Below are 82,796 nucleotides of genomic sequence, written 5' to 3'. Positions count from 1 at the left end.
GTATAACACAGGAGATTCTAAAATGCACCCGCTATCACAAAAATCGCCGTGTCCCTCATTACAGTTCATATCCATAAAGAAAGATACAGCGATTCCATTCCCTGTCCGACAGTTAAAAATCCATTGCCATCCTGCTGGCCATCTCTTCATCCAGTTCCGTCACTTTTGTCTCCATAACACGATATACCCTCTGACACAGGTTCAGCACACTTGGTCTGTGTGTTGTCACAATACAGGTTTTATTCGGCTTCTGCTGTACAATATTGCGAAGCACCTGCCGTTCTGTCGTCACATCCAGCGCAGACGTCGCCTCGTCCAGAAGCAGAACAGGTGCATCCCGGAGCACCGCCCTTGCAATGGCGATCCGCTGGGCCTGTCCTTCCGAGAATCCCCGGCCGCGTTCCCCGATCCTGCTGTTGATCGTATCCGGCATCTTCTCCACAAAGTCCCACGCACAGGCGATCTTCAACGCCTCCACGATCTCCTCATCCGTTGCATCTTCCTTCACCATCCGCATATTCTCTGCAATGGTTCCGGATAAAATGGTATTGCCCTGCGGGACATAGGCAAACAGATGCCGCGTCTCTGCATTCAGCACAACTTCCTTTCCATCAGAAGCAACAATCAGCGCACTTCCCGCCTCCGGACGAATCAGTCCGAGGATCAGACGGATCATCGTAGTCTTTCCTTCACCGGATGGTCCCACCAGCGCCACGATCTCTCCCGGACACGCCCGGAACTGTGACTGATGGATGACCCTCGTCCCTTCTGTATAAGAGAACTCCACATCCTTCATCCGGATCTCGAATCCGTCCCCCGCAAGCTCATCCAGCTCGGAACTCTCCGGAATGTGCACTTCCTTCGGAAGTTCCACCAGCTCCCGGATCCGGTGCGCCGACACCGAACTGTTCAAAAATGACGGTATGATCGATACCACATTGTTAAATGCGCTCGAGAGCTTACTTCTCTGCTGCAAAAACAATGTCATCGTTCCATACGTGATATCATGCGTCCATAACCGGAACAGACAGTATCCGAACGCCAGGAACTGCACCATCGTTCCCATGATCGACAGCACAATATTCGTCTTAATGGTAAATAAATTATATTTCAGGCTGATGTCCTTGAACCTTCCCTGCCACCAGCGCATCTTCTTACTGTAATGTGGGGCAATTCCAAATGACTTAATCGTATCAAAGTTGTAAAATGTCTCCACCTCAAATGTCATCAGATTACTGCTCATCTCACGGACCTTTTTGCTGTAATCCCGCTGTTTCTTAATCATAAAACGGGACATCAGAAGCATAAAAGGTGCACTTCCCAGCGCGATCACTGCCATGATCCAGTCATAATGCATGATCACAAAAAAAGTCGCGATAAAATTATAGACCGCAATAATAATCGACGGAAGCCAGCTGATGGCATTGCCGCTGACCGTATTGATATCCCCATTGAAACGGTTCAATATATCTCCATTACTGTATTGATTGATTTCCAGCCAGTCCGCGTCCACGATCTTATCAAAGATATCCGCCTGGATGTCATTGTTGATGTCAATGGAGAGCCTGGTTGAGATCCGGCTGATCACACTGTCAAAGACCAGACTGAATACCGTACTTCCTACCATGATGGCGATCAGAAACGGAAGTTTCTCCATCTTATACCCCGTAATGATATCAATCAGATACTTGCTCGCCACGCTGCTTACCAGCCCAAGCGACGTGCTCAGAATCCCAAGCACCACGTAAAATGCAATGGCACCCTTATATCTGGCACTGTAGCTAAAGATCCATTTCCAGTCATCAATAATCTCCGAAAATGTTCCGTCTTTCCATCTTCCGATCAGGATATCCAGAGATTCAAACCCCAGATTCCTTCCATTTCCATTGTCCTGCTTCTGCTCTTCCATATACAACCCTTCATGCTCATAATAATATGCATATTATAACATGTCCGCCACATTTTTGTGTATTTATTTCAAAGTGCTTTCTTCCCGGTACTGATTCCGGGTATACGATACCGATTCCGTATCGTCCACCGACTCCAGACACCGTATCGTTTCCCGGGTATACCGGCACAGATATTCCGGCACCGCATCATATGCCCCGCACTCTGCTTTCGCACTCGCCGCACAGGTATTGCATATCTTTCGAAGCTTACACGCACTGCACGCGGCACTGGTCCGTATCCTCGAAGTCCCCTGCACTACCTGTTCCCAGGCTTTGGAGAATCCTGTCTCTGCCACCGGGACACTCGGTTCATCCAGCACGACACAGGCTCGCATCTCCCCCTGCCAGTTAATGGTATACGAACTCTTTCCGGCACGGCAGGTCATCTCCCCCGGAACCGGATCCCCTTCCGGGGTATGTCCGGCAAGCTCCAGAGTCTTCTCCCGGTACTTCGCAAACAGCTCTTCGCCCATCTCTCTTCTTAAGGCCTCCACTTTGGCCCGTCCTGCCTCCTCCGGACTCATCCGCGCCTGCAAGTTATACGGACAGCTCCTTTCCCGCACTGACGGGTACATATACGTATCGATCCGCACCGGAACATCCAGTTCTTCCCCCAGTGCGATGATCTCCATCCGGTCATTCATATTGCCCTTTGCAAGGCTTCCGTTGATCTTCACGTCCACGCCCCGTTCCCTCAGAAGTCGGATCCCACGCATGGTTCTTTCATATCCTTCCGGGAAATGGCACAGATCACGATAGGTCTCTTCACTTGCCCCATACAGTGTGATATTGATTCTTCGGGGCCGGTTTTTCCTGAAAAAATCCGCCCACTCCTCATCTATGAGCGTTCCATTTGTATTGATCGTCACGATCATCCCCAGTCGGCGAAGTTCCTGATACAGGGTACGAAACTCCGGGTAGAGGAGCGGCTCTCCGCCTGTCAGCAACACGAACAGCGTACCTGCTTTCACCATCTGACGCGCGATGGAAAGCCACTCATCCAGAGTACGAAGCCGCCCCTTTGCTTCCATCTCCTCCCGGCTCATCCTGACATAACACATGTCACAGTTCATGTTGCAGAGCGGAAGAAGCTCCAGGATGCCGTAGAGGGGGATCTTATTCTTTTCAGCATGTGCAAATAAAGCACGCTCAACTGAGGTGCTGTCTTCCAGAATGTCCATGTGTACTCCTTTCATACGTTCATCGTACGGTGTGGGGATGGATGGGTGGGGTGTACAAGTGACGCAGAACTCATCCGTCCCATCGCAAACACGTCGGTTTCTTGTTTTTCTGCGCCGCCTTTTGATTGCTTTGTCCGCGAACTCGTGCTCTCGCACTCAGACAACGCTCCCAAAGCAATCGCTCTGCTCGAAAAACTGCAAAAGCCTTCCTTACGTTTGCTCACGGAACGGATGAGTTCTGCTGGCACTCGTATACCACCACATCCCGTCCATCACCATACAGTACGGATTGCCCAAACCTTCCATATGATATAAAAGAAGCTGTTGTAAATCAGGCAGATGCCTTCAGGCAGAAACCTTTTACAACAGCTTTTTTATTCATTTTACAATTCTGTTTATGACTTTGCAGTCTCCCATTTGCTCATGTCAAGATTTTTTGTCGCATGACCATTATTGTTCTTTGGTCCTCTCCATACGATGACCCCTTCGCCGGAATCCTGTTTTCCATTCCAGTTATAATCTACAAACCCATCATAGAAATCGTTGGTAACACTTGCTTCATGTTTTGCACTGCATGGATGATATCTTCCTATAAGCTTTGCCTTTTCTGTGCCAGTATACTGTCCGTCTATGTTTCCATCTCCATTCCTGTAATAATATAACCAACCAGCTGGTGCATCGCATACGAATTTGTATACTTTATTTTCGTCTCCACATGCTGCAACATACTCATTTGCAACAAACTTCTCAACATTCATCATTGGTTTTCTGTAACTTCTTGCCATGATTGTCATCCTCCCTTATCATTCTTTTAGAATAAATATTACCTGACTCTTAATACCTATATCTAGGAACTCGCATATGTCTTCAGTGATATCCTGTCCTTCTGTATCGAATTCTTCAGCTACTGCATCCACCAGTGCCTGGATTGTCTTCGGGCTTTCCAGCTCGTTCCAAAGAAATGCACCGACTTCATCCAATTGTATCACTCCATTGAATTCCGGAAGTTCTTCTCCCGTTTTTTCCTGGTAAACCCCTCCGGTATCTACAGGAACCAACATGAACTCGCCAGCAATTTCCCGGACAAGGAAGCCTTTTCTAGCCACAAAACGTTGTTCCATCATATATTTATCTCCCCTGTACAAATGGTATTATATAAGAATCTACATTATAGTTCAAATATATTTTACTCACATCGGATAGCAATGTCAATTCTCTTCTCTTATTTTTCCGTATTTTTTATAACATTTTACTGTATTTTGTTTCACCGTATTACTCTTTTGCGGAAGTTTCCGGGATATTATTCCCTGGTTCGTCTTATTTTCCCGTAGATCCGTACGATCATTCTCCGGAACGGAATCAGCCGGATCCACACATGTTCGAAGAATTCCCACCAGAAATCTCCGGGTTCTATCCATTTCCCTTTTCTCTTTACACGGATAATCCGGGCAAATATCTGTTCTTCGGAAATGGGACCTTCCATCTCCCACTGAGCGTCTCCGATCATGTAATATCCTTCCGAGCTTACTCTGCAGATACGATGCATCACATACTGACCGCTGATCCTCTGGTAAAACACCATGTCTCCTTTTTTCAGTCTGCGATCCGGCTCCGGCTTACGAAAGCAGATTATGTCTCTGTTATGTATCAGGAACGGTGACATGCTGCTTCCTGCGATCTGCATACTGACCACCTGTCCCTCTTCTGTTAATTCACGTAATACGGACACGTATTCTCTTGTATTCACGACTTTCATATGTTATATTTCCTTTTTATTTTCTGTTTTTATCATACCATCCGGGCTTCCGTCCCGCAAGAATACACAATCTATTCTTTTTGCTCTTTTTTTCCCTTATTCCTTATTTCATCTTTGTTTGACTTGTTTTTAACACAATTCGAACTTTTCACAACTTACCGCTTTTATTTCATGCAAATATATGCCATTTTACGTCGTATTATGACAGTTTCATAGCCTGTTTTTCGAATTTATGTTATATTAAAAGAAATATCTGCCCTGTGAATTATTTATAATTCACAGCGATATTGTAGGGAGGAGGGATTACATGTTTATTTCTGTCTGCGATCCTCATTCAGCAGATGTGAAACAATTAATCGGACTCTTAGATACCTGCATGAAAAAGTATCTGCTCGACGATTCACTGCTTGATATCGATATTTTTTCTACCACTGATGAACTTCTGGCTTCTCAGAAAGACTACACCCTCATCTTTCTCGGGATATTGTTCAATGGCACCAGTGGCCTTGAAGCTGCCAGGCAGTTGAAATCACGCAGGAAACAACCGATCATTATTTTCACGACAATAAGCCCCGACCATTGTCTGGAAAGTTATGATCTTGGAGTTGAAGGTTATATTTTAAAACCTGTCACAAAAGAACAGCTAGAAAAGATATTTACCCGCTATATACTTCCAGCCTTTCCACCAACGAACACTCTGAATATTTATTCCAACCGGCTTTTATTCCATATACCGGTTCGGGAAATTCGATATATTGAGAGTATCGGAAGGAAATGTATCGTCCACACCGCCAATCAGGCTTATGAGACGAACCTTGCCCTGAATTCCATCGAACAGACATTGAACAGCACATGTTTTGTCCGGTGTTACAGAAGTTATCTGGTAAATATGTATTACATCGAAGCTGTATTGGATTCGGAAATCCGCCTGGTAAATGGCGAGCGAATCCCGCTGACACTGCGCAAACGCAGTTCTATTATACAGATCTATAACGAGTATCTCATTACTCATTCAGCCGAAAAGTAAAGGGCACAGCCGTGTCGGTGATCCTGTGATCACCGATACGGCTGTCTTTTTTTAATCAATGATGTGATATTGCCGAAGCAGTTCCACCCGGTTCATCCCGATCTCAACACTGTTTTCTTCTTCATTTCCCAATCTGCTGCCATGCTTCCCACGCTTCAGATACTGGATACAGCGCATGATCCACGCCGTCGGGAGCAGCCACGGATATCGTTCTAACCACGGATAGCCCCTCTTCATATACGAGATTGATGGGAACAGGGAAGATCCCAGAGAAGCGACCGTGTCTTTTTTTCCTTTCTTTACAGCAGCCAGCGTCATATTGGAACTGTGCTTTCTTTCCATAGAACTGTCCCCGAAGATTCCGCTGTCCAGAAGATCCATAAGCAGTGCACTGCAGTCTGTCCCGGGCCATGTGATCTCATCTGAGATGCCGATCTCTTTCCCGGACATTCCAAGATACCTCTCACCAATCTGCAGAAGTCCGCAAAAGAACATGTCCATCCGCAGTTCTTTCAGACGTCCCGCAATGTATGCCCAGTCAATCTGTTCGCCATAATGTTTTGCCAGCATCATAATATCACTCACCTGGCGGATACCAAAGCCACTGTGAAGAAAATGCTTAAAGCTGTGACAGATCAGATAATACAGGTGATCCGTCGGATGAAGCGTCCACACCTTCGTCCCCTGTATCTTTTCACAGATACAGCGGTCATGCACTCCCACGAATTCCCGGTTGAGGTGTCCGTAAGCACCGGATTCCTCCGGAAACAGAGACAGATGGAGTTCGATATATACGCCATTTTTCGAATTCAGATAAGGTACTTCGTGTGGAAGACCTTCCGCAGGAAGTTCTTTTCTCTGAAATCCTTCTTCCCGCATGATTCGGTCACAGGCCTCGAATTCTTCCGGACGCAGAAGTACATCTTCATCCCCGGACACACGATAATCCGGCTTGGCGTATAGATTTCTGCATACGATTCCTTTCACAACCAGCGGCTTCAGCCCATTATCACACAATCTTCGATACAGTCTGAGGAATCCTTCCGTTCGCTGCACCTGCATCATCACATCGCGAAGCGCCATCTGTTTCCAACGCATCGCAAGAAGAACAGACTCTTCTCCGGACAACTGCGGTGCTCTCCAGATCATCTCATATACAATAGAAGCAATCTTATGCACGGCCGAAAGTCTGTATAATTCCTCAAGTGCTTTACCATCTATCGTATCCGGCAGCGCATATTCCGTCTTTCCCTCCATAAATGCTTCCATAATATGAAGCAGCTCCGTCTGCACTTTGGTCAATCTATATTGCTCGCTCATTCTTTGTTACTCCCGTCTTATATAATGTTCTCTCCTGTTTTATCCTGTAAAATCGCCCGTTCCAGGCACTTCACCGCATCCTCCGAGATATTGCATTCCAGACGGTAAACCGGTATTTCCCGAAGCAGAATCTCCAGCTGATCCATAACCTTCATCTGAAATGGAATATCCCAGGTATTGATCGTAATCTGTCCCATCAGTTCCCGAAACGCTTCCACCGGCTTCATGCGATAAGCAAGGTTCTCCTTCGCCTGCTTCAGCATCACTACCGCGCGGATCGGATACGATTCATTGTAACAGATTTCAGAACTGCCGCAGACAGGCCATCCACAGGCATACCAGCCTTCTTCTTTTCGCAAAAGGAGCGAGCGGTCTCCGTTGACAGTCCGGGTTCCCCGATACTTCTCCCACAGATCCGCCTGTGTGGATTTTCCCGTCTCTGACGGCGCCGAAAACAGAATCGCCTGATCCTCCCGGCACATATATGCGGAATGAAGAATCAGCCCCGCATCCCGGATCATCTGCTTTTCAAGACTCAAAGCAGAGAGAAAAACCGTGTCATAGATCAACATATGCTCCGTGCCGCGATCGAACCAGACCTGTACGTGGTCTTCATCCTTCTGACAGGTTACCGCATACGGCATCTTTGCCCCATGAAAATTAATGACTCTGCACTCTCCGCATTCTGTTGTAAATACATGCAGGTTGTCACGTTTTACTTCCCGTGATCCTTCAAGCTTCCGGGCCCTCAGCATGGATTCAATGCTCTGTATGTCATCGCTAAACTCCATCGTGTAGATGACGGCCCCGGTTTCTCTTTCATTCGTCAAAAACTTTTTCAGATTTTGGGGACTTAACATATCATCCGGCATATTTAATTCTATCTGTATCCGGCCAATCAGATATCTGTTACTTCTCATCTGTCTCTCCTTTACCGCTTCCGGTCTATACACCATTCAGAATTCCGCCGATAATCTGCACCTGGCTTTCCGCCAGATGTTCCATGCCATCCATGATGTGATCCACTCTGGCAAAATCTTTTCTCACCACGAACACCGCAGCGTCCGCGTACTGCGCAAGCACAACAGCATCTGTCAGAAGTCCTGCCGGAGCACTGTCCAGAATCACATAATCTGCCCACTCTTCCATTCTGGATATGATTCGGTGCATGAACTCCGTTCCAAGAAGTTCTGAGCCATCCCTGAGAGATGTTCCGCCCGGAAGGAACATCAGACGCATCTCCGGGTCAAGTCCCATATCCTTACTCTTAATGATACATTCCGCCAGTTTTTTCTTATGCTCAAGCACTTCCCCGAGACCTTCCCCCGGATCCAGATTCAGAATCTTACGATCCGTCGGATGTCTCAGGTCACAGTCGATCAGAACCACTTTCTTTCCCGCCTGGGCAAGGGAAAGTGCAAGATTAACAGCAATCGTACTCTTACCTTCTCCGGCAAGCGCACTGGTGATCAAAAATGTCTTCAAATGGTACTCATGTGCATGATATTCCACTTTATTACGGATCATACGAAATGATTCCTGAAGCTTTTCTTCCACTTTCGGATCCGTCAGAACCATCCTCGTCTGAGAAGTTCCGGATCGTCTCTTTTCATGTATCTCCGGGACCGTTCCCATGCATCTGGTATGCATCCATCTGTGAATGTCCGATTCCTTTCGGACAGTTCTTCGGGTCACCACCAGAAGTGCCGTCCAGAGAGCCGCGATCAGAAATCCGAATAAGCCGCCTTTCAGAGCACTTTTCTTAAATTCCTTCGGATTATCCGGCTCCGGCGGGATTCCTGTCTCATCCAGCATCTCCATATTAGTCTTGCCAACAATCACTTCCGATATCTCCGGATAATTTTTAATCACAGACTGCAGAATCGCATATGCACGTCCCGCATCCCGGTCAGTAACAGAGATCGTCAGCAGATTCGTATTCTCGGCAACATCCGCCTGAATATTTCCCGTCACACTGCCGGTTCCCATATCCTTCGCAACTTTACGCTTCAGAACACCACTGGTCAGAATATAGGGAAATGTCTTGGCCATCTGCTCCGCAGCCGAATTATTGTAAAATGCCACCGTTCCGGATTCGCCAACTCCCTGTTGGTCTCTCTGTATATTCACCGTAAACGTCGCGGATGCCGTATAGCGCGGCTGATACTGCACCCTGGCGCGAATATAAAAAATACCGGTTCCAAGCAGCGTCAGAATCAGAACCCACGCCCACATTCTGCGAAAGATACGAAAATAATCCGACAACATCTCTGTAATGTCGATCAGCTCCGGTTCCTGGCTTTTTTCATTTTCCTGAACACCCATCTATCAGCTCTCCTCTTTCTTCTCTGCAACTGTTTCCTGCTCATCCTGTCTGCGGTCATAGTAAGACTGGTATTTGCCGTAACCATAATACTTTCCGTAATGATACCTTCCATAACCATAGCCGTAACCGTAGCCGTAACCATATCCGGAACTGATGATCGCTCCGCTTACCAGTACATCATTGAATACACAGCCAAGAAGACCCTTTCCATAACGATCCAGCATATCAATCGTATCATTAATATAAGGAACCTTCGTATAATTCTGCTTTACAACCAGCAGTGAAAAATCCGCCTTTCTGGCAAGAACTTCTGCATCGGCTCTTCCCTTTGCCGAAGGCCCGTCAATGATTACAAAGTCCATCTTTCCTCGCATGGCATCCAGAAATGCCTCAAATCGCCTGGAACCAAGAAATTCAGTCGACCTGGCATGCGGCACATTGTTAACCAGAAGATACAGGCTTTTATCCTTCATCTGAAATACCAGATCTTCAATATTTCCACCGGGATGTTCTCCCAGTCCGGCTCCGTCCGGCACATCCACTCCCAGAAGATCTGCAAGCCCACTTCTGCGCAGGTCGCCTTCTATGAGCAGAACCTTTTTCCCTCTCTGAGCCATGGCAAGCGCCAGGTTCACTGCTACCGTCGTCTTTCCTTCCTTCTTCATCGCACTGGTGATCAACAGCACATTTCCCTGTTCCTTACTGCTCTTATATAAAAGCTTCGTCCGCATCTTCTTGATCGTTTCCACAAATCCAAAGCTGACTGCCGGTTCGGTAATCAGTATATTCTTCTTCTGCCTCTTCAGACGTGCTTTCAGATTCCGATAGGAAGACTCATGATTCAGCGTTCCGAATACCGTCGTATCCAGCTTATCAGCCACTTCATCTTCACTCTTTACATTGTCCCGCTGATAAGACAGTACGGACAACAGAAGAATGATCAGCGAAACTGCTGCGAGAAATCCTTTTTTCATCACAGCTTTCCCCTGAAATGCCACATCCGCCGCGGAAGGGAAGTCCGGTTCTTCAAAGACCTCCAGCACAACTTCTCCCAATACATTCTGAGACACTTCCGGATAATGCTCCAGCATACTGTTCAGCAGCCGGAACGAGATCTCCGGAGAGTCGCTGGTCACAGATACCGTCAGAAGATTCGTCTCCGGCACAACCGCAATCTTGATCGTACCCGGAAACCGCTCCATGTCCAGAGACTCTGCTACTTTTTTCTTCAGAATCTGGCTGTCCAATACCGACTGAAATGTATCCGTAAGCTTCTTTGTCTGACTTTCGTTGGCATACGCACCGGTACTTGTTCCTCTTGCCGACACTACAAACGTCGTACTGGATGTGTATGTCGGATGATATGTAATCGCAGATGCAACATAGCTAAGCAGTGCGGCCGATATCCCTATGAACAGGATCACCCACCAGTTTCTCACCACGTCCCAGACAATATTGTAGATCGTCTCCATCTGCTTTTTCTGTGTTTCCTTCTCCATGTCTTTTGACCTTTCTTTCAAGAATACCTGCAGGTCCCTACTGCACGACTACAACCAACCTGCTCTTTCCGTTGGTTGTTGCAGCATTAACAATATAGTCTGCATAATACGTGCCTGCTTCTGCAGTATTTACGTTGGATTGAATGGTAAGCGTCCCCTCTCTGTCAGCCCCGGCATAATAAGCAGCCGGATCAAATCCATCTCCGACAGACAGATAGATCAGATAATCACTCAGACTCACGTGGATTCCCGAATAATTCTTCTCCGATATACTGATCTGTGTCTTCAGATACACCGTGTTACCACCGCTGTCCATCACGCGAAACTCCACAGGATACTCCCCTGCCGCCATCGTGTTGACCGTTTTTTCCAATGAATACTTAATATTCGAAGTCAGATCACCATCCAGCACACTGTCTGCCGTAATACAGGACAGGATATCGATGCTCTCACCCGCCGAATAACACAGCGACCCGGTCATGTGAAATACCGGCGGCTCATAATCCTCATATACCAGCGTACGCTCACATCTTCCAACATTCATGCTTTTATCCACCGCTGCATACGTAATGATCCGGGTTCCCTCCTCCGTAAACGCAGACAGACTCTCGATCACAATCGAATCCGTCACATCTCCCGAACGATTATCCTTCGCCGTCACGCCTTTCAGCAGATCTTCCTCCTCAGCCTCAACCGACACCTTCAACTCCTCACTATCACAGGTAACCACCGGAGGCTTATTATCCTGCACCACCTTGCGATATCCCTGAAACGCAACGAACGCTCCTATGGATACCAGAAGCAGCAGCACACTGAATATCTTTAACTTCTTCATCTGAATGCACCTCTTTATATAAGACTTTCCTCTCAAATGCGAAAGTCCGATTCTACATAGTATCTGCATAATAACCCTTTATACTATAACAAAAAAGATAAAAAGAAAAAAGACCGAAAAAATGAAAAACTTGTCTTTTCAGCCTTTTTGAATGCGTTCCGTTACAGGAAGCAGGAAATATGAAAGCCTCTTTCTGCACGTAGTTCGTTCCCCACGTACAGAAAGAGGCCTCCTTCACTTACTATTATCTTTTACTAAAGATGTTTTTAATAGCATTCCATATCTTATTAATGATGCTAATAATATTGTTATTGTTTCCTTCCTCTGATTCTGAAGGTTTTTCCGTAGCTGTGAAGCTCAACGAATCACTTTCGCCATAAGCCACTTCCACATCAGAATATGTTGCATCTGTAAGCTCATATCCGTCAGCAACTAATGCATTCACCGCTTCTTCAACCTCAGCTGCCGTAAATACTGCATTTTCGCCTACAACACCGTTCTTTGTTAAAACTGTAGACTGGTCATTCACAGTAATGTTCAGGGTTGCATCTGCATAAGTTACTTCTGGCTCAGCCGGAGTATCTTCTTCATTCAGATAATTCAAGGCTGTTTCAATGTCCGCTTCTGTCAATTCACTCAAAGTTGCATTCGGGTCATCGCAAACCTTTATCTTAGTTACAGACAATAGACTTTCTCCGGTATTTTCAATTGTAAAAGTCTGCTTTTCTTCATTCTGTTGTTTAGGTGCTATTGTATAGAACATATCTGTGCTTGTAGATATAGTCTTTTCAGCTCCTTCTTTAATTTGATATGAAGTAGCAGCAACAGGCGCCTTCAATCCAATCTGAACCTCACGTTTTGTATTAATAGAAAATGCCACTGATTCTCCCGGCAACAGGAACAATTCATTCTTTGGTCCATTTTCCAACAACGCTTCTCCATCGTACGCATTATTTTTAGTTAAAACAACACTCGTTAATTCACCTGTGGTTTTCTCCCGAATCTGTGCATATACCTCCGCTGAAGACTTTGAGTTATCAACACTTAATCCTGTAAGAACATAGTCTCTCAGTTCAATATAAGATGGATCATCTTCCAAGTCTGCCACGTATACACTGTTTTTCTGATCCTTAAGAGTTCCATATACACGGAAACCATCAAAAATCACTTCTGTACCATCTGCGCTGATATTCGTAATCTTCACCGTATAATCGCCATAAGTCAGTCCTGTAATAGAAGCTGCAATCAAGTTAGCTTCATCCGAATTACTAAATTTTTCAGCAATTGTACTGTTTGATGTAGTTTGAACTGTAGCAACTTTCACCAGCTTATTCGTTGAAGTTTCTTTTACCTGAATTGCTATATTTCCTGTAGCCTCTTTACTATTTACATAGATATCTACACCTGTACCTGCGAAATCAAACTGTGCAGTATCAGCCTTTTTTACACTTATTGCACAAGTTCCATTAGAGGCACCTGCCACATCATCAGCATAAGAACTATCAAATCCATACTCATCACTACTACTTCCTGCAATTTGTGTTGCCTGTGTTGCATTTTTCGCTTCACCATTTAAACTAAAACCATTCAGGTTAGCAAGATTTTCTTCATAATATACGGTAGTAGCCGGTATGATACGAACTCCGTAACTCTTTCCATTTTTTAATGTCAAAGTTACATGATCGTTGTCCTTTAACGTTGTATTTGGTGTATAGGTAAAGGAAGTTCCATTTGCTGTAATCTCACCATATTTTGCGGTACCGGATAAAATTTCAGCGCTACCCAATTTACTACTCAGATCAATACTTACCGGAAGACCGAAGTCAATCACATATTCCGGTATGCTAACAGTAATATCCGCAATTGCAGAAGCCTCTGACGTCAAGCTACCAGCACTATATTCAGAGCTATAGCTGTACGAGAAATCTACTGTATTGGTGATTTTTCCGTCTTTTACAACATCTGCATAATTATCCATTGTTAATTTCAAAAGTGTTTGGTATGTATAGGTCTTATCAGTCGTCGTTGATGTACCCATATCCGGATTACTGATACCTTGATTATTGGTCAACTCATCTGTCAGCTTTTCATTATCATAGGTAATGGTACCATAAGTAGCATTGGTTGCATACCGGGTAACAACTACACTGTAATTGATCGTATCACCAATCTCAACCTTCATGCCATCCGTATATGTCGTTTCTGTTCCGTTATGAGTGATGGACTTAATGGTTTTTTCAACAGTAGGTAATTTCTGTGCTACAAATTTACATACCGTCGGTGAACTTGCACTTCCCATTCCATCAGTTGAGTTCTTTGTAATCGTTGTTGCTCCGTCACATCCCAAAGCAATCGCATTGGAGAACATAACCTTCATCTGGTCGATGGTCATATTGCCTTCCAGCAAAGCCCAACGGAAACCATGCAGAGAACCATTTACCGTCTTCCATGCAGAATCATTAGAACCGGAAGGTATTGTGCTGGCATTGGCATCTTTAAACGGCCATGCATCGCTGCCTGTACCATCTGGATTACCATTGGAAAGTGTATAATACTGATCCGCAGAACCCGAGATACTCATATATGTCAATGCATAACCTTCATCAGGAGCTGCAAAGAACATAATATTAAAATGACCATTAAACGTACCATTTTCTGTCCAATTACCGGTTGTGACACCTGTTCCATTAACCGGAATTAGCTCACCACCATTGATTGAATAATAAACAGTACAATTTTCAATTGTATCAATATTAAAGTAAATCCCTTTAGAACTTGTATTGGTATCTGCGTCTCCTTCTGTAACGGTTACTAACCATTTCACAGTTCTGACAACATTTCCATCAGCATCTTTAATCGTACCAATAACTGTTACCGGACTTTCTGTAACCTTCTGTCCCGCAAGGATTGCTTCATTGGTATAAGCTCCCGCAGAAGTATCGTACTTGCCAGCCACACCTACATAATTGTTGTCCGAACTAGACCATGTAACCGTCTGCCCATTTTCCAGATTAACTGAAAGGGTTGTGGTTTCATTTTCTTTAATAGAAATAGACGTCCCATCATTTACAGTCACGTTGTATACAACACCTGCGGTTGTAACAGTAGCTTTGCCATCTTTCAAACCTGTAAATGTAACCTTTTCATTTGCATACTCTGTCTTTACAACTGTCGAATCAGAATTGGTTATGCCAGAATCTGCTGTACTGTCTGCATAAGTGGCAGTTCCGCCAACAGATATTGACACAGTCTCTGTCTTTCGTTTGACTATAATATTATACTGAGTCTTACCAACAATAGCTGTCGTCTCACCGGTAGCAACACCTTTAAAAGTAATAATAGTAGAAGGATCAACTGCAGGTGTTGTTGAAGACGTATAAACCGTAATATTCGGTGTTGTGGAAGTATCTGTTGTTGACTGTGTATCAATCGGCGTTACATTACTGGATGAACTCGTTGTTGAATATCCCCAATCGTATGTATAGGTATAGGCCAAACTGCTCCAACGCCAGCTAGAACTTCTCTTGGCATATACCGGATAATAATTAACGCCATCTGGAGTATAATAATATCCACTCACAGAAGACCAATTACTTTTATCACGGCTAATCAAAGTGTTACAGGTAACACTGGCTTCCGTATATTTCACTCCGCCTTTCTGACCATCTTTTCCTTCCACTTTCATAGTTGCAATTGTTGCATCAGGATTAGTATAATTGCTTGAATAATTTCCACTATTATCCGTAAACTCCTTGCTTTCACCAACAGACAACTCGACATCTTGCGTGTCTGTTATATCCGCCAGACTCAATACACCCTGTACTGAGAAATGTGGTGCAGTGAAGGTATAGACCCCGTCCTTTAACGTCCCCTTCTTAAATGTCAAACTACCGTCTGTTTCAACTGTGAAACCTGTCAGTTGGCTCTCACTAAGGTTTATCATTTTGTCAGGCAATGCAATAGATACATCTGCAGAACCTGTATATGCACCATCATTCAATGTGATATCATAAGCTACGTAATCCTTACCTGTAATTCCATCCACCGTAGCTGTTTTCACTTTGATACTAGTCAAATCTATATCACTTGGAGCCGTAACCACTGTTTGGGTTGTTCCATCTGTTATCGTTGAACCATTCTCCGTTCCCGTATTCCCAGAATCAACAGTTAACCCCAGATCATACGTCTGAAAATTCATGGTATAATAGCAATTATCACCGGTTCCCCATTTACTTTCCTGATTTTCATACAAAATCGCAACTTTACCATCTGATAACTCTGTCAGGCAGGAATACATAAACTGACTGTTATTAGATGTAACAGAAACCGCTTTGTCACTCTGCCAGCTCATAGTATTATCACTATTTACATAACCCACAAAGATCTTTCCATTTAAACGTTCACTTGCACTGCTGTTTGCCGATCCACTGCTATCCCGGCCGGTCGGGCAAGATACTAATATTACTTCTTTACCTCCAACCGTCTTTGAATACTTAATGGCAGATATCTGTGTATTGGAATTTGTTGCAATACCTGAATCCACAGGAGTTCCCCAGCTTGAAGTCGAAGTATTATAATCCACATAATATAGTTTGCTCTGTCCATTACGGTAGAAGAATCTAAGGGTACCATCCTTCAGTTCCACAACAGCTGCTTCAGAACTCCACATACTTGACGTAGCATTCAAAGATCTTTTCCACGTCACTCCACTATCTTCAGAGTATATAAAACTTGTATACTGTGTTCCGTTATTATAACTGTAAACTGGGAAGATTATTTTACCGCCAGTCACCAGACCACGTCCCGGTCCTACCAAGCATACCTGCTCACTACTTGTCTTCACATTCGGAATCAAGGTCGGTTCTGACCATGTCTTACCACCATCTGTAGATTTTGTCAGATACAGATACCCGGTACGAACCACTTGATATGGTGAATCAGAGAAAAACAGATTCGTATCATATCCATTTCCTGTAATGTTAAAATATGCATCAACTGTATAGCCACTCACAACATTATTGCTACTGTCATAGATCTGTCCATCTTTCAGATAATAATTATATGTACTGGATCCGTTTGCTGCCAGCTTAAGTGTACCGTCACTATTAAATCCTACTTCTGTGGAAGGTGCTGTATTTCCCGATCCATTCAGTGCTACTCCGTATGGATACAGATCGACCAACATATAAACTGTGCTTCCATCTGTTGCCAGAGCCGGATCGATAAATGCTGTGGAATCGGAACCATTATATTCATTCCCATTATCACCCAGATAATTGGCAAATGTATAATTCCAGTTTGCACCATTATCCTTTGAATAAGATACAATTGTATCCAGGCCACCACCATCATAGGTTGTATTCCAACGAGCATCAGCTGCAGCTACGATGGTTCCATCATTCAATGTTACCATAGCCGGAATACGGAAGCTGTTGCTTCCTGCAGTTCCCTGAACAAAAGGATTTCCTTCTGTAGTTCCATTTGCAGGTTTTGTACCCATTGTGAGTGATGTTTTCGCCACCTGTGATGAATCATCATTTGCATCATCTCCGGTCGCAGATGCACTCATCGGTATCATCCCGAGAATCATACACATAATCAATAACATTGAGAGAACTTTTTTCATGTGTTTCATCTTAATTTACCTCCTATAAATATTGAAATCTATATAAAAGCAAAAATCGCGTAATTTTTGCCATTTAACAAAATTTTTTTATTTCTTTCCCAGCAATCTTCTTCATTGCCTGAACCATTTCACAAAGATATGTTGGAATTCCTGACGCTTTACCAGTTTCTGTCTGTGCCATCGCTGCACAGGAATGGCACAAATTAATATTTTGGCATTTACCGCAGATTCCCGACAAAGATATTTCGTTGCTGACCGTTACCAACTCATCCCACGCTTCTGTAAGCGAACGATTCATTGTATCTACTTTGGGTTGATTCATCATACCGCAGGGCATCATCCATCCATCCCAAGTCATCCAGTAACTTGCCTTTCCCGCACGACATCTGATCTTTCCATCCACCGGATCCATACAGCTTTCATCCAAACCCGGTGGTACAACACACCCATCCAGGATATTCTGTAAAAATTCCTGATATCTTTCATCTCCATTTTGAAGGTGATATGTCTTCATTCGATACCATGCCGACTCTTCTGGCGTAAATCTTTCATTTTCCCCCACCATGGAAGAATCTCTTCTGACGGGCGGAAACATATATGTCGCTACATCTAATATCAGTTCCCGATCCTTGGCATATTGTATCATTTTTTCCAGGTCACACACATTGTACGGTGTCAGAGAACAATTTAATTTCACTTGAATTCCTGCATTTTTTAATCGGTTAATCGCTTTGTCAACCTTTGCAAATACTCCTTGTACTCCACACAATCTTCCATAGGTATCATCATTTATCCCGTATAGAGTAATATTAATTCTTCTTGGGGGTAATGACTTTAATCGCTCAATCGCATCGTCATCCACCATAGAACCATTTGTATTAATAGAAACCAAGAATCCCATCTGTATTAATTTTTCATAAAGTTTCCAGAACTCTGGCCATATCATCGGTTCTCCACCAGTCAGCAGTAGATACAACGTTCCTGCATCATATGTTTCCTTCGCAATTCTCATCCATTGCTCCAAAGTCATCATTTGCCTTGGACTTACGGCCACATCTGCTGCAGTCTTACGTACATAACACATCCGACAAGAGAAATTGCACATCGGTGTTAACTCAAATGTACCACTAAGAGGGATCTTCCTGGTTCCCGCTTTATGAAACATATAATCTGTCAAAGGAACCGAGCTATGATTCTGCCGAATCATTCTGCCACCTCCTGCCCTATAGTATTTTTCAATGTTTTAACCGCCTCATAATCTGGTGTACATGCAAATTCATATACCGGAATCTCTGTTACCAGATTTTCCAAAAGATTACATGCCACTTCGACACACACAGAATTCCAAGTGCTGATTGTTAATTGTGCATATAGCTTTTGAAAAGCTTCTGCCACACTCAATCTTCGAATTGTACACTCTTTTGCCTGTTCAAGTATTGCAATTGCTCTCACTGAAACATTAGCATTAATATGATATCTGGAAGAGCCTGCATATGGGGATCCATATGCCATCCATTCTCCACTCACCTCATCCTTTCGGAGAATCGGACGGTCTCCATTAATCACTTTTGCACCTTCATATCTACACCACAATTCTCCCTGCGTAGATTTTCCGATTCCTGATCTGCCGGAAAATAAAATCCCACCTAACGGAGTCTCCACACAGCATGCATGCACTATCATTCTTTGTTCCCGAAGCATAATATCTTCCCATGCACTATGAAAAAATGCTCCATTCGTATGATTGAGATTCTTCTGTCCTTCATTGATATACTCCACCGTGATTATCTTATGTTTCCAGTCACAGTGCTGTATAGCATATGGACGAGCACCTTTCCCTTCTTCTTTAAATTGACGAACAAATCCGCCATACCCATCAAGAAATATGTCTATTCCCATCAATTTTTGCACAGGCTCTTTTCTACAACATTCCAACTCTTCTACTTGCCGAAAAACCACTCTATAATCAGGATTGTCTTCCACGCAGAAATGAATAAATTCTTCACCAACTTTAATCTTCCAATCAGCCTCAAACCCTATAACAATCTCTCCGATATTAAATCGATTTGTTTTTAGGCACTTCATTATGATGTGAAAAGATTGTAGCTATCTGATCCCGTCTGTATACAATAATCTTCATAAATTTTTTTAAAATCACTTATAGAGTATGTACATATTCCTTCGTTAAACACTGTCTCTCCGGGATCTATCAGTCCAAAAAGTTCCTCGCTGTCATAATCACAATCATCTTTTGAATGATTCATCGCCGGGCTGCAGTTTGCTACCGTATGCGATAATTGAAAATCTTCAAAAATAAGTTCCGGTTTTACATATGGTTTCATGTTTCTTTTCCTTCCTTTCTCCTGGCCAGCATCTTTATAAACTGGCATCGGTTCTATCTCTTACTCGCCGCCGTGACTAATCCTGACGACCGCTGCTTCTCCCATGTAACACTCCTCTACTTGAAGAGCAATGCTTTCTCCTGCAGATATTTTATCCACAGGATAACTATATGTCACACCGCCAAAATATGCTTCTTCAAACAAGCAATGACAGTTAACACTCAAATTTGTCAATTCTTCTTCCGATATATTTGTCAAAGTCACTGTTGTATCTTGCACTTCCACTGTTATTTTATCCTCCATCAAAGGTACCATATCGTCAAACTGTGCTTTACAAGATACATCCATACAAGCAATCGAAAGATCATAACTAGCATTATCAATAGCATATACCCAAACCTTTTGTCCGGATGGAACATCCTTTGCCACAAAATCAATCTCTGATCCATCTTCCAATGTCACTGTTATTTTTACATCTGACAGATACTCGTTTGATTTATTAACAATTTCGAGGGCCGCAATATCTTCTCCTGATTCATCATTACAATCAGGATTAATTCCTGAATATTGAAACAAAGAGGAGATCTCTATTTTCCCATCTTCCAATTCATATGGAAAATCAATGGTTTTAACCGTTTCTTCTTTTTCTTCTGAAGTATCTTTTTCCTTCTTGAATCCAGATACTTTCCATAACACACCCAACAAAACAATTAAAACTATAAGCATGCAAATAATAATCCAAGCATTTTTCTTTCTGCTTTTTCCACGTTTTCTTTTCTTTCTTATATTATTTCGACTCATTATATTTCCTCACACGATTCAATCAACACACCAACTTTTCTCATCTGGTCAATAAACGCTCTCACATCTGTTGTTGCTGTTTCACGATCTATAATATATTCATCTAAAATAGCATTAACCATTTCCTCTTCTGTCGTTTTATTCTGCAATTTTTTCCACAACAAAAGACCGCTTTCACTCAATCGAATCATTCCATGAACTCTTAATGCTGTCTGTCCTGTTGGGATTAATAAATACTCCCCTGCAATTTCTCTCAATATCATTTCTTTAGACACTTGCAAACAGGATTCTTTAGAAAAGTTTTTTTCAGAGCTCTCTATTCTTGCCACTGGCTTATGATATACTTTTTTCATTAATAAAAAATAACCTTTCTTATTAGATTAGATGACTATTGCATTTTGTTATTGATACTCACACAACAACAAAACTATATAAATTTCGATTTATCGAACTCATGTACGTCCAAAAATCGTATAATTATGGAATCTTGTTCATTATAACTCAGTTATATTTCAATTCCTCATCTTAAAGTATTAGTTTTTTTACACTTTTTCTTAACAACCATTCCTCTTATCATAACTTGACCTGGCAATCATTGATTTTCTGACATCCACGGGCATCCGAGTCGGTGAACGATAACTTTCCTCTATCGCTCATCGAGGATTCCTTCTTCTTTTCCTTTCCGGATTGCCTGAACACGATTGTTCACGCCCAGTTTTTTATACAAATTATAAATATGTGTTTTTACAGTGGGGAGCTTCAGGTTCAGTTCCTCGCAGATCTGTGTATTGGTAAGCCCCCGGTTGATATCCTGTAGTATGATCGTTTCCATCATGGTCAGCTGTTCTTCCGGAGTATCTTCTGCGCCGGAACTGCCTGAGCGCATTCTGCGCTTCGCACATCGCAGGACAACCCCCATATAATCCGCTTCCGGCATGCGAAGGACATTTCCGTAATTATACTTTTTCTTCCTGTTCCATCCACCGGGCGAATTTTTGCTGAGCCAGTCTACATAGTCTTCCAGTAATGCTTTTCCGATCCTGTCATACTCGGTATAAAATCCGACGTAGCGAGAAGTTCCGTTTACCACAAAGGACTCAATCGTATCCTTCAGTGCCTGTCCTTTTCTCTTTCCCACCCAGTGAATCACCGCCTGCTGAAACAGGGCTTCTGCCAGATGTTTATAACGTCTGTACAGCTGCAGATAAGGGACCAGATAATGCAGGATCTTTTCTGCACGCTTATACTGGTTCAGCTGCAGACATCCTTTGGCCCGGCAGCACAGTACCGCATAACATGCTTCATCTGCCAGAGTTTCCGCGCTCTGCTCTGCACTGACCAGCCATTTTGCCAGATGCTCCCTCCGGTTTTCTGCCGGTGCATACAGGCAGAGTACGGCATCTGTCAGTCTTTTGCATACCAGATGCTCCTCCTGCTGCAGGGACAATGCCAGCTTGCGGATAGAACCGCTGTGTTCTTCTTCCGGCATCACCTGCTGCAGCCTGCAAAGCAGATACACTCTTGCCAGTCGCTTCTGCCAGATGGTTTGCCTCTGTTCCTGCTGCGCTTCCTTTCCCTGCTTCTTTTCCTGCCTGTCTTCCTGGTCGTTTTCGGTATCCTTCAGAAGCAGCTTCCAGTCATCTACCGATATCGCATCTCTTCGTTCTGTCTCCAGGTAGTATTCAATCCTCGCAAGCCGGTAACAGATCCACGCTTCCTTTCCAAGGCGTTCCTTCCACAGCCTGGCTTTTCGGTTTTCTTCTTTTTTTGCGCAGGCAAATAATCCGGACAGATCGCGCAGTCCGCAGAGACAGGAATAGGAATATCCCTGTATGTCATATAATTGTATATGTTCTTTGTCCTTCGTGTATGTTTTCAGAAGTACAAGCCAGCTGTCCAGATCCAGATCCGGCTGCCGATACGTCAGATTCAAATAGATCTCTCTTTTCCTGCTATCATCTTCTGGCGCCGCATTCAAATTCTGAATCTCCGCCTTAAGTCCATTCACCTGCTGCCTCGCATAACTGCAGATCCCCCTCAGATAGCAGAGCTCCGGTTCATTTCCTTTCCAGTTCATAACCTCGGCATACGGGATCCCCAGTAACGGAACCTCTGAATAATGCCGGAGCATGCAGCTTCGATAAGCTGCTTTTTCTTCCGACTCTTTCAGACACTGGAGCGCTTCTTTGATATTTCTGTGCTTTTCATACCAGCTTCCCAGTCGCTTCCAGAAATCATTGTCCACATTTCGGACATGATTTGCCTGCAATATCGGCGCCGCCATCCTGTCATTCTTCTGCAATATTGGCGCTGCCTTCCACCGGTTCTTCTGCTTATCGTGCACAAGCAGCCCTTTTCTTCCAAGCCTTTCCAGAAGATCGGATGTATTCCTGTCCTGCCACACTTCGCTGCACAGATCCTCCGTTATCCAGGGGCATAAGATCGCGCGCTGTATCATTTCCCGTTCTTCGTTGGGCAATGGATCCAGCATCTTCCGCCTCACATAAGTTCTGATCTCATAGGACTCCATCCACGCTTCCACAGAACCGGATTGCTCCGCTCCTTCGCCGGAAGACAGACGAATTAGCATATCTGCACAGCCGGCCCATCCTCCGGTTCTCTTATAAATGTCTTCCGGACTCAGATTGCTGTTATAGTATTTCACCAGATTACTGATCTCTTTCTCTGTAAACTGCAGGGTTTTCTGTGGAATGATCTGCATCTGTCTTTTCCATACCAGATCCAGGAATGCTTCTTCCGGCCAATCTCTGCCGGCAATAATCACTTTACATTCCGACGGCATCGTACGGATATAGTCCGCAATCCTCGCCACACAGGCTTTTGAAACAGATGCATCCATCCCGTCAAACATCATCCACTTTGTTCCGGCAAAAGAATCCCATTCTTCCCTGATCCGGTCAAACCGCTCCATTGCATTCGCTTCATCCCGCAGATCCAGCGCCTGTATCTCCACCTCCGGATGCTTCCGTCTCAAAGCCCTCATGGCACACGTCTTTCCGGTAGTCGCGGCCCCCTCAATATAAAATAGAAGGGAATAATTCTATTCCCTTCTCCAATGCTTCTGTCTTATCGATATACAATAATTCTTTCCCTGCAGATATCTCTTTCTTATTCTTCTTCATCTTCCGGATCCCCTGTTAATATACCTCCGGTTATCAATGTATCCAGAAATTCCCGGACATCTTCCCTTGCAACACTTTCTTCCACATCGTATTCTTCCAGAATATTATGTACAATCTGGTCAAATGTGACCTCTTCCCGCAACATCTTCCATATAGAAACGCCCACTTCATTGACAGTGATCAGACCGTTAAATTCCAACACAGTCTTTCCGGTTGGAATAATTACGTAATCACCGGCAATTTCGCGAAGCACAAATTCTTTCTTAATTCTCATGTCTACTTCCCTCTATGCCATTCTCTGCATATTCCTTTTATCCATATTATTATATCCCATGAAGTTAGCAATTTCAAGACTAATGCACTTCTTGAATTTCCACAATCTTATCCACCAAACTTCAAATCTGCCGGATTACTTATACACAACTTTCAAAAAATACCTAAAATATAAGGAATCCTGTTCCTTTTTGATGTAAAATTTAATCACCATAAAAAATCATACTAAACAAAAAGCAGATGTTCCAATTGGAAAACTTTCGAGTATGAAAACGAAAGGCAATCAATGCATTAAATTTTTATCTTACTTTATGCATGGCATTTCTGGGTCATATTTCTATGAAGTCGGAGACAAATGCCCATAAAGTTACAATCATGCAGGCCGCAGATCCGAACACAGAAAAATAGCATTCTGCTATTACCGGCTGGCGAAATGTATCTCAGGCTTACTATCGTATGCAAAAGAAAGTGCCTCTATTCATAAGACTGTCACTCTATACCGCTCAAAAAATTGGCAGATTGGTGCTTTGGAAGATTCTACTTTTCTATCTCTTCTTCTGCCTGAGCCTTCGTGATATGGAACTTCCCGACAATACCACCTGCTTTCCCTTTACAACAGGATTTTATCATACATCAAAATGGACGCCTGTAAAGCCTCTGCCTTCAGACGTCTCTGAACATTCATTTACTAATCTCTATCATCGCTATCTCTGGTCGATTATGAAATCTTGGAAGCAACTGACCATAGCTTCCCAGTCCGCTGGTCACGAAGATATGCATATCATCCTTCTGATACATCCCATGCACATATTCCGGGAACCACTCCTGATCTCCCCCATACAGTCCGCCCAGAATTGGAAGCACCACCTGTCCTCCGTGAATGTGCCCACTGATGACCAGATCTACATCCCACACAGAGGATGCGTTCCCAAGACAGAAACTCTCCGGACGATGTGACATCATAAGTTTCAACCGGTCTGTATTCTGATAATCTTCCAGGAAGCTCTTTACCGGTTCAGGTGCGTTTTTTGCTTCATCATTTCCATCAAGGGCGAAAGCATAATCATACATTCCACCAATTCGGATCTGCACGTTATTTATTTCTATATCTTTATACTCCTCATCCAGTACCACAGCCCCTGCCTCTTCCAATTGCTGAGTCAATTCTGCATGCCCATTCTCCATGTAGGCAAGTTCATGATTACCAGGAGAAAAATAGACCGGTGCAATTTCTGCCGACTGTTTTATTAAATCACACAGCACATCTGCATTTTCCGAATCCTCGTTTAGAAAATCTCCATCCAGCAGAATAAGATCCGGCTCTTGTTCTTTTACCTTTCTTACTAACTTCGCATTCCCTTCTCCGAACTCATGATCATGAAGATCCGATAATACTGCTATCTTAAGTCCTTGCCCCTGCTCCAGCTTATCGCTTTGATACTCATAAGTACGCACGATCAGCCAATGAGAAGAGCACCAGATCTCTCCCAGGATGAGGACGATAAGTAGAAGAACGATACTGACAAAAATATTCTTATATCTTCTCACCTTTTTACTATTCTCTTTCATATCAGCTCCAGTGCTTCTTTACCTCTTGTTCAGCCTGCTCCTTTGTAACATCAAATTTCTTCATGATTCTTTCTATAGCCTCTTCCATGGAGATACCAAATTCCTTCAATGTTTCTATTGTCACACGGATTCCACACTCTATTCCCTGCTTTACATAAAAATGACCATTTCTATCATTTAGGCAAATGATTTTCGAGCAGTTTCAGTCTTTCAAGAAATCTTTCATATATCTCTTCTCTGCCTGAAAACCATTCTTTCTTCACTTTAGCCACCTGATTTAATCCCACTTTTTCTACTGCAGCTAATGCCGCTTCTTTTTGCGTACATTTTTTCGAATCTGTCGTCAGACAGTTTGCCCCTTCTATTCTATCGTACGCTGAAAAAGCTTTATTAAAATCCATCAGATCATAAAGCCTCTCCGGCTGATTATCGCTATTGCGAACAAGAAGTCCCCAGTTTCCCCAATGACGATCCGTATTCCCTATCAGATAATCTAAAATATTCATCATATAATAAGAATAACCGTCAAGCTCCAGTATATAGTCCAGAGCATTCATATTCTGATTTAGAGCAAACACCTCAAAAGCTTCTCTGGAGACAAGACTATATTTAAGAGAAGTCATGATTTTACTGCATGAAACCAAAGTCCCATCAAATAACTTTTCTGAGTAAACCACCTGATTACATTGACAGATCTTACTGGCAAGAATCTCGTTCTCAACGGCAAGACTTCCTCCATCCTTCAAAAGCCAGAAAGTATTGTTTTTTCTCAGCCATGCTTTTGGAAACGAACCATTTGTTGAAAGATCGTCAGCAATCAAATGGCTGTTTTCTATCGTCATCTGTCTGCCGCGCAATGCCACATCCACGAAAGCATTAGATAAATGATTTTCAAACAAATTTATTTCACGAAATGTAATCTTTTCTTCTTCTCGTTTTACCCAATAGATATCCGTAAGACTAAGGCAATGATAGGATAATGCAACCTGTGCACGCTCCTTATCTGTAGAAGCCTGGGTGGCACCGATACTGTTTAGCAATTCCTTCGCATATTCACGGTCAAGTGTCAGTACACGAGAAGCACACCAAAAATAAAAATTGGCAAGATTATTAATAAACGTATCCAGCTCTTCACCACCATCTTCCAGATACAGATTATATGGCATAAAATCCTGATCAAAAACAGTACAACGCCCCTGAGTATCTATCGAAGCGACTTTGCGCTCCCCATGCATAATCTGGTATTTTACGTAAGTCATAACTCCACCTTCTTCACACGACTCTCACTAATAAACCTATTGTAAAAGAAATTCATTTCATTTTCCATAAATAATTACTTTTTCTGTCGTTACCAATTTAAATATTGTTTTATCATCCATATCAAATACAACGGAATGCTGTATGTTTTTGTCTCTGAGACTTCATGATTCCCAACATTTTTCATGGAAAATTTAAATCCAACATCCGGATGATATTTTTTACAAAATTGCTGATAGCTCTTAGCCCGTGTATGAAGTTCCGCCTTTGCCTCCATCGGAATAACCATATCGTCATACTCAAATAGAAAATCCAACTCAGCTGTGTTCCCGGACCTCCAGAAATAAGGATGTATTCCCTGTGATATCAATTCATTTAATACAAAATTCTCTGTAAAAGCCCCCTTAAAATTTTTATATAATTCTGAATCTTCCATAATTGTCCTGTGAGAAACACCTGATTTTCTCCGAAGTAATCCCACATCTGCCATATATACTTTGAAAAAAGTCGCATCAGCATAAAATGACAGCGGAAGTTCCGGATTCTTCACTAATTCCAACCGATGAACCAGTCCTGCATCGACAAGCCATTCCAAAGCATCTTCCAATTCATTTGACCTCTTTCCCGCCTTAACGTGAGAAAACACAAATTTATTATTATCCTTTGCCAACTGCTTAGGAATGGACTCCCAAATCCAGCCAAGTTTGGGAATATCTGTCTTAGGTGCATGTTTTGCGAAATCACTACTATAATCCAGCAAAATGTTATCCTGCAATTTTTCAATTTTTTCAAAATTATGTGTCTCCACCCATTTTGCAACAACTTCTGGCATTCCGCCCACAATATAGTAATACTTTAACGCTTTTTCTAATGCTGCTGTATATAATTCCGGAAGTTCCCTTCCTTTTTCGTACCTTTGTACACCCTTATAAATAGCTTCCCCACCGTCTGCTCTCAGAAACTCCGAAAATGTCATAGGATACATCTGCAGCCTGTCAACTTTTCCAACCGGAAATGAAATATTATCCCGTTTTATTGATACTCCCAGCAACGAACCTGCACAAATAATATGTAGTTCACGCTTATTTTCACAAAAATATTTCAAGGATGTAATCGCATTAGGACATGCTTGCACTTCATCGAAAATCACCAGCGTTTTACCTGGTATGATTTCTTTTCCCCGTATGATATTTCCCAGCTCATCCAAAATCCTGTCAACATCAAAATCATATTCAAATACAGAGGCCAGGCCTTTGTTTCCTTCAAAGTAGAAATAAGCAACATCTTCAAAATATGTTTCACCGAACTCCTTACAGACATATGTTTTCCCACATTGTCTTACACCAGTAATAAGAAGTGGTTTCCTGTCTGCTGAATCTTTCCATTCTATAAGCTGTTCCATAACGTCCCTTTTCATGTTTTCATCCCCTTCTCCAATATGTTATAACCACAATTTATCACATTATTCACAGGTTCTCAACAAAAATTCAACGTTTTTCATATGAACTTTTGTTTTTTTCTTGCGTTTTTCATATGAACTTTTTCATTTTTTCTTTCTTTTAAACACGCTTTTCCCGTGGTATAATGGTATCAGCATTATTTTACAATTAGGAGGAATCTTTCATTGAAACATCATCGATTCTTACTTTCTCTGGCAAAAGTCGGAGTTATTGCTATTATTACCATTGGTTTGGTATGCACAACAATTCAAAAAGCATCTGCATTAACTGAGGAGACCGAAATCGAATCTGTGACATCAGAAAATTCTGAAGCGCAAAAGCCAGAAAACTCTGGGATATCTGAAACAAAGCCTTCAGATTCTGAAGATAGCACAAGTTCTGAAGGTTCTAATAATACGAAGCCTGACGACACCACGGATTCTGAGAACGATTCGGATTCTTGGAATATTACCGATTCCGGCGAAGTCTCTGATCCTGAGGAGGGTACGGACTCTGACAACGCAAATGATCCTGAAGATATTACTGATTCCGACGAGACTTCTGACTCTGAGGATAATACGGACTCTGACGAGACTTCTGACCCTGAGGAGGGTACGGATTCCAACGAAGCTTCTGGGTCTGAGGATGGTACAGATTCCGGCGAGATTTCCGATTCCGATAATGTTGTAGACTCTGGCGATGCTAATGTTCCTGAGGATAAAAATAACGGTTCGGATTCTCACCAATCATCAGAGGCAAAATCGAATCTGTCTACGCAGTCTGAGGCAACAACTTCTTCGAAAGCAACGATCCGGGATGAAAGTTCCGATGCATTTTACATAAAGCGAAGCTATGATCCATCCGAGACTTTTGTCGAGCTGAATAAGCGGATTAAATATAATGCCGCACTCCCTCTTGACAATATCCCGTCTTTTATCACTCAGGAGATGATCATTGCTGCATTAAAATGTCAGGACGAGACCGGATATCCAGCTTCAGTAACGATTGCTCAGATCATTCAGGAGTCTGGCTTTGGTAAATACGGACCAGGCGGAGAAGACCATCAGGGACTTTCTTATCTTGCTTACCAGTATTGCAACCTGTTTGGAATCAAAGGCACAGGAACCGCCGGAAGTGTGAATATGCGAACCGGGGAGCAGACTTCTTCCGGAAAATATTACACTACTACAGCCGGTTTCCGTGTTTACAACACCTATACAGAATGTATCGAAGACCGTACTGAATTGATCAAAAGAGTTTACAGTGACTTAATTTCCGGAGTGACAGATGCCAATACTTTTGCTGTTCGAATTGGTTCCCGCTGGGCAACAAGTCTTCAATATTCTCAACATCTGATCCAGCAGATGGAACGCTATGATTTGTATCGTCTGGACGGCATGACACTTATGGATTTCAGTGTAATGATCGGACAGTTTTCTGATCCGTGCCCAGGTTCCTACCTGACAAGTTCCTTTGGATATCGTGACTTTGATCACAAATTCCATAAAGGCATTGACCTTGGCACTAACGGCCAAATTCTTCCGGTGTATGCTGCTGAATCTGGAACGGTTGTCCGGGCAGAATATGACAGTCTCGCCGGTAATTGGGTTCTGATTGACCATGGCAATGGACTTATTACAAAATATATGCACTTCAGCCATACTTTTGTCAAGGAAGGGCAAGAAGTCACCAAAGGGCAGCAGATTGGTCTTACCGGCACTACCGGAAGATCCACAGGGATACATTTACATTTTCAGGTAGAAGAAAATGGAGTTGCCGTAGACCCGACAACTTATCTTTCTACGGAAGAGTAACTGACACCGTCATCTGTACACCAAACAATCAATAGCAAAAAACAGGCTGGGAATCTGGTATTACACCAAATTCTCAGCCTTATTATATGTCTGTATTTCATATCTGCGTTTTATATCTATGTCTTATATTTCTGCCTCATCTAGTTTCTTCGCCATGACCGGATTCTTCTGACACTTTCTTTCCCAATATTTCATTACATAATGCTTCGCAGCATGATGACTCATCCTCTGGCAACTCTTCAATCTGTTCCTGTTCCATCTCCGCCCCGATTTTTTCAAACGTATCTGCATCCATGATATCTTTCTGCAGATTCGTCACATTATCCAGAATCTGTGTAAATTCTGCTGATAATGTGCGAAGAGAATCCGAATACTGCTGAAGGATATTTGCGCAGTAATCTTTATAAACTTCTCTCATCTTCTCTTTTTCTTCAATGACACTTTTCTGTTCTGCTGCAAGACTTCCAAGCTTTTTATTCAATTCCGTATTCAGCATATCCGATGCCTGAAGGCGTTTTTCGTATCCTTCTATCAGTTCTTTCTCTTTTTCCTCCTGCTCTTCCGTAAATTTCCGGAACAGTTCCACGATTGCACCTATTTTCTTATAGACATCTTCTCTGTCATATCCTCCGAAAATAGTCTTTTTAATCTTCATGTCATTAATATATTCGTTAATCTCCTGTAATCTATCCATGTATATACACCTGCTTTCTCATATTGTATCTCACTCGTAGAAAAAATTCTGCTCTTAGATTCACTGTTTTTCTATCGGAATCTGTCCTGTTACTCCCAGTAGCTCACGCAGCCCCTTATGCTCATTATAGAAATCTTCCAGACGTCCGGATATCTCAGCCCAGCGTTTTTCAACACCTTCACTGGCTTCCTGCTCCATCGCCTCACAGCGTTCTTTCGTCTTTCGTTCCATCTCCGCACAGATCTGTTCCTGACGTCCGCTCAACATCTGAATATTTTCCAGATATTGCTGTGCTGCTGCCTGTGCTGCCTCAAATACTCCATTCAGCAAAACAGATGCTTCTGCAATTGAACCAGCCTGGTCAATACAGATTTCCCTGTCATCCAGCTTCTTCTTTAACTCACTCACCTGAGCGCGAAGCTCTTCTACCTCTTTGCTCTGTGAAATCAACATCTCCAGCAATTCTGCACGATTTAATTTTCGCAGTTCTTTCTCCGTCATAGTTTTTCTCCTGCTTTTCTTTTGTCTTTCTTATTATATCTTAGCCAGAATTGCATTACAACCCTTTTTCCGCTCTGTCACAACGCACCGTCACACGGCTTTTCCCACCATAAGTACAGGTAAATAATGTCAGGTCATACTCTCCTGAAGTCATATCCTCTACTGCTGTAGGATTCAAGGTATCGATTGCCACTACCTCATATCTGATCGTAATTCCATTTACATCTTTAAAAATAACCTCTGCTCCTATGGATAACCGGGATAGCTGACCGAAATGCCTGGCATAATTATGAGCCATAAGCACCATATCGTCACTCCAGATAGAGCCGGAATAACGACAAGGCGCAATTCTAAGCTGCGGATAGCTCCAGTCAGACATGACCGGAAGCTCCAATCCCAGAGATGGAATACTGAGATAACCGATATATTCATAGCCATCAATCTCAATTGTAGGCATATCTCCGGAATAATTTATTCCTTCGTCATCTGTCGGCGATATCTTATCCGAATCAATCTCATCCTGCAATTTTGGCAAAATATCCGAAGCCGCTTTCTCCGCTTCAGAAGCTTCATGCTGGTTATATAGGAAAATGGACAACGCTCCCAGAACAAGCGCTGCCCCTAAAATCATGCAAGTAATTCCAATTTTACGTCTCATCGTCACTCTTCTTTCGTCCAAAACATAATACCCAGCCAATAGCAAATAACACCATTCCGCTCACGACAAGCAGCGGAATCGGCCAATTTAGCTGTCCAGTCTGAGGAAGCTTTGAAGTTGTCTTCGGGGGCGTTTTCTTTCCTGAATCCTGACCAATAATATTTACCTTCGGACTTGCATCCACTTTGTATATATATTTTCCACCTTCCACATCAGGAAGACCAACAAGAAACGGATTCGCTTTATTATATCCCTCAGCCGCCTCATACTGTACCAAAAGATACAATCCTAACTCCCAGTCCTTAAAAGTCACAACACCTTTGTCGGACACTTTTTTCGTTTCCCCTTTATCTTTCACATTTTTCTTTGCGTATTCAGCCAGACGGGAAGCCAGTTCCGGTGACTGTATATCCTCAAAAGTCTCGCCACAGTCTGCAAAATCTCCAGTCGGGATAAAACTGTAATTCCCATCATCTTCGTAAATCTCACCTACCCGGTAAAGAGTAAGCGTACCGCCAGGAACAATAACATCCTTATTATCTTTTTTTACATGCATCGTAACTGTAATACTTCCCTTTCGTGTCAGATCCGGCACTTCTACGGCAGACACGCTCATGCTCATACTGCAAATAAGTGTTAACATTACAAGGAGAGATATGATTCGTTTTCTCATATTCCTTTCCTCCTATTTCTTTCTGCGTTTTGGTATCAATAATTTAATCAGTAACAACAATAATAAAGGTACGGCGATAATCGACGCAATGATAAGCGGCTCTATCTGAACTGCATCTGACGTAACATGAGCAAGTCTTGATGCTATCGCATTTTCCACGCGATGCCCCCTGACAAGCAGCCGATGCGTATTAATGCCGTAAGGTGTACATGTAACCAGTGTACACAGATCTTTTCCCTGTTCAATCTGCAAGGCTTCTGTATCATCAGGCTCCACAATAAGGATCTGATCCACTTCATATGTCAGCACTTCATCCAGAACACGCAGGACAAAAGTATCTCCTACTGACATTTTATCTAAGTTCGTAAAAAGCTTAGCGCTTGGCAGTCCCCTGTGACCGGAAATCACACAATGCGTACCTTCTCCGCCCACAGGCAGACTCGTCCAGTCCAGATGTCCCACTCCGATCTGGAGCACTGCATCATCCGTTCCGTGATAAATCGGAAGCGAAACGACCAGACTCTCTATTTCAATATAACCCATGATGCCAGTTCCGCCTACGTTCAAAAGGTCATTATATTCCTTTTTTTGCTCTTCACTTAACGTATACTGGTTCCCACGTCCGAGAAGTGTCCGGTTATATTCCTTTGCCGCCTCCAGCATTTTCCTGTACTCCTCTTCATCCAGGTTTGCCACCTCTTCTGAATAACTTGCAACTGCCCTGGATGCATGAAAGGAATTCCAGTAATTACTGAGGGAAGGATACAGCAGCAAGGACAATCCTATCAGAAATACAAATATTAAGATAACTGTTGAAAAATGTTTCCTCATTATGACAAGACTCTCCTTGCCGTTGTAAGTCGAGGGCAGATACCTCTGCCCCCGGCATGTACGGCAATATTATTAACGCTCCATGTTACTCATGCGCTTTTTTGCAACCAGAAAAACTACTGCAAACAGTACAAGCAATCCACCAAGAATGTAGAAGATTGTCGTTCCCATTCCACCAGTCTCCGGTAATGTAGAACCAGCTTTGTTTACAACATCAGTGGACAGAGAGCCTTCTGTAGTGTTAGATGTAAATGTAATCTCACCAGTCGTTGCATTTCCACTCAGGGATGTAAGAGCAGGATTATCAGACAGAACATCATGCTCTGCAGTAATTGTAAACTCGATTGGTTCAATGGTGTTATATCCAGCAGGTGTTGTTGTCTCAGTCAGACGATAGTTTCCATCATCAAGACCTGAGAATGTGAAAGTCGTTCCTTCGTCATTCTTAACTACTGTGATAGCTTCCCATTTACCTGTCTCTTTATTATACTTCTCAAGAGTAAATTCTGCACCTGTCAGAGGGTTGCCCTCGCCGTCAACTTTATTAATGATTGTCTTGTATGTAAATACGATAACTACATCCTTCGGAGTATTGCCAGTCTCATTGTCGCCCTCTTCGGATTTATTCGGATTGTTGGAGTACTCCAGATAAACCTCATTTGGGTTACCGGTAGAGCCAAGTACTGCATTTCCATTCAAAGTAGCTGTATATTCTACTGTGATCACAGAGCTGTTTCCGGCGCCAAGTGCTTTCACATCATCACAGGAAACAGTGAGAGTAGTTGTTCCGTCAGCATTGACAGTAGAAGTAACCGTAAATCCATTTGTTTCCTTGCCGCCAATATAAACCTTTGCGCTTTTATCATCATATGTCAGACCCTTGGACAATGTATCGTGGAATACAACCTTGTATGTTGTGTAAGAAGAAACATTATCAGCCAAGGTAGCCTTCAACTGGAATGGAACGGAATCGCCGATATCATAGTCAGCGGAATCCTGCCAGCCAGTCATAGCATCATCAGTGGAATCATTGATGTCTTTTACTTTTTTCTCAACTTGCGGAACATCAGACTTTGGATCTGCCTCAACATTTCCTACAACCTGAACGATATACTCTGTGTAAGCGTCATTATCACCTGTCAAAGAGTCATTCTGATCTTTTACCAGATAGTAACCTGCTGCCAGACCAGAAATTACATATTTACCCTCCGATACTGTGCTTGCAGAAGCTGCTGGAGTTGTCAAATAAGGCGCAACTTCCTTTGCGAATGCTTTTGCATCGGCTTCTGTTTTTAAAGTTTCAGCTTTAGCAGCAGCGTCACCTAAAGCGGTCTTACCAGCTTCTGACACACCAGAACCCCATACAATATTACTAAGAACCTTGTTACCGGCTTCATTGGTACTCAAATCACCAGTAAAGATCTGGTAAGCTTCATAGATGTGTCCTTCTGCACTATTATTGATAGTAATAGAATAAGTTTCCGCTGCGAATGCAGTTGCTGTCATGGCAAAAGCCATAATCAGCGCCAGTACAAGACTAGCTATTTTTTTCATGTTTTTCATATTATGTTCCCTTTCTTTTGTAATTTTTTATCGTGGAATCCGGCCCGGCGCAAATGGTTTTGCCGTGTCCCTGGAGGTCTAATCTATCCTCCTTTCACGCTTGCGCCTCTTTCCGAATCCCCACATCAAAGCAGCCCCCATCAGAAGCAGACCGCCAATTGTGTAATAATAAGTTCCCTTGCCACCGGTTTCAGGGAGTTCATAATCTCCACCTTCCCGGGTATTGGTAATCACTACAGTAGAACTATCGGTTGTCGTTCCCGTAAAGCCTTCCCCGGTGACCAGTGTGTAGAGCTTCGCGGCATTTGCTGGATTTTGCTCTGTTGTAGTGTTGAATTTGCCATCTGCATAGATGACAGTACGTAAATCTGTTGGATTCCAGCCATAATTTTCATGTCCCTTAAGCATCCCATTCTCAAACATCATATTCGATGCATAATTAGCACCGGATGTACTTTTCAGATGATTGCTATTGGCTGCTTGTACTAAAAGCCATGTATTTGCAGAAGTACCATTACATTTTAGAATTGTTCCGGTATGTCCTTCTTTTTCTCTGGTCTGAGCGGTAAAAATACATCGCGAATCAATACCATCAGTAGCATACCATGTATTATATGCATTCCCATTTACTTCAAGATTTCCTGTTTGTTGTATCACACTCTTTACATCCGAAGTATCAAATCCTCTATTCTCGTGATTGGAAGCGATATATAGCGCCTTCGTGCCATCCGCACTTACTATCAGATACTGCTGCCCGACGGTTAGCTCTGTTGCCGGAACCCACCAGCTTCCCTGTCCCAGGGAAGTACTTCCGGAATCATCCAAAGATGTCGTAATCTCATAGCTTGCCGTATAACCCGGAACCTCAACTTCCTCTACGGTATACTCATGTCCTGGTTCCAAATCATCCCACGTATAAGTCCAATTATTATCAGCATCCAATGTCCTCCGTTCAACTTCTTCTCCATCTTTCTTTAAGATCACCGTAACAGAATCTGTACCTGAACCGCCTTCCCATTTCTTCTGAACCGTAATCTTTGTCGGTTCCACCAAATGGTTCGTAAAGGTTGTCCCACTTGTTAACGGAAGAGAAATGATACCACTCTGGGAAGTATCGCTCTGAGAAATCTGGTTCCACGTTTCTCCATCTTTACTGGACTCTACCTTTACAGATGTGACGGAATACGTGTACTTAATCGTATCACCATACCAGGTAACTCCATCATCTCTTTCCACTGTCACAGTCAAACGGTATAGGGTGCTGTCATATTTAATTGAAGTATTTCCTTCATCCGTCTCCTCATATATATAGTAGACAAATGTGCCCTCCTGCTTGAAGGTCAATTGATGGTCAAATGTAATCTTTCCACTACTGTCACAGGTACCACTTGCAATAACTGTTCCATCTAACTCTGTCATTGTCACTTTGAAGGTAAAATCATTATCCTCAAGTGACTGTGCATTTCCACTGCCATCCACAAGCTTCTTTGTCGCCTGCAGTTCCACACGTGCCGGTACTTCGATATTCACCGGAACACCAATGACCAGATTTCCGTTACACATGATACCGCCACCATGAGTATAAGAGTAGTTCCCATTTATGAAAACCTTAGCTGCACTTTTTGCTGCCGATTTTGCCTCCTCTGTCGGATGTGCCTGAAGTCCCATAACACGCGATGCTGTAAGAACATCCTCTGCATCTGCAATTACCGGCTGATAGTCTGCACTTCCCTGCCAGTTGGCCGCATTATTTCCAAGCATCGTGCCGGTAACAGTACTATTCAGCGCACAGAAGAAATCTGCATGTCCATTACTCTGGAAGACTTCCGTACATATTTCTTTATCAATTTGCTTGACACCATCTGATGTAAAATGAGGACTATCTCCGTCTACGGTATCCGTATTGTCATAAATTGCACAGCCCTCCGTAACATACAGATAAAGATTACCGGTAGGACATCCTGCTACACCGGCACCAAAACCACCTGCTGTATTTTCTGTAATCAATGTATTTTTTAGATTCAATGTAGAGCCATCGGCACAGAACAGACCGCCGCCGCCCCAGTGTCCTGTATTTGGAATTTGATTGTTAGTAATATAGCCTCCGGTAACTGTACCAACACCATTTCGGTCAATGGCAACACCGCCGCCCTCTGAGTGAGTCGCTACATTAGCAGAAACAAAACCACCAGTCATAACAAAGGTCGTTGCTTTTCCATAATCTGTACGGATTCCGCCACCGCCCTGTGCCTGATTTCCGGTCACATAGCCACCGGACAGTGCCATAGAAGAGGTACCGCTTAAGCATACACCGCCGCCACCGTCAAAGTAACCATCATGCGTCGCCACATTATTGGTAATATATCCACCGTTCATCGTAATTTCAGCATTTGTATCTGAGTATATTCCGCCGCCGCCGCAGCGATATGCACCGCTTTCGCTGTGATCGTTCCAACCTCTGGTCGTGCGGTTTGCAGTGTTGCCACTGATTACGCTGCTTGTAATAAAAACCTTCGTGCTTCCAGTCGCATAAATCGCGCCACCGTTATGTGCAGTGTTTCCTGCAAGTACGCTGCCGGATAGATTCAGTGTACCGCCACTTGCTTTCACTGCACCGCCAAAACTGGTATTGTCTGTCTTACTAGATGACTGTGTAAATCCACAGATATAACCGCCACTCATATTCGTCGTACCGCTGGTCTGTGTGATCGCCCGTCCGGTACCACCTCGGATCATACCACTCTGAATATTTAATGTACCGCCCGTCACCTGAAATACCGGCCGACTTCCACCCACGATAGCTCCTGCGGTACTGACTGTGCGCTTCTCCAATGCTTCCTGCGTCGCTCCGGTTGCACTGTTTTTAACACTTGTCGTTGTAACATAATATGTCAATGAATCCTCTGACAGGGTAGCTGTATTTCCCGCCAGACTGCCGCTTGTAGCTGTCACAGTTTCAGTTCCCTGTTGACTATTCACAATGGTTAAGACTGCGTTCTCTGGAATCGTAAATAAAGCTGCTGTTCCCGATGCTGAAAGAGTACGTCCATTCAAATCCAGTGTGATATTTGCATTTGCCGTAATTGTCAGACCCTCAGACACTGAGATATCAGTTTTCAGTTTAATATTCTCATTTCCGCTTGCAATCGCTGTCTTCAGCTGTTCTGCAGTACTCACTTCATTTGCATTCACCGCCAGCAGCATATACACGGAGAAATGTTCTGCATCAAAGCTTACCTCGTCATCGTTCACGGTTGTGTCGATTGGCTCGGGTTCACCTTTCTCCGGCACATAATAGATCTTCGGAGTCAGTTCTTTATCTAGCTTATCTGGATCCAGCTCGGAAGACTGAATTGATACTTTCAGGCTTTCTCCTTCTGCCGGCTCATAGATCGTGCCATCTTCCAACACGATAGAGATATCATAAGCACATAATACCATCTGCTCTGATGCCTGTTCTGTGCTAATATCAACAGGATAAGCACACACCCTTGCATTCTCCGGAAGATTTCCTCCTACAGTAATCACTGTAGCATCATCGGAAATTTCCTCGCAGCTACTGTCTGTATAGATTACAGCTGTCTGACTTCCTTCCGCCAGATTTACTGCTGTTCCTTCTTCTGCCTCTTCCTCTTCAGCATCTTTTTCGAAACAGGCATCCGAATGCAGGTGCTCTGTTTTCTCACAAATCAGGACTGGCTCCACTTCGGTCTCAACAGTTTCAAAACAACTGTCATCATGCACATGCTCCAGCACTTCTAACTTTCCACAGATGAGATTGCCGTCCGCGTCATAACATTCTTCTGTATGCTCATGAGGATTTTCGTCTGTAATCTCCGGGAGCTTGCAGACTAACTCATCATCCTGATAACAGCTTGAATTGTGCGTGTGGATAAAGTAATCCGCATATCCACAGATTACGTTTCCTTCTTCGTCATAACATTTTTCTGTGTGCTCATGGGGCTTTGCTGTACACGCCAGGCGTGATACCTTTTCCACAGTCCTGTAACAGGAATCGGTATGCTCGTGTTCCTCCAGACCGCAAATCGAACCTTTGTCCAAAGTAATCGCCGGAAGAATCAGTACGTAAGTTGTACAGAATACGACTGCGCAGCCTAACACACAGAGTATCTTTTTCCATATTTTTTTCGTCGACGATGCCTGTTGTATCTTTCGGCATCCTTGATCATTCTTGTATTCATATAAATCCGCTCCTTTTAGGAGTTTAGTTTATCATTCCGAAATCTGTCAGCGGCCATACGCAAAATACGATTTTCCCGACAATCTGTTCCGTTGCCACACTGCCCACCGTACTGCTGCGGCTGTCCACAGAGGTCGAACGATGATCACCCATCAGAAAATACCGAGATTCCGGTACCTGATACGGGAACTCCAAATCACATTCTCCTAATGCTTTCTCCGTCAGATATGGTTCATCAAGTTCCTCTCCATCTATAAATACCGTGCCATCTTCACGGATATCTATCCATTCTCCGGGACCGGCAATCACACGTTTTACCAGCAATTTATTTCCAATATAAAACGCGACCAGATCACCCTTTTCAAAATCAGATCCCTTAATTGATACGACAATCTCTCCCTCTTCCAGAGTAGGTGTCATAGATGTGCCATATATTTGCAAAACCGGTGTCCACAGTGTTGCAACTAATACTGCGATTGCAGCAACAACCACCAGTGTATAGACTGTGCTGCGAAGCACATTCGCATAGCGGTGTTTATATCTTTCCCGCTTTAATTCTGCTTCCAATTGCGCGATTTCGGGTATCTGTAACTCTCGTTTTCGCTTCATGTTGTCCTCATCCTTACTTTTGTATTTATAACGTACAGTAATTCCCGAAGTTCGGTATATTCCTGACAAAAGTTTTCCAACCTGTTCTCCACTTCATCCCAATAAGCCCGAGACTCGGCTTTGGCTTTCGCAATCATCTCTGCACATTTTACTTTTGTCTCCGTTTCCATAGCAGTACATCTCTTCTCGGTCTCTGTTAACCGCTGTAAAACTTCCTCCTGACATGACTGCTCCATCTGAGCACAAACTGCTTCCTGATACAGGCTGAGCCTTTGGATATTTTCCAGATACTGTTGGCCGGCGGCCTGAGCAGCATCAAAAACTCCATTCAGCGCCAGCGAAGCCTCCGCAATAGACCCGGCTTCATCAATCGCTATTTGTCTGGAATGAAGCTTATTTTCCGCCTGTTCCATCTTATCTTCAAGCTGCCTGATTTTTTTACTCTGGGTGATCAGCATTTCGAGCAGATCAGCTCGAGACAATCGTTTCAATTCCTTTTCCGTCATACCAATCATCCTTACACATTTTTGGAATTGTTCATTTTGATATTATAATAGTTTCTGCGTAACCGAACCGTAACTGAAACACCCTTTTGCTCACTATTCTTTTGATAATAACATCCGATATAACTGAGCATTTCTCTCCTCTGCCCAGGAATATTCGCTCAAATATTCTCCTGCATATCGTTTTGCCATCTGAACATCTCCACATAAAATCCGATACAGATCACAATCTACCTGATTAGTCCTTAAAAATCTCCGATTTCCCTGTGTAGCAATAATATCTCCGATTCCGATTTCCTCCAGCGCATCTGCCAGACGCTTATAAGTCACTCGGAACAGCGCCTGTGTATTCACGTCACTTGACCGTTCCGGCCATAGACATGCAATCCCTTCTCCGGTTGTAATTCCTTTCTCCCCGCGATCCACCAAAAGCGCAAATAGCTCTATTACCTTTTCTCTGCGAAGATGCAATGGCTGACCTGCTACAAAGACAGAAAATGTGGGAATCGTCTGAATGGTAACGCGATGCAGAGGCTTCTGGCGAATCAAAGACGCCTTATCCAGCTCTTTGCGGATATCTATCCGAGAATATGGTTTCAGAACGTACCCAATTGCTCCCACGCCAAAGGCTTCCAGTGCATATTGGCAGTAAGCAGTCAGAAATACGATATGAATATTCTCATTGATCTCTTTTAGCTGCAGCGCAAGAGCAAGACCATGAATCCCAGGCATTTCCATATCAAGAAATGCTGTATCAACCGGATGCTCCTTTGCCCAAGCCAGAGCAGACACACCATCCCGAAATAATTTAAGACTCTCAATATCCAGAAACGATGCAACCGTCAGTCTGAAATTATCAAGTGCTGGTTTCTCATCATCCACACATATAACATGCATACTTATGCCTCCTTACAGGGTATTGAGATCGTCACTGTTGTCCCTTTTCCCAGCTTACTTTCAATCTCCATTTTTCCCTCCATAAAATACTTCAATCGGAATCGGACATTACTTAATCCAACTGCAGATTTGTCGGACATCGCTTTCGTGTCAAATCCCACACCATCATCCTGAATACTGATAATGATATTTTCTTTCTCAGCCCAGGTGCGAAGCGATACCGTCCCTCCGGCTTCTTTTGGACTCAGGCCGTGCTTAATTGAATTTTCCACAATTGGCTGGAGAACCAGCGACGGAATCAAGAAATCATCTATCGCAATATCTGTCTCAAACTTAACTCTTTCACCAAAACGAATCTGTTCAAGCACCACATAATCCTCCAAATGCTGCATTGCAACACTAAACGGCACTGGTGCATCTTCCTGCAAAATGTCAATATTCGTTCGAAGATAATGTGAGAACCTCACTACCGTCTCATCTGCTTTTTCCGGATCATATTTGCACATCCCACTGATTGCATTAAGGACATTGAAAATAAAGTGCGCACGAATCTGGCTCATGGCCAGTACGATTCGGCTGTTTTTCAGTTCGTCTTCCAGCTTTTCTGCCCGTACAGATGCTTGATAATTTTTCGAAATATAGTGGACTGCCTTTCCAATATAAATCAATAATAAAACTCCAAATGTAAATTTTGACAATATTCCATAAGGCCACCAGTCAAAAAATACATTCACACAATCAATAAAGATCACTGCCAGGAAAACCATATAGGAATACAACATCCTGCTCTTTCCTGCCATCCGACAGCGTATTTCATACATACAACAGATAAACAGCAGCAGGCTGATCAGCATCTGAATAACGATCCACAAAAGCATTACATCATATAGAAGTACTACTTTGCAAAGACACAGAAGTATAATGATCGCAATTATGATTTCCTCTGTTATAACAACAATCTCTGCAGCCAGCTTCACTCTGCTGTTTAATTCCTCTCTGATTAAAATTCCTAATTCCCAAAAAACAAACATAATACTCAGACATAATACATGAGTATTGAATACAATAATATGGCTCCACAAAGAAATATTAGGCGTATCAAATGTGATATAAGCCCCCGCAAACAAAACGAGCAAACCAAAATTCTTTAGTTTCTTTCCAAATTCATTGTGCATAACTGAAAATGTCAGAGCGACCCCCATCAACACCAGCGAAATGAGCTTAACAATAATCCCGCCCCACCGGAACACAAAAGTCTTTTTCTCAAGCATTTCCCGAAGGGCTGTATCCGAGCCGGCATAAAGGGTATGAAGAAACTCCGAATATGCTTCTCGATTACCGAATTTGTGAGGATTGTGCAGCTTAATTTCTACCACATCTCCTGTCGTGATACCGGGAGATTCCATACTCCTCCAAGCCGTCCCACACATAGCCCAAGCCGTCTGCTTATCTACCGCTTTACTCACAAATACCTCTTCTCCATTGACAGATATGACCGCTTCAATATGATCCATATAAAATTGTATTATAGTCCCTCTGGGAATCTCTTCTTTAAATGTACCTCGAATAAAAATATCACCATCCAAAGCAGACAATTGTGCATCTTCATCTAAAGGTGTCCAGTTCCCGTCATTCTGACTGTATTCTCCCTTTAGTGTATGTATTACCGTCACATCACTTGGCGACTGAATACTTGACCGGCAAACAATAAACAATAAAAGAGCTGCAAAGATGAATGGATATAATTCCCCGACTACATGCCAGAATTTCTTTTGCTTCTGCATATTAATGCTCCTTATCTTCTACTCCGTTTCCTCCGGAAGTTTTCCGTATCCTATGATTCTTGCATCTGTCTGATCATATATCACATACTGTACGCAATCATTAGAATTCCCTTCTATTGTCTTTATCTTCACCGAAGCAGCACCTGTATCAGACATCACATCTACAACAATTCCAACATGATCTACTATTTTCTGCTCTGTTGAATCATCCATATCAAAAAAAACCAGATCCCCTGGCTCAGGTGTGTATTCATCCGCCTCACGATAAGCTCCATATTCATTTTCCCGAAGCTTCTGAACCCATTGGTTACAATCTGTCTCCACCGGAAAGCCTTCTACGTTTGCATAGCTTAGGCAAAATGATACAAATGTGGCACTCCAGTCTGCATCATTGCTTTCCGAATACCCCAGCTGGCTCTGTGCAAGCGCCAATACATCCTCAGACCAGTCGCCTGTTAGATTGACTTGCTCTGCCGCATTTTCCCATTCAGTCTTAAACTCTATCTCTACTCCTGAAACACTCTTCCGTACTGTATACCATTCCTTTGCATGGAAAAAGGTAAACACACCCACAGCAGCAAGAACTATAAGCATAATCAAACGTTTCATCATCTTATGCCAACGCGCACGCTTTCTCTGGCACGACAAATATTCAGTAGTATCTGACAACACATCCTTTTGACTGCCCATACACATCTCCTCCCTGCGAATAATTTCATTTTAATCTAGCTTTCTTATAATATCAATTATTTTAAGTATGAAACTTTTTACATCCATCTTTTACTGGCAACGTAGGCTTCGTGAAATAGTTATTCACTCAACTCCCCATCAAATGCCGTAAAATAGCTATTTTTCATGAATTTAACATACCACCTACGAATTCTTTTGCTTTTTTTGCAAAATACTTCTACAATAATATTAACTTGGTTATACTTTAACTGATTGATACATATGTCAGAAAGCAGGTGAATCTATGGCTCAACTCTTAAGACGGCGCGTCATGATGATGGACGGCGTCAAGGAAGACCGTCCCGTATATTTTACAACTTATCATCTTATGCACGGAGATCGTACGGTCGCTTCCATCGACACACGCGGTCGCTGTACAATATTTGCACCTGATTTTCTTCCATATTCTCTATATCTGGAAGACAATATGGAGGATTTTGACACTCTTTTCAATAATCTGACCAACTTCTATTTTTGGTGTGCTTCGCGTGTTCTTACTTTAGACCGTACATACGCCAAAGAGATCTTGAACAGCATCGGAGCCACTCAGGCCTCTACCGATAAAGAGCGGGCACAGATAGCTCTGTCTTATCATTGCCTGAGTCTGATGGATATCTACTGGGTAAAAGAGCGATCTGAAACGATTTCGTTTCATGAGATTAACCTCTTTGAAAACCATCTGGATAATACATTTGCGAGTGTATCTCTGCGCGGAAAGCAGATGACCATCCAAAACCAGCATCTGATTGCCGATGACCTCTCCACAAATGGTTCTTTCCCAAAAGCATGGATCCGAAAAGGCGGGGATCTCTATCTTCTTAAAGATGGTGGTGATTATGCTGTTGAAAATGAAATCCTGGCCAGTCGTATCTGTCAGTGCTTTCGCTGCAATCAAGTCATCTATACACAGGATTCTTTTGAAGGACTGCCCGTATCCTCCAGCAAACTCATGACTTCTCTGGAATATAGTATTGTTTCAAAAGAAGCTTTTGATATATTTGCCATCAACCAAGACATGAATGCCATGGAATATATCCTTGACCTTGACGGATATTCCTATTATATGATGAATATCCTTGATTATCTGGTCGGGAACACCGACCGCCACTGGGGCAATTGGGGACTTCTGATCCGTAACGCTGACAATCAGCCTGTCAGGCTCCATGACCTGATGGATTTTAACAAAGCCTTCTCTGCCTATGATACTGTCGAAGGCGCTAACTGCCTGACCGTATCCCCGGAACATCCGCAGAATCAGATGCAGACTGCACTGGAAGCGGTAAAACATGTGGGGCTGAATCAGACACAAGAAGTAAAGGAAGAATGGTTCCAGGGAAGAACGGAATTGTATGACATGTTCCAGACACGACTTGAGATATTGAAAAACAACTGACCGGCCGCGGGACACCTCCTGCGACCGGCCTGATTCGTATTACAGTCACCAGATGCTGCAAAGCACTGACCCCCTGCAACATCCGGTCATAGATATGATTGATACTCATTATAAAAAATTACATTTTACCTCCTTCCAAATCTGATAAAATATAATCATACCTCCGCAACTATGGATGCTTTACATACGCTTCAATTTCTTCCAAAATTTTCTCTATTTCTTGAATTTGTTGCGAAGGTTTCTTCTCATCTCTGATAAAACTACTGTCCATTCCAAACTGTCTTATCTTATCGATCCACCGCAAGATACTTTCTTCATTATAATTATTGTGCTGCAATGCATAATAAATATATGCAATTTCATTTTCACAGTTTGTATTAAAAACTATCGGATCGTCAGAATTAATCGTTACCAATGTTGAATTATGTTGATTTTTATCTAGCCCCTCAGAATTAAGCTTTAATATATGATGACATAATATTCCTGGAATTTCGCCAATTACACTATTGGATGTCGGATTTGTCTCGACATATATACCTCTTCTTTCTATTTTTCGTATCAGATATTGTTGTATCGCCTGATACAATTGAGCATCCTGCATATTTACGGGAACCAATATCGTTTTTTGAAATCTTTGCCAAAACACAGGGCAAAAATACGTACATACTAATTTTTCCTTCGTCCAAAAAATCCCTGTAGATGTTTCCGTATCATAATATTTGCAAAAATGATTCCCTACTCCAGGTTCTCTGTTTATATTGATATTATTCTTCATCTTTCTGAAAGTTTCATAGTGATATTGTTTAAATTTTTCATTATATGCCTGATAGAGCAGAAAGGGAGTTATCCCTAATATGTCCCCATACACCTCCTGTGCAAGATCCATTATCTTCCCCTCAATTATTTCCATAGATACTGGTAGATGCATTTTTTCATAAACAATATTTCCCCAAAGCCAAATCAAATCTTCCAGATATTCATTGATTGGTAATACCACTACTTCATTCTTCTTCATCCAATGCTCAATATCTACCCCTAACACTACAGCATGTCCAATTCTGTCCCCCGCCTTGTAGCCAAATCTTTCTATAACCTCATCTACATATCTGAATCCAGAAAGCAAATGTCTGAATTCTTCACCCACATGATATGTAAACCCTATATTTTGTATCCTTCTAAACTCACCTTCCGTTCCTTTAATTACGGGCTTAGTTATCTTTTTATTTCGTATCGCCTGATAAACCGGCGCCATCACCCAAGGTTCCGATAAAAACTCTTCTGAAGCCGAATCAATTCCCACAATATATTCATTTAAAAATGGAATTTCACTTCTTAATTCCTCAATTGCCATTGCACTGCGAATCATTTTTTCTCTATATGCTAAAATGTGTTTATTGTAAAATTGATTTCCAGAAACATTTTGAAGCCAACACGCATTACCAAGCCTGTTATCCAGAAAATCCGATTTAATAAAGTGAAATATAATTCCTATAGCCGGGACCCCTGCTATTCCTTGATCTCTTAGTTTGTCAATTTCTTTAATTGCCAACCCATTCTTATCTAGCAATTCTCGCATGCACTTTAAGTACTCTTCGAATATATCTTTGATAGATAATAGTATCTCACATTTCATATCATACTTGAGCCGCTTATCCGGCACCGTAAAATGCTCAATATCTAAAAACAAAGGCGGACAAATTCTAATTTCCATTTTACGCAAATTAATATTTTGAATCTGGCTTTCAAAAACAGCTCTAATTCTCCGATTATAACTTTTTTTGTCATTACTCTGTCGCTTCGTTGCCTTAGAATAATATTTTTGAAAATTTCGAACCCCTTTTATCGTGTCCGATTGAATACAACTTTCAAAATAGCAATTCTTTACCCGCAAATACTGAATAAACATATGCATACTATGTACATCCGTTGGATTATTTCTGAATTTTTCCAACACCTGGATCTGAAAAAATAATTCTGCTACCGAGCTGTACATAATCTCATTTCGATAAACACTTTCAAACAGAAAATCATTATTTTCAGTATACTTACCATAATCTAGTTTCCAACGTTCTACTACATATAAAAAAATCTGTTCTACGCGCTTTTTATCTATTTGCTTTCCTTCTTTAAATTCATGTAACACCTCATATATTTCAATAGATATATTTCCATATTTTTGAGCTATGTATTCACACAAGTCTATCTCATCTTTTATATAAAATGAATACTCTGCCATGATGATACGATATATTATCACATGAAGTATCCATTTCTCCTCTGGTTTCTGATACTCTAACGATCCAAATTTAATTCTATTATACCAAATATATGGATTAAGGACTTCTTCCCATAATATCAAGTAATGTATCCCTGCATTAAAGTGCATATGCGTCTCAGCAATCCCCTTTTTCAAGACTACATCTAGCTCTTTATCCGCCAAAGACACATTTCCAGCCTGATTAAGCAAATATTCTTTATCTGTCAAACCACTTATTACATAAAATGCAGCAACAAACAGATCAGGCACAACCATCCTAGACAATATATTCCATATCTCCACTTTGTTCAAGGCATCATGATAGTCAAAGATATCTCTATTTCCCTCATAATCTTTTTTATTTACCCACGTCCGAATAGCTACTTTTCCATCCCGAAAAGTTAGTAGAGATTCAGAAATACGAAATATATTCCTAATGTACCAAACATTAATACATTCTTTATATTTCTCCTCTCCGTAATTTTCGAATAGCCGAATAATATCCTCTTCCGGGAAAAAAAGATTAATAAGTTGTTTTGTATCATCCAACGAATTGATTCTTAGTTTCTGATGATTCTTCAAAAAATAGTCCAATTTATTTATCCCTTTTTTATACTCTATTTCCTGACGTTCTAGTTCAACCATACTCTGACCAATTGCTTTACTTGCTAAATAATAAGCGCATCTGACATTGTTCAAATAGTCATTATCTTCATTTATAAGTTCTCTTTCTTTATATGGCATTAACAGAATATTCATTATCTGATTTAGACGCAACCTATCCATTATCTCTTTCCCCATTTCCCATAGCTAATATTGATAACTGAAAAGCAAAATAATCTTCAATCGCCTCCTCTGTTATATTCCTTATAATTTTCCGCAAATATAATGTAATCTCTTTTTCTTCGTGTTTTCCTTCTCCTTTATTAAATATAATCGTTCTCATGATGCGTAAATATTTTTCATAAAATGAATTCTCTTTAATACCTTGCTGTTTAATTTCTTCTCTTGCTTCATCCAGCAGTAAATATAAATAAATTCTTTGCAATTGAAATAATGCTTCATGCTTTATTATAATACTTACCCCTAAGTCCAATTCGCAACTTAATTCATCATTTTTGACTTTCTTACTTTCCAATAATATTCCTAAATTATTAGTCAAAATATATTTACAAGCCTGCAAAGTTTCATTCCTTCGATCAATATAATATCCAATATTATTGGAACGTTGCATACTATTTTTTATTTCTTTGTTCAAACATTCCATAGTCTTATTAAGAGTACTTGTCTTAATCTTCTCTTTCATCTTTATTTCATATGTCATTTGCTCAATATTATTCAACAATTCCCACGAAACATTAAGGCCCTTTATACGATCAAAACTTTGCAGAACCTCATCTTTATTCTCCACATAATAGAAATTAAACAAGATATATTTTTGAATTAATTCTTCCCTTAAACGTTCTATAGTATTTCTTACATATTCTTTTGTTTGATTTGAGGCTTTCCATATAATTGTGTTATTCTCAAACTCTCTCAACAAACAATATATACTAAAAACATCTTCTATATTTCCCCATTCTGAAAATACTAATGTTCTAATATAATCATTCTCCTTAATACATTCTAACAGCTGTTCTCTTAGATGCTTAATACTATATTTAGGATCTTCTAACTTTTCCACATTTACAAATATTTCCTCAAATTCTTCCTCTATACTTGCATACCGTATTTTCTTGTTCCTTTTTTCATATCGTTCTAATAAATCTGTTGAATTTTCTATCTGATTCGCCCCACCTAAAGACGATTTCATATCTTCAATTCCTCGACTTATCATATACAGCAAATATGAATCATATATTTGCATTTTTTCTTCCCACCGAAACAGTCTCAGTTCTCTTCCCTTTATTGCATATATTCCAGAATACATTAAGTAAATCATAGTTGTTATTCCTTTAAACCACAATGGATTTTCTGCATTCCATTTATATAAATCTTTTATCCCTATCTCATAATCGACTTCCTTTGTATACAATGGATATAAATAATCCTTTACATCAGAATAACGCGAAAAGCTAAATACATGTAACCATTGTGGATTAGCAAGAATATCCTCATAATTATTCAACAGTTCAGATACGGCATCTTTGTCCCTAGTATTCCGAACTATTGAAATACGGGTTGCAAGAGCATCATCCAATAAATCCACCAAATATGTCACCCCATGCACTCTATCTCTGCCAACACTTATACTCCAACAATCTTTCACCTCATCTCCTATTAACAATATATTTTCAACAAAAAACATCAAAACAAAAATCGCAACTACACTTTCCAATACCTCTTTTTGTTCTTCTTCCTCTTTCGCTTCTTCAATCTTCCGATTATAAAAACGTTCTATGGATCTATAATTAATATATATAGACCATTGATTTTTATTTTGAAGACACAATTCATTTGATAATTGATTAATATCTGTTACAACTCGTCTCAATTTCATATTTACATTAATAGAATTCTTCACAAAATTTAGTATATGTTCATGTACATGTTCTAAATATTGCTTTTTACTGATCTTTTTCCCTTTTACATTTACAAATAACTTTTTCAAATTATCAAACAAATCAGATACCATAAAACATTCATTTACTAACTGCCTTGATGTATTCCCCCAAAAAAGAAAATAAGATTGTAAAAACTCTTCCTTCTTCCCCTGATAATATAAAAAATTCTTATATTCCGAAAAATTTTTTAGCCCTCTTCTTACTTTTATATACTCATTTACTTGTCCTCTAAGAAAATCTTCCAAATTTCTATAGTGTTTATCTTGATTTGATGTTTGTACAGTCTCAATAAACATTCTTCTTTTTCTGCATGTATTAAATTCTTCCAAATAATATCGACTTGATGGCGGCATTATCTTGTCCATATATAATTTTGCTGTTTCTTCCACTTTTTTATCATTTTGATTACTATACTCGCCTATATTATTATGATAATTATCAATTAAAATAGTATTAGACTGAATTGCAAAAATCTTACTTTTTTGACTTCCTTTCATTCGAATGGCAAAATCATTTTCCATCACTTCATAAAACAATTCTTCGTCAGCAGTCAAAATTACGACCAAATTGGGATGCGCTAAATACTTAATAATTGTAGATAATAACTCTGTCACTTTATTTGGTGTCAAATCCACATCATCAAACATCAAGTAAATCAAAGGATTTTTTTGATACTTCTCACTTTCACACTCTACAATAGTATCCACCAAAACATCCCAAAAAATTGCCAGTTCTTTTGCAAACTGAAAACTGTTCAACGTTTGAGTTTCACTATTTCCAATCGCCATAGCTAAAGATTCTGTATTATGATTATTAAATTGTCTTGAGAAATACAATTCCTTTACCTTGTCATAAGCACAACGTAACTTATTATTCTCGACAAATTTGCAATTTCTAAAAAACTTGTCATTTTCTCGCATATTCCAGTTCGATTTTATCTTTCCTTCAAGTTCCTTAACAATATCCTCTAAAATTGCTAAAATCCATCCTAAAATCGTTTCATTATCCGTTATCATTTCCGGCATGATTACCGGTAACACAATATCACTAGGATAATCCATTTCTATTTTCTTTTTAAGCGTAAAGATTACTGATGTTTTTCCACTTCCTCTTTTTCCCATAATAGAATAAATATTATCATACATAAGATTATACTGACTATCCAAACCTTTGATTCGTTCATGCTCATTTAACTTTTCCCTATGATATCGAATCTTATCAAATAGCATCTGATATGTAGGAAAGATATTTGATAATTGTTCATCCTTTAAAATTTTAAACCCCGTTTTATGGTTCGGTACAAAAAGCTCCACTTTTTCGTATGTTTCATTAGTATATCCCATTTCTTTTCCCTCCCTTAATATTATATTCCTTCATCTATCTGCAAAATTAAATCCACAAATGCATCTTCTTTTTTTAAATTCTCTATTGTTCTAATAAAATTATAAACTTCCCTTTTCTTTGCTCTAATCGAAAAATCTGTTTCCCCTACACAAGCCTTTTCCAACACCAAATCTACCGCTTTAAATGATGATCTTAAAGTCTGTGGAACATCAATGATATGTAACTCATTTTCACGCTTTAACTTTTCTACATTAATTTTCAATCCAACATATCTTAACGGTAACATAACCTCTATGTTTTCCAACCTACTTTCCCTATAATATACTTCTGCCCATGATTTCCAATCCATCAGAGTATCAGATGGTAAAACCATATGTAGTCTTTTGAAAGTATCTTTGACATTATATTTTATTCCTTCTATTTCAACTACTTCGAGAGTATAAATCGCCTGACAAACTTGCTTTAAAAAATTTTCATAATACCCAATTGCCAAACTTGTTGATGGCAATAATTGAATTCTGCTAATCTTTTCTTCCTGTTCAATTTGGTTTTTTATTTGTTCACAGCACACTGCCACATCATTCTCGTCTGCATAGTATAGCAATGTAATTCCTGATAAATCCGTAGCTACAGAACATCTCTTATCTATAATAAAGAAACTATGCGCTGGAGAAAGAACCCCAGCATATAAACCATATTCTATATATACATTATCTCTGATTCCAGTCTTACTAACCATCTGGCTCAGTCTCCACACCTCATCATCTGCTCCTCCTATAAATATTGCGTAACTAAAACCAATTGAATTCTTAACTAAATTTTTGTATATACTTTCATTCAATTCAAAAAAATGCTCTTTCCAAGTAGTACACTCAAATTCTGATTGTAGCTTCTGTTTAACCATTTCCGCAATATGCTCTGTTTCCGATGATGACCCGATAAAAATCTGTTGTTTCAAACTTTATTCCTCCCATTATGATTTTTCCAAAAAAAATAGTAAGAAACAAAGAGAAAGTTCTTCTCTTTTATTCCTTACTATTGATTAACCAATTATTATTTTATCACAATTCACAACATATTTCGACAAGTTTCTTTATCAATGAATAAATTTAACATTTAATACAACAACTTAATATAGGATTCCTCTGCTCTTCTTAATCTGATATTTTGCCTGAATCGGCCTGATTTGTGTTACAGTCACCAGATGCCGCAAAGCACTGCGCTCTGCAGCATCCGGTCATAGATATGATTGATATTAATTATAAGAAATTACATTTTACATCTTTTCCAAAAACTCATCCAAGGATTCGGATCTTGCGGCTAATCTGTGCCACTTCTTCAACGTTTCCAAATCTTTTTCACTCGCAATCCTGTTTCGAAGTTCATCCGAAATCTCGCCCAGATCATTCATTAGTTCTAATAACATTTCTAAAACAGCTTCCGTTTTTCCTTCTGCTATTCCTTCTGCTATTCCTTCTGCTTTTCCCTCTGCGCGTTCATCCCTCAACATCTCTTCAAAGATCATAAAACGCTCCTCCATTTCACGATTAGATTTGATTCTGCGTATTGTATTCTGAAGCTTTTCTACAAAATCATCCTCAAAATCTGTTTCGCTTTCGCTCAGGTCAGCTTTCACAAAGTTCAGGAAACTTACAAGTTCTCCTGGCACTTCCCCGTCATTCTCTCCTCTGGTACTCAGGAAGATACTTTTACACCCTTCCTGCAGCTGTGCTCCCGGTTCTTCCTCACATTGTTTTGTAAATGTATACCGGTACTTTTTCTTTCCAAACGGATCGAAGTCACAGATAAAAATCACATACACTTCCGGCAGTTCCGTATAATCGCTGCCACTCAGCAGCAGCTCCATGTCAATCTGCCCGTGGTAATATCGTACCCTTTTCCCTAGTTCTGCCTTCTTTGCGACCTGCATCTCCACGTTATAACGAGTGTTATGTTCGTTCTTGGCGTAGACATCCAATCGAACACCTTTATATTCCGGGTGATAGACAATACTCTTTTCTTTACTCACTTCCACCCGCTCGATGGGAAAACCTAACGCAAGTTCCAGAAATCTTTTACAGTTTTCTTCCTCCATCATCACTGCGCCAAACATGAAATTGTCCTTGAGCGTAAGCTCTTTTAGTTGCTTCTTTCGCTTCATATATATCCTCCACATGGCAGAGGAATCCTATGAATAGATTGTAGCATATTACTTTAAGAAATACTATATCTTTCGCAGACCTCGAACAGCAATACTGGCAAGCTCTTTCCACTCTATATAATTTAAGCATTTAATACAGCAACTTAATATAGGATTCCTCTACACCTTTTAATCTGATATTTTGCCTGATTCGGCCTGATTTGTGTTACAGTCACCAGATGCCGCAAAGCACTGCGCTCTGCAACATCCGGTCATAGATATGATTGATATTAATTATAAGAAATTACATTTTACATCTTTTCCAAAAACTCATCCAAGGATTCGGATCTTGCAGCTAATCTGAGCCACTTCTTTAACGTTTCCAGATCTTTTTCACTTGTGATTCTGTTTCGAAGTTCATCCGGGATCTCGCCCAGATCATTCATTAGTTCTAATAACATTTCTAAAACAGCTTCTGCTTTTCCCTCTGCGCGTTCATCCCTCAACATCTCTTCAAAGATCATAAAACGCTCCTCCATTTCACGATTGGATTTGATTCTGCGTATCGTATTCTGAAGCTTTTCTACAAAATCATCCTCAAAATCTGTTTCACTTTCGCTCAGGTCAGCTTTCACAAAGTTCAGGAAACTTACAAGTTCTCTTGGCACTTCTCTGCCATTCTCTCCTCTAGTACTCAGGAAGATACTTTTACACCCTTCCTGCAGCTGTGCTCCCGGTTCTTCCTCACATTGTTTTGTAAATGTATACCGGTACTTTTTCTTTCCAAACGGATCGAAGTCACAGATAAAAATCACATACACTTCCGGCAGTTCCGTATAATCGCTGCCGCTTAGCAGCAGCTCCATGTCAATCTGCCCGTGGTAATATCGTACCCTTTTCCCTAGTTCTGCTTTCTTTGCGACTTGCATCTCCACGTTATAACGAGTGTTATGTTCGTTCTTGGCGTAGACATCCAATCGAACACCTTTATATTCCGGGTGATAGACAATACTCTTTTCTTTACTCATTCCACCCGCTCGATGGGAAAACCTAACGCAAGTTCCAGAAATCTTTTACAGTTTTCTTCCTCCATCATCACTGCGCCAAACATGAAATTGTCCTTGAGCGTAAGCTCTTTTAATTGCTTCTTTCGCTTCATATATATCCTCCACAATGCAGAGGAATCCTATGAATAGATTGTAGCATATTACTTTAAGAAATACTATATCTTTCGCAGATCTCGACCAGCAATACTGGCAAGCTCTTTCCATCTTCATCGACTGCTAAGATCCCAATAAATAGTATATTTATCTTCTATTCTACTACAATAATTTGATTTATTTTTATAGGATTCCTCTGCTCTTCTTAATCTGATATTTTGCCTGATTCGGCCTGATTTGTGTTACAGTCACCAGATGCTGCAAAGCACTGACCCCCTGCAACATCCGGTCATAGATATGATAGATATTAATTATAAGAAATTACATTTTACATCTTTTCCAAAAACTCATCCAAGGATTCGGATCTTGCGGCTAATCTGTGCCACTTCTTCAACGTTTCCAGATCTTTTTCACTCGTAATCCTGTTCCGAAGTTCATCCGGGATCTCGCCCAGATTGCTCATTAGTTCTAATAACATTTCTAAAACAGCTTCTGCTTTTCCTTCTGCTATTCCTTCTGCTTTTCCTTCTGCGCGTTCATCCCTCAACATCTCTTCAAAGATCATAAAACGCTCCTCCATTTCACGATTGGATTTGATTCTGCGTATCGTATTCTGAAGCTTTTCTACAAAATCATCCTCAAAATCTGTTTCGCTTTCGCTCAAGTCAGCTTTCACAAAATTCAGGAAACTTACATGAAATTGTCCTTGAGCGTAAGCTCTTTTAGTTGCTTCTTTCGCTTCATATATATCCTCCACAATGCAGAGGAATCCTATGAATAGATTGTAGCATATTGCTTTAAGAAATACTATATCTTCCAACACCAACTTTCTTCTTACTTTTACATATTGCATTCTTATAAACCAACATGTTATCATAATTATAACAATTCTTACGGTTTCTTAATTCTATGTGTTGAAATTATATCATTGCGTTTATTTTGCAAAGGATGTGACGTATGACACAAATCAAAGAAATTCAACATCTATTACAATCCCAAGATCTATGGGAAACTCATTTTAGCATTAGGCCCAATCCTAATCAACGCGGGCAGTCAACTAGTTATTTCATCTATGACGAAACCGGCACTCCCATATATATTGCCAAATTTTTTGATTTTTTCAAGAACATCTCTATTCCTCCCAGTATCGATGTTCATTCTTGTCAACAACCAGAAGATGTCATAGATCAACTCGCTGATGCAGATGACTTTATGGACGATATCGGCAGTGTCTCAGATATGTTTTATTATCAGAAACGTTCTTTTACACGATATGTACAAGTTTGTTTGGAAGAGGATATTGGATTCCCCAGAATATTCGCGGTAAAGGAGAATCTTTTAATTCACTCACACTTTTATGGTCTATTAATAGAAGAAGCGATAAATGGAATTACTCTTGAAGACTATTTGAAATCATCCATTTCCAATGATGATAGAACCACTTTTGCGATAGATTTCTTATTCAAAATGTCCAACATCATAGAGAAGTTTGTAAAAAATGGGATTGTACACCGCGACCTTTCTCCCGACAACATTATGATAAGCAATCATCAATTTGTTGTGATCGATCCAGGAGTGGTGAAAATTATCAGCAGAAACACCACAGAACTTGGATATGTCATGGGAAAGCGTGCATACGCCTCTCCTGAACAGTATTGGGGACATGCTGTATATGCAGACTTTACCAGTGATCTGTACTCACTTGGATTAATCGCTTTTGAGATCGTGTCTGGAATAAATCCACTGGCATATTATATTGCCAAGAATCCAGCTCACCCGCACGAAGATATCATACACAAATTCGACCGAGAATTAGAGGACATCTTTTTCAAGCACATTGATGAATCAGAGACCAACCAACAATTATTTATTATCATTCGGAAATTATTACAGCCAGATAAAGCTTATCGTTTTAGTGATGTCTCCAGTTTTCAAGAGGCAATGAACGTATTAAAGGAGGGAATATAACCATGACAAAATTATTGGCTCAACACGGCACCGCAAAAGGGAAGAAGATGGATAACGCCATCACCAATCAATACTTATCCGGTGTAATATTCTCTCCAAGAGAAGAAAATCTTGAATCCATTAAAAAATATTATAACAACAGCTCTTTCCTATCACCTGAAACTACATTTCTTGATCCTCAACTATATTATTCCACTTTTGAGGGTAAGATATTTAAGCATCTAGAAGAAGGCATCTGCTACCCAAAGAATATCACACGGCGTGACTGGAGAAAGCAGACCCCTGAGCTAATGAATTACCTGGATATGCATGCTGAGAACTCTGCACTTCTTTCAGATTCTCTGATCACTCCGGGATTCTTTATTCAAAATCTGGATTGGCACTTTGACTATTCTATAGACATATATGAATATTGCTATGAAACTTACGCCTTTGAAAAATATTATTTAAACTTACTAATTTCCAATAATTTTTTTCATAGCAAATCAGATGTTGATGAGATGATTGAAGATCTTATCGATAATATTGACCACAAAGAGGGAATATATTTTTCCATTTGTCATGAAAAGACAGAAGAAAAAGACTATGAATATATAGATGCCCAGAACCTGGCAAATATTCTATATTTTATCTATTCGCTTAAAAATGCTGGTTTTGATATTATGGTTGGATATACCTTTTTAAATTCCATATTATTCGCCATGCTTGACTGTGAGTATGTGGCAAGCGGCTGGTTCAATAATATCCGAAAATTCAGCAGAGACCGTTTTGAGGAAATCGAAAGCACAGGACGAAGGAAGAAACGATACACCAGTCTTCCACTTCTCACTTATATTACTTTCGATAAACTTAATATAATTAGCGAAACGATTGATATCGAAGAATTACTTTCAGATTGTGACATTGACGAATACATGGTTGAAGACCAAGATACTATATCTTTCGTAGATCTCGAACAGCAATACTGGCAAGCTCTTTCCATCTTCATCGACAAGGTAAATCTCTGCCATAGCTTACCACAAAAAATATCATTTGTATTATCCGAGATCGCTTATGCCAAAGAATTGTACAATGAGATTCTCGATTCACTATCTGATGACCGAGAGACTTATAATCGGATCAAAGCAGGATCCAAACATCTAGACTCCTGGATCATGGCCATTGAGACCTTCAAAAAACGAATCTCCTTAATCTAAGAAGAAGCCGCTACGATGCGGCTTCTTCTTTATAAGCTTCACTTGAAATCACAAGATTCATCAGACGAATATATGGCTTCATAGACTCATTCTTTCGTGGTCTGATATACACCTTTACCCTGTCCTGTGAGACTCCAATCAATCCCAGATTAAAGGAAACTAACGTCTCACCATGCTTCTTTGCAATGTTCTCAGCAACATCCATCGGAAAAACCATATAACTATAATCTACATACTCTTTATTCATTCTCGCCTGGTACAGCGCTTTGCTATAGTCTGTCAGTTTTGCTTCGTATCCTGTAATAATAACCTTCGGAAATACAAAATTAACATTCCTACGATAATTATTACCCTCCCGAATGACCAGCTTCTCCCTTATCATCTCCGACATTGCTTTATGAAAAGTAGATTCACTCACACCCAGACCGACAAATAACTTCTCCTTTGACAGCAATCTCTTATTCTTAAGACGCATAAATATCTTAGCACAAGACGGTTTACTAAGAACTTGACACTGTTCCTTCGAAAATGGCAATGCGGTGTTATTTATCTCAACTAAATCAATATTACCCCAGCGGATCTTCATCTCATCAATCAGTAAGGTGCTCCTTCTAGATGAGTGTATTTTCCGAAATGTATCCACAAGGTCCTTTTCATAGCGGAATATCTTATTCATGGGAACACGTCCTTTCATAAAACCTCGTTATCTATATCTTTTATATCTTCTCTAGCAACCATACCTGTCACTTCCTGTAAAGTATATTCCTGAATATATAGCGCCAACCTAGAGGCCGCTTTACATTATCTCTCCAAATCATTCAATAAATAAACCGGCGACAAATCACCTCTATATCCATAATCAACATTTCCCACTTCATCTTTAAAAAGCTTATCATCAATACTACCCAAATCAGAAATGTCCTCAAAAATCTTCATATAAATCTCATTATAATATGGAAATTCTTTAATAACCATTGAATTAGTCAATAACCGTTTATCATATATTGTCGCCTCAAACGGTCTTAGAGTATTACCACTAAAACTACCTCTAACCAGATCTAATATTACTTTAGTTTGAGAAATGTGTCCCAATATTTCTCCATACGTTAACCAACTATTATATATAATTCTTTCTCTACTATATTTCTTTTTCTCCTCATCATTGGCTCCCATAATAAAGAAGGAGCATTTAACTCCACGGCTTTCCAAGGCATCATATATTTCCACAGCTTTCTGTAATCTTCCTCCATTCCACATCACACAAAATACATCGCTTTGTTCTCCAGCTACTTTTACTTTATTTACCTTTGAATAATATTGAAACGTATGTTTCCAGCCATATTGTTGTGCATTATTATGATCAAATGTGTAAACGCTATCGGAATAAGACGCTGCCTCAAGCATTTTAGTATAAAAAGAATCTTCTGAACTTGAATCAATCGAATCCAATAACAATAAAACAGTTTTACATCCTTTTCGTTTTAGTTCATTTATATAATCAGGTTCCCAAAAAGGAGATCGAGTAGTAATAGCATTTATTAGTACAATATCTCCTCTCGTCACCCCCCACTTTCTAAAGACGTAATGCATCCAACTACGAAAGAATGGATACCTAAGCTTCCGACAATTTGTAATGCGGTAGAATATCCGTTCAACCTTATGTTTTTCATAAAACTCCGAATAAGGAAACTGAATGACTTTCCCTGCATCAGCTAATATAACACCATACAATTCAACATTTTCCGTAATAATTAATGTCCCCATTTTTTAACTCTCTACTAGACTTCACTTCAAAAATCTCACCATTTCCTTTGCTACTCGTTTAATGATCGAATCGTGATAGAGATCATATATTTTATCTACACTGCCGTTAAGAATATATTTCCTAAGCTTCTTCTCATTAATGGTTTGCGGAATATATTTTTTTGCCCAAAATTGAACAATCTCATTTTGTATGGCATTCGAAATAATAGTTTTGGCCTCAATACCAAATACATTAGTAACCCTATTAAACAACACATTTATCATATCAAAATTAGATTTTATGTAATGATCTGTTGTGAAATCAAATTCTTTTCCGAACGTATTCCGATAATAAACCTCATCAGAAATATACTGAAAAATCTGTTTCTTGTAGAATTTAGATGATAAATGTTCAACATTTGACTCACAATATGCATTATAGATAACTTCTGGGAGTATTAAAAACTTCTTCGCTTTATTAAGACATTCAACTACAAAAATTCCATCTTCCCAGGTTTTTCGATTCTCGTCAAATTTAATATTGTTCTTAAATAAAAATTTACTACTATAACATTTATTCCAAACAAAATTCTTTATAAAGTGTGTGTCTTGCTCATATATGTTAAAATGCGTTGGGAGATACTTTTTCCGTATTGCAGACCTGTCTATAACCATTTCAGAACCATCGCCTTCAGGGATCCATGCTTTAGTGGGAGATTCATTATATCCATAAACGATAAAATCCGCATCACCACAAGTATTAAAACCTGTTCTTAAAACCTCTAAACTTCTCTCAGTTAATGAATTATCAGAATCCAAAAATATAATATAATCTCCAGAGGCTAATTTAATCCCTTTGTTTCTTGCCGTTGATACTCCACCATTTTCTTTCTCAATATAATATATTCTTTCATCCACATCCGCATATTTTTTACAGATTACACCTGTTGCATCTGTTGATCCGTCATCAATCAATAATAGTTCCCATTTGGAATAACTCTGTTTTACAACACTATCAATTACATCTGATATATTGTCTTCACGATTATATATTGGAACAACAATTGAAAATCGGGGTTCTTTTATATCTCTTCTGCTCATTTACCATCCTCTTTTTCCACTTACTTTTCGATATAACTGATACAGAAAATTCTTAATCTCCTGCACTGCATTTTCCTGCCTATTATATTTTATAGTATATTCTTTTACAGCATCATAATCATCAAAAATATTTTCCGAAATCGGAATAAAGCCATCTCGGGTAATCAAATAATTTAATGAATCTGGCGAGATTAGTATCGGAATTTCCCTACGGAAATGAATATAAGCGAATTCTTCTCTAATAACCTTCTTTCCCCTCAAATATATCCTATAAGTTAAGCCATTAAGAACAGCAAAAATCTGATAAGGATAATTACTTGGTGCATATTTTAATCCCCATGTATCTAGCAAAAAGTGTAAAGTTTTTTTGTCTACACATCTCATTCTCCAATAAAAAATATCGATATCCGCAGCCCATTTCCCACTATAAATTTTCAATCCATTTGACAAAAATTTTATATTTGCATCGCGTTCATCAAATCCGATATTATAATCTGAACAAACAACCTTCTTCCAATCCACTGTATTTTTTACATCCATAAAGAATGCCTGGTTACATACATCTACATTTCTAACAAAGCAAAGATGTCCCATCCAATTAATTTTATCGTATATTGAATAATTTATTTTTTCTAGAAATTGAGCAATTTGTCCATATATTACATCTACATCACCAAATCCCCAATATTCATAATCTGTAAGGTAATCCGAAAATATTGTCCCGTAAAAAGGCTTCAAATCACATAATTTATATGCTTTCGTTATCGGAATCTTTATTTTCAACTTTTCTTCAGCTAATGCTCTAGTTTTGTCCAATGTTGTCTGATGCCAAATGATATTTTTTTTCAAATCAATTTCATGTGGGATGGGGCAATCAGTAAAAAACAACCAATCAACATCCGGATTTCGAATACAACTGGATAAAAATAAAGATATGCTTTTTTTGAATTGACCGAAATATACTATGACTACTGCAAATTTATTACTCATTTTACACTAGCTCCTTGTCTTTTGGGGATGTGCTTTTAATAAACTTTTTATTTTAAAATAATATGCCTGCAATTTAATTAAGTGAGGACAATATTCTACCAGCATCGCTTCATATCGATCTCTGCCCAGAATTTCATATAAAGTTGTAAAAGCTTTTATTATTCCGATTTTATACTCTTCAGGAACCTTTGAATATACCTTATCCTTTCTGGCTAAAATTGCATAAAGACTTTTTCTAATTAATGCACTATTTTTTGCATGATTTTCTAAATTTGTCATGCCTCTTTCATGAAAATATTTCTCTCGTTCATACAGTGCTTGTAGAACATCGTATCTTTTATTTGTAAACTTTGTATGAGTTATCCCTTCCGGATTACTAAAATAATAGTATAAATGTTCCCTTATCAGTACCAGTTTTTCAAACTCAAAAAGAATTTTATATGTAACAAATTCATCTTCATGAATCCGTCCAACAGGATATCTTATACTCTTGAAACAATCTCTATGATAAAGTTTTCCCCAGGCTAAAATAAAATTAGTATTGTTTTCAAAATAATAATCTTCTGTCTTAATAAAATCAATCAAAGGTTTCTTGATTAATGGGTATTCTTTTTGCTCATTTGTTCTTACAAACTCGCAGATACTTATTTTCCCCCGCCTGTTGACGGCCCCATTGTAAAGGAATTCTAAATAATTAGGATGTATCCAATCATCGCTATCTACAAATGTAATCCATTGACTATCACTGTTATCGTAAAGCCAATTTAATCCAGCATTACGGGCAGCAGATACTCCTCCGTTAGCCTGATTCAATACAATTACTCTTTTATCTTTCTCCGCATATTTATTGCAGATATCTCTACTATTATCAGGTGACCCATCATTAACAAGAATAAGTTCAAAATCCTTGAACGTTTGTGACAAAATGCTATCTATACATCGCGACAAATATTTTTCAACTCTGTATACTGGTACTATTATGCTAATAACTGACATACAACACCTCTCCTCAGATCATTTTCCTGCTGTTCGATCATTCTTTTAACCATACCATAACACTTAAGGGCTGTAAAAACACTTTGTAAATATCTGGATTTCTATTACAACTTTCTAAAAATACTTTCTAATCTTTTTATACCATTCATAACTATCCTTTTTATTCGGTAATACCAAACTTTTTTGGGATTTCCCAATACATAATAGTCATAATGTTCCCAAAATGAAAGTATATTCTCTTTTTGAGCCAATCTAAGCACACTCTCATATTGCTTTTCAAAATTTCTTCCTCTCATTTCATCAACATTTTCTGTTTTATCTCGAAAAGCTTTTAAATGCCATTGCGCAGAATTTAAAAAAGTAAGCAAAGCCTTATGATACACTATATCCAATCCTCTCTCTTTAAAAAAAAGAATTCTTGCCCACTGTGCATCATATTCATCAAACCATTTTTGCAATGTTAAATTACCAGTAATCCCTTCCCTATTCATATAATAATAATAGAACTTACTTTCAAACACCAACACTCTTTCTGATTTGTAGAACAAAAGATGGATTATAAACTCATCTTCAAATATCCTCCCTAACGGAAACTTTATGCCTTCAAATAATGTCCTTTTGATTAGCTTTCCACATACGGAAATATATCTCGTATCATAACGATTATCATATATTCTTTCAAGTGCACATATCCCCGAAATCATTTCAAAATCCCCATATGTACCATTAAATACTATCTCTGAATCATCTTGAAATCTTTCAAAATTACTTACTACAATTTCTGAATTATTTTTTTTTATACAATTATAAAAAATATTCAAAGTATTTGGATGAATCACGTCATCCCCATCAACAAAAAAAAGATATTCACCTTTTGCTGCATCTATTCCCGCATTTCTTGCAGAAGATAACCCGCCATTTTCTTTGTGAATCACCGAAATGCGTTCATCACTTTTGGCATATTCATCACAAATATAGGCGCTATTATCTGGACTTCCATCCTCTACTAAAATCAATTCATAATTAACAAATGTCTGATTTAATATACTATCTATGCAGCGGCAGATATATCTTTCTACATTATAAACTGGCACAATTATACTTACAGGAATCATTTACTTCATCCCCTTCATAAAATTCTTCCATTTTTCATACTTCTCTTTTCCCAATAGTTGCTTAGCTAACCTATTCGGCAAATGGAGCCAAAAATCTCGTCTTTCATTCGCCTTTCGAATCTTCTTTCTTTTTTCCTGTTCTTTTTTTGATTTTCGTCCATCCAACTAGATGAAAACCAATGAATTGATATTGTCTTCAGTGAATGTCGATATTTTCCAGTATTATAATCAATAGGACACATATAAATTGACGGTAAAATTTTTATTCCATTCTCTAAAATCTGCATTTTATCATTTTGCTGCAATCCATGTTTTAAAAATACTTTTGTATTTCAACTTGGGCAAGTTTATCTGGACTTCCATCGTCAACCAGAATCAATTCAATTTCTTGAAAAGACTGTTTTAATACACTGTCGATGCAACGACATATATAATCCTCTACATTATATACAGGAACAATTATACTAATTTTGGGTGACATGTTCCTCTCCTTCTTCATTAAATATTTCGAATGCTGATTTTTTTGGAAATGCACATTGCATAATATTAGATATTCTGGTTTTTAATATCTCAAAATCCGCTTGCTTTATATTCCTCGAATCATTAATACAAATCATCCTGTATTCTTTTTCCAAAACTGCCCTTGAGATATCATCTATCTGACTTTCTAACGAAGCAAATACAGCACCATAATAATCAGCAGAAACCGGATAAAAATATCCATCCAAAATATCCCAAATTGAAAATACCTGATGCATAATGTCTGTTGGCATTCGAAAACGGTGCATACTAGTTTTATTCAACTCATCAGGGATCGTATTCCACACTTTTTCAAATGTTTTTTTTCTAAACGGGCATCCCAAATGAGAAAAATACATTCCTTGAATATATGATTCTTCATATGCAATCATATTATATTTTAAAGCTTTTCCATATTCTCTAGAAAACCATTTTTCAGGATTATTCTTGATAATGCCACTTATTTTTGAAGAAAAAAAATCATTTACAATCCCCAAAACACTAAACAATTGATGCTGAAATGAATCATTTTCTCTATGATTTTTAAGAGGATAGGCAATCCCGCAATATTTTGGCATTCCATTAACAAAAAAATCGCTTGGCAAAACCGGCTTTGTCAAAAACACGTCATCATTAAAATAAACAAACTTTTCACTTAATCCAGATATCCTATGAATATTCAATTCAATTGGTATGCTGCTAAAAGTAGGAAGATATTCTGATGGAATAAAATCTTTATGATTCACAACAACCAACTTATCTGATTCTGTATTTAGCCATTGTGGAATATGACCACATGTTACTAAATAAACTTTATGAACCCAAGGGGCATATTTTTCAACAGCTCTAAACCAATATTTAAATAAATCCCAATTCCGATACCTTTCTTCTCCATTATCATCTATAACTTGCGAAAACTGTTTGCTTTCATAATATTGCTTTTGTTTTTCCCACGAGGAATCGGTTCCATCAACCCATGTCACAACAAAATCAATAGGATCATTACTAAATCTGTCGGCATAATGTTTTTGGGATTTTATATACCCCTTTATCAAAAGTCTTTTTTTATTAACTTTATAAATAAAATTATTTAATAGTGTCAACATTTCCACCTCTAAATACAATAAGAATTTAATTATTCATAGTTTTTTAACAAAACAATTTGTGGATTTGGCAAATGAATATGTCCCCAGTTTTTAACATTCCAATTCATTTTAATCTCTGCATTCATCATTGATTTTTCAAAACATAAACCTCTTACAAAATCAATATCTTGATTATTTCCCATAACGTCCTTATTAAAAAATGTATACTTCATTCTATATGTTGACTCCATAAACCCAGATACATCAAGTTTGAGAACCAAATCAACAATATCATCTCGATTTCCAGAATAAAAATCATACATTATATATGTAGCTATGACAATATCATCTAATGTACAAATCTCAATTCTCAACCCGATCTCTTCGACATCAAAAAGATTAATCCAACGCAAATGTAACTTGAGTATTTCGTCCGCTTCAAATACAATGGACTCTTTTCCTATATATTCTGCAAGAAGTAATTTAAGACGCTGGTTTATAAGCCACTGAGGCCTTTTATAATTCGTAAAATTCATAGACAAACAATCATTACGTTCTGAATTCATATATATACTAATAGCTTCTTCCACATCTCCCTCAAAAACTATTCTGCCTCTATCCAATACAACACACCTATTACATAGCTGCCTTATTGTATTCATATTATGGCTAACGTAAAGTATCGTTCTCCCTTCATTTTCAGCCACATCCTGCATTTTCTTCAAGCATTTTTGCTGAAATTTCATATCTCCAACAGCCAATACTTCATCCATTATCAATATTTCCGAATCTAAATGCGCTGCTACAGAGAATGCCAATTTCACATACATTCCGGAAGAATATCTTTTTACTGGCGTATCAATAAATTGGCTACATTCTGAAAACTCAATAATATCTTCAATTTTTCTATCTACTTCTTCTTTGCTCATTCCAAGAATAGCACCGTTAAGATAAATATTTTCTCTCCCTGTCAATTCCGGATGAAACCCTGTTCCCACCTCTAGCATACTACTAATTCTTCCATTAATATATACCGTTCCTTCTGTAGGTGCTGTGACACGAGATAGAATTTTCAACGTAGTAGATTTTCCTGCCCCATTTCCGCCAATGATTCCAAGACGTTCTCCTTTTTTCACCTCAAAACTAATACCATTCAAGGCCATAAAACAGCCTTTTTTAGTATCAATAGTTGTACCTATTTTTGTATTTGGATCTTCTTTTCCTCTTACTCTCGCCCACCAACTTTGTATATCGCCTTGAAGTGTACCGCCACCAATGACACCCAATCGATATCTTTTTTTAACATTATCCACCTTTAATGCTAATTCATTTTCCATAATATTGCTCCTATACTGTATCCATAAATGTTTTTTCCACTTTATTAAATATTACTATACCAATAAAAAGTATTATTAATGTCACCAAACCACTTATTCCTAGATAAGGAATTGAAAATGTTCCATGCCCAGTATATGCATAACGAAATGCTTCAACGATCGGTACTACTGGGTTCAGCATAAGCAAACTTGCCCATTTTTCTGGTAATGAAGAAACAGGAAAAATAATCGCACTACCATACATCCATAATTGAACCCCGAAAGTTACAAGTACTGCTAAATCTCGATACTTGGTGGTTAATGCAGAAATAATAATCCCACATCCCATACCTAACAATGCCAACTCACATACTAAAATCGGTGTAAGAAGTACCATTACATTAGGTTGTATTACTCCATTTAATGTATAATAAAATACTGCAGCCAAAAATATTACATATTGCACTCCAAATGAAATCAATCCTGATATTACAATTGAAATTGGAGTAACAAGTCTTGGAAAATACACTTTTCCAAACACAGCGGCATTTGCAGTAAAGGTGTTTGATGTTTTAGTAAGACACCCCGAAAAATATAACCACATAGTATTACCTGCCATATAAAACAGAAATTGAGGCATACCATCTGTAGAGATATTTGCAATATTCCCAAATACCAAAACTTGCATTAAAGTTGTTAAAATCGGATTAATAATAATCCAAAGCGGTCCTAAAATCGTTTGCTTATACATTGTTTTGAAATCACGTTTTACAAACATAATTATTAGATCCCGATACTGCCACAGCTCTTTTAATTTTAAGTCCAACAATCTATTTTTCGGTTTAATAACCGTTGTCCATTCTTGCATTACTAATTCCTTTCTTTAAATAAAATTCCCCTTACAAACGCTTTAAACCATTTGGGAATCATAGCTCTTATTTTTCTTGCAAAACTAATTTTTGCAAGTCTCTTCTGATACCACTTTTCGATTTGTTCATATCCCTGCTTTTGCAATTCCAAAACAATATTTCTTTCATCTTTCAGATGGGATGCTTCTCTAAGTTGTGCATTATATTTAGAAGCCTGCTCATAAGTAGACTCCCACATCATTATACCTTGTCCATACTTTTCTACCAACTGTTTTCCTTGTTGATTGTTCATAATAAGACAAGAAGCACCCTTTCTTTCATCAATTTCTCCACCATTTTCAATTAAATATTCCGGATGTATAAGATCAATACACCAATAATCTCCTATGGTAATATCCCCTTGACGATACTCAGAAGCAAATGGACAGCTATAACAGTTTTCTCTATATGTATAGGAATTTAAAAACATCTGGTAATATGAAGACTCTTCTGGTTCAAAATATTTCTCAGTTTGAGCTCCATACTCATCTTGTAAAACTATCTTTCCATATAACTTCCAACCTTGACTCTTGTCACGGAATTTAAATTCGATTATTTTTTTCTTTTCCCTTTGTTCTACAAATGCTAAATAATCATGAAACATTTGTATACTAGGCACTCCATGACAAACCACCTCTACTGTATATAAGTTTTCATACTCTTTTTGAAGGTATCCTTTTAGCCCCATAATTTGGCAAGGTGTTCCGCTAAACAACACACTTATATTCTCATGAAGTTTTTCTTTTACATCTACATAGATATTGCCCAACTCACTCTGAACATATTTAGATCCTTTAAGCTTTAACAAATCCCTTTGTTCTGTGACACAAATATGCTTTGGTATTAATTTTTCTCCATCGTAAAGCATTGCACATCCATATACAACACCACCTTGTGCCAATACCGATTGTGCCAAGCTTGCGAATAATCCACCAGACGCAGATTGTATCAAATCCGTATCTTTTGCATATGCTGCATATGTTTCTCCCAAAGATTTTTCCCATGTAGTTTCTTTAAAGTTACATACTTTTAGGCATTTTCCGCAGTCAACACATTCTGCTTCGTTTATTTCAGGATATATGAATCCATCTGCATTTTCAACCATACAAATTGCTTTCTTAGGACAGCTATGATAACATGCACCACATCCACAACACTCTTTTTCGCTTTTGATTAACTCAATACTTTGCATTTATTTTATACCTACTTTAATGCTTTTTTAATTGCTTCAAGTTTCTGATAACCATATTTTTCATCTGGCTCCAAAAAAGCTCCTTCTCCCCATTCATTCCATGCATTGATGAAAATCATTGGCTTCTTCTCTTCCTCTGCCCGCTTCACAAGCCGCTTCATATATTCTCCAAATTTTTCAATAGAAAATCCTTCATACATGACTCCATGCTTATTTCTCGGGGTATTATCCCAATCTACAAAAGCTCCTGGAAGAAATTCCCTTGTCCATTGATTATTTAGAATCTTTTCCCATGTTTCATCGTAAAAAAACATCGAAAGATTCTGTGGTTTTCCCCAATTGGATCCACACTTACTCTGTCTGATCCTACGATAGTTAGATACTGCTTTCTCACCCAGAGTCTTTCTAAGCAATTCTACTTTTTTTGCAGTCCCCGGACGGCCTAGTTTTTCTACATTTCTTGAATATACCGGTTCAAAACCGATACGATAATCAAATATATCATTTCTATAATACATATCTGCATAGTACATCGGAAATTGAAACGCACAGCAAAGTCCCGGCAATCCTTCTTCCTTTGCCCGTTTTCGGAAATACGCCACCATCTGCTGCAGATCTATGATCTGTTCCGGCTTGTAAATAATAAGCAGCGGTTTTCCATGTACTGTAATATAGCGCTCATCACGAAAAAATTGCACAAAATACTGAAAATGCTTTTCCCAGTCTTCCCGACTTCCATAGTCTTGTTCCATGATAACTTCCCGATTACCGCCATCCCAGTTCTTGCTCCAGTTTTCATTAGCCCAACAAAAGCAGAACGGGATATCTATCTCTTTATTTTTCAGCATTTGTTCTGCTGGTTTTTCAAGCAATTGTCTCCCGCCTTTGAACCAATAATGATAATAACAAAAGCCAAAGATCCCATATTCTTTCGCAAGCTTTGCTTGCCAGATCTTCACATTATCATCCATCAAATTATAATAATTATGATTCAGAGGAATCCTCGGCTGATCATGTCCCTCAAAAAGTGGTTCCGCTTTCTTAACATTTGTCCACTCGGTGAAACCTTCTCCCCACCATTCATCATTTTCCGGAATCGTATGAAACTGAGGTAAATAAAACGGAATAATCTTAACCCCTTTATTATCAAATACTTCTGCCATATACCCTCCTGCAGCCTATTTTCGCTGCTCCATAAATTCTTGATAAACCTCATCAAGACATCTTTTTTGTACCATAGGAACAAAAGTGTCTGTAAGTTTTCGCTGCCATTTTGCAATCTTTATAAGTCTATCATATCGTAGCGAACGTAATTTATAAAACTGCTCTGCACCTTCCAGACCATATCGTTTCCAAAAATAAGTCAATGTACCATTCATTCTCATCCGAAATTGTCTTTCACTAAATTCATCTTTGTTTTTTAATGTTGCTCCCTCAAGATGGATAATTTTTGATTCTGGTAGATTCATAATCGAATATCCTTTTTCGGTAATTCTCCATGAAAGTTCTTCTTCTTCACAATACATAAAAAAATCCGGATCAAACCCTTGTAATTCCTCAAATAAAGATTTTTTCATCATCATATCAGCACCGAAAATATATGCTACTTGTTTAGGCTCATTAGAATAATTAAATTCTTGATTAAACTGCACTGTTCCCTTTTTTAATTTATTATCCAGTTTTTGTCTGATTTTCGCCCTTATAATTTCCTTCCAAGAAGCTTTCTTTTTTTCTGTATCTAATCCGTCAAATTCCATACAATAAGATGGCAAAGGCTTCATATCTGGTGAATATAAATTACCGCCCACCACTCCTATTTTCTTACAATCTTTTATATATTTATAAAGCAGCAAAATAGAATTATCGATTATAAGCGTATCTGGATTTAAAAGAAATAAATATTGTCCGGCAGCTTTTTTTGCCCCCAGATTATTCGCCTTTCCAAAGCCAAGATTTTGAGGAGACGAAATCACTGTTATCTTTCTGCCAAAAGTCTCTTCCAATTTTTCTACAGAGTCATCCCCTGACGCATTATCCACAATTATAATTTCATATTTTAATCCAGTTGTATTATCAAAAACCGAATGAACACAATCAATTACCATCTGCGCCGAACGATAATTAACAATTATGATAGATACATCCATTTATTATTCCTCTCAGATTATTATGCAAAAAGCATCTTCTTTTTCAATATTTGTCTTAATAAATTCCTTCCGCGAAAATAGCCATAAATAATTTTATACCACCCTTTCGTATAAAGCCAGGCAATCATTGACATTTCATTTTCTATTTTAACATTTTCCAGATATTGATGCAGACCATTAATCGATTCCAATTTCATAATTGCATTCTGAAAATCAAGCCAACAATTCTCATTATTAAAAAACGAAAACAATAATGTCAAAATACGATTTTTAACCATATTTCTTGCCGTTTCAGACAAATCAACTTTTTCTTCGGCAATACAAAGCAGTTTAAGCTGGTTAGAAATAAAATCCCATATAGGAGGTATTCTTTTCCCCGCAACATGATAATACTGATAATCTACATTCGGAATAAAACAAAAACTACCGCAACACTCATATACAGATATACAAAATTCCAGATCTTCCTGAGAATACATATCCGTTCTGAAACGCACGTGATTTTTTTCTATAATATCTGCCCTAAAAATTTTACTACAAATATATCCGAATTGTTCCGTTTTCAGACATATAGCCTCCCATACATCTTTATCATGCATCCCTTCCAATAACGGTTTACAAATATTTATTTCTCCATTTTCTTCTATTATCGAAATTCCTCCAATGATAACGTCACAATTTGTTTCTTTAATAGTCGTTACATATTCTTCAAAAAATGTAGGATTTATTATATCATCAGCATCTACAAACATTATATATGAACCATGAACTTCTTGAAGTCCTGTATTTCTTGCCCTTGAAACTCCTCCATTTTGCTGGTGTATTACATGTATTCTTTTATCCCGTTTAGAATATAAATCACATATTTTCCCACTTTCATCCGTTGAACCATCATCAATCAAAATAAGTTCGTACCTTGAAAATGACTGTTTCAAAATAGAATCAATGCAATTTTCCAAGGTTGCTTCTACGTTATATACCGGAACAATAACACTTAAATCTACTTTTATCATAGCATCGCAATCAAACTGCTTACCTTTCCTTTTATTAAAATCATAATTATTTTTTGTTTCCAGGATACGTCAAATTTCTCTAATTTTAGTGGCACTGACCGAATAACAGAATCATTCAACATTTTTTTGCAGTATCTATATCTTTCTGAATACTTCGACAGATATTTCCTCTCATTCAAAGCAAGCATAATGCAAAACCACCGTAAGTAATATAATTCCTTTTTAAAATCATACGTTTCATCACCTGCAAAATCCCTTTCACAATATTTAATCAGACTTTTACAGGAATCCCATCTGCCTTCTCGAAAAGATTTGGAGATGGAATCCGGATTATAGAAATAATGATATATACCCGGTCTATCAATAAAATAAAACTTTTCTGCAGCACGCACTACATTAGCACTAAAAATCAAATCTTCACTAAATATCACTTCTTCATAAAATTTCAAGTCATTCTCTCGCAAAAAATCTGTTCTATATAATGACCCCCAAGCTCCTACAATTGCTCCCATTGTCAGTTGAGAGGTTGCTAACAGCCGAGGATATATTTCATTCACAATTCTCTTTTTATCGTATAACCCTTCCTGTAATTCTCTTATCTCTTCTACCATGCAAGGAGCATTTTCTTCCATTCCTGGCCATCCACTTCGAATAGCTCGATATCTGACAAAATCGACTTGATACTTCTCAGCAGTTTCATATAATGTCTGCATACCATCTTTTTCAAGCCAATCATCACTATCTAAAAAGAAAATATACTTTCCAGTTGCAATGTGCATTCCATCATTCCTTGCAGATGCCAGTCCGCCATTTAACTTATGAATAACTTTTATTCTAGAATCTTCTTTTGCATATTCATCACAAATCTTCGGGCACTGATCTGGGGAACCATCATTAACTAAAATGATTTCCAAATCAGAAAGTGTCTGTTCTAGTACGCTCTCCACACAACGTTTTAGATATTTTTCTACTTTATAGATCGGTATAATTATCGAAACACTAGGAGTTTTCATTTTCTTTCGTTATCTCCATCAAATATTCTATAGATTTATCTCGTTCTTCCTTCAGAACTTGATCCACCTTTCCCCAATCAATAGGTTCAACTAATTCAAATTCTTTTTCTGTTGAAATCATTCTATCTTCCAAACCCACCAGTTTTAACAAATCCATCATACGAAGATTAATATTTTCATTCCGCTTAACAACAAAAAATTCTTTATGAAAAATCAATGAAAATACTGTGGCATGAAAAGAATTTGAAATAATCAATTCTGAATTATATATTACTTCTAAAAACTCTAATGGACCTGGATATTTTAAATTCTCATCAGAATAGTCTACTTTAAAAAAACTGATAATCTTTGCCTCTAATTTTTCTTTAGCTATAAGACTAATTTCTTTCATAAAATTATTTCGGTCAAAATCGTATACAAATATTTTTTTTGACGGTTTTTTGATTTTTATCATCTTTTTCCATTGTTCTTCTGTTAATAAGAATACCGGATCCAGTACTACTTGCCCTTTTATTCCTATGTCATCTAACAACTTTACAGCACTTTTTTCACGAACAGATATGTTATCAAAATCACTTAACCAGTCTTTCACCCTATTCTTCCATTCATGTGCAATAGTTTCTGTAGAAAAGCTTGCTGCATAAGAAGCTTTTTTTGTGCCCTTAGGTGCAAACGCCAGATAAAAAGCACCATCTTTTCCGTTCTGAAAAAGTGTATTCCAAATTTGATCACTTCCCGCAATATACAAATTTGCTAATGGCGGATTTTGTTTTAACTCTTCTAAACTGCAATATCGCACCGTCAATCTCAAATAATCTTCTCGAAATTTATCAAACTTTTTCTTTCCTGAATGTTCCAACAATCGCTTTGGAAATTTTAAAATTATATAAATAATCTTAAATATTAAAAAATTTTCATATTTCGGATTATCTATCGCTTTGAAATTATATCTCTTACTGAGATAATCTGGTTTATAATCTATAATTTCAACATCATGTCCCTGCTGTAAGAGATATTCTGACAATGCATATGCCTGCAGACTTGCTCCTGCATTATAAACATCATGACATGTAATCGTTTTAATTTTCATTCTAATTACTCTTTTCACATAATTCTCCATATGTTTTTAATGTAACACCATATTTATTCAATGTTTGTTCTAAATCTATTTCTTTAAATAATTGATATTCCTGAACTCGATGCTGCCAAGTTGGATTAAACAAATGAATCTCATCCGAATATATACTCGGATGTATATGTAACTCCGTAATCCCCTCCTCAATATTAGCCAAAAAATTCTCAAAGCATTTCTTTTTATCTTCCAAGTTCGGAACTTTTGTGGCATTAAAAGGAAAAGAATATACATAATCTACAAATTTTAATTTTGTGCATTTTAATAATATTTTGATTATCGGAGTAATTTTTCTTCCCGTCCAAATTTCAAATAAATTATCAATTGGTTTTACTTTTCTTGCAAAGCGTATTCCTCTAACACTTCTATCATTGACTCTTTGATAAGCTTTCACTACTGCCACATATCCTTTTAAGCGCAAACCCGGTACTACCGTATACATATGATTATCAATATGAGTAAAATTTATATTATCCTTGAGGATTTTCTTATATTGTTCTTCACATTCCTGCACAAGTTCTGAATATTTTACATGCGCTTTTATTTGATTTATGTCTTGATATAAGTTTCCATTCTCATCTTCCAGCGTCTTCGCATGAGTTAAACTTCTATAGAGTAAAGGATTTTCTGCATCAAATCCATCTCTCGTAACAGCCAAATGTATACCAATATCTTGTAAATCATTTTCTCTAATCATCTGTACTGCTTCATCATAATATATTCCATTAGCCATTAACGATGTAGATGAAATTTTCCCTGTTTTTAATAATTCTAAAATTGCTCTATTTGCCTCATGTGACATTCCAAAATCATCTGCATTAATTATTAAATATTTCATCACTTTTTCCTTTAAAACACTTTTCTTCCTTTTTTGTGAAATCTATCGCATCACAATATTGCATATAATTTTTCAACCTCTTTATTATTTACAAAATTATTTTTCTCGCAATATTCACAAAGGGCCTTCATCTTTTGAGAATCATTTAAAATTTTCGCAATTCCTTTTGCACATTCTTCATGATCCATCGGAACGATCATACCATCTACCCCATCCTTTAATTGACTTTTTGCTGTTGCATAATTCGTAATAACCACAGACTTTCCCAGCACCTGTGCTTCATGTACACTGACGCAATTTCCTTCATATCTGGACGGCTGTACATAAAGATCACATGCTTTCATATACGGATATGGATTTATTTTCTTTCCAAGAACGATCACATGATCTTCCATGTTTGCTTCTTGAATCTTTTCCCGAATCAGCGTTTCATCCGGCCCAAAGCCAATCAAATACCATTTGATCTTTAGTCCCGTCTTCATCAATCGACTACAAATATCCGGAACGCTGTCAAAGTTTTTTGCATTGCAAAATCTTCCGACGGATAAGAGCCTGATACTTCCGTCTTCCGGCATTTCTTCGGACACGTCGAATGCATCTGCCTGTTCTTTGATTAATTCTGCAGGAATGATATTGTCTATGCGAATGATTTTGTCTTCTAAGCCAGGAAATTTACAGCAGAACCCTCTGGTACATGCATCTGATATTGACACAATATGATCATAAGCATCCCACATTTTTAATTCGGACTCTTCATCTATCTCAATATTCGAATAATCTGTATGAATCCATGCAATTTTTTTACTGGCATTTACTTTTTCAGTAACAAAATAATGCGGTGTCAGAAAACTGATTGCAAGATCATAATCTTTCTCATTTATTTTCGGCATATATTTGCGTGTATATTTATGGCTATACTCCAATTCCACACCATTATCCACTGGAAGGGAATTCTGTCGAATAAACTTTTGGGCATTTCTTTTTCCATTTATACGTCCAAGCAATACATCTGCTCTTTTCTTTTTTATCACATCTGCTATCGGTACTGCCAGACAGGTATATGCTCCTATTTCAGGCAATAAATGCACTTGTTTTGGAAGAAACCTGAGCAATTCACCCTGGTGTCGCATCAGAAAAAGATCTATCTCATACTTTTCATAATCCAAACTATTTAACAAACCCAACAGAGCCCTCTCTGCACCCCCAAGCTCTAATGCATGGGAAAATATCAATATCTTTTTCATTACTTTCTCTTCAACCACTCAAAACAGTCCACTCCAAATACTCTGTGAAATGGCTGTGTTATTTTACTTCTTATAATTGATTTTCTATCCAGCCAGCTTTTTGCATACCAATGAACGGAATAGGTATTCTTTGTCTTTCGCAGCTTTCCTGTTGTATCATCATAAGGATTGAAATACTCTACCGGATATATTTCTGCCCCTGATAGATTCTGACGTTTTCCATCTTTCACAAGCCCCACTGACACAAGTGCCTGCGTGTTCAGAGTGGGACACGTCACTGTTCCTTTTGTTCCATCTAGAAAACAGTCATACGCTCTTTTTAACACCTGCACTAATTTATGATGAGCAACCGCTCCAAATCCAACTCCTGTATTGATATACTCATCATTTTCAAACCCAAAGAAGGCTTCATTTTCTAAAAGGTCATCTATATTCCTGATTACCTCTACATCTGTATCAAAATAAATTCCTCCATATTCTTCAACAATCACTAATCTGGCATAATCACTAAGGAATGCATATTTTTTTTCTTCAATACACATCTTAGTATATCCATTTTGATTTACATCAAAATTTGTTTCATTCCATTCTATTATTTCAAAATCTGGGCAATATTTTTTCCAGCTGGCGATACACTTTTTCGCTTTTTCTGGTTTTTCATTACCTCCAAACCAACAATAATGGATTTTTTTTGGAATCATATCTCTATCCCTTTATCTAATCTCTTTTTATGCAACATATCGTAGAGCTTTATTGGTAACATTCCCACAAGAATTGGTCGTAATGCATAGACAATCATCCACAGTGGCAATTGTAATGCTTTTACCAGATATAACTTAACGGCTGCTTCGTTTAACCTGAATTTAAATTTACGTCTTGCATAAGCATTTCTGTCATCCCTCATCTGATACAGCGGGAGGTGGATATTCTTTCCTTTATATCCGGCAGCATACATTCTCACCCAGAGATGATAATCCTCTACCCGAAGTGTCCATGATTTTTCCGAATATCCGCCGACTTTCATATAAGCTTCCCTTCTTACCATGCAAGGTGCGTGACAAAAGGGGGATCCATGCACAAAATCTCGTTTCGTTGGATATTGCGGATGACTAATTCTCCCCCATCTTCCAGTTTCATCAAAGAATTCCATATCCGTACTTACAATGGAGATATCTGACTCCCTCTCAAGGATTTCTAACTCTTTTTCAAATCGATTGGGAGCGCAGAGATCATCTCCATCCATTCTAGCTATATATTCACCTTTTGAATTTTTCAAACATTTATTTAATGTATAATTCAGTCCTTGATTTGTTTGATTTTTTAATAAAATTATTTTTTCTGGGTATGCTTCTTGATAACGCCGTGCAATGTCATATGTCCTGTCTGTAGAACCGTCATCACATAAGATTAATTCCCAATCTGCTACTGTTTGTTCCAAAATGGACACAATTGCAGCCTCTAAGGTAGTCTCACAATTATAAATTCCCATAATCACAGAGATTTTTACAGATTTCACCATATCTATACCAACCTCCATGTCAACTTCACCTGATAAAAATAAAATACAAAATAAGCAAACAGCATAAACAAATATATTATTTTTACAGATTTCTCACTAAACATATGCTCAATCTCCCACGGCAGCAAGATATAACTATACAGAGAAAAATAAATCGGCAGTCTTCCAATAAAGATTCCACTGGTAAACATAGACACAACATAGAATCCCACCGAAGCAATTGACATATTTGTACACAGATTGATCACTGGATCATCTGCATATTTAATAAAGCGTAATCCTACCAGAGACAGAATAGATGGAATTGCATATACCAGAACTCGGATAATATTCGTTCCATCATCTTGCCACTCCTGCCAGTCAGACACGACATTCTTGTACTGTGTCTCCGCCAGAAGAGTATCCAGAATATCTGTAAACTCTCCAATAAATATTACTGCTACAATAACCGCTATGATAAATAATATTGTCTTCTTATTCCACGCTTGTCCCTGAGCAATGAATATAAACGGCAATACCAGGAGCGCACTTCCATGAAACAATGCCGCAAATAATACGATCAGCACCGCCGGTACATATTTCTTTTTCAAAATATACTCAAATGCAAAGAATGTTATGGTCACCGCCGTAAACTGCCGGATTCCGTTGAACATCCATGAGATATAGTCTGTCGATGCAACGAACAGAAAAAAAGTGACGATATAATTGGATGAATATTTTCGATATACTTTTATCAGTAATACCACCTGAATCAGGGCCAGAATTATAAAATATACATTTACATTATCACTGATCAGATCCTTAATGACTGCAGAGAAGAGGTAGAATCCTTTATCCTTTTCTATTGTATCTATATAAGAAGGGATATTTCTTAAGCCACTTGGGATTTCTTGAAACATCTTCATATAGGCTCCTGTATCTCCCACGTAACCACGGAATCCACTCCAGATCACCAAAGGCAGATAGATCAGGAATGCCCACAGTGGATAATACCTTTGTACTTTTTCTCCACACACATATTCTGTTCTCTGCACTTTGGTGCACAGCCCGATCATCCAGGCTACCGCCACCCACACTAATATCAGATAATAGTTCGACATGTCTTTTTTACTACCTTTTCTTTATCATATTGCTCTTCCATATATTTTCTTCCGGCCCTTCCCATGACTTCTCTTTCTTCTTTGGAAAGTTTCAGGAAGTCTTCCATTGTATGCAGAAGTGCGTTCCTGTCTTTGACCGGACATAAGAGACCGCTGATGCCTTGTTTTACTGCTTCTCTGCACCCCGGGATATCGCTGGTAATCAGAGGTCTTCCGATAGCTGCTGCTTCCAGAAGGACATTGGACATTCCTTCGTGATAACTTGGGAGCACCACGCAGTCTGCCTTCTCATAATATGGTCTTGGATTCTCCTGGAATCCGTGGAAGACTGCGATTCCATCCTGGGTCAATTTTTCTACTTGTTCCTTATATTCATCTTCGAAGAATCCCACCAGATCCAGTACAAACTGACCGGCACACTCTTTCCGAAGTTCTTGTACCGCCCAGAAGAGTTCGTCCATGCCTTTTTCTTTCATGATGCGGCCCAGATATAAGAAGCGAACCTTGTCGTTATTCGGATATTCCTGATAACTATAGGATTCCAGATTGACTCCGGCTCCGGGAAGGATGGTCTGCTGCCATGCCGGTGTGATCTTCTTCTCCCGGAAGAGCTTCGCGTTCTCTGCATTTTCAAAGTACACCGTCTTCGCTTTTTTTAAAGCCGTCCGGTACATGACTGTCACAATCTTCGCCAGCCCCTTCTTCTGAAATGCGGTTCCCAATCCCTGGACATTCACACAGTAAGGAATCTTCTGCATCCTGCAGGCAAATCCTGCATAGATATTCGGCTTAATGGAATAAGTGATGACCATATCCGGCCGCTCTGTTTTTAATATTTTAACATATGTATGGTATAAACGGAAGTCAGTTACCGGATTAATCCCTCGACGGTCTACGTCCGTTTTCAACATGCGGCATCCCATCGCCGCGAAGTCTTGCTCATGTCCTACGAATGGAGTGCTGATGATAACCTCTGCATCTTCCATGAGTCGCTGGATCAATTCTCTTCGGAACTGCCATAGCATATATGAATGGTTGGTCACAATCAGGATCTTCTTCTTTTTTTTAAGGGAGCCCGTTCCACCTTCTACCACCCCTTCGCTGCGGGAAACTGCCAGAAATGTTCCCAGGAAGCACTTGATATCGATCATTGGTCCCATATGTGACACATAATGACCATCCAGTTTTGCCTTTTCTGGAATCTCCAGCTCATCTCGACCGTGGATCTGCGCCCAGCCGGTAAGTCCTGGCTTCACATCATTTGCTCCGTATCTGTCTCTCTCCGCAATGAGATCATCCTGATTCCACAGCGCAGGTCTGGGGCCAATCAGAGCCATATCGCCGCGAAAGATATTCCAAAGCTGCGGCAATTCATCCAGAGAAGTCTTACGAAGGAATCTTCCTACCTTCGTGATATACTGATCTGGATTACGAAGCAGATGTGTCGGCATATCATGGGGCGTATCCAGCTTCATACTGCGAAACTTATACAACTGAAAATGCTTCTTATGTATCCCGATACGTTTCTGACTGAAGAATACCGGTGCTGTGATACCATCTTCTATCTTAATCGCTACAATAATTCCAAGAAACAGCGGTGACAGCATGAACATACTGGCTCCTGCAATCACAGTATCTATCTTGGATTTGAAAGATATATATTTCATTCTCTTAGATAACCTTTCTGTCTTTTTGATTCTATATGCACAACCATATCTACAAACGACAAAAGACCTTTCGCTCTAAGCTAAGGCCTCCACGTCTTTTTCCCATTCTTCCGGAAGCGTGTATGTCGGAACAATCTCTTTGACAAGCTCTCGCATCTTCTGTTCATCCGTCTCTTCTGCCATCTCTTTCAAAGTACTGCACAACTTCTCTTCGTCGAATTCAATAGGTTTTCCTATATATATCATCTTATTCCTGGTCTCTTGCATGCCTTCTTCGTCCATCAAGAGTTCTTCATACAGCTTTTCTCCCTGACGAAGTCCCGTATACACAATCTCAATATCCCGGCCTAATGTAAGCCCGGACAGACGGATCATATTCTTGGCAAGATCCAGAATTCTTACCGGCTCTCCCATATCCAGCACGAAGATCTCCCCGCCTTTTGCATAAGCTCCTGCCTGCAGCACCAGGGACACTGCTTCTGGAATCGTCATAAAGTACCGGATAATGTCTGGATGCGTTACTGTCACAGGACCACCTTCAGCTATCTGCTTCTTGAACAGCGGAATCACACTTCCATTGCTGCCAAGAACATTTCCGAATCGTACTGCCACGAATTCGGTCTTGGAATATCTGTCGAACATCTGGATGATCATCTCACAGATTCTCTTCGATGCTCCCATAATATTGGTCGGATTCACCGCTTTATCCGTAGAGATCTGGATAAACCTCTCTACCTTATATTGATTCGCCACATTTGCCAACTTATAAGTTCCCATCACATTATTCTTGATAGATTCGTTCGGGCTGTCTTCCATAAGCGGGACGTGCTTATGTGCCGCTGCATGGTAGATAATCTGTGGTCTGTAGGTTCCGATGACGGCGTTCAGGCGCTTTTCGTCTCGAATCGATCCAATTAAGACCACCAGATTCAGTTCCGGATAATTTTTCTTTAATTCCTGTTGAATGCTATAGGCATTATTTTCATAGATATCGAAGATAATTAATTGCTTCGGATTATGAGCAGCAATCTGGCGGCACAATTCACTTCCGATGGAACCTCCTCCACCGGTGACCATGATCACTTTTTGTGACACATATCCCATGATCTCATCCAGATCGACCCGAATCTCTTCTCTTCCCAATAGTTCTTCGATACTAACCGGACGCAGCTTACTGACACTGACCTCACCATTCACGAGCTGGTACACTCCCGGCATGATCTTCAGTTCACAGTCTGTCTCCTTACAGATATCCAGAATTGGGCGCAGTTGAACAGCCGATGCCGATGGTATCGTGATAATGATCTGCTGTATATTATATTTTCGTACACATTTTTTTATACTATGGCGGTCTCCCGCAATCTTAATACCGCGTATGTATTTGCCAACTTTTCCAGGATCGTCATCGATAATACAGCATATCTTCTGATTCAGATACTTACTGTTCTGGATCTCGCCGATGACCGATCTTCCGGCCTCTCCAGCCCCGACAATCATAACTCTTCTCTGCTGCCTCCATGGAAGATGGCGATTCTGCTTCTTAAGCCGGATCATTCGATAAGAGAACCGGGTTCCAACCACGAATGCAATCAGATACATGGTCCTTAGCAGATAATAACTCCGCGGGAGAAAACCACTACTTAACAGAACAATCCCTATCTCTAATACGCCAGATACAATACAAGCCCATATTATACTAAATATCTCCTGAGGTCCTGCATATTCCCACAGGCTACTGTAGATCTTAAATAATGCAAATATAATTAGTGTTGTCAGTACGAACCATGGTTCATACTTCCACAGTGCTTCCAGATGTTCTGGGGGAATCTGATAGATAATAAACTCAAATCTTGTAGCCAACGCGAAAAAAGATGACAGTAATATACATACAGCATCCAATAATATCAAACACGTCCGCCGTATCAATAACTTATAATTCATTTCTTTCATATTCACCTGTGTTTCACTCTATCCAATCTATTTCACTCTTACATTGTAATTTCATATTATACCACATTTTTCTACACTTAGAAAGTGACGATTCTTACATATATTATTGCATTTTTCTCATTCAAAGTCTACAACTTATAGCACGATTTACCGAAGGTTTAACTCTATTGTGCATTTTCCCCTAACATTCTTATCGAATAATAGAGGCACATTTTGGTGTCTCTAAGGTATCTGAGATATCAAGATGATACACCAATAATGCCTACATATGGGAGAATCTATAAAAAGAAGAGGTGTTCTCGCAGTTTTAGCTGCTGTATGCTGCCTGGCAATCCAGAAAGGTGTTCACTACACCGCATGGGCCGATTACGGTATCGCCCTGGTAG

At 39.4% G+C, this 82,796-nt stretch carries 67 protein-coding genes and 1 pseudogene; 5 read left to right on the top strand and 63 right to left on the bottom strand.

The features are described 5' to 3' along the window. Positions 1-112: 112 nt before the first annotated feature. The 5 genes from ACQRBH_RS11135 to ACQRBH_RS11115 form a co-directional block, all read right to left on the bottom strand. The gene (locus ACQRBH_RS11135) at positions 113-1,909 is read right to left on the bottom strand and encodes an ABC transporter ATP-binding protein (protein ID WP_427761751.1); all 1,797 of its coding nucleotides are present in this window, start codon (positions 1,907-1,909) and stop codon (positions 113-115) included. A gap of 63 nt (positions 1,910-1,972) precedes the next feature. Next, a complete protein-coding gene (locus ACQRBH_RS11130; protein ID WP_427761749.1) occupies positions 1,973-3,145 on the bottom strand; it encodes a radical SAM/SPASM domain-containing protein in 1,173 nt (390 codons plus the stop codon). A gap of 380 nt (positions 3,146-3,525) precedes the next feature. Continuing rightward, positions 3,526-3,915, bottom strand: a complete 390-nt coding sequence (locus ACQRBH_RS11125) for a hypothetical protein (protein ID WP_427761747.1) — start codon at positions 3,913-3,915, stop codon at positions 3,526-3,528. Positions 3,916-3,933: 18 nt separating this feature from the next. Beyond that, positions 3,934-4,254: a PqqD family protein gene (locus ACQRBH_RS11120; protein ID WP_347378647.1), complete on the bottom strand. Its 321-nt coding sequence runs from the start codon at positions 4,252-4,254 to the stop codon at positions 3,934-3,936. Positions 4,255-4,430: 176 nt separating this feature from the next. After that, positions 4,431-4,886: a S24/S26 family peptidase gene (locus ACQRBH_RS11115; RefSeq protein WP_427761746.1), complete on the bottom strand. Its 456-nt coding sequence runs from the start codon at positions 4,884-4,886 to the stop codon at positions 4,431-4,433. A 307-nt stretch (positions 4,887-5,193) separates the two neighbouring features. On the opposite strand from ACQRBH_RS11115, the gene ACQRBH_RS11110 reads away from it, so the two are divergent. Beyond that, positions 5,194-5,913, top strand: a complete 720-nt coding sequence (locus ACQRBH_RS11110) for a LytR/AlgR family response regulator transcription factor (RefSeq protein ID WP_427761745.1) — start codon at positions 5,194-5,196, stop codon at positions 5,911-5,913. A gap of 51 nt (positions 5,914-5,964) precedes the next feature. Here the strand turns inward: ACQRBH_RS11110 and ACQRBH_RS11105 are convergent, their stop codons facing one another. From ACQRBH_RS11105 to ACQRBH_RS11025, 17 genes are all read right to left on the bottom strand, one after another. Beyond that, the gene (locus ACQRBH_RS11105; protein WP_427761743.1) at positions 5,965-7,233 is read right to left on the bottom strand and encodes a nucleotidyltransferase domain-containing protein; all 1,269 of its coding nucleotides are present in this window, start codon (positions 7,231-7,233) and stop codon (positions 5,965-5,967) included. A 17-nt stretch (positions 7,234-7,250) separates the two neighbouring features. Next, positions 7,251-8,153: a hypothetical protein gene (locus ACQRBH_RS11100; RefSeq protein WP_427761742.1), complete on the bottom strand. Its 903-nt coding sequence runs from the start codon at positions 8,151-8,153 to the stop codon at positions 7,251-7,253. Between the two features lie 25 nt (positions 8,154-8,178). After that, a complete protein-coding gene (locus tag ACQRBH_RS11095; RefSeq protein ID WP_427761741.1) occupies positions 8,179-9,558 on the bottom strand; it encodes a polysaccharide biosynthesis tyrosine autokinase in 1,380 nt (459 codons plus the stop codon). 3 nt (positions 9,559-9,561) lie between these two features. Beyond that, positions 9,562-11,058: an AAA family ATPase gene (locus ACQRBH_RS11090; RefSeq protein ID WP_427761739.1), complete on the bottom strand. Its 1,497-nt coding sequence runs from the start codon at positions 11,056-11,058 to the stop codon at positions 9,562-9,564. A 37-nt stretch (positions 11,059-11,095) separates the two neighbouring features. Beyond that, on the bottom strand, positions 11,096-11,893 hold the full coding sequence (locus tag ACQRBH_RS11085; RefSeq protein ID WP_427761738.1) for a hypothetical protein: 798 nt from the start codon (positions 11,891-11,893) through the stop codon (positions 11,096-11,098). A 244-nt stretch (positions 11,894-12,137) separates the two neighbouring features. Beyond that, positions 12,138-17,528 carry a sialidase family protein gene (locus ACQRBH_RS11080; protein WP_427761736.1) on the bottom strand — a complete coding sequence of 1,797 codons (5,391 nt, stop codon included), beginning with the start codon at positions 17,526-17,528 and terminating at the stop codon, positions 12,138-12,140. Between the two features lie 64 nt (positions 17,529-17,592). Then, a complete protein-coding gene (locus tag ACQRBH_RS11075; RefSeq protein ID WP_427761734.1) occupies positions 17,593-18,726 on the bottom strand; it encodes a radical SAM protein in 1,134 nt (377 codons plus the stop codon). Then, positions 18,723-19,604 carry a hypothetical protein gene (locus ACQRBH_RS11070; RefSeq protein ID WP_427761732.1) on the bottom strand — a complete coding sequence of 294 codons (882 nt, stop codon included), beginning with the start codon at positions 19,602-19,604 and terminating at the stop codon, positions 18,723-18,725. Before ACQRBH_RS11070 ends, ACQRBH_RS11075 begins: the two co-directional genes overlap by 4 nt. Next, positions 19,604-19,909: a hypothetical protein gene (locus tag ACQRBH_RS11065; RefSeq protein WP_427761731.1), complete on the bottom strand. Its 306-nt coding sequence runs from the start codon at positions 19,907-19,909 to the stop codon at positions 19,604-19,606. Before ACQRBH_RS11065 ends, ACQRBH_RS11070 begins: the two co-directional genes overlap by 1 nt. 12 nt (positions 19,910-19,921) lie before the next feature. Next, on the bottom strand, positions 19,922-20,662 hold the full coding sequence (locus ACQRBH_RS11060) for a hypothetical protein (RefSeq protein ID WP_427761730.1): 741 nt from the start codon (positions 20,660-20,662) through the stop codon (positions 19,922-19,924). Beyond that, entirely contained in the window at positions 20,662-21,015 is a 354-nt protein-coding gene (locus ACQRBH_RS11055) for a PqqD family protein (protein ID WP_427761729.1), read from the bottom strand. The genes ACQRBH_RS11060 and ACQRBH_RS11055 overlap by 1 nt, the downstream gene beginning before the upstream one ends. Before the next feature lie 293 nt (positions 21,016-21,308). After that, entirely contained in the window at positions 21,309-23,666 is a 2,358-nt protein-coding gene (locus ACQRBH_RS11050; protein WP_427761727.1) for a response regulator transcription factor, read from the bottom strand. Positions 23,667-23,791: 125 nt separating this feature from the next. Continuing rightward, positions 23,792-24,079 (bottom strand): PqqD family protein, encoded by a 288-nt coding sequence (locus ACQRBH_RS11045; protein ID WP_427761726.1) that lies wholly within the window; start codon positions 24,077-24,079, stop codon positions 23,792-23,794. 680 nt (positions 24,080-24,759) lie between these two features. After that, complete coding sequence (locus ACQRBH_RS11040) at positions 24,760-25,647, bottom strand: metallophosphoesterase (protein WP_427761724.1); 888 nt, start codon at positions 25,645-25,647, stop codon at positions 24,760-24,762. Position 25,648: 1 nt separating this feature from the next. Next, entirely contained in the window at positions 25,649-25,771 is a 123-nt protein-coding gene (locus ACQRBH_RS11035; protein WP_427761723.1) for a hypothetical protein, read from the bottom strand. Between the two features lie 49 nt (positions 25,772-25,820). Next, positions 25,821-26,906: a hypothetical protein gene (locus ACQRBH_RS11030; RefSeq protein ID WP_427761721.1), complete on the bottom strand. Its 1,086-nt coding sequence runs from the start codon at positions 26,904-26,906 to the stop codon at positions 25,821-25,823. An 89-nt stretch (positions 26,907-26,995) separates the two neighbouring features. After that, positions 26,996-28,321 (bottom strand): ATP-binding protein, encoded by a 1,326-nt coding sequence (locus tag ACQRBH_RS11025; protein WP_427761720.1) that lies wholly within the window; start codon positions 28,319-28,321, stop codon positions 26,996-26,998. A gap of 207 nt (positions 28,322-28,528) precedes the next feature. On the opposite strand from ACQRBH_RS11025, the gene ACQRBH_RS11020 reads away from it, so the two are divergent. Beyond that, the gene (locus ACQRBH_RS11020; protein ID WP_427761718.1) at positions 28,529-30,157 is read left to right on the top strand and encodes a peptidoglycan DD-metalloendopeptidase family protein; all 1,629 of its coding nucleotides are present in this window, start codon (positions 28,529-28,531) and stop codon (positions 30,155-30,157) included. Positions 30,158-30,293: 136 nt separating this feature from the next. Here ACQRBH_RS11020 and ACQRBH_RS11015 read toward each other — a convergent pair whose 3' ends face one another. The 12 genes from ACQRBH_RS11015 to ACQRBH_RS10960 form a co-directional block, all read right to left on the bottom strand. Continuing rightward, a complete protein-coding gene (locus tag ACQRBH_RS11015) occupies positions 30,294-30,851 on the bottom strand; it encodes a hypothetical protein (protein ID WP_427761716.1) in 558 nt (185 codons plus the stop codon). Positions 30,852-30,911: 60 nt separating this feature from the next. Further along, complete coding sequence (locus tag ACQRBH_RS11010) at positions 30,912-31,352, bottom strand: hypothetical protein (protein WP_427761715.1); 441 nt, start codon at positions 31,350-31,352, stop codon at positions 30,912-30,914. 55 nt (positions 31,353-31,407) lie between these two features. After that, entirely contained in the window at positions 31,408-32,010 is a 603-nt protein-coding gene (locus ACQRBH_RS11005) for a sortase (protein ID WP_427761713.1), read from the bottom strand. Further along, the gene (locus ACQRBH_RS11000) at positions 32,000-32,683 is read right to left on the bottom strand and encodes a hypothetical protein (RefSeq protein WP_427761712.1); all 684 of its coding nucleotides are present in this window, start codon (positions 32,681-32,683) and stop codon (positions 32,000-32,002) included. The genes ACQRBH_RS11005 and ACQRBH_RS11000 overlap by 11 nt, the downstream gene beginning before the upstream one ends. Positions 32,684-32,695: 12 nt before the next feature. After that, positions 32,696-33,514: a class C sortase gene (locus ACQRBH_RS10995; protein ID WP_427761710.1), complete on the bottom strand. Its 819-nt coding sequence runs from the start codon at positions 33,512-33,514 to the stop codon at positions 32,696-32,698. Between the two features lie 72 nt (positions 33,515-33,586). Further along, positions 33,587-35,077 carry an isopeptide-forming domain-containing fimbrial protein gene (locus ACQRBH_RS10990; RefSeq protein WP_427761709.1) on the bottom strand — a complete coding sequence of 497 codons (1,491 nt, stop codon included), beginning with the start codon at positions 35,075-35,077 and terminating at the stop codon, positions 33,587-33,589. 78 nt (positions 35,078-35,155) lie between these two features. Further along, a complete protein-coding gene (locus ACQRBH_RS10985; protein ID WP_427761707.1) occupies positions 35,156-39,199 on the bottom strand; it encodes a Cna B-type domain-containing protein in 4,044 nt (1,347 codons plus the stop codon). Positions 39,200-39,302: 103 nt separating this feature from the next. Next, positions 39,303-39,887 (bottom strand): signal peptidase I, encoded by a 585-nt coding sequence (gene lepB / locus ACQRBH_RS10980; RefSeq protein WP_427761705.1) that lies wholly within the window; start codon positions 39,885-39,887, stop codon positions 39,303-39,305. Beyond that, complete coding sequence (locus ACQRBH_RS10975; RefSeq protein ID WP_427761703.1) at positions 39,884-40,393, bottom strand: hypothetical protein; 510 nt, start codon at positions 40,391-40,393, stop codon at positions 39,884-39,886. Before ACQRBH_RS10975 ends, lepB begins: the two co-directional genes overlap by 4 nt. Before the next feature lie 93 nt (positions 40,394-40,486). Continuing rightward, the gene (locus ACQRBH_RS10970; RefSeq protein ID WP_427761701.1) at positions 40,487-41,287 is read right to left on the bottom strand and encodes a response regulator; all 801 of its coding nucleotides are present in this window, start codon (positions 41,285-41,287) and stop codon (positions 40,487-40,489) included. Positions 41,288-41,289: 2 nt separating this feature from the next. Then, entirely contained in the window at positions 41,290-43,071 is a 1,782-nt protein-coding gene (locus ACQRBH_RS10965; RefSeq protein WP_427761699.1) for a sensor histidine kinase, read from the bottom strand. 18 nt (positions 43,072-43,089) lie between these two features. Next, positions 43,090-43,761 carry a CHAP domain-containing protein gene (locus tag ACQRBH_RS10960; RefSeq protein ID WP_427761698.1) on the bottom strand — a complete coding sequence of 224 codons (672 nt, stop codon included), beginning with the start codon at positions 43,759-43,761 and terminating at the stop codon, positions 43,090-43,092. A gap of 316 nt (positions 43,762-44,077) precedes the next feature. On the opposite strand from ACQRBH_RS10960, the gene ACQRBH_RS10955 reads away from it, so the two are divergent. Then, positions 44,078-45,193 (top strand): hypothetical protein, encoded by a 1,116-nt coding sequence (locus ACQRBH_RS10955; protein WP_427761754.1) that lies wholly within the window; start codon positions 44,078-44,080, stop codon positions 45,191-45,193. 169 nt (positions 45,194-45,362) lie between these two features. On the opposite strand, the gene ACQRBH_RS10950 is transcribed toward ACQRBH_RS10955, so the two are convergent. The 6 genes and pseudogenes from ACQRBH_RS10950 to ACQRBH_RS10925 form a co-directional block, all read right to left on the bottom strand. Then, entirely contained in the window at positions 45,363-48,236 is a 2,874-nt protein-coding gene (locus tag ACQRBH_RS10950; protein ID WP_427761697.1) for a hypothetical protein, read from the bottom strand. Beyond that, positions 48,229-51,357, bottom strand: coding sequence for a hypothetical protein (locus ACQRBH_RS10945; RefSeq protein WP_427761695.1), 3,129 nt, complete (start codon positions 51,355-51,357; stop codon positions 48,229-48,231). Before ACQRBH_RS10945 ends, ACQRBH_RS10950 begins: the two co-directional genes overlap by 8 nt. 20 nt (positions 51,358-51,377) lie before the next feature. Next, positions 51,378-52,316 (bottom strand): STING domain-containing protein, encoded by a 939-nt coding sequence (locus ACQRBH_RS10940; protein ID WP_427761694.1) that lies wholly within the window; start codon positions 52,314-52,316, stop codon positions 51,378-51,380. Positions 52,317-52,634: 318 nt separating this feature from the next. After that, on the bottom strand, positions 52,635-53,519 hold the full coding sequence (locus ACQRBH_RS10935; RefSeq protein WP_427761692.1) for an Rpn family recombination-promoting nuclease/putative transposase: 885 nt from the start codon (positions 53,517-53,519) through the stop codon (positions 52,635-52,637). A gap of 290 nt (positions 53,520-53,809) precedes the next feature. Continuing rightward, a pseudogene (locus ACQRBH_RS10930) lies at positions 53,810-54,657 on the bottom strand (Rpn family recombination-promoting nuclease/putative transposase). A 329-nt stretch (positions 54,658-54,986) separates the two neighbouring features. Continuing rightward, the gene (locus ACQRBH_RS10925) at positions 54,987-55,415 is read right to left on the bottom strand and encodes a hypothetical protein (RefSeq protein ID WP_427761691.1); all 429 of its coding nucleotides are present in this window, start codon (positions 55,413-55,415) and stop codon (positions 54,987-54,989) included. A 200-nt stretch (positions 55,416-55,615) separates the two neighbouring features. Between ACQRBH_RS10925 and ACQRBH_RS10920 the strand changes: the two genes are divergently transcribed. Next, positions 55,616-56,626: a serine/threonine protein kinase gene (locus ACQRBH_RS10920; protein WP_427761689.1), complete on the top strand. Its 1,011-nt coding sequence runs from the start codon at positions 55,616-55,618 to the stop codon at positions 56,624-56,626. Between the two features lie 2 nt (positions 56,627-56,628). Next, the gene (locus ACQRBH_RS10915) at positions 56,629-57,822 is read left to right on the top strand and encodes a hypothetical protein (protein WP_427761688.1); all 1,194 of its coding nucleotides are present in this window, start codon (positions 56,629-56,631) and stop codon (positions 57,820-57,822) included. Between the two features lie 10 nt (positions 57,823-57,832). Here ACQRBH_RS10915 and ACQRBH_RS10910 read toward each other — a convergent pair whose 3' ends face one another. From ACQRBH_RS10910 to ACQRBH_RS10800, 23 genes are all read right to left on the bottom strand, one after another. Further along, complete coding sequence (locus ACQRBH_RS10910) at positions 57,833-58,498, bottom strand: hypothetical protein (protein ID WP_427761686.1); 666 nt, start codon at positions 58,496-58,498, stop codon at positions 57,833-57,835. A 125-nt stretch (positions 58,499-58,623) separates the two neighbouring features. After that, positions 58,624-59,586, bottom strand: a complete 963-nt coding sequence (locus ACQRBH_RS10905) for a hypothetical protein (protein ID WP_427761685.1) — start codon at positions 59,584-59,586, stop codon at positions 58,624-58,626. 21 nt (positions 59,587-59,607) lie between these two features. Further along, positions 59,608-60,666, bottom strand: coding sequence for a glycosyltransferase family 2 protein (locus ACQRBH_RS10900; RefSeq protein ID WP_427761684.1), 1,059 nt, complete (start codon positions 60,664-60,666; stop codon positions 59,608-59,610). Then, positions 60,667-61,656, bottom strand: coding sequence for a DUF6625 family protein (locus ACQRBH_RS10895; protein ID WP_427761682.1), 990 nt, complete (start codon positions 61,654-61,656; stop codon positions 60,667-60,669). Between the two features lie 6 nt (positions 61,657-61,662). Beyond that, on the bottom strand, positions 61,663-62,652 hold the full coding sequence (locus ACQRBH_RS10890; protein ID WP_427761680.1) for a glycosyltransferase: 990 nt from the start codon (positions 62,650-62,652) through the stop codon (positions 61,663-61,665). A 104-nt stretch (positions 62,653-62,756) separates the two neighbouring features. Beyond that, positions 62,757-63,767, bottom strand: coding sequence for a glycosyltransferase family 2 protein (locus ACQRBH_RS10885; RefSeq protein WP_427761679.1), 1,011 nt, complete (start codon positions 63,765-63,767; stop codon positions 62,757-62,759). A 313-nt stretch (positions 63,768-64,080) separates the two neighbouring features. Continuing rightward, the gene (locus ACQRBH_RS10880) at positions 64,081-64,248 is read right to left on the bottom strand and encodes a glycosyltransferase family 2 protein (protein WP_427761678.1); all 168 of its coding nucleotides are present in this window, start codon (positions 64,246-64,248) and stop codon (positions 64,081-64,083) included. Next, entirely contained in the window at positions 64,232-65,392 is a 1,161-nt protein-coding gene (locus ACQRBH_RS10875; RefSeq protein ID WP_427761676.1) for a Stealth CR1 domain-containing protein, read from the bottom strand. Before ACQRBH_RS10875 ends, ACQRBH_RS10880 begins: the two co-directional genes overlap by 17 nt. A 29-nt stretch (positions 65,393-65,421) precedes the next feature. Next, positions 65,422-66,708 carry an ABC transporter ATP-binding protein gene (locus ACQRBH_RS10870; RefSeq protein WP_427761675.1) on the bottom strand — a complete coding sequence of 429 codons (1,287 nt, stop codon included), beginning with the start codon at positions 66,706-66,708 and terminating at the stop codon, positions 65,422-65,424. A gap of 10 nt (positions 66,709-66,718) precedes the next feature. Further along, positions 66,719-67,555, bottom strand: coding sequence for an ABC transporter permease (locus ACQRBH_RS10865; protein WP_427761673.1), 837 nt, complete (start codon positions 67,553-67,555; stop codon positions 66,719-66,721). A gap of 2 nt (positions 67,556-67,557) precedes the next feature. Continuing rightward, on the bottom strand, positions 67,558-68,787 hold the full coding sequence (locus ACQRBH_RS10860) for a Coenzyme F420 hydrogenase/dehydrogenase, beta subunit C-terminal domain (protein WP_427761671.1): 1,230 nt from the start codon (positions 68,785-68,787) through the stop codon (positions 67,558-67,560). Positions 68,788-68,798: 11 nt separating this feature from the next. After that, a complete protein-coding gene (locus ACQRBH_RS10855) occupies positions 68,799-69,950 on the bottom strand; it encodes a glycosyltransferase WbsX family protein (protein WP_427761669.1) in 1,152 nt (383 codons plus the stop codon). A gap of 15 nt (positions 69,951-69,965) precedes the next feature. After that, on the bottom strand, positions 69,966-70,934 hold the full coding sequence (locus ACQRBH_RS10850) for a glycosyltransferase family 2 protein (RefSeq protein WP_427761667.1): 969 nt from the start codon (positions 70,932-70,934) through the stop codon (positions 69,966-69,968). A 20-nt stretch (positions 70,935-70,954) separates the two neighbouring features. Then, positions 70,955-71,947: a glycosyltransferase family 2 protein gene (locus ACQRBH_RS10845; protein WP_427761665.1), complete on the bottom strand. Its 993-nt coding sequence runs from the start codon at positions 71,945-71,947 to the stop codon at positions 70,955-70,957. Beyond that, the gene (locus ACQRBH_RS10840) at positions 71,944-72,960 is read right to left on the bottom strand and encodes a glycosyltransferase family 2 protein (protein ID WP_427761664.1); all 1,017 of its coding nucleotides are present in this window, start codon (positions 72,958-72,960) and stop codon (positions 71,944-71,946) included. Before ACQRBH_RS10840 ends, ACQRBH_RS10845 begins: the two co-directional genes overlap by 4 nt. Further along, positions 72,947-74,068: a polysaccharide pyruvyl transferase family protein gene (locus ACQRBH_RS10835; RefSeq protein ID WP_427761662.1), complete on the bottom strand. Its 1,122-nt coding sequence runs from the start codon at positions 74,066-74,068 to the stop codon at positions 72,947-72,949. Before ACQRBH_RS10835 ends, ACQRBH_RS10840 begins: the two co-directional genes overlap by 14 nt. Next, a complete protein-coding gene (locus tag ACQRBH_RS10830; protein WP_427761661.1) occupies positions 74,052-74,930 on the bottom strand; it encodes a carbohydrate deacetylase in 879 nt (292 codons plus the stop codon). The genes ACQRBH_RS10835 and ACQRBH_RS10830 overlap by 17 nt, the downstream gene beginning before the upstream one ends. Before the next feature lie 50 nt (positions 74,931-74,980). Continuing rightward, on the bottom strand, positions 74,981-76,174 hold the full coding sequence (locus ACQRBH_RS10825) for a glycosyltransferase (protein ID WP_427761659.1): 1,194 nt from the start codon (positions 76,172-76,174) through the stop codon (positions 74,981-74,983). Next, positions 76,174-76,875: a glycosyltransferase family 32 protein gene (locus tag ACQRBH_RS10820; RefSeq protein ID WP_427761657.1), complete on the bottom strand. Its 702-nt coding sequence runs from the start codon at positions 76,873-76,875 to the stop codon at positions 76,174-76,176. Before ACQRBH_RS10820 ends, ACQRBH_RS10825 begins: the two co-directional genes overlap by 1 nt. Further along, positions 76,872-77,711, bottom strand: coding sequence for a glycosyltransferase (locus ACQRBH_RS10815; protein ID WP_235234095.1), 840 nt, complete (start codon positions 77,709-77,711; stop codon positions 76,872-76,874). Before ACQRBH_RS10815 ends, ACQRBH_RS10820 begins: the two co-directional genes overlap by 4 nt. Beyond that, on the bottom strand, positions 77,696-78,793 hold the full coding sequence (locus ACQRBH_RS10810) for an EpsG family protein (protein ID WP_427761656.1): 1,098 nt from the start codon (positions 78,791-78,793) through the stop codon (positions 77,696-77,698). The genes ACQRBH_RS10815 and ACQRBH_RS10810 overlap by 16 nt, the downstream gene beginning before the upstream one ends. Next, complete coding sequence (locus tag ACQRBH_RS10805; protein ID WP_427761655.1) at positions 78,775-80,460, bottom strand: sugar transferase; 1,686 nt, start codon at positions 80,458-80,460, stop codon at positions 78,775-78,777. The genes ACQRBH_RS10810 and ACQRBH_RS10805 overlap by 19 nt, the downstream gene beginning before the upstream one ends. A gap of 75 nt (positions 80,461-80,535) precedes the next feature. Continuing rightward, positions 80,536-82,410: a polysaccharide biosynthesis protein gene (locus ACQRBH_RS10800; protein WP_427761752.1), complete on the bottom strand. Its 1,875-nt coding sequence runs from the start codon at positions 82,408-82,410 to the stop codon at positions 80,536-80,538. Positions 82,411-82,796 lie beyond the last annotated feature (386 nt).

The organism is Bariatricus sp. SGI.161 (assembly GCF_050313695.1).
Taxonomy (GTDB): domain Bacteria; phylum Bacillota; class Clostridia; order Lachnospirales; family Lachnospiraceae; genus JAFBIX01.
Note: the sequence above shows the minus strand (reverse complement) of the source record. Positions and strands in the feature narration are given on the sequence as shown.

Excerpts from the sequence above, each read along its gene's own strand:
- ACQRBH_RS11135 (WP_427761751.1), bottom strand. The coding sequence starts at position 1,909 with ATGGAAGAGCAGAAGCAGGACAATGGAAATGGAAGGAATCTGGGGTTT.
- ACQRBH_RS11130 (WP_427761749.1), bottom strand. The coding sequence starts at position 3,145 with ATGAAAGGAGTACACATGGACATTCTGGAAGACAGCACCTCAGTTGAG.
- ACQRBH_RS11125 (WP_427761747.1), bottom strand. The coding sequence starts at position 3,915 with ATGGCAAGAAGTTACAGAAAACCAATGATGAATGTTGAGAAGTTTGTT.
- ACQRBH_RS11120 (WP_347378647.1), bottom strand. The coding sequence starts at position 4,254 with ATGATGGAACAACGTTTTGTGGCTAGAAAAGGCTTCCTTGTCCGGGAA.
- ACQRBH_RS11115 (WP_427761746.1), bottom strand. The coding sequence starts at position 4,886 with ATGAAAGTCGTGAATACAAGAGAATACGTGTCCGTATTACGTGAATTA.
- ACQRBH_RS11110 (WP_427761745.1), top strand. The coding sequence starts at position 5,194 with ATGTTTATTTCTGTCTGCGATCCTCATTCAGCAGATGTGAAACAATTA.
- ACQRBH_RS11105 (WP_427761743.1), bottom strand. The coding sequence starts at position 7,233 with ATGAGCGAGCAATATAGATTGACCAAAGTGCAGACGGAGCTGCTTCAT.
- ACQRBH_RS11100 (WP_427761742.1), bottom strand. The coding sequence starts at position 8,153 with ATGAGAAGTAACAGATATCTGATTGGCCGGATACAGATAGAATTAAAT.
- ACQRBH_RS11095 (WP_427761741.1), bottom strand. The coding sequence starts at position 9,558 with ATGGGTGTTCAGGAAAATGAAAAAAGCCAGGAACCGGAGCTGATCGAC.
- ACQRBH_RS11090 (WP_427761739.1), bottom strand. The coding sequence starts at position 11,058 with ATGGAGAAGGAAACACAGAAAAAGCAGATGGAGACGATCTACAATATT.
- ACQRBH_RS11085 (WP_427761738.1), bottom strand. The coding sequence starts at position 11,893 with ATGAAGAAGTTAAAGATATTCAGTGTGCTGCTGCTTCTGGTATCCATA.
- ACQRBH_RS11080 (WP_427761736.1), bottom strand. The coding sequence starts at position 17,528 with ATGAAACACATGAAAAAAGTTCTCTCAATGTTATTGATTATGTGTATG.
- ACQRBH_RS11075 (WP_427761734.1), bottom strand. The coding sequence starts at position 18,726 with ATGATTCGGCAGAATCATAGCTCGGTTCCTTTGACAGATTATATGTTT.
- ACQRBH_RS11070 (WP_427761732.1), bottom strand. The coding sequence starts at position 19,604 with ATGAAGTGCCTAAAAACAAATCGATTTAATATCGGAGAGATTGTTATA.
- ACQRBH_RS11065 (WP_427761731.1), bottom strand. The coding sequence starts at position 19,909 with ATGCCAGTTTATAAAGATGCTGGCCAGGAGAAAGGAAGGAAAAGAAAC.
- ACQRBH_RS11060 (WP_427761730.1), bottom strand. The coding sequence starts at position 20,662 with ATGAGTCGAAATAATATAAGAAAGAAAAGAAAACGTGGAAAAAGCAGA.
- ACQRBH_RS11055 (WP_427761729.1), bottom strand. The coding sequence starts at position 21,015 with ATGAAAAAAGTATATCATAAGCCAGTGGCAAGAATAGAGAGCTCTGAA.
- ACQRBH_RS11050 (WP_427761727.1), bottom strand. The coding sequence starts at position 23,666 with ATGAGGGCTTTGAGACGGAAGCATCCGGAGGTGGAGATACAGGCGCTG.
- ACQRBH_RS11045 (WP_427761726.1), bottom strand. The coding sequence starts at position 24,079 with ATGAGAATTAAGAAAGAATTTGTGCTTCGCGAAATTGCCGGTGATTAC.
- ACQRBH_RS11040 (WP_427761724.1), bottom strand. The coding sequence starts at position 25,647 with ATGAAAGAGAATAGTAAAAAGGTGAGAAGATATAAGAATATTTTTGTC.
- ACQRBH_RS11030 (WP_427761721.1), bottom strand. The coding sequence starts at position 26,906 with ATGACTTACGTAAAATACCAGATTATGCATGGGGAGCGCAAAGTCGCT.
- ACQRBH_RS11025 (WP_427761720.1), bottom strand. The coding sequence starts at position 28,321 with ATGAAAAGGGACGTTATGGAACAGCTTATAGAATGGAAAGATTCAGCA.
- ACQRBH_RS11015 (WP_427761716.1), bottom strand. The coding sequence starts at position 30,851 with ATGGATAGATTACAGGAGATTAACGAATATATTAATGACATGAAGATT.
- ACQRBH_RS11010 (WP_427761715.1), bottom strand. The coding sequence starts at position 31,352 with ATGACGGAGAAAGAACTGCGAAAATTAAATCGTGCAGAATTGCTGGAG.
- ACQRBH_RS11005 (WP_427761713.1), bottom strand. The coding sequence starts at position 32,010 with ATGAGACGTAAAATTGGAATTACTTGCATGATTTTAGGGGCAGCGCTT.
- ACQRBH_RS11000 (WP_427761712.1), bottom strand. The coding sequence starts at position 32,683 with ATGAGAAAACGAATCATATCTCTCCTTGTAATGTTAACACTTATTTGC.
- ACQRBH_RS10995 (WP_427761710.1), bottom strand. The coding sequence starts at position 33,514 with ATGAGGAAACATTTTTCAACAGTTATCTTAATATTTGTATTTCTGATA.
- ACQRBH_RS10990 (WP_427761709.1), bottom strand. The coding sequence starts at position 35,077 with ATGAAAAACATGAAAAAAATAGCTAGTCTTGTACTGGCGCTGATTATG.
- lepB (WP_427761705.1), bottom strand. The coding sequence starts at position 39,887 with ATGAAGCGAAAACGAGAGTTACAGATACCCGAAATCGCGCAATTGGAA.
- ACQRBH_RS10975 (WP_427761703.1), bottom strand. The coding sequence starts at position 40,393 with ATGACGGAAAAGGAATTGAAACGATTGTCTCGAGCTGATCTGCTCGAA.
- ACQRBH_RS10970 (WP_427761701.1), bottom strand. The coding sequence starts at position 41,287 with ATGCATGTTATATGTGTGGATGATGAGAAACCAGCACTTGATAATTTC.
- ACQRBH_RS10965 (WP_427761699.1), bottom strand. The coding sequence starts at position 43,071 with ATGCAGAAGCAAAAGAAATTCTGGCATGTAGTCGGGGAATTATATCCA.
- ACQRBH_RS10960 (WP_427761698.1), bottom strand. The coding sequence starts at position 43,761 with ATGGGCAGTCAAAAGGATGTGTTGTCAGATACTACTGAATATTTGTCG.
- ACQRBH_RS10955 (WP_427761754.1), top strand. The coding sequence starts at position 44,078 with ATGGACGGCGTCAAGGAAGACCGTCCCGTATATTTTACAACTTATCAT.
- ACQRBH_RS10950 (WP_427761697.1), bottom strand. The coding sequence starts at position 48,236 with ATGGATAGGTTGCGTCTAAATCAGATAATGAATATTCTGTTAATGCCA.
- ACQRBH_RS10945 (WP_427761695.1), bottom strand. The coding sequence starts at position 51,357 with ATGGGATATACTAATGAAACATACGAAAAAGTGGAGCTTTTTGTACCG.
- ACQRBH_RS10935 (WP_427761692.1), bottom strand. The coding sequence starts at position 53,519 with ATGAAGCGAAAGAAGCAACTAAAAGAGCTTACGCTCAAGGACAATTTC.
- ACQRBH_RS10920 (WP_427761689.1), top strand. The coding sequence starts at position 55,616 with ATGACACAAATCAAAGAAATTCAACATCTATTACAATCCCAAGATCTA.
- ACQRBH_RS10915 (WP_427761688.1), top strand. The coding sequence starts at position 56,629 with ATGACAAAATTATTGGCTCAACACGGCACCGCAAAAGGGAAGAAGATG.
- ACQRBH_RS10910 (WP_427761686.1), bottom strand. The coding sequence starts at position 58,498 with ATGAATAAGATATTCCGCTATGAAAAGGACCTTGTGGATACATTTCGG.
- ACQRBH_RS10905 (WP_427761685.1), bottom strand. The coding sequence starts at position 59,586 with ATGGGGACATTAATTATTACGGAAAATGTTGAATTGTATGGTGTTATA.
- ACQRBH_RS10900 (WP_427761684.1), bottom strand. The coding sequence starts at position 60,666 with ATGAGCAGAAGAGATATAAAAGAACCCCGATTTTCAATTGTTGTTCCA.
- ACQRBH_RS10895 (WP_427761682.1), bottom strand. The coding sequence starts at position 61,656 with ATGAGTAATAAATTTGCAGTAGTCATAGTATATTTCGGTCAATTCAAA.
- ACQRBH_RS10890 (WP_427761680.1), bottom strand. The coding sequence starts at position 62,652 with ATGTCAGTTATTAGCATAATAGTACCAGTATACAGAGTTGAAAAATAT.
- ACQRBH_RS10885 (WP_427761679.1), bottom strand. The coding sequence starts at position 63,767 with ATGATTCCTGTAAGTATAATTGTGCCAGTTTATAATGTAGAAAGATAT.
- ACQRBH_RS10880 (WP_427761678.1), bottom strand. The coding sequence starts at position 64,248 with ATGTCACCCAAAATTAGTATAATTGTTCCTGTATATAATGTAGAGGAT.
- ACQRBH_RS10875 (WP_427761676.1), bottom strand. The coding sequence starts at position 65,392 with ATGTTGACACTATTAAATAATTTTATTTATAAAGTTAATAAAAAAAGA.
- ACQRBH_RS10870 (WP_427761675.1), bottom strand. The coding sequence starts at position 66,708 with ATGGAAAATGAATTAGCATTAAAGGTGGATAATGTTAAAAAAAGATAT.
- ACQRBH_RS10865 (WP_427761673.1), bottom strand. The coding sequence starts at position 67,555 with ATGCAAGAATGGACAACGGTTATTAAACCGAAAAATAGATTGTTGGAC.
- ACQRBH_RS10860 (WP_427761671.1), bottom strand. The coding sequence starts at position 68,787 with ATGCAAAGTATTGAGTTAATCAAAAGCGAAAAAGAGTGTTGTGGATGT.
- ACQRBH_RS10855 (WP_427761669.1), bottom strand. The coding sequence starts at position 69,950 with ATGGCAGAAGTATTTGATAATAAAGGGGTTAAGATTATTCCGTTTTAT.
- ACQRBH_RS10850 (WP_427761667.1), bottom strand. The coding sequence starts at position 70,934 with ATGGATGTATCTATCATAATTGTTAATTATCGTTCGGCGCAGATGGTA.
- ACQRBH_RS10845 (WP_427761665.1), bottom strand. The coding sequence starts at position 71,947 with ATGATAAAAGTAGATTTAAGTGTTATTGTTCCGGTATATAACGTAGAA.
- ACQRBH_RS10840 (WP_427761664.1), bottom strand. The coding sequence starts at position 72,960 with ATGAAAACTCCTAGTGTTTCGATAATTATACCGATCTATAAAGTAGAA.
- ACQRBH_RS10830 (WP_427761661.1), bottom strand. The coding sequence starts at position 74,930 with ATGAAATATTTAATAATTAATGCAGATGATTTTGGAATGTCACATGAG.
- ACQRBH_RS10825 (WP_427761659.1), bottom strand. The coding sequence starts at position 76,174 with ATGAAAAAGATATTGATATTTTCCCATGCATTAGAGCTTGGGGGTGCA.
- ACQRBH_RS10820 (WP_427761657.1), bottom strand. The coding sequence starts at position 76,875 with ATGATTCCAAAAAAAATCCATTATTGTTGGTTTGGAGGTAATGAAAAA.
- ACQRBH_RS10815 (WP_235234095.1), bottom strand. The coding sequence starts at position 77,711 with ATGGAGGTTGGTATAGATATGGTGAAATCTGTAAAAATCTCTGTGATT.
- ACQRBH_RS10810 (WP_427761656.1), bottom strand. The coding sequence starts at position 78,793 with ATGTCGAACTATTATCTGATATTAGTGTGGGTGGCGGTAGCCTGGATG.
- ACQRBH_RS10805 (WP_427761655.1), bottom strand. The coding sequence starts at position 80,460 with ATGAAATATATATCTTTCAAATCCAAGATAGATACTGTGATTGCAGGA.
- ACQRBH_RS10800 (WP_427761752.1), bottom strand. The coding sequence starts at position 82,410 with ATGAAAGAAATGAATTATAAGTTATTGATACGGCGGACGTGTTTGATA.